We start from the raw sequence: 115,343 nt of genomic DNA on the forward strand, positions 1-115,343 counted from the left end.
AAACGTCTTTTTCTGGTCATGAAACACCTCTTAATCAAGTGGCAACTGTACCACCTAAAATGGTGTCCGGGTTCATTAGACTACTACACTATCAGGCTGGCGTATCGATAGCACAGGCATAAAAAAGGAGCCTTACAGCTCCTTTTGATTAAAAACGGTGATTACACATTGAACAGGAAGTGCATCACATCGCCATCTTTAACAATGTAGGTCTTGCCTTCCACGCGCAGTTTACCGGCTTCTTTACAGCCCGCTTCACCTTTGAACTGGATGAAATCTTCGTAAGCCATGACCTGGGCACGAATAAAGCCGCGCTCAAAGTCAGTGTGGATCACACCGGCCGCTTTAGGTGCAGTGGCGCCAACAGACACGGTCCAGGCACGCACTTCCTTTACACCAGCGGTGAAGTAAGTCTGCAGATTCAGCAGCTCATAGCCGGCACGGATCACGCGATCCAGGCCCGGCTCTTCCAGACCCAGGTCCGCCATAAATTCATCACGCTCTTCAGCGTCCATTTCGGCCAGCTCAGACTCAATGGCAGCACATACCGCAACCACCACGGCATTTTCGCTCTCAGCAATAGCACGCACTGCATCCAGATGTGGGTTGTTTTCAAACCCATCTTCAGACACGTTGGCAATGTACATGGTTGGCTTGAGTGTCAGCAGGTTCAGATAACCAACGGCTTCCAGCTCTTCCTTGGACAGATCCATGGAACGCAGCATTTGGCCCTGATCCAGTACCGGACGCATTTTTTCCAGCACTTCGACTTCAAACTTGGCATCTTTGTCGCCGCCCTTGGCACGCTTTTGCTGACGCACAATGGCGCGCTCAACGCTGTCCAAATCAGCCAGTGCCAGTTCGGTGTTGATCACTTCGATATCACCGGCGGGATCAACGCGGTTGGCAACGTGCACAATGTTGTCATTATCGAAACAACGCACCACGTGGCCGATAGCGTCGGTTTCACGGATGTTGGCCAGGAACTTGTTGCCCAGACCTTCACCTTTGGAAGCACCGGCAACCAGACCGGCGATATCCACAAATTCCATGGTAGTTGGCAGCACACGCTCAGGCTTAACGATCTCAGCCAGCGCATCCAGACGTGGGTCCGGCACTGGCACCACACCGGTATTGGGCTCGATGGTACAGAAGGGGAAGTTGGCCGCTTCGATACCCGCCTTGGTCAGTGCATTGAACAGAGTTGATTTACCCACGTTGGGCAAACCAACGATGCCGCATTTAAAACCCATAGTCTTACCTTTCTCTATCAGTGTTGCCCGACTCAGGGTCAGGCGAAAAATGTTCCGGTCCGCCAGCGCGGGCCACCATTATCTATCAATCCCGGCTGGATTACTCAGCCTTGAAACTGTGCAGTCGGGTCTGGGCCTTGACCATCCCCTCTTTAAACAGGATTTCTGTCGCCCTTACCGACTCATCCACCGCCGCCAGGATTTTGTCCTGCTCAGGCTGTGGCGCCTTGGTCAATACATAACCGGCGACCTTGTTCTTGTCGCCGGGATGGCCAATGCCAATACGCAGGCGATAAAACTCTTTGTTGTTGCCCATTTTGGCGATGATATCTTTCAGGCCGTTATGCCCGCCATGACCACCGCCTTTTTTAAACTTGGCGACGCCAGGTGGCATATCCAGTTCATCATGGGCAACCAGAATTTCTTCCGGCGTAATGCGGAAAAAATTCGCCAGCGCCGATACCGCCTTGCCACTTAAGTTCATATAAGTGGACGGGATCAGCAGTCGCACATCCTTGCCATGCAAAGTGACTCTGGCTGTCAGGCCGAAATATTTGCTGTCCGGCGACAGGCTGGTATTGCAGATCCGCGCCAGCTCTTCTACATACCAGGCCCCGGCATTATGGCGTGTCTGGGCATATTCGGCGCCCGGATTGGCCAGGCCGACAATCAGTTTAATTTCACTCATGCTTGTTATTCTGACGCCATCGGATGACGGCTTTCGCTACACAGGTTTCTCAAAAACGCGGCATTTTAACACTCAATGGCGCCACTCAACAAATTTCCGGCAACGAGGGTTAATCAGCCGCGATGACGCCGCGCCCAAATCATTCCGCCCGTTCATAAAAAACGGGGCTCAAGGCCCCGTAATCATAACGCTCACCACTGAGCAGTTATCCTGCTTTACTTGAGTCCCAGTGCGTATTTAAGTACCTGCTTTTTAATGATGCCGGCATTGTCCGCGGCCTTGAGCGCGATATTACGCAGCAGTTTCAGCGGCAGTAGATCATTACTGAAACCGGCATAAAAAGCATCCATGGTGGTCATCATCAATAGATTGTCCCGGTATCTGGCATCCTGATACTGCGCCAGCACCGCCCTGTCCCACCAAGCTGTTTCAGTTTTGGCACGCTCAAGCACAGTCAACAGCGCTTCCACGTCTTTAAAGCCCAAATTCACCCCCTGCCCGGCCAGCGGGTTAATGGTGTGGGCGGCATCACCCAGGAGCAGCAGATTGTCATCCACATAGCGCTGGGCATGACGCCGGGTCAGCGGAAAGCTGCCACGGTCAATCACGGTAAATTCCCTGTCCAGCCGCGCCGGGAAATGTTGTTTGATTTCCGCCTGCAGCGCCGGCAGGCTCAATTGACTGAGCTGACGAATACGCGCCGGTGAGTCATACCATACCAGCGAGGCAAACTTGCCGGGCAGCGGCAGCAGCGAGCGGGGGCCAGCCGGGGTAAACTGTTGCCAGGTGACGTCCTGCTGCTCACATTCGGTAGCGATATTGATCAGCATGGCATGCTGACCATAGTCCCAGCCGGTGATACCGATCCCCGCCCAGGCCCGCACCTGAGAATTGGCGCCATCGGCACCGATAAGCAGACGACACCCAATAGCGTCATCATTGTCCAGCACCACGGTGATGCTGTCGTTATGACGCTCAAAACGGCTGACCTTGGCCGGACATTTGAGTGTTATTGAAGGAGAGTTTGCCAACTGCTGCCACAATGCCAACTGGATGATACGGTTTTCAACGATATGGCCCAGATGAGACGCCTGGATTTGGTCGGCGTGAAACCGGGTGATGAACCCTTCCATCTCCCAGGTTTCCAACCCTTGGTAGGCAACACTGCGCATGTCATGGATAGCCTCCAGTGCGCCCAGCTTCGCCAGCAGGGCTTCCGAGGCAACACTGATGGCAGACACCCGCAAATCCAGCGGCTGCGCGGCATCAAACGCCTCAGGCTCAAACGCCTCGATAAGGGTGACCTGAAAGCCCAACTGGCCCAACCCCAGAGCGGCCGCAGCGCCCACCATGCCGCCGCCGACTATCACCACGTCCTGTACTAGATGCTGCATCTTACACTCATCCAACTCTTATATTTGCTCGCTCTGTCGCTTAAGCCGACAAAGAGAAATGTTTCCAAACATTGCCTGTGACCACACCACGCACATTTGCTTACAACCTCACCTACGGAGTGAGAATTCCTTGCCTACACTCAAAGTAAATCATGGTGCATGCCGATGATGGCGACACCCATTAGGATAAGTGAGGACGCAATGAAAACCCTGATAACCACAGCTATTTTAAGCCTGATCTTAATGATCTCAGCCCATGCCAATTTACAATCTCTGGGCTCTATACCGGGCCTGGCGGGCATGGAGCGCATCGAAATTATTTATGAACACAGCCTGGATTATGCCTTAACCCACCATATCAAGGAATGGTCTCAACAACAGATGGATAGCTTTGATACCGATACTTACCACAGTGTCAGGGAACAAAACCTGTCGCTGATCAAAGCCTTCGGTGATGAGATCCCGGTTTCAGGCAGCCTGTCGCTGGTGAGCCACGCAAGATAGTCGTCAATCCCTTATGGTTTATGGGGTTTGCCGGTTATTCATGTCAGTAAATTAATTCGGACAAATGCTGGTCAGTATCCGGCAGAATGGGTAAAATGCTGCGCTATTTTTTACCCTGGTTCGAAGAGCGAAGCACACTGATGAGTAAAAAACTCCATATCAAAACCTGGGGCTGTCAGATGAATGAGTACGACTCATCCAAGATGGCCGACCTGCTGGGCGAAGCTCAGGGTTATACCCTGACTGAAGAAGCAGAAGAGGCAGACATTCTGCTGCTGAATACCTGCTCGATTCGCGAAAAGGCTCAGGAAAAGGTATTCCATCAGCTGGGCCGCTGGAAAACCCTGAAAGACAAAAAGCCTGAGCTGATCATCGGTGTAGGCGGTTGTGTGGCGTCTCAGGAAGGCAAAGCCATCAAAGAACGCGCTCAGTGCGTGGACATTATCTTTGGCCCGCAAACCCTGCATCGTCTGCCGGAGATGATTGAACAGGTTCGCCGTGGCGACAAAGCGGTTATCGACGTGTCTTTCCCGGAAGTCGAAAAATTTGACCGTCTGCCTGAGCCGCGTGCCGAAGGCCCGACCGCGTTCGTTTCCATCATGGAAGGTTGCAGCAAATACTGCTCTTTCTGCGTGGTGCCTTATACCCGTGGTGAAGAAGTCAGTCGTCCGCTGGATGACGTGATCCTGGAAATCGCTCAGCTGGCTGAGCAGGGTGTACGTGAAGTCAACCTGCTGGGGCAAAACGTCAACGCTTATCGTGGTGCCACTCACGATGGCGAAATCTGTAGCTTTGCTGAGTTGCTGCGCTATGTTGCCGCCATCGATGGTATCGACCGCATCCGCTTTACCACCAGTCATCCGATTGAATTTACTCAGGACATTATCGACGTATACGCAGATACCCCTGAGCTGGTGAGCTTCCTGCACCTGCCGGTGCAATCCGGTTCAGACCGCATTCTGACCCTGATGAAGCGCAATCATATGGCAATCGAATACAAGTCCATCATCCGCCGTCTGCGTCAGGCCCGCCCTGACATTCAGATAAGCTCCGACTTTATCGTTGGCTTCCCGGGCGAAACCCAGGAAGACTTTATGGACACCATGAAGCTGATTGAAGATGTGAATTTCGATCACAGCTTCAGCTTCATCTACAGTGCCCGTCCAGGTACGCCGGCCGCTGATTTGCCTGACGATGTGGATATGGAAGAGAAGAAGCAGCGTCTGGCCATTCTGCAGGACCGCATCACCCAGCAGGCCATGCGCTACAGTCGGCAGATGCTGGGTACAGTGCAGCGTATTCTGGTGGAAGGTCCCTCAGTGCGTAACCCCATGGAGCTGCGCGGCCGTACCGAAACCAACCGGGTGGTGAACTTCGAAGCCGATCCCAAGCACATTGGCAGCTTTGTCGATGTGGAAATTGTGGATGTATTCACCAACTCGCTGCGTGGTAAATTTATCCGTGGCGAAAATGAGATGGATCTGCGCCGCGATTTGCGTCCGTCTGACATCCTGGCCAAACGCAAGCAGGATGACAATCTGGGCGTAGCCCAGTACATCCCCGAATAACATTCCCGGGAGATGACTAAGGGCGGCCTCATGGTCGCCCTTGCTGTTTTTTAAGAGTAATATAAGTGGTATAGACAGGGTCAGTCACAGACCCGCAACCACTAAGCCAACCAGGGAGCATTCGTTGTCCAGTAAACTCACTGCGATGAATTTGTACCTCGAACCCGCCGAAAATCGCCGTCTGGCTTCACTGTGCGGTCCCTTCGATGACAACATCAAGCAAATTGAACGCCGCATCGGTGTTGAGATCAGCTACCGCAACAACCACTTCAAAATCGTCGGTCTGCCGCGCAACTGCCTGACCGCCAACAATCTGCTGAAAGAGCTGTACATTGAAACCCAGCCAGTCAAAGGCAGTACGCCGGATCTGGAGCCGGACAAGGTGCATATGGCCATTCAGGAAGCCATCTCTCTTGAAGTGGAAGATCCGGATGACGACAAGTCGCTGTATATCAAAACCCGTAAAGGCGTGATTAAGCCACGTAATCCCAACCAGAGTCAGTATGTGGCCAACATAGTGCGCCACGATATTACCTTTGGCATTGGTCCGGCCGGTACCGGCAAAACCTATCTGGCGGTGGCAGCGGCAGTAGACGCGCTGGAGCGCCAGGAGATCCGTCGAATTCTGCTGACCCGTCCGGCGGTGGAAGCCGGTGAGAAACTGGGCTTTTTGCCCGGCGATTTAAGCCAAAAGGTCGACCCTTACCTGCGTCCGCTGTACGACGCCCTGTTTGAAATGATGGGCTTTGAAAAAGTTGAGCGGCTGATTGAGCGTAACGTCATTGAAGTCGCGCCACTGGCCTACATGCGCGGCCGAACCCTGAACGATGCCTTTATCATTCTGGATGAAAGCCAGAACACCACGGTGGAACAGATGAAAATGTTCCTGACCCGTATCGGCTTTAACTCCAAGGCAGTGATCACCGGCGACATCACCCAGATAGACTTGCCACGCAACGCCAAATCCGGCCTGCGCCATGCCATTGAAGTGCTGGGCAATGTGGATGAGATCAGCTTTAACTTCTTCCAGGCCAAAGATGTGGTGCGCCATCCGGTGGTCGCCCGTATTGTCGAAGCCTATGAGGCTCACGAGCAAAAAGTTCAGGCCGCCAAAGGCGTTGCCGACAGTCAGTACAAGCTGGAGGAGACCCACCATGAGTCTTGAGTTATCGCTGGATTTGCAGGTTGCCGTTGAAGGACATCCGCTGCCCTCGACCGAACAATTTGAAACCTGGGTCAGAACCGCGCTGGGTAACACCATGGAAGCGGCAGAACTCACCATCCGCATAGTGGATGAGACCGAAAGCCAGACTCTCAATCGCGACTACCGCGGCAAAGACAAGTCCACCAACGTGCTGTCTTTTCCCTTTGAAGCGCCGCCCGGATTTGATCTGCCGCTGCTTGGAGATCTTGTCATTTGCGCTAAGGTCGTTGAAAATGAAGCCGCTGATCAGCACAAACCGCTGCAGGCACACTGGGCACACATGGTTGTGCACGGTTGTTTGCATCTGTTAGGTTATGATCATATTGATGATGCCGAGGCCGAAGAAATGGAGTCATTAGAGACCCAACTGATTGAAAGCCTTGGTTTTGAAGACCCCTATAAGGAGCAATGATTAACCTGTTTTTCAGGTTAAGAGCAAGACTATGAGTGACGACTTCCCCCCGAGTACAAACGCCCCTAAAAAGAACTGGTTTAATCGTTTCAGTCAGTTTTTTCAGGGCGAACCTCAAAATCGCGAAGAACTGGTGGAAGTGATCCACGACGCCGAACAGCGCGAACTGATCACCGAAGACACCCGTGAAATGATTAAAGGTGTATTGGAGGTTTCCGATCTGCGCGTACGGGATATCATGATCCCCAGAGCCCAGATTGTTGCCGTTCAGATCAATGACAATGTTGAGCAGCTGCTCTCCACTGTTATCTCTTCCGCCCACTCCCGTTTTCCTGTGGTCAATGAAGATAAAGACCATATCGAAGGGATTTTGCTGGCAAAAGATCTGTTGGCCTATGGCTTTAACATGAGCGAAGAACCCTTTGCCCTGTCCAAGGTGCTGCGCCCTGCGGTGGTGGTGCCTGAAAGCAAGCGGGTCGATGTACTGCTCAAAGAATTTCGTTCCCAGCGCTACCATATGGCCATTGTCGTCGATGAATATGGTGGTGTATCCGGTCTGGTCACCATTGAAGACATTCTGGAAGAAATCGTGGGTGAAATCGAAGACGAATTCGACCACGACAGTGCCGAAGAGACTGAAATCCGTAAAGTCGGCAATCGGGTATATATGGTAAAAGCCCTGACCCCGGTAGAAGACTTCAACGAGAAGTTCGGCACTCAATTCAGCGATGAAGAATTTGATACCATAGGTGGCCTGGTGTCTCATGCGTTTGGTCATTTGCCTGAACGCAATGAGAAAATCACCATTGATGATATTGAATTCAAGGTCATCAATGCCGATACCCGTCGTCTGATCCAACTCAGAGCGACCCTGCCCACGCCCCCAGAGGCGGAACCGACAGAAAATTAAATGCTGTTGACCACAATGCGGGACAGGCTACTGTCCCATCCAGTTGCGGTACTGCTTGCGGCCTATGCAGCCGGCGGCAGTACCGCGCTTGCTTTTGCACCCTACAATGTCTGGGTACTTTATCCACTCGCTCTGGCCTTTGCCCTGTGGCGAATGCCAACTCACAGTGCCAAAGCAGCCTTCGGTTATTGGTTGAGCTTTGGTTTTGGCGCTTTCAGTATCGGTATCAGCTGGGTACATGTCAGCATGGACAGGTATGGCGGTCTGCCGCTGCTCGCCTCCATTGGCCTGATGGCGTTGCTGGCGCTGTATCTGGCACTGTATCCGGCGCTGGCAGGGGCATTATTGCAGCGCATGAGCCGGCGCCTTGACCACTGGCGTTATCTGGCCCTGTTTCCTGCGCTGTGGACCATGACTGAATGGATCAGAGGCTGGATGCTGACCGGGTTCCCCTGGCTGTGGGCCGGTTACAGTCAAGCCGATGGCCCATTACGCCCTTTGGCATCGATCATTGGTACGTTGGGACTCAGCTTTGTGGTGGCCTTTATCGCCGGCGCCTTGGTACTGGCGCTGCGCAAGCACTGGAAACCACTGGCGGTCAGCGTGCCGCTGCTGGCTTTGGCCGTGGTTGCCGTTCCTTCACTTAACGGTATTACACCTCAAGATCAGTCGGTCAAAGTCGCGCTTGTGCAGGGCAATATTGCCCAGAGCATGAAATGGCAGCCGGATCATCTGTGGCCAACCATGCTCAAGTACATGGATATGTCCCGCCCGGTGCTGGATGCCGATATAGTGATCTGGCCTGAAGCGGCGATTCCGGCGCCTGAATATCTGGTCAGTGACTTTCTGGCTAACGCCAACAAAGCCGCCAACCTGAACCATGCAGCCATCATTACCGGTATCATCAGCTATCAGCATGATCAGTTCTACAACTCATTGATTGTGCTTGGCAATCACTTTGGCAAGCAAGCTCCTTCAGGTGACTATGCAGGCGATGGCGTGAATGAGTTTCGCAAACATCATCTGCTGCCCATCGGCGAGTTCGTGCCCTTTGAGACACTGCTCAGACCGCTGGCTCCCTTCTTTAACCTGCCTATGTCGTCATTTGCCCGGGGCGATTATCAGCAGCCCAACCTGAGTGCTCTGGGCTATCAGCTAGCGCCGGCAATCTGCTATGAAATCGCGTTCCCTGAGCAGGTACGGGACAATGTGCACGACAACACCGATATGCTGTTGACCGTATCCAATGATGCCTGGTTTGGCGAGTCCAACGGTCCACTGCAGCATATGCAGATCGCCAGAATGCGCGCGGTGGAGCTTGGCAGGCCGCTGTTGCGCGCCACCAATAATGGCGTCACGGCGGTAGTGGACTATCAGGGTAATGTGCTGGACTCATTGCCACAGTTTGAAGCCGGAGTGCTCAAGGCCGAAGTGCCTTTGGTTCGTGGTATGACAGTCTTCAATCAACTGGGACAGTGGCCTGTTCTGGCCCTGTGTGTCAGCCTGCTGGCACTGAGTATCGCCCGTCGACTGCGGTTGCTTGGACTGACTGAACCCCAATGAAAAAATCCGCCTTCGGGCGGATTTTTATTTTCTGATGACAGGCATGTTATTTGCTCAATACTGAAAACCAGTCTCAATCATGCTGAATATCAGTCAATTTCCCCATTTAGCTTAAGTACTTAGCGGCTTTTGGTAAATTGCTTCGTCCAGCTTGCATACCAGGCCGCCAGCGCTTCCATCGGCCTTGGACGACAGACCAGATAACCCTGAATCACCATGCGATCATAGGCGTGCATCAGGTAATTCAGCTCTTCAATCTGCTCTATGCCTTCCGCTACCAGAGTGACATCCAGCTGCCGGGCAATATCCGCCAGCGAGTGAACCACAGCCTGACAAAAGGCATCCCGGTGAATATTGATGATCAGACTGCGATCTATCTTCACCTCAGAGAAAGGTAAGGTACGCAATTGGTTGATGTTGGTGAATCCGGTACCAAAGTCATCTAGCGATACGCCAAATCCGCGCATTCTCATACGGTTGAGGGTTTCCATCTGCGCCGTGCTGCGCAGCGCCCGCTCTTCAGTTATCTCAAGCACAATCTGCTCAGGCATAAGACCATGCCCCTTGAACTGGCGCTCCAGTACATCAACCAGGTCTTCTCGCTCCAATTGATGGGGCGACAAGTTGATGCCCAGCTTCACCTGCTCACCAAAGATCTTTTTCAACCCGGGAAAAGCCTGAATAGCTTTACCAATCAACTGAAATGTCATGGTATCCAGCAGCTGATATTGCTGGGCAGCATCGATAAATCGCCAGGGAGTAATAGCATTCACCTCTCCGGGTCGGCGAATACGCATTAACACTTCCACACTGTCGACCTTATTGGTCACCATATTCACTTTGGGCTGGAAATACGGCAGGATCCAATGCCGCTCGATGACCTCAAGCAACTCAGTTTCACTGAGCTCCTGACGGTTGGTACGATCCTGTCCTACCAACTCTTCCGCTTTGACCAGCAAGCCATTCAAATCATCCGGCTGCAGCGGCTTGGGCGCGCAACCTATCATCCTCAGCCGGTGCGACTGGGCGATTTCAGCAGCCAGCGTAATAATCCTGGGCTCCATCTCAGAAATAATGCCGACGGCGCCTTTAAAGGCAATTTCCCCTAGTCTGCGCAAAACCTGAATACCGTCCATGTCAGGCATATTGAGATCTGTCAGGATTAACGCATACCGCTCCGGATGCCGGGCAATCACGCTCATCGCTTTCTGCGCCGAGTCAACACAGGTAACCTGATGATATCCGAGTTTATCCAGCATGGATTGCAACAGCAGCAAGATGGCCCTTGAGTCATCAATGACGACTATCTGTTTATCCTTCAACATAGGCAATAGAAGCTTGTGGGAAGTACTTTAAATCTAGTCAATGGCGCTGGATGTTGCCATAAAAGCCCGTGTAAATACGGGAGAAAATTGCAGGCGACAGGAGTCTGCCGCCCGAAGAGATTACACCCAGCCCTGCTGACGGAAACGGATCAGCATTTTGCAAAAACGCACCATTTCATCGGGACGCCCCAGCGACAACCGGTTCCAGCCATTGGTGTGATTAAATTGCCGTCCGACCAGAATACCGGCGTCGGCCATACGCTGCTGATATTCAGAGGTGTCGGAGTTAATCCGGTGGAAAATGAAGTTGGCGTTGCAGGGGAGCGCTTCGAGCCCCAGAGCATTGAGCGTCTCCATCACCAATGCCAGCGACTGCTGATTGTTTTTGATACTCAGCGCAAGCCAGTCTTTATCCTGCAGCGCCGCTTTGGCCGCAACGCAACCGGCGATATTGGCGTTGTCGATACTGGCCTGCGCCGTCATGCGATTGAGCATACTGGTTTCGGCAATCCCGTAACCCACCCGCAAACCGGCGAGGGCGTAAATCTTCGAGAAGGTTCTGGCAACCGCAACGTGCGGATTACCGGCCTTGACCTGAGTGATTGCTGACTCAAACTCAGGTTGCTGAACGTACTCGGCATAAGCTTCATCAATGATGAACTCCAGCTTATCCGAGGCCTGTCCCAGCCATTGCCTGAGCTCACCACCGGGCAACAACAGGCCAGTTGGATTATTGGGGTTACACAGGTACACCACCGACTTGCCATTATGGCCTGTCACAGCCGCCTGCATAGCGGCGATATCAGTTTGCAAAGCCGCATTCAGTGGCACTTTGACCACCTTCATCCCCCGCGCCAGAGCATAATCTTCTATCACTCCGAAAGTGGGGTCTGGCATAACCAGTTGCGCATTGGACGTCGCCATGGCATCCAGACTCATCTTGAGGACCTCGGACGACCCATTGCCGTAAATCAGCTGCTCAGTCTGTAACCCCAGATACTCAGCCAGAGCCTGCATCAGTTCAGACCTGGCCGCATCCGGATAACGAAATGCCTGAGGCAACGCCTGTTGCAGTGCTTTCATCGACGCAGGCGGCAAACCCAGACTGTTTTCGTTGAAATTCAAGGCCAGCGGGCCGCTCTGAGCCGGCATTTGACTGGTATGGGGTAAGGCAGAGGATTGACAGCCAGCCATAGCCAGCGCGCTGACGGCGGCACCGGCAGACAGGAAGTGACGACGGGACAATTGCATAGGGAAGACCTTTATTTGAATTTTTATTCTTACCGCATCATAAAAAAGACAAATAAAAACACCAGCATGAACAAGCAATTACTTGCTTGAAATCACAATATTTATGCAATAAAAAGCATTTTTGCAGGATAACTATGCACCCACTGACGTTCTGAATTCCGGCGACAACAGGGATGGGATAATTAACATGGATGTTAAAAGACTGTTCCCAACAGGGAAACGTTCAGCAACGTTTCCCGATGGATATCAACAACTAAGGCGCCAGTGCTTCGCGGGTGAATTCGTCGTTATCACACTGCGGACAATCGGGGATCACACCTGGAAACTCAATATCCATGGCATGGCCGCAACGGGTGCAAATTACCTTGCCCTGATTGATGATCTCACCGCTGTGATAATGACCTTCCGTTTTCAAATCCCGTGCCAGCTCATGCCATTCAACCTGGCTGCGGTCGGTAATTTCACTGAGCCAGTGCCAGAGCGTGCTTTCCATGGTGAGCAAAGTCGGGCTATAGCTCACATCATCGGCATGCTGCTCCGACAGAAAACTGATGATGTCACGTTTCAGAAAATGTTCGACCAACGCCAATTCATCTTCGTCAGCACTTTGTTTCAATTTAAGAAACTCACTGCTGCTGGTTACCGAGGCCAGCAAGTCTTTGGTCGTCAGTTCCGGGTCCTCGGCATACTGGGCTTTCACCTGATCGATCAGCTTCTGATACAGCCCCAGTAAAGCGGTACTCTTGTCACTCATGGGCGATACTCCTTTCAAAGATACCGGCAACGCCGGTCCGGGTTACAGACAAGATCCCGCTGCAGGCACCCAACCTGCAGCATCCTTAACATCATAACTCAGACATCATCACGACAACGCTTGTATTAACCAGACTTAAGTTACCCTAAATACGCCGGGCTTTTCACTATTGACTCGCCCCTGTAAAGACGCACTGGCAAATTAACACCTTTCTGAGCCATTCACCTGCTTCAAGTCACTTGGGTATAAAGCCCTCTTGGTTTATTCTATGCAGATCCAATCGCGCAGAAACAGCGCAAGATCAAAAATCAAGCGGCAAGGCCGGAAGAGATCGATGCAAGAACAATACAATCCTTCAGCTATCGAGCCCTTGGTGCAGAAGCACTGGGCCGATAACAAGACCTTCGAAGTAACCGAAGATCCCAACAAAGAAAAGTTTTACTGCCTGTCCATGTTCCCGTATCCATCCGGTCGACTGCACATGGGTCACGTACGTAACTACACCATTGGTGACGTAGTGTCCCGTTTCCAGCGCCTGCAGGGTAAAAACGTGATGCAGCCAATCGGTTGGGACAGCTTCGGTCTACCCGCTGAAAACGCCGCCATCAACAACAAAACCGCTCCGGCCCCATGGACTTATGAAAATATCGAGTACATGAAGAACCAGCTGAAAATGCTGGGTTTTGGCTATGACTGGAGCCGTGAAATCGCCACCTGTACCCCTGAGTACTATCGCTGGGAACAGTGGTTCTTCACCAAGCTGTATGAAAAAGGCTTGGTCTATAAGAAGACCTCTGCGGTGAACTGGTGTCCAAACGATCAGACAGTACTGGCCAACGAGCAGGTGATTGACGGTTGCTGCTGGCGCTGTGATACCACAGTTGAGCAGAAAGAAATTCCTCAGTGGTTTATCAAAATCACTGATTATGCAGAAGAACTGCTGAATGATATCGATACTCTGGATGGCTGGCCTGAACAGGTTAAGACCATGCAGCGTAACTGGATTGGCCGCAGTGAAGGTATCGAAATGACCTTCAAGGTCGCTGGCTCAGATGAAAGCTTCGATATCTACACCACCCGTCCTGACACAGTGATGGGCGTGACCTATGTGGCTATCGCCGCAGCGCACCCACTGGCCGAGAAAGCGGCAGCCAACAATCCAGAGCTGCAGGCCTTTATCGACGAGTGCAGAAATGCCAACTCCACCGAAGCCGAACTGGCGACCATGGAGAAAAAAGGCGTGGATACCGGCCTGAAAGCCATCCACCCGCTTACCGGCGAAGAAGTCCCTGTATTTGCTGCCAACTTCGTGCTGATGAACTATGGCACCGGCGCTGTGATGTCTGTACCGGCTCATGATCAGCGTGACTATGAGTTCGCCAAGAAGTATGGCCTGAACCTGAAAGCTGTGATTAAGCCTGCTGATGGCGAAGTTGACATCTCTGAAGCGGCTTACACCGAAAAAGGCGTACTGTTTAACTCTGGCGACTCTTTCCCAGAGCTGGACGGTCTGGATTTCCAGCAAGCTTTCGATGCTATCGACGCCAAACTGTCTGCAGAAGGCAAAGGTAAGCGTCAGGTGAACTATCGTCTGCGTGACTGGGGTGTATCCCGTCAGCGTTACTGGGGCGCGCCAATTCCTATGGTGACCCTGGAAGATGGCACGGTTGTCCCAACCCCGGAAGATCAGCTGCCGGTGATCCTGCCGGAAGACGTGGTGATGGACGGCGTGCAAAGCCCCATCAAGGCAGACAAAGAGTGGGCCAAGACCACAGTAAATGATCAGCCTGCCCTGCGTGAAACCGATACCTTTGACACCTTTATGGAGTCTTCCTGGTACTACGCCCGCTACTGCAGCCCACAGGCTGACGAAATGCTGGACCCAAGCAAAGCCAACTACTGGCTGCCGGTAGACCAGTATATCGGCGGTATCGAACACGCCTGTATGCACCTGTTGTACTTCCGCTTCTTCCACAAACTGCTGCGTGACGCCGGCCTGGTGAACTCTGATGAGCCAGCCAAGCAACTGCTGACTCAGGGCATGGTACTGGCAGATGCCTTCTACTACACCAACGACAAAGGTGCCCGGGTTTGGGTATCGCCGCTGGATGTGAACGTGCTGGAGCGTGACGACAAGGGCCGGATCAGCAAGTGTGTTGACGCCGAAGGTCATGAACTGGTTTATACCGGCATGAGCAAGATGTCCAAGTCCAAGAACAACGGCATCGACCCTCAGGTGATGGTTGAAAAGTACGGCGCCGATACCGTGCGTCTGTTTATGATGTTCGCCGCACCGCCAGAGCTGACGCTGGAATGGCAGGAGTCCGGTGTTGAAGGTGCCCACCGCTTTATCAAGCGTCTGTGGAAACTGGCTCACGACCATATCGCAGCTGGCCCAACCGTAGCGCTGGATGTTGCTGCGCTGAATGCGGATCAGAAGAACCTGCGCCGCGAGCTGCACAAGACCATCGCCAAGGTGTCGGACGACATCGCCCGCCGTCAGATGTTCAACACTGCAGTGGCTGCGGTGATGGAACTGATGAACCACCTGCAAAAAGCCTCTGTCGAGTCTGAGCAGGACCGTGCACTGATGAGCGAAGCCCTGTCTGCCGTGGTACGTTTGCTGTACCCAATCACTCCACACCTGAGCTTCAGTCTGTGGAACGAGCTGGGCAACGAAGGCAACATCGAAGATGCCCGCTGGCCGGAGGTTGACGAATCTGCTCTGGTGGAAGACTCCAAGCTCATCGTGGTGCAGGTGAACGGCAAACTGCGCGCTAAAATCACTGTTGCGGCAGATGCCAGCAAAGAAGAAGTCGAAGCGCTGGGTATGGCTGAAGAGCAGGTGCAGAAGCACACCGAAGGCAAGACTGTCCGCAAGGTCATCTATGTGCCGGGTAAGCTTTTGAACATTGTTGCCAACTGATCCTGAGCGATAAGGAAACCCCCAAGCTTATGCTGAAAAAAAGTCTGTCGTTAAGCAGCTTTTCACTTAAAGCCCTGGGTTCGGCACTGCTGGCACTGGTTATTCTGACCAGTGCCGGTTGTGGTTTTCAGCTGCAGCGGAGCTATCAAATTCCGCCGCAGCTGACCACACTGCACCTGAGCAGTCAGGACGAATACAGTGAGCTGACCCGTTTGGTGCGTGAGCGTCTGCGTTTGAGTAACGTCGCACTGGTCGCATCAGATAAGAAGGTCGCCGATCTGCGTCTGATCCGTGACTCACTGGAGCGCGCGACCCTGTCACTCTATCCCACCGGCAATGTGGCTGAGTACGAACTCATTTATCAGGTGGAATTTGCCGTCACCCTGCCGGGTCGGGATCCGGGTTACTACAACGTGGAAATCCGCCGTGACTATCTGGACGATCCCCGTACAGCGCTGGCCAAAAGCCGTGAAATGGAACTGCTGACCAAAGAAATGCGGATCCAGGCCGCAGACCGCATAGTGCAAACCCTGTCCTCTATCGAGGTGAACTGATGCGGGTCTACCCAGATCAACTGGCCCGCCAGCTTTCCCCCCTCAAATCTGTTTATCTGGTGTTCGGTGATGACCCCTGGCTCACTGAAAACTGTAAGCAACAAATCATTGCCGCCGCCCGTAAACAGGGCTTCGATGAACGTATTACCCTGGATACCCAGGACACGGGTTTTCAGTGGAGCCAACTGGAGCAGGAATATCAGGCCATGAGCCTGTTTGCTTCACGCCGTATCATTGAACTGCATCTGGCGAGCGCCAAACCCGGCACAGATGGCAGCGCTATGCTGCAACAGCTGTTGGCTCAGCCAAGTCCGGACACCATACTGCTGCTGATTGGCCCCAAACTGGGACAGGAGCAAACCAAAACCAAATGGTTCAAGGCGCTCGATGCGGTGGGAATGTATCTGCCTTGTGCAACTCCGGAAGGCGCCCAGTTCCAGCGCTGGCTCGATGGCCGTATTCATACCATGGCTCTCAAGCTCAACCGGGATGCTAAAGCCCTGCTGTTCAACCTGTATGAAGGCAATTTGCTGGCCGCAGATCAGGCGCTTAAGTTATTGAAGCTGCTGGCCGATGACCGCGAACTGACAGCCGAGCAGCTCAGTCACTACTTTGAAGATCAGTCCCGATTCAGCGTCTTTCAGCTGACCGACGCGCTGCTGGAGAATCACAAGAGCCGGGCGCTGCATATGCTGGCACAGCTCAAGGCAGAAGGCACCGCCATGCCTATCATACTGTGGTCCATGTTCAAAGAGCTGGCAATCCTGCTCAAACTCAAATCCGCGCAGGAAACCGGCACCAACTTAAACAGCATGTGGAGCAGCCTGCGGATCTGGGATAAGCGCAAACCCCTGTATCAGTCGGCACTCAATCGTCTGACACTGGCACAAATCGAGCAGATGCTGGCACTGGCAGCCACCCTGGAGGCCAAACTCAAGCAACAGGGTGAAGAGGATTGGGTCGGCATGAGTCATTTGTGTCTGCTGTTTGATCCCACCGCCCACAGGCAGCTGGCACATATCGAGGTTGTCTGAACATGACTGTGGTGACAAAGCGCCAATGGATTGGCTTGCTGGGAGGCACTTTTGATCCCATTCACTTTGGCCATATCAAACCGGCACTGGAAGTGAAACAACAACTGGGACTGGATGAAGTCTGGCTGATGCCCAATGCTATCCCGCCCCACAAAGCCAGCAGCATCACAGATGCCGCGCACCGGCTGGCGATGGTGCAGGCAGTGTGTGACACCACGCCGGGTCTGAAACTGTGTGATATCGAGCTGCAACTGGCAGCGGACGGAGCTCCCAGCTACTCGGTTACCACCTTAACCGAGCTGCGCCAACGCTTTCCCCTGTGCGATTTTGTATTTCTGATGGGCATGGACAGCCTGCAAAATCTGCCGTCCTGGCACGCCTGGCAACAGCTGCTGACACTCTGTCAGTTTGCCGTTTGCACCCGTCCTGGCTGGCAACCGGATCGCGCTCAATTACCCAAGGTCATCAATCAGGCAATTGTGGCTCAACTGACTCAGGGTATCGCCGGACAAATCCAGCTGCTGGATGTCACTCCCCGCCCCTGCTCATCCACGGCAATCCGCCAGGCGATGAAAATCGGGAACTTACCGGCAGATATGTTGCCAAAGGAAGTTCTGGACTATATCCGCCTTCATGGGCTGTATCAGGCCAGCCCCCGGTAAAGCAAGTGATTGGTCGCTTACTGCGGACACTTGCCGTATAATGCCGGGCTGTTTTTTGTGTTCATAGTGAGGAAAGCTTACGTGCAAAGCGCGGAGTTGAAAGCATTTGTCGTCGACAAAATTGACGACCTTAAAGCCAAAGATATTGTTTCATTTGATGTTTCCGGTCAATCTACGATTACCGATTACATGGTGATCTGCTCAGGTACCTCCAGTACCCACGTGCGCTCCGTGGCCGAATACGCCATAAGAGAAGCCAAGCAGGCCAATATTGAAATCCTGGGTGTTGAAGGCCGTGACGGCAGCGAATGGGTTTTGGTGGATTTCGGCGGTGTGATTCTGCACGTCATGCAGGAGCAGGCCCGCGATTTCTATCAGCTTGAAAAACTCTGGTCTGAAGGCGTCTGATGAAGCTGCAACTCGTGGCAGTCGGCACCAAAATGCCTGACTGGGTAACCCGGGGATTTGAAGAGTACCAGCGCCGCTTCCCGCGGGATATGGCGCTGGAACTGATTGAAATTCCAGCCGGAAAGCGTGGAAAAAACGCCGACATTGCGCGCATTCTGCAGAAAGAAGGCGAGCTGATGCTGGCTGCCATTCCCAAAGGGAATCATATAGTGACCCTGGATCTGCCCGGCAAGCACTGGACCACACCCGAACTGGCAACGCAGCTGAGTAAATGGCAACTGGATGGCCGGGATGTGAGCCTGCTGATCGGCGGACCGGAAGGTCTGGCGCCAGCCTGTAAAGCTGCGGCCAGCCAGAGTTGGTGTCTGTCAGCCCTGACCCTGCCTCACCCCATGGTGCGGATTGTGGTGGCAGAAAGTCTGTACCGGGCCTGGAGCATCAACAACAACCACCCGTATCACAGAGAATAACAGTACCAATCCACACAGGAGTGCCGTCGCTGAGCACGCCCAAGTGGCGTATGGCAGGCATGAAAGTTGAAGATGTACCGGCACAAATCGACATAAAACCGGGCAGTCGGTAGCCTCTTGAACTTGTCCTGCGGGAACCGGTCGGCCACAGACCGGCAGCACCGGGGCGTTTTGCACCAGCCGCGCAGTGACATTTTCGGTTCCGGCCGGTACTCAAACGGCGGGCATCACGCCGGGAAAAACGCGGTGCGGATTGGTATTCAATTTGGCCACAAATTTGTGGCCCGTAAACTGGTCGGAGAGCATAAGTGTCGCCAAGAAAGCGCATTACCATGCATGATCACGCCGCCGAGGCGTCCCTGTTCAAGCGCCGGGCGCTGTTTACTTTTGCCTGCGTCATCATCATGGTGGCCATATTGTTGGGCAACCTTTATCACCTGCAGGTGACATCCTTTACCGATTACTCCACCCGCTCCGATGACAACCGCATCCGGGTTCTGCCTTTGCCCCCCAGTCGTGGCCTGATTTACGATCGCAATGGTGTGCTGCTGGCGGAAAACCAGCCCTTCTATTCGCTGGAGCTGGTGCCAGAAAAAATCAAAGATATGAATGCCACTCTGGATGGGCTGGCCGCGATTATCGAGATCAGTGATGAAGAGCGGGAAGACTTTACCAAATCGCTCAAACATCACCGCCGCTTCAAACCGCTGACACTGAAATCCCGCCTGAGCGAAGAGGAAGTGGCTATCTTCAGTGTTAACCAGCACAATTTCCCCGGCGTCGAAGTGGAAGCCGGTCTGAAACGCCATTATCCCTTTGGCGGAACCCTGACCCACGCCCTGGGCTATGTGGGCCGTATCAACTCCCGCGATCGCGAAGCGCTGGAGCGCAGCGGCGAGTGGAGTGACTACGCCGGCACCAAGTTTATCGGCAAGCAGGGCATCGAAAAGTTTTATGAACCTATCCTGCATGGCAAGCCCGGACATTTGGAAGAAGAGGTCAACAACCGCGGTCGCAGTATCCGCACGCTTAAAGTGGTTGAGCCCAAGCCTGGGCAGGATATTTACCTGACTATTGATCTGAAACTGCAACAGAAAGCCATGGAGCTGCTGGATGGCCGACGGGGCAGTATTGTCGCTATCGACCCCACCGACGGTGGCATTCTGGCGCTGGCCTCCAGCCCCAGTTATGACCCCAATCAGTTTGTCCATGGCATCAGCGGCAAGGCGTACAGTGAGCTGCTCAACAACCGCTCTCGGCCGCTGATCAACCGGGCCACCCAGGGACAGTATGCCCCGGCATCGACAGTCAAGCCGATTATGGCATTGCTGGGTCTGGAAGACGGCGCAGTGACGGAAAAGACCCGCATCTGGGACCCGGGTTTCTGGCAAATACCCGGAGTAGAGCACAAATACCGCGACTGGAAACGCTGGGGGCATGGCTGGGTGGACGTGTACCACTCAATTGTCGATTCCTGTGACACCTACTTCTATGATTTGGCCTACAAACTGGGGATCACCAAAATCTCTGAATTTATGACTCAGTTTGGCTTTGGCCAGCCATCGAACGTCGATATTTACGAGGAAGCGTCAGGCATCATGCCATCCCGGGATTGGAAACGGGCAAGATACAAGCAGCCATGGTGGATTGGCGATACCATTTCCGTCGGGATCGGCCAGGGTTACTGGACCACCACGCCCCTGCAATTGGCGGCGGCGACCGCAATTCTGGCCAACAAGGGCAAACGCTTTACCCCGCACCTGATGAAGGCCATGACCCAGGAGGATGGCACGCTGAAAACGCCAACCGATGAGATGCCGCCACTGGTGCTGAAGAATCCCAAAAACTGGGACATCATCAACAACGCCATGCGCCAGACCGCACACAAATCCCGGTTCAACGACGCCAACTACACGGCGGCGATGAAGACAGGTACTGCGCAGGTATTCTCGGTGGCCCAGGATGCCAAATACGATGCCGACAACATAGATGAAAATCTCAAGGATAACGCGCTGATCGTGGCTTATGCCCCCTATGAGAAACCCACAATCGTGCTGGCGGTAGTACTGGAAAACGCCGGTTGGGGTGGCGCCAATGCGGGTCCCATCGCCCGCGCCATGCTGGATGAGTATATTCTTCGTGAACCCAAGGAGCAGCCCAAGAAATGAGTGCGCATCCAAGTCGCCAGACCTTTTGGCAACGCATCCATATTGACCTGCCGCTGCTGGGCGGCATCCTTATTCTGTTCGGCTTCAGCCTGTTTGTGATCTACTCCGCCAGTGGCGGCAGCCTGGCGATGATGGATCGGCAGATGATCCGCATGGGCCTGTCATTGCTGGTGATGCTGACCGTAGCGCAAATCAACCCCGAAGTGCTGCGGCGCTGGGCACCGCCGATCTTTGTGATAGGGGTAATCCTGCTGCTGGCGGTGCACTTCTTTGGGGAAATCAATAAAGGTGCCCAGCGCTGGCTTAATCTGGGATTTATGGAGTTTCAGCCATCTGAGCTGATGAAACTCGCCTTCCCCCTCACCATGGCCTGGTATATCAGCAAGTTTCCGCTGCCGCCCAAGAAACGTCACCTTGCCGGAGGAGTGGCTATTTTGCTGGTGCCCACACTGCTGATCGCCAGTCAGCCGGACCTCGGTACCTCGATTCTGGTGGCTGCATCCGGGGTATTTGTGCTGTTTTTGTCCGGCATGAGCTGGACCATTGTCGGCGGTGTCGTCGTCGCGGTACTGGCGTTTTTGCCTATCCTCTGGTTCTTCCTGATGCACGACTACCAGCGTACCCGGGTAATGACCCTGCTGGATCCGGAAAAAGACCCGCTGGGAGCCGGTTACCATATTATCCAGTCCAAAATCGCCATCGGCTCCGGCGGTTTCTGGGGTAAAGGCTGGCTGGAAGGCACCCAGTCCCAGCTGGAGTTTTTGCCCGAGCGTCACACCGACTTCATCTTCGCCGTAATTGGTGAGGAATTTGGCATGATAGGCAGCCTGTTGCTGCTGGCGTTATATATCTTCATTATTGGCAGGGGACTGACCATCGCCTCCCGGGCCCAGACCAGTTTTGCCCGTCTGGTGGCAGGTTCGATTACGCTGACCTTCTTTGTATATGTATTTGTAAACATAGGTATGGTGTCAGGCATTTTGCCTGTGGTAGGGGTACCTCTGCCACTGATCAGTTACGGTGGTACCTCAATGCTGACACTGATGATTGGCTTTGGTGTATTGATGAGCATCCATACCCACAGGCGCTTTATCGACCGTTAATACGGACAAGAGACGACAATAATGACAAGAATTTCCGCACTGCTGGCGCCTCTGGGCGCCATGCTGCTCAGCGCCGTCGCCCAGGCAAACCCGCCGGCAGAGCAGCCCATGTTAAATCAGACCGAGCTGACTGCAGAGTTTATCCGCACTCAGGAACAAAAAGGTTTCAGCGCAGATGAAACCCAGGCATTTCTCGCCGCGGCCAAACTGGATCAGGCGGTATTGGATGCCATCTCCCGCCCTTGGGAAGCCAAACCCTGGTACCAGTATTATCCGCTGTTTCTGACCGACAAGCGCCTGGCTGCCGGTCTGACGTTCTGGCAGGAACATGAACAAACCATTGAGCGCGCCGCCAAAACCTATGGCGTTGACCCGCAAATCATTGTCGCCATCATAGGTATTGAGACCTTTTATGGCGGCTTTATGGGTAAATATCCCGTGCGCGACGCCCTTTACACGCTGGGATTCCACTATCCGCCAAGAGCTGATTTTTTCCGTTCAGAGCTGGGGCAATTGCAGCAGCTGGTGAAGGAAGAGCAGTTATCCGTTGATGATCTCAAAGGCTCTTACGCCGGTGCCATGGGCTATGGTCAGTTTATTTCCTCCAGTTATCGCCACTATGCCGTGGATTTCGACGGTGACGGGCAACGGGATTTGCTGGGCAATCCGGTGGATGCCATAGGGTCAGTCGCCAATTATTTCCATGAGCATGGCTGGCAACTAGGCCAGCCCGTCGCCCTGCCATTGATCAACGAAGGGGCACCCGGGGCCAAAATCTGGAGTGGTGAGAAGCTGGAGCTGACAGTGGCGGAAATACTCAGCCCACAACTGAGTCTGAAGCAAAATCAGGATCTGGATGTCAACCAGCCAGCCATGTTGGTGGCGCTGGAACAGGCGGAAAAAACAGAATATTGGCTCGGGCTGAATAACTTTTATGTAATCACCCGCTATAATCGCAGTCCTCTTTATGCCATGGCAGTATACCAATTCAGTGAGCAACTCAAACATGCCCATAACCAAAGCTAATTTTCGTCTCCTTGGCGGCCTGCTGGCCGTTATGACCATCCTGGCAGGTTGTGCTGGCGGGGGGCGCTATGACATGGCAGATGATACAGCGCCAAGCAACGCACCGGATGTGACCAAGGTTGAAGATGCCCAGCCCAGACCTGAACCTTTCAGCCGTCAGGGCAATAAGCCCTACACAGTGCTGGGCAAATCCTACACTGTGTTGCCAACCAATCAGGGCTACAGCAAGCGCGGCGTCGCCAGCTGGTATGGCGCCAAGTTCCATGGACATCTGACCTCCAATGGCGAGCGCTATGACATGTACTCCATGACCGCCGCACACAAAACGTTGCCGCTGCCCAGTTATGCCAAAGTGACCAATCTGGATAACAACAAGCAGGTGATCGTCAGGGTCAATGACAGAGGTCCGTTCCATGGCGGACGGATTATTGACCTATCCTATGCTGCCGCCGCCAAACTGGACATGCTTAAAACCGGTACCGCCAATGTGCAGGTTGATGCCATTTACATCAGCGGTCCTCAGGTACCGCAACTGGCCGGGCTGGATAGCAAACAAGAGTACTATATTCAGCTGCTTGCCTCCAAAGACAAGGCAAGATTAGCTGCGCTGGCCACAGAGCTGGAAGCCAAACACCAACTGAAATCCCGACTGCAACAACAGGGCGATCTGTATCGCCTGCAGCTTGGTCCGGTTGGGCAACTGACGCTGGCCGAGCAACTGCTGCAATCACTGCAGGCAGATGGCTATCCCCAGAGTTTTCTGGTGATGCCGCCAAAAGCAGAGTGAACTCACACGCAAGGTCAATAATTCATCGAATTGACAGCCGCGCTGAACTTTTGGACAAAATATTTGTTTAATAAAGCATAAGGCGTTATCGCCAACACCGGGAAATCCAGCGCCGTGAATTCCATTGCTGAAGATAAATCAGCAAAAGATGAACAGGCGCTAATTAAAATCCCGGTATGGATAATGCTATACTCGCTGCCAATTGCCGTTTTAATACAACCAAAAAGACGTACATAAGTAATGAAGAATTTTGTCAAAGGACCTTTGAAAGCAATTCTGGTAATGACCGGACTTGCAGTTTCCGTCGCTTCTCATGCGGCGCCTATGGTCATTCCGGACTCTCCGGACGTTGCCGCCAAAGCTTATGTGTTGATGGACTACAACACAGGCAAAGTGATCGCCGAAAGCAACGCTTATGAGAGCCTGAACCCAGCCAGTCTGACCAAGATGATGACCAGCTATGTTATCGGTCAGGAGATCAAACGCGGCAACATCTCTCCCAATGATGAGGTTCTGATCTCCAAGAATGCCTGGGCAAAAAACTTTCCTGACTCCTCCAAGATGTTCGTGGAAGTCGGCTCCAAAGTAAAAGTGTCAGAACTGAATAAAGGAATCATTATCCAGTCCGGCAACGACGCCTGTGTGGCGATGGCTGAACATATTGCCGGCACCGAAGATGCTTTCGTGGATCTGATGAACTCCTGGGCCAAGCAACTGGGAATGACCGATTCTCACTTCGAGAACGCTCACGGTCTGGATCGTGAAGATCAGAAAACCACCGCGTACGATATGGCGCTGCTGGGTGCGGCGCTGATCCGCGACGTACCTAATGAGTACAAGATATACAGCGAAAAAGAGTTTACCTACAACAACATTCCCCAGTACAACCGCAACAGTCTGCTGTGGGACAAGTCATTGAATGTTGATGGTATCAAGACAGGTCACACCTCAGGCGCCGGCTATAACCTGGTGAGTTCAGCCACCAAGGATGACATGCGTCTGATCGCCGTGGTATTGGGTACCAAGAGTGCCAATGCCCGTGCTGCGGAGAGCAAGAAGCTGCTTAACTATGGCTTCCGCTTCTTCGAAACCGTCACACCGTTCAAGGCCGGTGATACCTTTACCGAAGAGCGCATTTGGTTTGGCGACAAAGAGAAAGTCAAACTGGGCGTCCTGACTGATACCCCAATCACAGTCAACCGTGGTCAGGGCAAAAACCTGCAGGCTCATTACGAGCTGACCAAAGAGCTGACTGCACCACTGGCCAAGGGGGAAGTCGTGGGTCGCCTGTACTTCCAGCTGAATGGCAAAGACGTGGCCGAGTTCCCACTGGTCACACTGGAAGAAGTGAACGAAGGCAGTTGGTGGAGCAAGTTAGTGGACTACTTCAAGCAACTGTTCGCCAGCTGGTTCGGTTAACCAACTGACGGTAAAAAAGCCACCTGCGGGTGGCTTTTTTGTGCCTGAAAGTCCGCCGGTACACTTGAAAAGCGTACAATAGTCACCATATCTGCAATACATACGAATGTTAGAGAGTTCACCATGTCCAATTCCGATCTGAATACCCGTTTTGAAGAGCTGATGGAATTCCCCGCCTCTTTTCCCTACAAAGTTGTCGGTGAAGCCGATGATACTCTGGCCGATAAAGTCGTTGCTGTCGTACAAAAGCATGTTCCCGGTGATTATGTTCCAAGCACCAAGGTTTCCAGCAAAGGTACATACCACTCTGTAACCATTCGCGTCACAGTTGAAAACAAGGAAATGGTTGAAACCCTGTATACCGAACTGGCCGCGATCCCGGGAGTTAAGCGCGTTTTGTAACCAGTTAAACAGGTCAGAGTTCAAATCCCGCAAAGGCAAAACTGTGATCTGTATACCATCGCAAAACACTCAAGTATAATGGCGCCACCGATTTCAGAGGGGAGAGGTTGCCCTTGCACAAGGATACATTGCAGGTTCGTCACCTGGGTCGACAGGACTATGAAACCGTGTGGCATGCCATGCAGCACTATACAGATAACCGGGATGAACACAGCCCCGACGAACTGTGGCTGGTAGAGCATCCGCCGGTTTTCACTCAGGGACAGGCAGGCAAAGCCGAGCACATTCTCAATCCCGGCGATATTCCTGTCATTCAGGTCGATCGTGGCGGTCAGGTGACTTATCACGGTCCCGGCCAATTGGTGGCCTACCCTCTTCTCGATATCAAACGCCGTAAACTGGGCGTGCGCCAGTTGGTCACCGACATAGAACAGAGCCTGGTGGATTTGCTCAAGCCTTATGGTATTGATGCCTACGCCAAAGCCGATGCTCCCGGTGTCTATGTCGATGAACGCAAGATTGCCTCTTTGGGCCTGCGGATCCGCAAAGGTTGTTCCTTTCACGGTCTGGCGCTGAATGTGGATATGGATCTTGCTCCCTTCCTGCGCATCAATCCCTGCGGCTACGCCGGTTTGCAAATGATCCAGTGCAAGGCACTGGGCGGTCCGCAAACTGTGCAGCAGGCCGGCGATGAACTGGTCGATACCTTTAGCAAACGTCTGGGCTACAGCCAGGTGATACACCTTGAAGGATTAGCAAACCCATTATGAGCAGACCCGAGAGATTACAACCCGGCGTAAAACTGCGTGACGCCGATAAAGTTGCCCGCATTCCGGTAAAGGTAATGCCTTCCGAGCGCGAAGAGATGCTGCGCAAACCTGACTGGTTGCGTGTCAAATTGCCAGCCTCCAGCCAGCGTATCGATGGCATCAAACAGGCGCTGCGCAACAATGGCCTGCACTCTGTGTGTGAAGAAGCCTCCTGCCCTAATCTGGCCGAGTGTTTCAACCATGGCACCGCCACCTTTATGATTTTGGGCGCTATCTGTACCCGTCGCTGCCCCTTCTGCGACGTGGCCCACGGCAGGCCGCTGAAACCGGATGCCGAGGAGCCCAAAAAGCTGGCCAAAACCATCAGCGAGATGAAGCTTAAGTACGTGGTGATCACCTCAGTGGACCGTGACGATCTGCGTGATGGCGGTGCCCAACACTTTGCTGACTGTATCCGTGAAATCCGTGCACTCAATCCTGAAATCAAGATTGAAATTCTGGTACCTGACTTCCGCGGTCGTATCGATGCGGCGCTGGATATTCTGGCCACCGAGCCACCGGATGTGTTCAATCACAACCTGGAAACCGCACCGGCCCACTACCGCAAGGCGCGTCCGGGAGCCAATTATCAGTGGTCGCTGGATCTGCTCAAGCGCTTCAAAGAGCGTCACCCGCACATCCCCACCAAGTCAGGCATCATGCTGGGTCTGGGCGAAACCAATGAAGAGATTGAGCAGGTACTGCGTGATCTGCGCGCGCACAATGTCAACATGCTCACTCTGGGTCAGTACCTGCAACCGTCCAAGTTCCACCTGCCGGTGAAGCGCTATGTGACGCCGCAGGAATTCGATGCCTTCCATGATTTTGCCACAGAAATCGGCTTTACCCATGCTGCCTGTGGTCCGCTGGTACGATCCAGTTACCATGCTGATTTGCAGGCCAAAGGGGTCGAGGTGAAATAATCCTTCGCCAATCTAAGAACAGCGCCTGATGGCGCTGTTTTTGTTCACCCTTTAGTGCAGTATGCAAACCCGACCAAATCCGCTAGAGTGGCGCACTGATATGGAAATTGAGAGCACTGTAATGAGAAAACTGTCTGCACTGAGCTTATTGTCGCTGGCGCTGCTGGCCGCTCCTTCATTTGCCCGTGATGATATCGGCAACTACAGCATTGCTGATGCCATGGCTCTGCCTGTCGCCCAAAGCAAGCTGGGTAACGATATCACCTTCTACTTCGGCGAACAGGCTCACCCTGAAGTGGAAAAAGCCCTGCTGGAAGTGAAAACCAACAAGAAAACCAATGCCTTCAACAAAAGTGATGAGGAAGCCTGTCAGTGGGTATTCCTGTCAGCCATGATCGCCCTGAAAGACAGAGCCATCAAAGAAGGCGGTAATGCTGTCATCAATATCAAATCCAATTACAAGAACAACCTGACATCCAGTGAAGAGACCTTCCAGTGCGGTGCCGGGGCGCTCATTGCCGGGGTCGCCCTGACCGGTGAGATAGTCAAACTCAAACAATAAACCCGATGGCGCTGGCAGCATTCCCGCTGCCAGCAAGATCTTTCAGAGAACAGCACAAACCATAGATTACTTTAATCTAATTTATCCGCTTTATTCGATTAAGACACGATTCTATTATGGCTCCATCAAGCGTTGGAGGAGCACCAAATGAATCAAATTAATATCGGTATCGAACAGGCAGACCGTGAAGCCATTGCCGCAGGCCTGAATCAGCTGTTGGCAGACACTTACAGCCTGTACCTCAAAACCCACAGCTTTCACTGGAACGTTACAGGGCCTATGTTCAACACCCTGCATCTGATGTTTGAGCAGCAGTATACTGAACTGTCACTGGCGGTGGATGTGATTGCCGAGCGCATCCGGGCGCTCGGAGCACGGGCGCTTGGCTCATACAGTGCTTACGCCAAACTCACTGAAATCACGGAGGATAACGGCGTCACGTCAGCGCGACAGATGATTCAGGAGCTGCTCACCGGCCAGGAGATTATTATCCGCAATGCCCGCGCTCTGTACCCGCTGGTGCAAAAGGCGGATGATGAGGCAACTGCCGATCTGCTGACCCAGCGTATCCAGCTGCACGAAAAAACAGCCTGGATGCTGCGCAGTCTGCTGGAAGAGTAACCGCTATTCAGGGCAACAACATAGAGTAGCAACAACACGAAGGTCACGAAGACAAGCTGTCCCTTGCCTTTGATATCCTTCGTGTTTTTTATGCAGTGGGTGAAGCAGACACTTCGTGAACAATCGCGTTTTACACTAACGGTAAGGTCATCAACACCGCATCTTCAGTACCGTCAGCAGTTTTATAGTAACCCTTTCGCTCACCAGTCACCTCAAAACCAAGCCGATGGTACAAAGCGATGGCACTGGTATTGCCGGCGCGCACTTCCAGCAACAGTTGCTCTGCCTCGGTGTTGTTGAGCCAGTCAATACCAGCCTGCATCAAGGCCTTGCCAAGACCTTGCCCCTGATAACCGGGCTCAATACAGATATCCATTACACTGGCTTCTTCAAAAAGCTGATGCAGGATGACAAAACCTGCCAGCCTGTCGTCATCAAACACCCCGAAACTCTGGTAGAAGTTACCAAAGCAGCTTTCAATGGTCGCCAGACTCATGGGATGGGAATGCGCCGCCGCAGCAATCTGTGCCATCAAAGGAGCCTGCTCAATATCCAGTCGGCGAATGTCGATACTCATTGACTCTCAGCCCCTTCAGCTGCCAACTGAGACTTAAGCTTACAGATCTGCTGCCACAGTGCGCGCTTGCCTTCACTGCCCACCAGCAATTTTGGTAAAGGCGAAGAGTATAAAATACCGGGCTTGTGAGGGCGATTCATCAGGCGCATGTCCCAGATGACCCTGTCACCGGCCTGCAGCTGATCCGCAACATGACACTTGTCGATATCCAGTCCCATCACCCGCAGCACTGCCGCGACCAGCGGATGACCAGTCACCAGTCTGGGATCATCACACAGCAGCAAACAGCGGGGCTCGCCACTGCGCACCCGCCACCGGCTGATCCCCATGGCATCCAGATAATCTTGTTGTTTCATTGCGATTCCATCACGGCTTAAACCTGTGCCAAGGATACCAGCCCAACGACGCCAGCACAGCCTTTGCCACCACCAATGCATTGAATTTTGCCCACCCCACGCATTAATTCACCACTTAAATCACTTGCCCGCCCCGGCTTAAGGTAAAATCACGGCAGACAAACAGAGGACAGAAAAATGCAAACCTATCGTTTCAGCCTGTTGACCGACACCCCATTGGTAGAGATGGATGACTTTGAAAACATCCGTATGCAATTGATTGAAGTTGACTGTATCGATGCCCTGATCCACTCAGTTAACGATCTGCTGGTACTGGATTTCGAGCGTCAGGCTGAATCCGCCGATGCTGCCGTTGAGGCGGTCAAAAGCGCACTTGCCGACACCAGCATCAAAGTCACTGACACCATTCACATGCAGTAATACGTGGCGCTCGCCCATAAAAAAGCCGACAACTCAATGAGTGTCGGCTTTGTGTTTATTGGCTGACAGCCTGACTGTCAGCCATGTACCAAAGGGCGATTACGCCTCTGGACGCAGTGCCGGGAACAGGATCACGTCACGGATGGTGTGAGTGTTGGTGAACAGCATCACCAGACGGTCAATACCGATACCCTGACCAGCAGTCGGTGGCAGACCGTGCTCCAGTGCGCGAACATAGTCGGCATCGTAGAACATGGCTTCGTCGTCACCGGCATCTTTGGCAGCAACCTGTGCCTTGAAGCGGGCATCCTGATCTTCAGCATCGTTCAGCTCGCTGAAGCCGTTAGCCACTTCACGACCACCGATGAAGAACTCGAAACGGTCAGTGATGAAGTCATTGTCATCGCTGCGACGGGCCAGCGGAGAGATGTCTGCTGGGTAGCCGGTGATGAAAGTAGGCTGCATCAGCTTAGGCTCTGCAGTTTCACCGAAGATCTCTTCCAAAAGCTGTCCACAGCTCCAGAAGGTTTCCACTTCAATGCCCAGGCTCTTGGCCAGCTTACGCATAAAGTCCAGATCCTTAACTTCTTCATAAGTCATGGCCTGGATAGTGGCATTGTCAGGGTTATAGTGCTGAATCGCTTCCAGCATGCTCATACGGGTGTATGGGCCGCCGAAGTCGATGGTGTGCTCGCCGTAAGGCAGCTTGGTGTCACCACACAAATCTTTGGCGATAGAAGACAGCATTTCTTCAGTCAGATCGATCAAATCGTTGTAATCTGCATACGCCATATAGAATTCCATCATGGTGAATTCTGGGTTGTGACGTGGAGAGATACCTTCGTTACGGAAGTTACGGTTGATTTCGAACACACGCTCAAAGCCACCCACAACCAGACGCTTCAGATACAGCTCTGGCGCAATACGCAGGTACATGTCGATGTCCAGCGCATTGTGATGCGTGATAAATGGACGGGCAGAAGCACCGCCTGGGATCACGTGCATCATTGGCGTTTCAACTTCCATGAACTCTTTGCTGATCATGAAGTTACGGATAGCTGAAATCACTTTGAAGCGCATTTTGAAGGCTTCGCGGGATTCTTCGTTAACGATCAGGTCAACATAACGCTGACGGTAACGGGTTTCCTGATCCGCCAGACCGTAAAAATCAGATGGCAGTGGACGCAGCGCCTTGGTCTGCAGCTGATATTCATCCATGCTGACATACAGATCGCCTTTGCCGGACAGATGCAGGATACCGGTCACACCGATGATGTCACCAATGTCCAGACCCTGGTATTTGTCTTTCAGGTCATTCTGAACATCTTTGTCAGCATATACCTGAATACGACCGGAGACGTCCTGCAGCACCAGGAATGGGCCACGTTTGGCCATGATACGACCGGCGATGCTGGTGCGGAAACCCAGAGCTTCCAGCTCTTCCTTCGACTTACCGCCGAACTCTGCCTGCAGATCCGCAGCCTTATGGGTGCGACGGAAGGTGTTGGGGTGGCCGTTGGCAGGGCTGGTCTTGCGGATGTGCTCCAGCTTGGCACGACGTTCCGCAATCAGCTTGTTTTCATCTTGGATTTGAACTTGTTCAGTCATTTTCCGCTCTTCTCAATTACAGCCCGGACTTGAGGCTGGCTTCAATAAATTTATCCAGATCGCCGTCCAACACGGCCTGGGTATTGCGACTTTCAACACCGGTACGCAAATCTTTAATCCGCGCGTCATCCAATACGTAGGAGCGGATCTGGCTGCCCCAGCCGATGTCAGACTTGGCGTCTTCAGCGGCCTGGCGCTCGGCGTTCTGCTTGAGCATCTCCAACTCATACAGTTTCGCTTTCAGCTGCTTCATGGCCGTATCCCGGTTTTTGTGCTGGGAACGGTCATTTTGACACTGTACTACTGTGTTTGTCGGAATGTGGGTGATACGGATCGCAGATTCAGTTCTGTTAACGTGCTGACCACCCGCACCGGATGCACGATAGGTATCAACCCGCAGATCTGCCGGATTGATATCGATCTCGATGGAATCGTCGATCTCAGGGTACACAAACACTGAGCAGAATGAGGTATGACGACGGCCACTGGAGTCAAAGGGTGACTTACGTACCAGACGGTGTACACCGGTTTCGGTACGCAACCAGCCAAAGGCATACTCACCGCTGAACTTGATGGTGGCGCTCTTGATACCGGCCACATCGCCGTCAGAAACTTCCATCAGTTCAGGGCTGAAACCATGGGCTTCACCCCAGCGCAGATACATACGCAGTACCATGTTGGCCCAATCCTGCGCCTCGGTACCGCCTGAACCTGACTGGATATCCAGATAGCAGTCCAGCTGATCATTGCTGCCGGAGAACATACGGCGGAATTCCAGTTCGGCCAGTTTGGCCTCCAGGTCATCCAGCTCGCTCTGGGTATCGTTGAAGGTGTCTTCATCTTCCTCTTCAACCGCCAGCTCCAGCAGGCCTTCCACATCTTCAAGCCCGGCATCCAGAGTATCGATAGTCTTGACTACCACTTCCAGATTGGCGCGCTCTTTGCCCAACGCCTGGGCACGCTCAGGGTCATTCCACACGTCAGCACTTTCGAGCTCACGTGTTACTTCTTCCAGACGCTCTTTTTTAGCGTCGTAGTCAAAGATACCCCCTAAGGAGCGAAGTGCGTTCAGCAAGCTCCTTAATCTTGAATTTCACCGGATTTACTTCAAACATTGACCTGATAATCCTATGGTTTGACGAGTGATATTTGGCAGACCGGCACCAGGCACTTTTGCCCCGGATCCCATCTGCGCATAAAAACCGCGTATTTTACCTCAAGGCGATACTAATACCAATCAGTATCAGGCATTGGTTACACGCTTCCGCTGACCTGATGACCGACCTGGCGTCCGTCCCGATTTCCGGTGTTCAATGAACAGTCAAGATTGGTACTGTTCCTTTGATTCTTCAGCAGCTTACTCCACTCAGGTTGCCCTGTTTTCAACGCCACATTAATTCCGCTGCATGTTGGTACAAATTTTAACCACCAGCCATTATCGCCAAAGACTGAACAGCCCGCAGCACCGCAGCAAGACTGAAACCGCCGACTATACTCAAACCTGAGTTTGTTTTTTCACGTCTTTTTCGCCCGTGACAGAGTATGGATATAAAACACAGACGCTGCAGCTATCATGAACAGGAAGGTCACCGCTGCAATGAAACCGCTGAAAAATCAGGCCTGTGCTACTGGCACGACCCCAATATCATCAAAAATCATCCCGATGACAAAGACCGGCTGGAAGAGTATGCGCGCAATGGCGGACAGCTGCGGGGGATCAGCCTGCGCCGCGCCGATCTGGAAGGCATAGATCTGGTCAAACACCACAATAAGCAAGGCTATGACATGACTCATGCCGACTTCTACCGCGCCAACCTCTGTGGTGCGCACCTGTTTCACCTGAATCTGACAGACGCCAATCTGATGAAAGCCGACCTGCGGGATGCCAATCTGCATCTGGCCAATGTGGACAATGCCAACCTGCTGGGAGTGAAATGGAACGGCGCCAAAATCGAAAACCTGCAGGTCGGCAGCGCACTGATGCAGGAGCGGCTGGCAGATCAGGCTATCAGTGTCGGTGAGGACGATATCGCCCGTGACTATTACGAGCAGGCGGAAGAGATCTACCGGGATTTGCGTAAAGCCGCCGAACGCGAGGGGCTGTTCGGTATGTCCGGCGACTACATCCGCCATGAACTGACCATGCGTCGTTACCAGATGCCAAAGCTCTCCAGCGAGCGGCTGATCTCCAAACTCATCGATCTGTTTTGCGGCTATGGTGAAGCCCCGATGCGGGTTATCGGGTTCTCCATGGTGCTGATCCTGTTTTGCGCCGTATGCTACTTCTTCACCGGCCTCAACTTCGGTGGCAATATCCACATCTTTCAGCCGAACAGCAGTATTGAGCAACTGGCCAACCTGTTCTTCAATTGCCTCTATTACTCTGTGGTGACCTTCACGACTCTGGGATACGGCGACTTTACACCAATAGGCTATTCCCGGGCTGTGGCCGCCTTTGAGGCCTTCACCGGCAGCTTTACCATCGCCCTGTTCGTGGTGGTATTTGTCAAAAAGATGACCCGCTGAACGTCATTACTGCGACATTACCGTGACAGAAGTGCTCAGCCGCCGATGGGCAGTGTCAGGGTAAAGCGGGTTTGCCGGCTGTCAGAGGTGGCGCTGATGTGCCCATGGTGCGCATCAACAATGGACTTAACTATCGCCAGCCCCAACCCTGTACCATCACTTCGTTGCCGGGCGGGATCAGCCCGGAAAAAACGGTCGAACAAACGTGGAAGATATTCAGGATCAATAGCCTCGCCTGGATTGGCCACACTGACCGACACCCACTTGTCATCGGCACTCAGCTCAACAGTCACCGCCTCACCGGGCGGCGTGTAACGTATGGCATTGGATAACAGATTGGACAGCGCCCGCCTGAGCATAGCCCGCTCCGCCTGAATCTCTGGAGCTTTGCCGGTCAGTTGCAGACGCACCTGTTTTTCATCTGCCACCGCTTCAAAAAACTCGAACAGCGCATTTACTTCTGATGCCAGCTCAATGGCTTCCAGCCTGGGTTTATCCATGCCCTGCTCGCGCTTGGCCAGCCACAGCATGTCGTTGACCATCTTTGCCAAATGCTCCAGCTCTTCCAGATTGGAATAGTGCAGCTCACGGTACTCGTCCAGACTCCGGGACTTGCCAAGTGCAACCTGAGTCTGGGTGATCAGATTGGTCAGCGGCGTTCTCAGCTCGTGGGCAATATCGTCGGAAAAACGCGATAGCCGGGTAAAGCTGTCCTCCAGACTGGCGATCATCCGGTTGAAGGACACCGCCAGTCCCTGCAGCTCAGAGGGGAAGGACTCGCTCTCCAGTCGCAAATGCAGATGCTCTGCGCCCACATCATGGATAACCTGACTCAGTTGCCGAAGTGGCGCCAGTCCCTGATAAACCCCGTAAAAAGCGGCAAGCAACGTCAGCACACCGGCCAGCGCCATGATGGACCAGAGACTGTGTTGAAAATGCCCCATAAAACTGAGGTGAAAGCCGGAATCAATGGCAGCGATAATCCGGTATCTGTCGCCATTCACCCGGGCATCGATAACACTGCCATTCAAGGCATACTGCCCCAGCAACCAGCGGTACTGATTCTCCGGCAGGATCACATCCACCGGCACTAAATCATCGGGACCGGGTAGCGGAGTCAGCGCCTTGTCGCCATAAAGCAGCTGTCCCGATGCATCCCACACCTGAAAAAAAACGCCGTGATGACCGGACACAGCTTGCCTGAGCACTTCGCTCACCGGCCTTGCGTCTGTGACACTCTGCTGCAGCGCCGATTCGACCGCGCGGGTGATAACCGTCAGCTCCACCGCATCCTGCTCGGCGAAATGTCGCTCGACGGCAGACTGCACCAGATAACCTATCATCAGCAGACTCAGGCCAAATGCCAGGGCAACGAAACAGATGACCCGGACGTTGAGAGACAGAGGCTGACGCCTGCAACCGTTATTGCGGATCATGTTCCTCATCCACCTCAAGCTTGTAGCCCATACCACGAATGGTATGAATAAGTTTCGGTTCAAAATCATCATCCAGCTTGGCCCGCAGCCGCCGGATAGCCACATCGATCACATTGGTGTCTGAGTCAAAGTTCATATCCCATACCTGAGATGCGATCAGCGAACGCGGCAACACCTCCCCCTGACGTCGCACCAGCAACTCCAGCAGACAGAACTCCTTGTGGCTCAGGGCCAGTTTTCGCCCCGCGCGGGAGGCGCGTCGTCTGGGGAGATCAAGCACCAGATCAGCTACCTTCAGCAGCTCACTCTGCACCGGCGCGGCACCGCGGCGCAGCAAAGTGCGCACCCGGGCCAACAACTCAGGATAGGCAAAGGGTTTGACCAGATAGTCGTCTGCGCCCAGCTCCAGCCCCTTAACCCTGTCATCCACGCTGTCTCTGGCCGTGAGAAACAACACCGGAGTCGTCTGACCGGCGTCGCGCAGCGACTTGATAATGCGCCAGCCGTCGATATCCGGCAGCATCACGTCCAATATCATCAAATCAAAAGACTCGGTCATCGCCAGATGGTGGCCATCAAGACCACACCTTGCCAGCGTGACCACGAAACCGGCCTCGGTTAACCCCTGGCGCAGGTAGTCCCCGGTCTTTATCTCATCTTCCACTACCAGCAAATGCATCTCAGTTCCTTCCGGTTGCAACTACAATTGATTTTAACGACCCAGAGACAAATAAACACAAAAACAACCAGTTCATTACAGGATTGTAATCCTGATGTCATGTCGCTGACAGGCGCCCCTTACTAACGTTGATGTCATCAACAGAACTTCACAGATGAGGATTGCTCATGGTTCATATCACCCATCCACTGACTGTACCCCTCAGTCGCAGGCGATTTGTTCAGGGGCTGGCAGCCGGCGGCGTACTGGCCAGCACGCCAGGCTGGCTGCTGGCGTCTGAGTCCCGGCAGGCAGGCGCCGCGCCGCAGCTGCTCACAGGTCCGAATATCGCATTGGAAATCAGTGAATTGCCGGTCAATTTTACCGGTGTCTCCCGCATGGCAACCGCCATTAACGGCTCCATCCCCGGTCCCACCCTGTTGCTGAAGGAGGGCGAGGAGGTCACGATTCAGGTCACCAACCGCCTTCCCGTCGCGACATCCATTCATTGGCATGGCATTTTGTTGCCCTATCAGATGGATGGGGTTCCGGGTATCAGTTTTGCAGGCATTGCCCCGGGAGACACCTTCACCTATCGTTTCACTCCCAGACAACATGGCACCTACTGGTACCACAGCCACTCGGGCTTTCAGGAGATGACCGGCATGTACGGCGCCCTGATTATCCAGTCGGCCTCGGGCGAGAAACACCAAAGTCAGCAGGATTATGTGGTGCAACTGTCTGACTGGACTGATGAAAACCCCATGCAGGTGTTCAGCAAGCTTAAGGTGCAGAGCGATCTGTATAACTTCAACCAGCCGACCGTCGTCGATTTCAGCCGGGATGTCTCAGATAAGGGACTGCAGGACGCGCTGGATAAACGCCGGATGTGGCAGCGCATGCGCATGAATCCCACCGATCTGGCGGATTTGTCTGCCGCCACCCTGACCTTCCTGATGAATGGCACCACCCCGGCCGGTAACTGGACCGGTCGCTACAACCCGGGCGACAGGATCCGCCTGCGATTTATCAATGCCGCCAGTAACAGCTTCTTCGATGTCCGCATTCCCGGGTTAACCATGACCCTCATTCAGGCTGATGGTCAGGATGTGGTCCCGGTCGATATCAATGAGTTCAGATTCGGCCCCGGCGAAACCTATGATGTGCTGGTTGAACCGACTGAGGAGGCATATACCCTGTTCGCCCAGAGCATGGACCGCACCGGTTTTGCCCGTGGCACCCTGGCCGTGGCGCAGGGTATGACAGCCCCGGTGCCGGCGGTGGATCCGGTGGAGTGGTTAACCATGGCCGACATGATGGGCAGCATGTCCCACGCAGGTATGTCGGGTGAAGGCATGTCGGGTGAAGGGATGTCTTCCGCAGGAATGGATCATGGCGGAATGGATCAGGCAGGTATGAACCACAGTGCCATGATGTCCGGGGGCATGGACCACAGCCAGATGCAACACGGTGGCATGGCCATGGATCACAGTCAACACGGCATGATGTCCGATAATCCGCTGAGCAAGCCCTCGAGCACAGTGCGCCATGCCAGCAGTGAGTACGGCGCCTCAGTCGATATGCGGGTCGATATGCCGCGAACCAGTCTGGACGATCCCGGCATTGGCCTGCGCAACCTCAGTGAGCAGGGTCGCAGACCTTTGGGACACAAAGTGCTGACCCTGGCAGATCTGCGCTCAGCGCAAGGCGTGCTGGATGACCAGCGGATCCCCACCCGGGAGCTGGAGCTGCATCTGACCGGCAATATGGAACGTTACAGCTGGTCGTTTGACGGCCTTGAGTTCGGCCAAAGTACACCGGTCGCCCTCAGACACAACGAGCGCATCAGAATCATTCTGCAAAATGACACCATGATGACCCACCCCATGCACCTGCATGGCATGTGGAGCGATCTGGAGACAGATCAGGGCGAACTGATCGTCCGTCGCCACACCCTGCCACTGCAACCGGCGCAGCGTATCAGCTTTCTGGTCACGCCCGAAGATGTGGGCCGCTGGGCCTGGCATTGTCACTTATTGTTCCATATGGATGCGGGCATGTTCCGCGAGGTAGTGGTGTCATGATGAAAACAACTTTACTGGCCCTGATTGTGGCCACCACCGCAGCCCAGGCCGCGCCTGAGACTCAGAGCAATGATATGCAGATGCCAGCCGACAGTGCGCCATCCAGCGCCCGGGATCCGCACGCTTATTCCGATGGCTATACCCTGACCACAGGCCCCTACGCCCAGAGCGGCCTCCGCCAGCTGGTGCTGGCCGATGAACAGTTGTTCTGGGCAGTGCTTGGCAACCGTCTCGAATATCAGCCGGACAGCGACACAGGTGTGTATGACCTCCAGGGCTGGCTTGGCAACAGTTACGACAGATTGGTCGTCAAGGCCGAGGGCGATATTGCCAACAGCCGACTCGAAGAAAGCAGCACCGAATTGCTGTGGAGCCATGCCGTCAGCACTTACTTCGACACTCAGGTTGGCGTTCAGTATCAGCAATTTGATGAAGGTGAAAACCGCCCCTGGCTGGCCATGGGGATACAGGGTCTGGCGCCATATTGGTTTGAGCTGGATATCACGGGTTATCTCGGTGAGCAGGGGCGCACCGCGCTGTCAGCCGAGATTGAGTATGAGTTGTTGCTGACCCAGAAATTGATATTACAACCCCGCGCCGAGCTGACCCTGTATGGCAAGGATGATCCACAAAATGGTCTGGGTGCCGGACTGGCCAATGTCAGTGTGGGCCTGCGGCTGAGATACGAATTCAGCCGACAGTTCGCCCCTTATCTGGGCGTGGAATGGTCCGATGCCAGCGGTAAAACCGCCGATTTAATGCGGCAACGGGGCCAGAGTCCACAGGACACCCAGTTTCTTACCGGCGTCCGCTTCTGGTTTTAACCCGGCCAGCCCATGACTCAAACAACAAACTATTTGAACCGTAAACGACTTAACAAAGGTCAGTCTCTAACCCGCAAGTCAATCTGATGGAGAGTCACACAATGAAAAACAAGATATTGATTTCGTTAACCGGCCTCACTGCACTGGCATCATCTTTCGTTGCTCTGGCCCATGATCCGGCGGCCCACAGTAAAATGATGGAAAAACCGGACTGCAGCGCCATGAAAACCATGGATCACAGCAAGATGGATATGAACGACCCGGTCACCATGGCGATGATGAAGCAATGTGCGGCGCAGGAAAAAGCCGCGGGCAGCAAACCGCAGCCACAGACCTCCACCCCACCGGCCAAACAGCCAGCGGAAAAGTCGCACAACGGCCATCAGCATTGAGGATAGCAGGATGTCAACGCTCACCACAGTCATCAAAACTCTGGCCGTCACGTCCGTCATCGCGCTGGTTGGCGGTGGGCTTTTCATCTACTCGGGAAGCTATCCGGTGGGGGCTGATGTCCCCCACAATCAGCTGACCCTGCAGTTACTGGAAACCCTGCGTGAACGCTCAATTACCCGCGCTGCACAGCAGGTCAGCATCCCGGCGGATTTACAGACCGCCGAGCGGTTGATTGCCGGTGGTGCAGACTACCAGGCGATGTGTGCCCAGTGCCATTTGCGTCCGGGAGTCAGTTCAACAGATTTCAGTATGGGTCTGTATCCGGCCCCACCGCCGCTGACCGGAAACGATGCGAAGCATGATCATGCTGCACATGGAAATGAGCAACAACAGGCCATTCAACGTCAGTTCTGGATAATCAAACACGGGATCAAGGCATCCGGGATGCCGGCATGGGGTTATACCCACAGTGATGACAGGATCTGGAACATGGTGGCCTTTTTACAACACTTGCCAAACATGACAGAGCAGCAATATCAGGTCATTACCAGTATTAAACAAACCGATGAAACGCAGCAGGAACCCTGAGGTCAACACCCCAGCCCCAAGCCTTCACCGGCAGTTTTACCATCGCCCTGTTCGTGGTGGTGTTTGTGAAAAAGATGACCCGCTGACCTTCAATCATCTAATGAAACAAATTATGGTCGCTGCCAGTCCAGAGGTTAGCGAGCGCGCTACGTGCCTTTGTCACTTTGCCACTTCATCACTGTATCCTTCTCACCGCTCTTTTTCGTAAGGCAGCAGCAACACCTGCTGCCTTATTCATTGTAAATGATAGCCTTAAAGAAGGTTTGGCTGGCTAACTCTACGCCCCCATTGTCGGTATCCAGCCAAGACCAATAACCAATATAACCAAATCATAGACAATGATCCTGAGTCATCTTCGGCAGGCCTTTCCTTAAAACTAACTCGAGCCTGGGCCATTTGAGTCACACCGTTTTCCCTGAGTTCAATAACACTGTACTGGATCAAAATTTGCTCTGGCAGGGAATCGGGCAATTTTAACACCAATGATTGACCGTCATGGGTCACAACACCATGGCTGGTGGTTGCACTGATAATAGACAAGGGGTCTTCAGCATCCATGTCATTTTCCAGAACATCAAGACCTACCAGTTTTTGATCGGTATAAATAACAAACTCATCGTTGTTAAGCACGGGTAAGGTGTTATCCCCCAATAATACGGCTACTCCACCTGGGTCAACTACAGTGCCATTCGCCACACCATCGGCATCATTGGGTCCGCCATCGACAATCACCAATCGGACACACCAATCCCCTTTCGTCAATCCGGTAGTCCAGACCTTCGCATCGGGGCCGGGACAAAATCCTGGCTTACCAACAGTCGAATACACAGCGCCCCCCGCATAATCAAACTCAACCCATAAGGTGTCACCCTCGGCCGTTATTTGATATTTACGATAGCTGGCATTTGCCGGGATCGGGTTTATCTGGGGCAACACAATTGCCGCTGCATCACCCGGTGCGTTCAACCCCTGAATTGAGAAGTCAAATATACCGCCAAGTACCGGTGCTTGGGCATCTAACACGATATTGTCCAACTCAGGATCCAACAACAATCCCCCACCATGGTTATCGGCAATTGTCATCCCTTTTTTCAAACTCAGGCCGGGCTCAACTTCGATCAAATAGCTGGATTGGCTATCTACCGTTGCAGGCATCAGATTAGGCACTTCAATAGCATCCAAATAGTCGGGAATACCATCCTGATCTGTGTCTACAACGCCTTCCAGCATATCGGGTATGCCATCCCCGTCGCTATCCTCCACAGCGGACAGTTCTGGTAACCCGGTACGCATTTCCAGATAAAACTGGTGTTGTATGCTCTGAGTCAGCCCTTCGGGTTGTCCCAACCGGGAAACGTTGACAGTGATCTTATAGATACCAGGCTCCATATCTGATTGTGGAACAAACGTCGCCGAACTGGTAGCCAGACTATCTGCCGATCTCAACACCAAATTATCCGATCGCCAATCAAAGATATACTGCTCACCGTCTTTGGCATTTTCAACGGCCAAATCAATCCGAACTTCTTCGCCAACTCCACCCTCTGCTGGAATAGAAACAAAAGAACGCTTTTGTCCATTTTGGGTTAACAGGCTACTGACCTTTGGCGCCTGAGGTTCAGCTTGAATTGATAATGTAAAGCTATGGTTATGCCCAGCATTCATAGAGTCTGCCAATGTCACATTATAAGCCTGCAACGAACGTTCATTTGAGTTAAGCGTTGTGGTTAGCATTAGATCCAGCACGCCCTCTAACCCACTCTCTATTAGTACTGACTCTTCGGTCACCACACCACTGAGTTCATCTGTCAGAAGATAATCCACCGCCACTGGGTAGTGTGGAGCCTCCCCATTGAGCATAAATTTTACGGTATAGGTGTCATAACCCACAGAATATACTGTCGTGTCTTTTGGCAAAGAAACCTGCGGCCGAATATTCAACTGCTGCTCAGCCACCGCAACCTGACCATGCTTGTCTGTGACTTGCCAGACCACATTGTGACGCCCCGGCGTAAAGTACGTCTTATCATCCGTCCGAATTGGCGTTAACACCTGCCCCTGGCTATCAAAAGCTTCTGGCATTGGCAGCTCGACTTCTGTAAGTGCCCCGGTTGCATTAGCCCATATCGGCTCAGGCGGAACGATTACAGGTAACCCCTCACCTTCATCACGCTTGATATTAAGCACTACATCGGCACTGTCTTGTTGACCAGCCCCGTTATCAACAAGATAAGTCAATCGAACTTGTGCCATGGGCTGGCTCAATGTCACGACTATATTGCTACCGGCAATTTCTATCTGACCACTGCTGCTCTGCGCTGCAGCGAGAACCAAAATTTCTCCCGGTTCCACACTGTCATTGTTCAGAACACCCAAAACATAACGTTCATCCGAGTTAGCGGACAAGGTAAATGCATCATCAACAGCAAAACCAGCCTCCAGTTCGCCAGTTACCTCAATGGCAAAATCAGGTAACTTTGCAGTATCGTTACCATCAGAAACCAGGATCCCAATCTGCTCGTTCACTCCCAGGTTATCTTCTTGTGATGGAGTACCAACCAGCTCCCCTGTTCTGCTGCTGAACCTCGCCCAGATTGGTTTGTTGATGATAGTGAAGGTCAGTCGGTCCCCCTCTACATCAGCAACTTTAGGTACAAACCGATACTGGCTTCCCAAGTCCACCGATGTATCAGGCGTACCACTGATGACAGGGGCATCATTCACACTCTCCACGACCACATCAATTTGGCTGGTTACAGATTGAGCGCCGTCGGAGACAGAGAATACAAAGGTGTCGTTACCAAAGAAGTTCTCATTGGGATGATAAGTCGCAATGGCACCAGACAATGACACGCTTCCCTGTGATGCGGGGCCAACATTGAAAATAAGTGGGTCATTGTCCTTATCCTGAGCCAAAGCCGCTAAATTAACAGTACCAGGCAAGTCCTCTTTCACGACCAAATTACCGGCAGTCACCACAGGGGCATCATTGACTGGAGTCACATCAATATTAATCACTGCCGACGCCTGACCACCCGCGCCATCAGTGACCATATAGGTAAAGCTCACTGGACCATTAAAATCGACCGCGGGGGTTAATGTTGCGATTGATCCCGTCAAACTCACAGTGGCAGAGCCTGCAACTGGCGAAGAGGCAATGACGAAGCTCAGAATATCGCCATCGACATCACTGGCCAATGACGACAGATCTATCTGAAGTAAACTGTCTTCAGCGGTTTGAAAATGAGCAGGCTGTGCTATCGGCAGGTCATTTACAGGCAACACAGCAACACTTACTTCGGCTCCGGCAATTAATCTCACACCTGAATGTCTGTCATCCACCGAATAACTGAAGCTATCTGGCCCAGAGTAGTTTGTTTTCGGCGTGTATTGGACAACAGCCCCTTCAAGAGAAAGGTGACCATACTGTCCTCCTGCTACGGTAAACAATAGCTCGCTGTCATCGACATCTTTAACCAAAGACATTAAATTCAGGCTGGCAGTCTGGTCTTCATTCACTATGATCTGACCATTGCCAGCTTCCGGCGCATCGTTTACCCCTGCAACCTTGAGTTCTACCCAGGCTTTGGCGCTAGCCCCCTCAATATCCTGCACTTCAAACTGAAACTGGGTAGTACCAAAAAAGTCCGCTGCAGGCGTATATTCAAGCTGACTTCCCAGAAGCTCAATATCGCCATGGCCAGCAGGCAAGGGTGAGGCGATTCTGAAACTGTGTTGTTCAGCACCATGGATAAAATCATCGTCGGTAACAAAAGCCGTCAGGTCTATACTGAGCAGAGTATCTTCTGTCGCAGCCAATGTCGTATCTGTAGCCATGGGAAGATCGTTGATATTGGTAATATTGACCAGTTGCAGCGGGAAATCATTCCGGACTCCCTGATTCATTGCCGCGACCACAACCAGGTTATCACCGACGCCTTTGTCATCCGGAATCCCGGTCAGAGACATTCGTACTCCGAGTTGCTCCATCGCAAGCCAGGCTGGCGCTTTGATAATCGAAAATGTCGCCCCCTGATTGGCAGGGATATCCTCAATCTCAATAGTCAACTCAAAATGCTGATCTTCTGTACCCTGCAATTGCAGGTCACTGGGTAGAGTTGTAAACAGGGCTGCTTTTCCCTGACTTAAAATCGGGTACGATTCATGATTTACCAGCCAGGTTCCCGAACGATCAAAACTCCCGAGATCCCAGCCCGCATCCAGGTATGTTTGGCGCTGTTGCATCTCAGCAGTAGTTTTGGCATGTGGCTGGCTGCAACCGGTTTCTGAACCCGTGCAATCAAAGAAGCTGTTTTCGATGATTGGATCAATATCGAAAACTGTGCCAATAAGAGTATTTTTATACCCGGAAGCATAACTATTTGAGATATGGCAACCATCAAAGGTTGCGCCAACCAAGGCGCCAATTGTATTACCACTAACAGTTCCAGATGCATAACTGTCATGAATTGAACTTAGCTTTGGAGAGTCAGATGATGAGTAGCATCGCCCAACGAGTCCACCGCCGCCCCATCCGCGGTTACTTAGCGATACATTACCCGTGGCATACGAACGGGTAATTTGGCTCTCGAAATATGCGCCACCAACCAAGCCCCCGACATAAATACTATCGGACGCCACATTGCCGGTGGCATAACTGTCTTCCACCACTCCCGTTGTCATATAACCAATCAAGCCGCCACAATCACTGCCACAAGTCACCTTTCCTGTTGCGTGACTGTAAGTCAGTATCGCACTTTGAACGCTGCCAGCCAGTCCACCAGAAGCACTGTAATTGCTAACCGCCCCACTGGCATAACTATGGTTAACCTGCCCACCACTCACCTCTCCAACTAAGCCACCGGCTGTTTGCTGTGTTCCAACATAATCTATGGTAACTGTCACCGTCGCAGATGAACTGCTGTCATTAATGGCAGACCCTACAGAAATTCCAACTAATCCTCCGACAACTCTTCCAGGAGAGTCGTCCGGCGACATATCGTTCTTTGGTCGTCCAACGGCTTTGACGTCACCAGAACTTCGGCACTGGTTGATTTCAGCATTCCCCACCCATCCCGCCAGAGCACCAACATATATGCGACCTGAAATACTCGCAGACTCTAATGTAATGTTCTTTAATAGACTCCCGTGCACATGACCAAATAACCCGATATAGTCATCATTTGGCCTATTGATCACTAACCCTGTTATTCGAAAGCCACCACCGTGATAATTTCCTGTGAAGCCGTTTTGGTTGTCACTCCCAATCGGCGCAAAACCCATTGGCTCTTCCGGGGTTTCAGCTAATTGATCATGGTCACCAATATTCCACTGACGGGTTTCACTGGCATCAATATCCTGAGTCTGTACCCAGGACTCATCCCAGGCCGTAGGAGTTTCACTGAGCCAACGAAGTTCTGCCAAATTACTGATTAGCCCGCCACCACCATCAATATAGGGCGCACCATCCAGCCCCATTGGTGCCTGCGGTAATGTCTCCGCTACTGCTAAAAAAGTTAGCCCACTTGTTCCCAACAAAAATGCGACCGCTGTTAGTGTTCTCATCGTTACACCTGTCCTTTGTGCAAAATACGACCAAGACTGATGAGATATAATCAGCTTAACACCAACAATAACCTCACAAAGATCACAAATATCAACCAAATATTTTTACGTGAGAAACGAAACGAAAAAATATGTCATTTATTTCCTATAAAATTTGAAATATCAATTCATTCTAAAATTCAGAAGCATAAATAAAGATGTAAAGACTGGGAAATAGTGGTGTTTGTGAAGAAGATGACCCACTGACCTGCAATCATCTACTGAATCACATTATGGTCGTTGTCTGTACAGAGGTTAGCGACCGCGCATTTCCCACATTTCCAGCAACTGCTGAGCCCTGAGAGTCATCCACAAACTCGACGCCAACGTCAGATTGTACAGAATAAAAGCCTTAACCAATTCGCTGCTGAGGGTATGCATAACTGACAGGTAAAGAAAAACCAGAATGGCCACCACAGCCAGCACAATCTCAGCAACCAGACGGACGATTTTGAGCATAACTTTGGCACTCTCGACCCACTCGCGACTTTGTCCTTTCATACCCTGCTTAGCTCTGTTTCAATATTAACGGCAGCATCTTAATCTTCCCCGGTTTGGGGTCAAGCCGGGGATTACCAGTTGCCGACCACATCACCTATTGGCGTACAAAACCCGCCAAACGTGACAGATATCACCTAAAGCGCGAGCACGATCGCGCGAAGCACTCAATTAGCAATTGCTTTGTGAGCAACACCTCAATTAACGCACAAATGGAGACTGGCCAGACCGTGAGTCAGGGGGGCGGTGAGTATACTTGCCCGGATCTGTCGGCCTGCAGTCTCAGGCCGGATGCATGTTTCAGGACGATAAGGTCTTTCCATGATAGAACTGATTATTGACGGACAAACCGTGACCGCCGAAAGCGGCGAGACGCTGTTGACCTGTGCCACCCGCGCCGGGATCGAGATCCCCCGCCTGTGCCACCAGTTCCCCCACGACGCAGATGCCGACATAGGCAACCCACAAAAACAAGACTGTAACCTGTGCGTGGTGGAGATCCTTCAAGAACCCCCTACAAATAATGAACAGGCGACCACAGCCTGTCAGAACCTGAATGCCTGTAAAACCGCTCATGCCTGTAAGACAGAGGTCAGCAGTGGCCTGATTGTCACCACTCAGTCGGCCAACTTAAGTAAACTGCGACAAGACGCCCTGCAAGCCATACTGTCAGACCACTTTGCCGACTGCGAAGCGCCCTGTCAGCGTGCCTGTCCGGCCGGTGTCGATGTGCAGCAGTACCTGTATCACATTGCCCAGGGTAACCACACGCAGGCGGTCAAAGTCATCAAGCAAACCCTGCCGCTACCTTTGAGTATCGGTCGTGTCTGCCCGGCTTTTTGTGAAACTGAGTGTCGCCGCGGCCTGATAGATGAACCGCTGGCGATCCGCCAGCTAAAGCGCCACGCCGCTGATCTTGATCTCAATGATGAAGACCCCTGGATGCCTGAGCGCGAAGCCGATACAGGCAAGAAGGTGGCCATTATCGGTGCTGGTCCTGCCGGTCTGGCTGCAGGCTACTTCCTGTCCAATCAGGGCCATGAGGTCACTATTTTCGACAGTGCCCCTCAGGCCGGTGGCTGGCTCAGATACGGCATTCCTGAGTACCGCCTGCCCAAGGCGATCCTCGATAAAGAGATTGAACTCCTGTGCCGCAACGGTCTGAAGATCCAGACCAATACCCGTCTGGGTCAGGATATTCAGCTGGGCAGTCTGGTGGATGACTATGACGCCGTCTGTCTGGCCATCGGTGCCCAGAAAGCCGTGCCCATGGACTACCCCGGCAGCGATTTGGCCGGTTGCTACCTGGGCGTGGATTATCTGCGCGACTACTGCACCGAAAAAACCTACAGCACAGGCAAAAAAGTGGCGGTCATCGGCGGCGGTAACACCGCTATCGACTGCGCCCGTACCGCCCTGCGTGATGGTGCGGATGTCACCCTGATTTATCGCCGCACCCGTGAGGAGATGCCGGCCGAGCCTTATGAAATCCACGAGGCCGAAGTGGAAGGAGTTAAGTTCCACTTCCTCACCAATCCGCTGCAAAACCATGCCGATGATACTGGCCGGGTAAGCTCAGTCACCTTCTCCAAAATGGCATTGGGTGAGCCGGATGCCTCTGGGCGCCGCGCACCGGTTGCCACCGGCGAAACCTTTACCGAACATTTTGATACCGTGATTGCCGCCGTATCCCAGATGCCGGATATGGAGTTTCTCAAGTATCCACAAAGCCAGCTGTCCAACGGCGAAATCGCCCTGACCCGCTGGAACACCTTTGCCGGCTGTGAACACACTATGTCGGCCGGAGTCGAAAAGCTGTTTGTTATCGGCGACTCCCGTACCGGTCCCGCTACCGCCGTGGCGGCGATTGGTGATGGTCGCCGGGCGGCTGAAGCCATCCACAAGCAGCTGTCCACCGGCCTCACCTGTGAGCTGGTACCCGAGCAGTTCAATGCCACCAAAGCCAAGAAGACAGCCACGCTGGATGCCAGTCTGTATCCTAATGTGGCCGTCGAGCCACGGGTTAAAATGCCTGAACTGACTCCGGCTCAGCGTCAGCAGAACTTTGATGAAGTCGAGCTGGGCTTTACCCATGACGCGGCGCTGAAAGAAGCGGCCCGCTGTCTGGAGTGTGCCTGTCAGGCCAATAAACAGTGCGACCTGCGCGACTATGCGACGGAATACAGGGTGGATAGCCAGGCCATTGCCAACAACGCGCCTACTGCGGCCCGCCGCTTTGCCGTGGATACCAGCGCGCCCTTTATCACCTTCGATGCCAACCGCTGTATCAGCTGCGGCGCCTGCGTCTATATGTGTCAGCGCCAGTCTGGTCATAAGGCCATTTGCTTTGAAGAGGCCAGTTTCTCTGCCATTCCGGGCGGCAGTGCCAATGACAGCGTGAACAAAGATGCAATTCGCCGCGCCCCCCGCGCCGGTTTCAGCGTGTCTATGGCAGATTCCAACTGTGTGCAGTGTGGTAACTGCGTTCAGGTGTGCCCCACAGGCGCTTTGGTAGATGCCAGAGACAAATCGCAGGCCCGCGCCAGAACCGAGCTTGAGAAAATCTCCACCGTCTGTACCTACTGTGGTGTAGGCTGCCGGGTCGAGATGCATGTGGACAAGGCCAGCAACCGCATCATGCGGGTGACAGGTGACACTGAGTCTCAGGTCAACGAAGGCATGCTGTGCGTCAAAGGCCGTTTCGGCTTTGACTTTGTGCAGAGCCCTGAGCGACTGACCACCCCGCTTATCCGCAAAAACGGCGAACTGGTGCCCGCTAGCAGGGAAGAAGCCATTGAACTGGTGGCAAATCGCCTGCTCGGGGTAAAAGCCCAATATGGCAGCGATGCGATTGCGACCCTGGCGTCAGCCAAGGCCACCAACGAAGAAAACTTCCTGCTGCAGAAGTTCACCCGCACCATCCTTGGTACCAACAATATCGACCACTGCGCCCGACTGTGCCACGCCTCCACCGTGAGCGCGCTGTACGACACCCTGGGCAGCGGCGCAATGACCAACGACATTCCGGGCATAGCCGAGTCTGATCTCATCTTTATTCTGGGCTCAGACACCACCTGCGCTCACCCGATTATCGCCTCACGCATCCGCGAAGCGGTCAATTCGGGCAAGGCTCGTCTGGTGGTGGTTGACCCGAAACGGGTTGAAATTGCCGACAGCGCTGAGCTGTATCTGTCGCAGCGTCCAGGCACGGATGTGATGCTGCTCAACGCCATCATGCAGCAGATTTTGCTTAATGGCTGGCAGGACGATACCTATATTGCCGATCGCACCGAGCAATTTGAAGCCGTGCGCGCCGAGGTGATGAAGAGCGATTACAACCTGGACAATGCTGCTATCATTACCGGCATTGCCGCTGAGGATATCGCCAGACTGGCCAAGCTGATTGGTACCGCCGACAAGACCGCCATCTACTACGCCATGGGCATCACCCAGCACACCTGCGGCCATGACAACGTGCTGGCTATCTCCAACCTGCAGCTGATGTTGGGCAATATCGGCATTGAAGGCGCCGGTATCAACCCACTGCGCGGTCAAAGCAATGTGCAGGGCAGCTGTGATATGGGCGCCCTGCCCAACTATCTGCCCGGTTATAAGAAGCTGGTCGACGCCGACAATCGTGCGCCGATTGAAGCGGCCTGGAAGGTCACCCTGCCGACCGAAGAAGGCATTCCAGCCTCGCATATGATGAAGGCGCTGGTATCCGGCAAGCTCAAGGCCATGTACATCATGGGTGAAAACCCTGTGCTCAGCGACCCGGATCAGGCCCATGTGCTGGATGGTCTGGCCGCCGCCGAGTTTATTGTGGTGCAGGATATCTTCCTCACTGAAACCGCAGCCCTTGCCGATGTGGTGCTGCCCGCCGCGGCCTTTGCCGAGAAACGTGGTCACTTCACCAACACCGAGCGTCGGGTGCAGCAGCTGCAGCCGGCAGTGACCTCTCCGGGTCAGGCCAAGCCTGACTGGCAGATTGTTCAGGCCGTCGCCAACGCCATGGGCGCCGACTGGCACTATGAGTGTGAAGAGCAGATCTGGCGCGAGGTAAACCAGCTGACCCCACAATACCGGGGCATCACCTGGGAGCGTGTTGCGCCGACCTCCATCAAGGGCAAACAGGGTCTGCAGTGGCCCTGTCTGGATGAGCAGCATCCCGGCACCCGCATTATGCACCAAAGCAAGTTTATTCGCGGAGAAAGAGCGAAATTCGAGCCGGTGAGCTTCCGCCTGCCCGCTGAAATGCCCTGCCAGGAGTATCCATTGGTGCTCTCCACTGGCCGACTGCTTGAGCAGTTCCACACAGGCACCTTGACGCGCAAGACCAAAGGACTGGATATGCTGGCAAGCCCACGGGTGATGATGTCGGTATTCGATGCTGAGCAGCTTGGCGTTAATAATGGCGATATGCTGAAACTCACCACCCGCCGTGGCGAGATCACCATTCGCGCCTTCGTCACCCGCCGCGCTCAGGCTGGCGTGTTGTTCCTGCCCTTCCACTTTGTGGAAGCGGCCGCCAACAAGCTGACCATCAATGCCCTGGACCCGGTTGCTCATATCCCTGAGTACAAGTTCTGCGCCGTACGTGCTGATAATTTGGGGGCTATGGCGGGATATGGGGATACCCTTGAAGATGTGCTGAGTGACAACATCTCTGTGGGTGAAGAGGCCTCTATCGCTTAATCCAGCGATTCGACACTCAGGTAACAAGCTTGGCGCCATGCAATCAAACACCCCTGCGGGAAACTGCCGGGGTGTTTTTTTGGCATGGTCTGATGATGGCATCCAATAAATACAGTCACGCCGTTCAATGTGGCAATCTTTCTATCAACAGATATCAACAGCCACGGGCAACCAGCAACCCCCCAATACCGAACAAACCATTAAAACCTGTTAGATAAAAAGCGAATAAACTGAAACAAAGGTAATGCTAATTCACATCAAGCCAAGCATTACAAGAACCCTAAGGAAGCCAGCAATTTCAGCTGAAAATTTCGAGGAAAAACAATTTAGGCAAAACAAAATCACTGCCAATACAAATAAAACAGCGAACTCACTGCCAGATAATCACTCCCAACAGATACCCTGAGATAATCTGCCAGGGCTATTGTCCATTCAAGGGATAATGGCTAATTCCTCAAAGCTGACAAATGCCTTCCGCCCCTGTTATCAGGTCTGTATTGGTTATCAGGATTTGGTTATCAGGAATTGGTTTTCAGGTATTGGGCATCAGGTATCAAATATGGGGAATGCGAAAAGCTCGTCCCTGTCTCCCCTCCTGTTTGATTGAGGTGTCCCTGATGCGCGCGGACGTGGCCCCGGCGCTCCCGGAGTGTCAAAGGAACTAGCGAAGCCACTTTTTCCACAGCCGCCAACACCCCATCATGCTGCCAGCCCTTAGCCCGGGGCTTCAGCGCTGCCCACAACCACGGTCAGCTCAGCGTATCAGGCATAGTGAGGAAGGCGTTTCACCTCATCCAGAATCATCTGATAGATCAATGCCGTTGACTCACGCTGCATTCGTGAGAAAGTGCTTACCAAATAGTAAGCGGGCGACTTATGCTCAGGCATACGAAGTTCAAACGGGATCACCAAACGCTTTCTTTCCAGTTCTTTTTCCACCAGCAAGCGATTAACGTAAGCGATTCCTGAGCCTAATACCGCAGCCTCAATTGCCTGAATTGAGTTTTGAAAAACTAATTTTGATTGTTTGGAACGTCGGGTAATTCCAAAATACTGCAAAACGATATCCCACTGCACCAATCTATTATTGGTATATATCAGAGTCATATTTTCAATGGCATTAGAAGTCAAACAATCATAATTGACAGCACAATATTCAGGATGACAAACAGCTACCATATCTTCATCAAACAAATGCACAGCATAATAATTATCCCAGGTGTCATATCCATATCTAATTGCCAAATCAAGGCCATTTACACCAAAGTCCAAATATTCCAAAGTGTCGATAAACTCAACGCTAATACCTTTGTCTGAAATATCACTGTCAGCCATTTTTGGTAATAGCCAGTTCTTCAATAACGATGGCGGCACTGCAATTTTGAGCGAAGGGTTATGTCCTTGAACGCCCAAGTCAATAGTGGCCTCTTCCATATTTTGCAGGATAATCGCCACTCTGGAAAAGTACTTCATTCCACTATGAGTTAACTCCAATTGCCTGTGACTTCGGTCAAATAACTCCTTGCCAATGAACTTTTCCAGTGAGGAAATCTGATGGCTGATTGCGCCCGGCGTCACATTAAGTTCAACAGCTGCTAATTTAAAACTTTTTAGCCTGGCTGCAGCCTCAAAGCAAATCACGGCCTTCATTGGTGGAATGACTCTCATATTCTCTCTCAACACTTTAGTTTTTTTAACTCAACAGACGAAATCATTTGGTTTGATAACACGTTGCTGAAATAACAATATCATCAATAAAAAAACATAGTGTGAGGATATTCATGAAACGAATAATATTAATAGCAAGTTCGGCAATTCTATATAGCAGTGTGGCATCAGCTGCTGGATTGGCAGATCACCATTTAAAGCAAGCAGGCGCAGATTGTCAGTCCTGTCACAACACTCCGATAAAAGTAAAAGATAACGAGATACATGAAAATCAGTCATGCATCAGCTGTCATGGGTCGATGGCGGAATTAGCCCAAGAGGCGAATCAAACACTCTCCCCCCATCACAGTCACCTGATAGATTTATCCTGTACCAGTTGTCATTCCGGGCACAAGGAACCGGTTGTGGTATGTCAAACCTGTCATGATAGTTTCAAAACCAGTTTTCAAATTCCATTTTCCAAAGATGGAAAAGTATCTGATACCTACGTATTTCCGGAAGTCTCTCAGGCATCCATTGATAAAGCACTGGCTGCAGGCCCCATTGAGACCCATGAGGTGCTTATTATCGGTGCCGGCGCAGCAGGTCACGCCGCGGCGGTATCTGCACGCCAGCATGGGCTTAAAGACGTTGTGATACTTGAAAAACAACCCTACATTGGCGGCAATGGCATGTTGGCCGCCGGTGGTATGGCATCCGCAGAAACCCTTACCCAGGCATTCCATAATTATGATGACAGCAAGGCGCTGTGGTATCAGGACACAATGAAAGGGGGACACCAGCTAAACAATCCGGATCTGGTGCATACCCTGGTTAACAATGGAAGTGATGGGTTAGATTGGCTGATGGCGCTGGGCGCAGACATGAGCTCCGCAGCCAGCGCCGGTGGCCATAGTGCCGAGCGTCTGCATAGACCCAGTGGTGGTGCAAAGTCCGGACCTGAGATTATCAATACACTGAAAAACGCAGCTGAAAAGCTTGGCGTCGAAACCCGCACCAACAACAAAGTGATACGTTTAGTGCAGGATGACACAGGCAAAGTTGTCGGAGTATTGGTTCAGGGTAAGCACTCAGGTGTAAATCTACTGGGAGCAAAAGCCGTAATTATTGCATCAGGTGGCTTTGCCCGGAATAACGAGTTGGTTGCCAAATATAGACCGGATCTCAAAGGCGTCGACTCCACCAATAATCCCGGAAATGTTGGCGATGCCCTGACCTTTGCCCCTGCAGTTGGGGTTGATACTGTCGACGTCGATCAGATTCAGGCGTTCCCAACCGCCGCAGCCGGAAAAATGGTTATTTCAGGTACGGCACGTGGCGCCGGAGCAATCTTGCTGAACCGGGAAGGAAATCGATTCTGTGATGAAATGGGTCCCAGAGATAAAGTTTCCGAATGTATTTGGGCACAACCAGGAAAAGATGCCTGGCTGGTATTTGACGAGACAGTGTTTGAGCGACTCGGCCAGCTCAGAGGTATGCTTGACCTTGGCATTATCTACAAAGCCAATAACGCTGATGAGCTTGCATCTCAAACCGATATGAAAGCTGGCACCGCCGCCGATTCGCTGAACCGGTACAATGAATTCAGAACCCAGGGAGAAGATAAAGATTTCGGCCGTAAAAATATGGCTGACGACCTCAACTTCCCAGTCTATGCGGTCAAGGTAAAACCCGCAGTGCACCACACTATGGGTGGCTTGAGAATCGCCCCGGATACCAGCGCCCTGAACAAGGAAGGGAATGCCATCACCGGGCTATATGCAGCGGGTGAAGTTACCGGCGGGGTTCATGGCGCAAACCGTCTTGCAGGCAACGCCATCGCCGACACCATAGTATTTGGCCGAATCGCGGGAGAAAGCGTCGCCAACTTTATTAAACAGTCACAACAGGCTAATCAGTAATACTCAGCGCCTCTGTTTTCCCCATTGACAGGGGCGCTATTCCCGCCTTATTGACATTGAAACACCCCTGGCTCAATTGCAGCAACGGATGTAAAGACAACAACCAAACAGCCACCAATTTCATCAGCATGATAGACTGGCCTGAATGACTCATCAGGATATGTGTATCGCGTCATGACTGGTTATCTCCTTTTCTTGATATTTACTTTCCCTGTGGCGTGGCTGACTCTTATTTTGATGGAAGAACGATTGGGCATAGCCAAAAGCAAGTTATTCCAGGCGATAGTTTATGGAGTGCTTTGCTCACCCTGCATTTTGATCATAGGGGACGGATACAGAAACACAACCCTGGCATTGGGTTTGTACGCGTTATTTCAAGGTTACGCTCCCCTGTTTACACTCACGCAAATGGCCCTGTTCACTCTGGGCTTGTACATATATTTCCACCTTAAAAGACGCTAAATCAGCAGGTAAACATCCCCAAAGGCAGTGACACTGAAGCGTTAGCCGTCACCGGCCTCAGCATCCTTTATCAGCGGAAATTGTAGTAGAAGGTTAAGCCCACATAGCCTGAATCGGGGGAGATGACGGGGGTGAGTATCCACTCACTGGTACCGTAGGCGCCAATGGCGGCGCCCAGTGCATTGGCGCTGGCATCGAGTAAGGAAAAACCACTGTTTCCGGGGAAAAATTCGCCGATGATGCCGATGCCGGTAGAAATGCCAAAGCCTATCCATGCCCGGTTTTCCCGGTAACCATAGTGATCGGCAATCGCCGTAAATCCGGCTCCCATGGCAGCACCGCCGATGACGTGGCTTAATTCACTGTTAACACTGTCATTGGCCTCAGCACCGAGAGCCATTAACACAAGTACAAAACAACCAGACTTGACCTTCATTATCGCTCCCGTCTATCAACCTACTCATCAGCTAACCGCCAGAGTACCTATACAAGCTAAACAGCAGCACAAAATATCGTCAATGTGAATTTGAAGTTCTGCATTACTTGTTGCTCAGGCAATGGTGACCAAATCCCGCGCCCAATCCCGTCCTTCAAGGATTGGCCTTACCATGTCAATCCGCACAATCCGGCTATCTGTGGACAAAAGCAATATGGCCCTGAGCACTTCAGTCCTCCTGTGGTGTACACTGCATGCAGGGTTACCAGCAGCCCAATGAAACAACTAATGAAACAGACTATGAGGGTGGTGATGCAGTCAGATACCGGGTATTGGGGTACGCTGAAGCGTGTTTTTGGCTTTGACGCTTTACGTGGGGGCCAGCAGGCTGTGGTGGAAAAGATTCTGGCAGGGCATTCAGCCGCCGCGATCTTTCCCACCGGTTCAGGTAAGTCCCTGTGTTATCAGTTGCCTGCGTTGCATCTACCGCATTTAACGCTGGTGATCTCCCCGCTGCTGGCGCTGATGAAAGATCAGCTGGATTTCCTGCGCGCCAAAGGCATTGCCGCGGCCTCCATTGATTCCTCTTTGAGCTATGATGAATCCCGCGAAGTAATGCGCTCGGTGAAAGCCGGGGAAACCAAAATTCTGATGATCTCTGTCGAGCGTCTGAAGAATGAGCGTTTCCGCCAGTTTATTGCCTCTGTGCCACTCTCACTGCTGGTGGTTGACGAAGCCCACTGCATCTCCGAGTGGGGACATAACTTCCGCCCGGATTACCTGAAACTGCCCGCTTATCGCAATCTGCTCAATATCCCTCAGGTACTGCTGCTGACGGCCACCGCCACCCCGCAGGTCATTGAAGATATGCGCGCCAAATTCGGTATCGCCCGGGAGGATGTGGTGGTCACCGGCTTTTACCGGCAGAACCTGGAGCTTAATGTGCTGCCCTGCCGGGAACAGGACAAAGCCGCGACGCTTCTTAACCTGTTACAAAACGTCCCGCTTCCTCAGCCAACAATCGTTTATGTGACCCTGCAGCAGACCGCTGAAAAAGTCGCAGCCCAGCTGACATCCAGTGGCGTGATGGCACAGGCCTACCATGCGGGCATGGACAATGAGGTTCGCCAGCGCATTCAAACTGCCTTTATGCGCGGCGAAATCAACTGTATTGTCGCCACCATTGCCTTCGGTATGGGGGTGGATAAAGCCGATATCCGTGCAGTCATTCACTACGATCTGCCCAAATCCACAGAGAACTACAGTCAGGAGATAGGCCGCGCCGGCCGTGATGGTTTGCCCTCAGTCTGCACAGTACTGGCCAACCGCGAGTCAGTCAGTGTGCTGGAAAACTTTGTCTATGGCGACACGCCGGACTTAATCGCCATTCGCGCCGTGATTGATGACATTGGCGCCACCCCCCAGGGTAAAGCCTGGGAGGTGATGCTTACCCGCCTGTCCAGAGACAGCAACGTACGTCAGCTGCCGCTTAAGACTCTGCTGGTGTATCTGGAGCTGGCCGGCATTATCGAGCCACAATACAGTTACTTTGCTGACTACCGCTTTAAGATGTCGGTGCCCGAGGCACAAATTCTGAGTCAATTTGAGGGTGAGCGGCGGCTGTTTGTTGAGGCGTTGCTTGCGGCCTCCCCCAAGTCCAGGACCTGGCATACGGTGGATTTCGATGCCCTGTGGCAAAGCTGTGGCGGCGAGCGTAAACGGGCGGTGGCGGCGCTGGATTATTTCGCAGACAAGGGTTGGGTTGAGCTGGAAAGCAAACAAATGACGGATGTCTATCGGGTCAACCAGCCTCAGGCCTGTCAGGGGGATGAGGCAGATAAACTAAGTCAGCAAATGCATGCCCTGTTCCTGTCCAAGGAAACCTCGGAAATCAATCGGGTGCATGCCATGCTGGCGCTGTTTGAAACTGACACCTGTCTGAGTCATCGCCTGGCAGCCTACTTCGCCGACACTCAGGCACCGGCGCAGTGTGGTCATTGTTCCGTGTGCAGCGCAAAGATAGCCCGCCTGCCGGAAGCCCAACATCAGCAACACATAGATGCCGTCTCGCTACACCCGTTGATTCAACCGCTCAAAAATGCCGCCGCCAAAGAAGGCATAACACTCACGCCTGAGGCCATCACCCGCTTTTTGTGCGGTATCGCCACGCCACAGAGCACCCGCCTCAGAGCCGGTAAAATGACAGGCTTTGGCAAATTCGCCAACATGCCTTTTGAAGCCGTGAAACAGCAGGTGCTGGCGCAGGCATAATACAACCGCCGCAGGCGTCAGACAGGCAATAACAGGCTGGGAATCAAAAACCGGGAGTATATAAAAACAGCCAGGAGGCTAGCCCAGCCACAGGAGGTAAGCAAGGTATCCGGCAATCAGCACATAGCCTGCTGAAATCACCAGATTGAACGCCAGAATTCCCAGCCAGAAGCGCCCCCGGAAATAGCAATAATGCCTGACATTACTACTCAGCAGGGCCACTGAGGATGGCAGCAGCATGAGCGCCGCCAGCCCCAGCAGGGGCAGTACACCATATACCAAAGCAAGGCCGCTTGCCGAGGCGGCGGATGCACTCGTATCATGTTGAATAGGCGCAAGCAGCACATAACCCAGTACCAGAGCCACGAGCGTAAATATCAGTCCAAATCCCTGTAACGTCCTCATGATGCCATACCTCCGCAGGCTTCACGCCCATTCATTACGCCGTATAAGCCAGTCCCACGGGACCAATCAAATCAGGGTCAGCAGCATACCCACAGCAGCAAAACCCGCCACCAGCAAAACAATATGCACCCGCACCAACTTCAGCAGACCAAAGCCCGCGACCACCAGCGCCATATCAGTGGCATTTTGCACGCCCGATACAAATACCGGATTGTACAGCGCACAAAACAGCAGGCCGACAACCCCGGCGTTGATACCGGCAACAATGCCGGCCACCCTAGGTCGCTGACTCAGGGCATGCCAGCTGTGAATAATGGCCAGCATCAACAGGAAACCGGGCAGAAAAATTGCCAGCGTCGCCACCAGAGCCCCCATCAGCGGATTGGCCAGCCACACCTCAGCGCCAAGGAATGTTGCCAGGGTGAACATGGGACCGGGTACCGCCTGCGCCAGCGCATAGCCTGCCAGAAAGCGATCCGGGCTCATCTCACCGCCCACAGTGCTTTCCAGCAGTGGCAGCACCACATGGCCGCCGCCAAACACCAGAGACCCGGCCTGATAGAACTGACCGGCCACGCCAACCAGCGTGCCATTACCGGCCATGGCCACTGCTCCAGCCAGTAAAATCACAAAACTGAGCAGATAACCCCAGCGGATACCGGCATCCTCACCGGGTGTCGGCCCCTCATCCTCCTGAATCAGAAACACATAGCCCAGCACCGCCGACAGCCCAATCAGGGCGATCTGCGCGGCAATACCACTGACCAACAACAGCAACACAGTGCTGAGCAACATAATGCCTTTGGCGGCGGTCTTTTGGCAGAACTGACGGAACATCCCCAGCACCGCATCGGCCACCACCACGACTGCCAGCAATTTGAGACCATGAATGGCACCCTGAAACAGGGAGTGATCCAGCCAGATGCTGCTGGTCACGGCCATCAGATACAAGAGCAAAAACGACGGTAACGTAAAGCCTACAAAGGCGGCGACGGCGCCAAAGATCCCCCCCATCTGATAGCCAATGGCAAATCCCACCTGACTGGATCCCGGGCCGGGCAAAAACTGGCTCAGGGCCACAATATTGCCGTAGCGTCTGTCATCCAGCCAATTGAGCTGCGCCACAAAGGTCTGGCGAAAATAGCCGATGTGAGCCGCAGGGCCACCGAAGCTAATCAGGCCCAGGGTAAAAAAGCGTACAAATATTTGCCAAATCATAGTGTCGTCTTTGCTGTTCTTTATCCGCTTGAATGATATGACAGAACCATGACAAATCAATGAATAACCGGCAACAACCAGTGAATATTCGCGACCGCCGAAATGAAGCAAATGCAGGATTATTCATTAGACTTAGCAATTACACAGGCGCAGCATAGTTTTCTGTTCTTACCCAGGAAAAAAGGAGTTCACCCAATGAGCCAATGTCCGTTTTCCGGTTCCGTTCAGCAGCACCCGGCCAGCCAGAGTCATCAATGGTGGCCCAACCAACTGAATCTCGCCCTTCTCAATCAACATTGCCCGCGAATCAATCCGCTGGGCGCTGACTTTAATTACGCCAGCGCCTTCAACCAGCTGGATTTAGCCGCCGTTAAACAGGATTTGCATGCCTTGATGACCGACTCCCGCGACTGGTGGCCAGCGGATTACGGTCACTACGGGCCGCTGTTTATTCGTATGGCCTGGCACAGCGCCGGTACCTACCGGGTCAGTGATGGCCGGGGTGGCGCGGGCAGTGGTCAGCAGCGGTTTGCACCGGTAAACAGTTGGCCGGATAACGTTAACCTGGATAAGGCCCGCCGTTTACTGTGGCCCATCAAACAGAAATACGGCCAGGCACTGTCCTGGGCCGACTTAATCATACTCACAGGCAATGTGGCACTGGAGTCCATGGGGTTGAAAACCTTTGGTTTTGCCGGTGGTAGAGTTGATGCATGGGCACCTGAGCTGGACACTTACTGGGGCCCGGAAAACAGCTGGCTGGGGGATGAACGCTACAGCGGCGACCGTGAGCTTGAAAATCCGCTGGCCGCCGTGCAAATGGGGCTGATTTACGTCAATCCCGAAGGCCCCAATGGTAATCCCGATCCCAAAGCGTCGGCCCATGATATCCGTCAGACCTTTGCCCGCATGGCCATGAATGATGAAGAAACCGTAGCACTGGTGGCAGGCGGTCATACGTTTGGTAAATGCCATGGCGCAGGCGATGCCGCCAATGTCGGGCCAGAGCCAGAGGGCGCCCCACTGGAAGCCATGGGGCTGGGTTGGATAAGCCGCTTTGGCAGCGGAAAAGGCGGCGATACCATCAGCAGCGGTATTGAAGGTGCCTGGACGCCAACCCCGACCCAGTGGGATAACAGCTACTTCGACACTCTGTTTGGCTATGAATGGCAACTGGTAAAAAGTCCGGCTGGCGCTCATCAGTGGATCCCGACCGATCCGGCGGCCGCCAGCACTGTGCCGGATGCAGCCGATCCCGCCAAACGTCATGCACCTATGATGACCACAGCAGATCTGGCGCTGCGCATGGATCCGATTTATGAACCTATATCACGCAAATTCCATCAGGATCCGGCGGCCTTTGCCGATGCCTTTGCCCGCGCCTGGTTTAAGCTCACCCACAGAGACATGGGCCCAAGAGCCAGATATCTGGGTCAGGAAGTGCCGGCTGAAGTGATGATCTGGCAGGACCCGGTACCTGAGGTGGATTTTGAGCAGATAAGCCAGCAGGATATCAGTCAGCTCAAGGCCGAAATCCGAGCCTGTGGGCTATCGGCAACGGATCTGGTGTATGTCGCCTGGTCGGCAGCATCGACCTTCAGGGGCTCTGACATGCGCGGCGGCGTGAATGGCGCCCGTATCCGCCTGGCGCCGCAGAAGGACTGGCCGGTCAACGAGCCGGACCGTCTTGCCAGGGTATTGGCTGAGCTTGAGGACATTATGCAGCGCTTCAATGCCGCCAATGTCAGTCAGGTCTCGCTGGCAGATCTCATCGTGCTGGCGGGTAATGTCGGGGTGGAGGAAGCCGCCGCAGCCGCTGGCGTCACCGTCACAGTGCCCTTCTCTCCCGGTCGCACTGATGCTTCCCAGGCACAAACCGATGTGGAGTCGGTGAACTTTCTGGAGCCTCACGCCGATGGATTTCGTAACTATATCCGCGGTGAACATGTGCTGTCGGCAGAAGAACTGCTGCTGGACAAAGCTCAGTTGCTGACCCTGAGCGCCCCGGAAATGACCGTCCTGTTTGGTGGTATGCGCGCCATGAACGCCAACTATGAGCAGCGGCCACACGGGGTGTTTACTGACCGTCCCGGCGTGCTGTCCAACGACTATTTTGTCAATCTGCTGGATATCAATACCCAATGGCTGGCAACGGATGACAAGGCACACACCTTCGAAGGCAGAGATCGGCATTCAGGTGCGCTGAAATGGCATGCAACCCGGGTAGATCTGGTATTTGGATCCAACGCCCAGTTACGGGCGATCAGCGAGGTCTATGCCGCCAGCGGTGGTCAGCTGCGCATGGTCAACGATTTTGTTGCCGCCTGGCATAAAGTGATGGAGCTGGACCGATTCGATCTCAAGCACAGCGTCTGACCGCCGGGATTGATGAAAAAAAGCGAGTGCATCAGCACTCGCTTTTTTAATTGACTAACAAGAGATTACTTGTTGAAGAAGCTAACTGTATTGTTGCCTTCGGCGGCATTCACGACTGCCAGCTGCTCACCCACCAGCGTCAGAGCCTGTGGGTTGCTGACACCGGTCAGCTCAGCAGCTTCAATCACCTGGTTGTTGCTATCAACCACCAGCAGCTGAGAGCCAGAGTTGCTCAGCAGGTAAACCTGCTCGCCGTCAACCGCCACACCGGTCACCTGAGGCAGCACTTTGGCATCGATACCGATCACCGCTTCGCTGTTCAGTTTCAGGTCATTGGCGCTCATGCGGGCCAGCACCAGGTTGTTGCGCTTCTCTACCGGCAGAGTCACCATCAGGTATTCCTGCTTGGCGGCATCAAACGCGATATCACCCACATAGTTGTACTTGGCACGGGCAGTTTCAAAACGGCCACGCTTCAGCTCTTTCACACCATCGGTGCCAGCCATAAAGTTGGCATAGTAATCAGCAATTTTGGCGCTTGGATCAAACTCAACCCGGGCAAAGCTCTTGTGATCCGCAGTCAGGATTACACTGTTGTCACCGTCGAATGCCACACCGGCCAGGTTAGAGATCTCAGTAGAGAAAGCCGCATCGATACGCACCTTGGCCAGCACCTTGGTCAGATCTTTGCCAAGGAAGTACACCCAGTTGTCGCTGCTTACTACGGCAAACAGCTCACTCTGTGGGTTGTAGCTCAGACCGGTGACCACACCTTCAATCTCAGCAGGCAGAGCAACTGTATTCACCTGAGTGAGCTGGCTGTGGCTGCTGGCTTTGCTGTCGGTATTCACCGTCATGGCCGAGAAATCTGGCTTTTCGATGGTGAAGGCACCACGTACAGAGAACTTGTCAAAGCTTGGCCAATTACCGGTAGACCAGATGATCTTGTCCTTATCAAAGCTCATGCGAACCGGGTCGCTCTGACCGATGAACGGGAAAGGACCGGTCTGGGTGAATGCCTGCACAATGTTGAAGGCGATGATCACCAGGAAAGTGTTGATGGTGACCTTGTTCAGCAGGCTCCAGGGGGCAGGCTTTTCATTCAGCTTGTCACCCTGCATCAGCAACATGGCACCGGCAAACAGCAGGATTACCGCGAATACCACGATAACCCATACATAGGTGTGCACGCCGAAGATGGCCGGACCAAAGCCCTGACCGATATCACGCAGAATGTGCGCAGAGCTGTGACGGTAACCCGCCCACAGACCGTACACAGCGGTCAGCACCAGCGCACCGATATACTTGGGCTTGAGGCCGTAACGCATGATAAACAGGGAAATCAGGGATACCAGTACCATGGCAGTACGTTCCTGCCAGCACAGGATGCAGGGGGTATCCCCCATGCCGAAGCCCAGAATAATACAGGCGATACCCACAGGCAGTGCGATCAGCGCCAGTGCCGCCACGGACACGATTCGATTCAGGTTGATTTCGTTCATAATTAGCCCCTTACAGATTGCCCGCAGGCACCAACATGCCCCAGGTAGCGACCAACCAGATGAACACACTCATCAGGATGCTGACGACCAGCAGAATATGCGCAAGCTTTTGCTTTTGGGGTTTGAATGCCACCAGAAAGGCGGTGACAAAAATAATGCAGAATAACAGGAACTCCACGGTATCTCTCCGCTGCAGGTAAACAGGCTTAACCACATGAAATTTCAAAAAATCATCAAAAATCGTGATTAAGGCTCATCAAATCTCACCGACACGGAATATTTCCCTGCGTCGTGAGCGGCGCTAAATTAGCAAAGGCAGGAGATACCAAATGAGGTGCAGCTCTCATATCACTAAAGGGGTATCCCGTTAAACACGAGAATTGAGAATTGGATTTTCATTTTCTGCAATTACGTGATTTGGAATATGCTGAAAGGAAATAAATTTCAGATATTTATCACGGATATATGGCAAATATGCGCCACCTCCCATCGGCAGGCCGCGCGCCGTCACATTACCGGCCCGCTTTGTGGTGATGGGCCTGTTGCGCCTGACTAAAGTCTACGAACCGCCGACTGCGTCTGACGGTGGCGATTCAGGTTTGCTATCATGGCCGGCAGTTTTTTTCACAGGTACGAAAGCAATAACATGAGCACCCAGCCAACTCTCTCTACCCCAAAAACGATTCTGGTTAGCCCAACCAAAGTGACCTTCGCCCTGGCCACTGCGCCAGAAAGCGCCACTGAACTGATGAACTCCAGAGTGCAACTGAATGCCAAAGTCCAGTTTTGCCAGATCACGGATCATGGCACGCTGCTGCTCACCGACATCACCCCATTCCACCCGGTTTCCCATATCTGGCCGGATCATCCTGCCGATAAAGGCGTGGTGACAATCAATGGTGCGGATATTGAGGTGACAGACTGCCTGACCGGCGCCTGGCATGTGGAAACTGAGCAGCTGTATGTGGGCAACGCCATTCCGGTCAAGCGGGATGAGCCGGGCTGGCACTTTGTGGTGGTGCATCAGCTGGCGGGGGATGTCGCCATTGCCCCCGGCGCCGAAGTTGAGCTGAGTGTGGATGCCGACTATCAACAATCACTGAGCCGTCCCCACAGCGGCGCCCATCTGTCGGCACTGGCGCTGAACAAAGTGCTTGAGCAAAAATTCTGGCGTAAAGAGGCAGGCCGTTTGGATGCTCTGGGGCAGTATGATTTTCACAGCTATGCCGAAGAGACCAGCTTTGTCACTCCAAATGCCTGTATCGACAGCTATCGCATGGGTAAGACCCTGAAAAAGCGAGGCTTTAACAACGATGATTTCGTTGCCGCACTGCCCGAGGTTGAGGCCGCCGTCAACGCCCAGCTCAATGAATGGCTGGCCACCAATCAGCCCATCACCATGCGGCGCGAAGGAGATTGCCTCACTGATTCACGCTACTGGCAAACCCAGCTTGATGGCAAGCCGGTCAGCATCCCCTGTGGCGGCACCCACGTCAGCCATATGAGTGAACTGGCCGGCCTGCACATTGCGCTGAGACAGAATGAAAACGGTGATGTGGAGATGATTACCCGGGTCCCTGTTTAAACGGTTAAATTCAGTCCCGCCCCATGGTTCGAGGGCGGAGACTATAAGCGCTTGGAACAAGAAAGCCACTCGAAGGCGTTTACACTAAAGCCCTGCCCGGGCGCTACGCCTCGAAGACGCCATTAACCGGATGTTATGTGCAAGCAGAGTTTAGAGGACGAGGAAATGTCAGATGAAAAAAGTTTGAATGCTCTAATTCCAGCGTACAAAAAAGCGTTCGCGAGTGGGGAGCTCCAAAAAACATATCAAAGCCTTGTTGGAATCGTACAGAATCTCAGAACCGAATTTGATAAACATTACAAAGGCGAGTACTCAGTTGCTAATGTATTGCATGGTTATATCGACTTTACTTATTTTTATTTGCAAAACGATTTCCTTAAAAAACATAAACTCAAGTTAGCGATCGTACTAAATCATCAAGAGGTGCGCTTCGAGCTTTGGCTACTGGGGCAAACAAAAGATGTTCAATTTAGTTATTGGGAAAAATTACAAGGCGTTAAGTGGGTGAACCAGGATGTCATGCCAGAATGGTCAATCTTTGAAATTACAATGCTTGCCAGTCCCGATTTCGACAATGCCACGGTTTTATCAGAGTCAATTCGCAGTGTGTTTTCTGACTTGTCTATGGAGATTTTTAACACATTGAAGGCATACGAATAATACACATAACAAACACCTCAAGAGGAACTGGAAACGCGCGGCGTTTCCAGTCCCATTGAGCCGCAGTGGTTATGGTTGTTGTGTTTGAGTTTAGTGTTATGCGTTGCCAGCCCCTTAGGCGGGCGTTCGTTAACCCAAAGGAGGCCAGAAGCTTTCAGGACCGAAGACTCTTTGTATACAGCCCTAGCCGGTCGCTACGGCGAGAATGGCTGACGCAGTTATCAGCGTTCAGCGTCCTGTCTTAACAGGAGAACCAGAACTTCAGCGTGCTCTGTATGAGGGAACATATCAAAAAGCTGCACCCGCTTGATGTCATACCCTTCAATCAGCTCCAAATCCTTTGCCAGGGTCACCGGATTACAGCTGGAATACACAATCGCTTTGGGCGCAAAAGCCGACAATGACAAACACAACTGCTCACCTATGCCCCGGCGCGGCGGATTGACGATAATCACATCCGGTACTTCGGCGGCATCCTGACCCTGAGCAAAGCCGGTGGAATCCAGTGCACTGAAACTTAAATTATCCAGCCCAAGTGCCTCAGCCGAGAGTTTGGCACAGGCAATCGCCTCGGCTTCAATCTCAATACCTGTGACGTCCACGGCTTTGGAGGCGCAGTGCAGGCCAAAGCCGCCGACACCACAGAACAGATCCCACACTTTTGAAGGGTTGAGTTCATTCACCCAGTCGCGGGCAGTGCGATACAAGTCAGCCGCCACCTGCGGGTTGGTCTGGAAAAAACTCTTGGGGCGGATAAACAGCGGCACACCGTTGAATACTTCTTCCAGTCGGGTCGCTTCGGTGAGAAAAATCTCCTCTTCCCCTTCCAGCCGTGCCATATGCACCGGCTGAATATTGACCGACACTACCTTGATTTGCGGATATTCCGCCAGCAGCTGCGGCAGGTTGCGCTCGATACGCTCGATAGCAGTGTGGCTGCGCAGCACAAAACGCAGCAAATATTCACCTGAGTGGGCAGCGCGGGTCAGCAGAATAAACTTAAGCTCGCCCCTGGCCTTGTCTACCCGATAAGGGGGGATACCCGCCTGCTGCACGAACTTTTCCAGCCGGTGCAGCAGCTGCTGCATATCCTCTGGGTACAAAGGGCAGTCGCACAGTGACACAGGCTCTCCATCCGGCCCCACAATCCCCAGCACTGGCTCATGGGCAGCGCCCAGCACCACCATTTTGGCCTTGTTGCGAAATCCGGCCTGCGGGCCGCTGATCGGCGGCAACCAGCTGTCCACCTGCAGACTGCCGAGCAAAGATTCAAGCTTCGCTGACTTGCTGGCCAGCTGCTGCTCAACAGGCTGCTCCAGCCAGTTACAGGAGCGGCATTTACCCTGGGAATAATAGCGGCATGTCAGCATTAAAACTCTCGCTTGCAGATAGGAACAGCCCGGGCTTGGGCGCAAAGGGCCGCTAGTTTAGCCGATCCTCCGCCGGGGGCAAAGTCAGGCGGTCCACATCGGCGATGGCCTCACGCGTGCCCAACTGCTGACGAATTTGCGTCAGCACCTGCTGCGCCGTCACCCGGTACTCGGTCAGCTTACCGCCATACACAGAGATAATCCCGGGATGTGAGCCTGATGAATGAATAATGGTCTCGCGGCTGCGGCCAAAGGCCGACCCCATGGCTTTGGGCAGCACCCGCACGCCACAGAAACGCTGCACTATCAGCTTACGCAGTGCGCTCTCCTGCCAGTCAGTAAAATAATGACCATAGATGGCCAGCAGGTAATCTTCCTCAGCGGGCGTCACAGTCGGCGCTACCGGCTCAGCACTCAATACGGTTTCTGTGGTGCCCAGCAGCGTCTTGCCTTCCCAGGGAATGACAAACACCACCCGCTCATCCAGATGGGATTCCAGATACAGCACGCCCGCTGGCGGCTCAATATCCAGCAGCAGATGACTGCCCTGCACCCAGTCGATGGGCAGTCCCACCAGCTTGGGGGTGACCCGCTCCAGCAGACCATTGACCCAGGGACCACAGGCATTAATCACCAGCGAGGCTCGGCACTCGACAGGATTGCCCGCCCCATCATGGCCACTGACCTGACAGACTCTGGCGCCCTGATAGATAGCATCACAGCTGACCCCTTCAAGAATATTCGCTCCCAGCGCACCGGCACTGGCGGCCACCGCACGGGTGAGCTGGCTGTCATGGGTTTTGCCATCCCAATACTGGAATACATGTTTGAGGCCCTGCAGACTTAACCCCTGCAGCGTCGCCCACTGGGATTTGGGCAACAACTGAAACCGGCCATGGGGTTCCAGTTCTGCCAGCATGGCATACAGGCTCAGGCCAGCGGCTATGGTCACAGCACCGCGGCGGCTGTCCTGATAGACAGGAATATAGAAAGGCACGGCCTGCACCAGATCCGGCGCCAGTTTGAGCAGCGCCTTGCGCTGCTCAAGACAGCTTTTTACCAGTGAGATTTGCCCGGATTCCAGGTAGCGCAGGCCGCCGTGAATAAGTTTGCTGGAATTGGCCGAGGTCGCTCCGCCCAGGGTTGCCCGCTCCCACAGTGTCACCTGATAGCCGGCCGCCGCCGCGGCCTGAGCAATCCCCGCGCCGACAATACCGCCCCCCACCACCAGAATTTCTGTATTGCCCATACTGCACTCCCGAAAATCCATTTGCCTTAAAGATGATGAATATTCCCGGTACTGGCAAGCCATGTCCGGCCATGCGGTGAAGTTAACGCACTGACATCACGAAAAAAACCGCCTAGACACCAGCGTCCTGTCCGGAGCAAACCACTGGCGGCCAGTGTCAAAAAACCGGTCACACGTCAATTTGCAGACGTCCAGAAATCCATTTTTATTATTGATTTTCAATGAATTAGTTATTTTAAAACGGACGTTTGCAAACACATCACATATCGCTTAAATTGTGGTCTGCTGCAGACATAATCCTGCAACTTTAGATTGACACAGGAAGATTCACGAATGGCTGGAAAGATCCCCCTGTTGCTGCTCAGCCTGATGACCTTGCCTGCGACGGCCGCCTGTATCGGTGGCAACGATTTGGGTGAGGTCGAGTTCGAGCGCAACAGTTCTTACTTTAATCACAAAGGCAAAGCCGCACTGGACAGGCTGCTGGATGACAGCCAGCGGTTAAATGACGGTTATTTGTTGCTGGAGTTCAGTTTCAACAAGCAGATCAGTGACAAGAAATTACGTGAATACAATATGTGGCTGGCGCAGCGCCGGGTGGAAAGGGTAAAAAACTATCTGACCCAAAAGCAGCTGCCTCATCCGATGATCACCCGCATCCTCACCGCCGGTGATGAAGACAGGATCCTGTCACTGACCTTTTGTGAACATGGAGAAAGCGGCAGCAGTCAACTGGCTGCAGAATAATCTGCTGCCCGGACATCTTATTCAGCGTATTTAACGTTAGTCCATCGCTGTAGACCCGGCAGAACTTGACCGGGTTAACAGAATTTCAACTTCTCCCGTCAGCCCCAGAACAAAGCCGATACTATGGAATCAAATCAGCGAGTTATTGATTTCTCTTGGAGGTTTTATGGGTTCATCATGGAAATGGATCTACACCCTGCCGCTGCTTCTGCTCAGCTTTACTCTCAGCACTTTTAACGCATCAGCCGCAGATAATCTTTGGTACAGTCAGAGTGAGGCCGGTAAGGCACCGGACGTCAAGTTACACTTTTTCTGGTCAAAGACCTGTCCACACTGTGCCAAGGCCCATCCGTTTATTGATAGGCTGGCCCAGAAGTATCCCTGGGTGCAGCTGGACGCCAGATTGGTCAGCGATCCCGGAGTGTATGAACGCTGGCAGCAGATTGCCGAGGCGACCCACAGCCAGACCACATCCGTGCCTTTTGTTGCCATTTGTGGCCAGAGCATAGTGGGCTATACCAGTGATGAGGTCACCGGCCAGTTCATCGAACAGAAACTGCGTGAATGCTATGCCTCCCAGGGAGGCCAGCTGGATCCCAATCAAGCGCTGGAAGCGCCTGTTACTCTCGATTCCCCCCTGTTTGGCACCTGTGACAAGGATGCCGCCCCCGGCACCTGCGACACCGGCCTGCCCGTGCAGGCGACCAGCGCAGTGCAACCGGTGGAGCTGCCCTTTGTCGGCACTATTGCACCCGAGCAACTGTCGCTGCCATTGCTGACCCTGGTACTGGCCGGAGTGGATGCCTTTAACCCCTGCGCCTTCTTTGTGCTGCTGTTTTTGCTGTCGATTATGGTGAACGCCAAGAGCCGCGGCCGCATGTTGCTGGTCGGCGGTATCTTTGTGTTCTTCTCCGGACTGATTTACTTCCTGTTTATGACCGCCTGGCTGAACCTGTTCCAGCTGCTGGGGGCCGGAGGTGATGGCGGCACCATCATTCTGATCGCAGGGCTTATCGCGCTGGTCGCCGGCGCCATCAACATCAAGGAGTTCTTCTTCCACCGGGGCAAGGTGACATTATCCATGTCCACCGAAAATCGCACCGGCCTTATCAAGCGTATGGGCAAACTCTCCAGCGCCAGCTCACTGGGCGCCATGATAGTGGGCTCCACCGTGCTGGCAATTCTGGCCAACACCTATGAACTGCTGTGCACTGCTGGCTTCCCGATGATCTACACCAGCGTACTGTCGATGCATGATCTGGCTGCTGCCGAGCGCTATGCCTATCTGGCGTTTTACAACATTGTGTATGTCATTCCGCTGGCGACCATAGTGATTATCTTCGCCGCTACGTTGGGCAAGCGTAAACTGACCGAAAAAGAGGGTGAGGGCTTAAAACTGATGTCCGGCACCATGATGACCGGCATGGGCGCACTGTTGGTCGTTGACCCAACCTCAATGCAAAACCCGGTATTGGCTATCGGCCTGATTTTGGGCTCCATTGCGATCACTGCCAGCATTATCTATGGTCGCAGGTTATTGAATGGCAAAACAAAAAATCAGTCATCAAAGTAATGCGGCGGTAACGGCAGCCGCCAGCCGAGGGGCATTTTTACGCAAATGCCCCATTGGCACACTAAACTTCAACCTGAGGCTGCCGATAAACCCTGAGTGACGGATCACCACTAATGGTTAAATGGTGTATCGCCACAACCAAGCAAATGGCATATCGCCAAAAGAGAAGGAACGCACTATGACGCCAGTCAGTAACACCGGCTTCAATATTGCCATGAGCCATGTCAGCAAGATTGCCGAAATGAGCAAAAACCAGCAGAAAATTGAAGGCCAGATCGTCATGGATCTGATCAGCGCTGCCAGTGCACCCGCGCCATCTGCTGCACCTCAGCCAGTGGGTAATATTGGTCAGAACATCAATACCACGGCCTGATACTCTCGATGGCACCAAGCAAACACCGGCAATATTGCCGGTGTTTTTTTCTCCGCCGGGTACAGCACCGCTTAACGCTCGAACTGCACCAGCGTCGCGCGCTCGTTGCCAAGCACGGCTTCGTCATAAGCGTCCAGTTGATGATGGGTGATAAGATTACGCAGATCCCTGACATAATCCTTGCCCCTGGTTGAATAACGCTCCAGCGAACCGACCAGCTGATAACCTGTCAGCCGGTGCTGCGCCTTGAGCGCACGGCGAGCCTCCCACATGGGTTGATAGGCTTTGACCGTATTGAGGTTGTACACATAGGCCGCCGTTCCTTCAAACAAAGAGTTAAACGCTGCGACTTCGACATGACCGCCACGGGTGGTCAGATAGTGCTTGTGTCCCCTGGGATTGTGCTCGCCATAGAGCGCATCGCCCGCCACCGCAAAGTGACTGGTGCCCCAGCCGCTTTCATCCGTGCCCTGCGCCAGCATCATCCCCACAGGAATCACATCCAATTGCAACAGCAGTTGTTCCAGTGCTTTGTCCGTTACCTCATGACCCAGCCCGTAATGTGCCAGCAAACCCGCCAACCAGGTTTGCTCGGCCTCGGTGCGATTGGCAGGAGACAGGGCAACCAGCCCTTCCAGACGGGTGCGCACCGCTGAAATTTGCGCGTTGACAGCCAGAATATTGGGCAGCAATAACCGGATAAAATCACTGTCTTTCGCACGAAGCGGCGCCGCCGCCAAATCTTCCGGCAGATCCAGCGCAAACAGCGCAGGCACGGCATCGCCCTGTCTAACGCCCGCCAGCGTATATCCCAACTCATCCAGCCAGTCACCCAGCGCCCTGGCGCCCTTCAATGATTTGTGTCTGGCATCTTCAAACGGATGCGACTCCTGCTCGGGCAGCAGTGGAAGATCATCGGCCGCCCCCGGCAACGCCACCCACAAAGTACACAGGCTGATAGCCATCGCCCTGAGCCACCAGGCTCTGATATGGGAAAAATTCGCGTTCATGATATCGCCTCAAACATTGGTGAAACACAGGCCATAGTGTCTGACGGTCGTCACTGCCAGCGGTCAAATGCCGCCGTGACGGGTAAATTAACCATACAGTGACAGCTGCCCGGCTCAATCCCCTCATTGATGTTGCACTTTGGCATGCAAAGCGCGGGCAGAGAGCATCAGGCTCAGACATACGGCAACCACCAGAGTAACACATTGCAGCCATTGCTTTGCCTGCAGCAACTCAAACAAAAATGCCAGCAGTAACAGCAACATCAAGCCTCCGCCACCCAGCAGCAATGCGACATTGGCGCCACACTCCCGCCGGCGCTTCCAGGCGACACCAAAAACGCCCAGATAACAGGCCAGAAAGCCGATACTGGCAATGCTGGCGATGGAATCCAGCTCAAATCCATTGATCAGCATCAGCACAGTCAATACCAATATCCAGAAAGTGACTCCAGCCCGCTGGTGCGCCCGGGGTAACGGAACCACCGGCAAACTGCCATCGACAACCATGGCATCTGAAATAGATCTCAGGGAAAACAGACTGGCCATGATGGCCGAAGAGGTCGCAAACAGCGCGGCGCAGGTCACCAGCGTAAACCCCCACTGCCCCAGCACAGGTTTGGCCATCTGAGCGACCGCAGTGTCGGCGTATTTCAACAGCTGCACCCCCGGCACATTGGCCAGCATCACCCACGCCAGAATGACGTACAGCAGGATCACGGTCAGGATGGCGATGAAAAATGCCAGTGGCATGGTTCGGGCAGGAGACCTTACACTGGCGGAAGCATTGGCCATCATGCCAAACCCTGCATAGGCAAAAAACGCCAGTCCTATACTGGAAAACAGCCCGGACACAGGCAGTCTGACAAGCTCAGTCGCAGGCCTGTGATGCAGGGTCATCACGCCGGCGACAACCAGTAACAACAGGATCAGCAGTTTCAGCATCACCAGCACTGACTCCAGCTGCCCCACCTTCTGCGCGCCGAGATAGTTAACCCCAACGATCAGCAGCAAGATAGCCGAAGCCAGCAGATTGACCTGCTCAGTGGTCGGCACATCATGCAGCAATCTGGCGCCATAACTGCCAAACGCCTCGCTGACCATCGCCAGGGTAAGCATCAGGGTGATGAGGTAGAGATTGGAGAGCGTCAGCGCCAGACGACTGCGACCAAAGCCGAGGGAGAAAAATGCGATGACGCCGCCGCTGGAAGGAAAGGTTGCGCTCAACCGGGCATAGGCATACCCGGAAAACAGCGCGATCACGCCGGCAATAACAAACACCAGCCAGGTGAACTGACCGGCACGAATCGCTATCTGCCCAAGCAGCGCAAACACCCCGGCCCCGACCATGGAACCAATGCCCATGGCGACCACACCCCATAACGAGACGCGGCCGGGCAGATGGTTTTGGGCAGACAATTCTTCAGAATCTTTCATGGCACGCCTCCGACGGCGAACAAGCCCTGGCTTCACGGCAATCCGTCCGTGGCAACTCCCCAACGATTCAGTTCGGCGAGCTGGCGACGATAACTCACTGTCTATGACGCGTAAGATCGCAGGTCGGCCCGATAACCACAAATGATTTATCTTTCAGCCTTTACAGGGATTGCCCAATGATGCGCAATCCCCTAGCGTATAGAGAGATAACCACTGAGGATTTGATGATATGCGTCAGCTTTCCTGTTTCACTCTGCCTGTGGTGCTGGCCTTCAGCGCCCTGCCTCTGACGGCCAGTGCAGCCCCCTCTTATGACTGCAATAAAGCCGATGGTCAGGTGGAGCAAACCATTTGCCAGACCCCTGAGCTGCAACGACTGGACAACAAACTCCATGAGGTTTATCAGGCCGCACTCAAACAGGTTTCCGGCGAGGAAAAAAGCCTGATGAAAGCCTTTCAGAGGGGCTGGATAAAGGGGCGAAATGATTGCTGGAAAAGCGATAAGCTCGGCCAGTGTGTGGAAGATAATTACAAAACCCGCATCACAGAGCTGCAAATTCAGGCAGGGAAAGTCACAGTGCCGGCCCCCGTTACCTTCCAGTGCAAAACCCAAAACCTGATGGTGTATTTCTACAACGACACCGAAGTGCCGGTGGCGGTGATCAATGAGCTCAATCCCACCACGCCGGATCAGCAGATTTACGCCTTCATCAGCCGCAGTGCCTCGGGTGCCAAATATGAAGCGCAGAATCTGACCTTCTGGACCAAGGGGGATGAAGCCACACTCATTCGCTACGGTATGCCAGATGAAACCTGCCGTCAGATGCCTCAGACATCCAGCAGTCAATAACGCTTCCGAGATAAAAAAACGCCTGCAAATGCAGGCGCTTTCTTTGTTCAATCATTAAGTTACTGGTTATGCAGCGACCTCAGTGACTTCCTCTTCGCTGTGGCGAATAAGGTAATCAAAGGCCCCCAAAGAGGCGGTAGCACCGCTGCCCATGGCGATGATGATCTGCTTATAGGCAGAGTTGGTCACATCACCGGCGGCAAATACGCCTGGCAGAGAAGTTTGCCCCTGACCATCGACAATAATCTCGCCGCGAGGAGTCAGATCCACAGTACCTTTAAGCCATTCAGTGTTGGGCACCAGACCGATCTGCACGAAAATCCCGGCCAGCTCAACATGGTGGCTGTCACCTGACACGCGGTCAGTATAGTTCAGTCCGGTCACCTGCTTGCCATTGCCCACCACTTCCGTGGTCATGGCCTGGGTAATAATGGTGATATTGCCCATGGACTTAGCTTTACGCTGCAGCACTTCATCGGCGCGCAGTTTGGCATCAAACTCCAGCACAGTCACATGCTCAACAATGTTGGCCAGGTCAATAGCCGCTTCAATGCCTGAGTTACCGCCACCGATCACCGCCACTTTCTTGCCTTTGAACAGCGGGCCATCACAGTGTGGGCAGTAAGCCACACCTTTGCCGCGATACTCTTTCTCGCCGGGCACATTCATTTCACGCCAGCGGGCACCGGTGGCCAGCAACACAGTGCGGCTTTTGAGCACAGCGCCGTTGGCCAGTTCCAGTTCAAACAAGCCGTTTTTGCGCAGTGCAACCGCCTTGTTATTGTTCATCACATCCACGTCATAGTCGCGCACATGGGCTTCCAGATTGGCCACCAGTTTCGGGCCTTCGGTCGCTTTTACCGAGATAAAGTTCTCAATGCCCACGGTTTCAGACACCTGACCGCCAAACTTGTCGGCCAATACGCCGGTACGCAGGCCTTTACGCGCTGCATAAATCGCCGCGGAGGCACCGGCCGGGCCACCGCCCACCACCAGCACTTCAAAAGCCTCTTTGTCAGCCAGCGCTTCGGCCTGGCGCGCTTCGGCACCGCTGTCCAGACGATTCAGGATCTCGGCCAGAGTAATACGGCCCTGAGCGAACAGCTCACCATTGAGGTACACAGACGGCACCGCCATGATATTGCGTTCAGTCACTTCGTCCTGGAACAGCGCGCCATCAATCATCACGTTGGTAATGTTGGGGTTGATGGCCGCCATCATGTTCAGCGCCTGCACTACATCCGGGCAGTTCTGGCAGCTCAGCGACACATAAGTTTCAAAGCGGTATTCGCCGGGCAGATCGCGGATCTGGGCAATCTGTTCTTCGCTGAGTTTCAGCGGATGGCCACCTGTGTGCAGCAGTGCCAGTACCAGTGAGGTGAATTCATGCCCCATGGGTAAGCCGGCAAAGCTGATGCTGGTTCCCCGGATTCCGGTGACTTGCATGGAAGGTGTGCGCAATGGGTTCGCAGTGCCACTTTTCACCGATACCAGAGCTGACAAAGACGCAATGTCTTCGGCCAGGTGCACAAGTTCCTGTGCTTTGGGGCTGGCGTCGGCTGACACGATAAGCTCAACCGGGCTCTTGAGGTTTTGCAGATAGGTTTGCAGTTGATTTTTTAAGTTCGTATCCAACATGTTGGCTCCCGATAAATACTGGTATTGCTGAAAAATAGGCTGAAATTAAGCAGGTTCAGAGACAGCACGGCCCGGGCATTCGGGTGAAGGCCCGGGCCGTGGTTGATGAGGCTCAGCGCGGCGGATTGAGCCGCTGACGCTGGCCTGACATCATCCTGTCAGACTGTCAGTTAGATCTTGCCAACCAGGTCCAGAGAAGGTGCCAGAGTTTCTTCACCTGGCTGCCACTTGGCTGGGCAAACTTCGCCGTCGTGAGTCGCAACATACTGAGCAGCCTGCACTTTACGAACCAGCTCGCTGGCGCTGCGGCCGATACCCAGGTCGTGGATTTCAGCCACTTTGATTTGACCTTCCGGGTTGATGACGAAAGTGCCGCGCAGTGCCAGACCTTCTTCCTCAATCATCACACCGAAGTTGCGGCTGATGTTTCCGGTTGGGTCGCCGATCATCGGGAAGTTGATCTTGCGAATGGTATCAGAAGTGTCGTGCCATGCTTTGTGGGTGAAGTGAGTGTCGGTAGACACTGAGTAAACTTCAACGCCCATGGACTGCAGCTTCTCGTAGTGGTCAGCCATATCACCCAGTTCAGTTGGGCAAACGAAGGTGAAGTCAGCTGGGTAGAACATCACTACAGACCACTTGCCCAGCAGGTCCTGCTCAGACACAGCAACGAATTCGCCGTTGTGGAAAGCAGTGGCGTTGAAAGGCTTGATGGTGGTGTTGATGATTGACTGTGCCATATCTTTAAAGCTCCATTAATCGTTGAATTTCATTTGATTCTTGATTGGGGAGCAGTGCCATCTCCCCGTCGATGTGGTGAATAGTACGCACCGGAATCGATTAGGGAAAGATGATAAAAACAATAGGGCTAATCGATTTTTGTGATAACCAATAATGGCAACATACAATTATCGATTGACGACTCAAACCAACCGTCAAAAACAATATTCTTTTAACATCTCGTACACTATCATGGCAGCATTAAAAATGGCCTGAACGACAATGTCTTACCATGATTAACGTCCTGATCTTACTGCTTGTAATGGCATTGCCCGGTACGGCTTCCGCCAATAGCGCAGACGTGCTGCAATTGCTGACCAATGAGCCGCTCAATACTCAGGCACTGCCGGCTGTTGCACCCGAGTACCAGTACCGCGATAAACTGCAGCGGGATACACCAAGAGGCGCACTCAATGGATTTCTGACTGCGGCCTATCAGCAGGATTATGAAAAAGCAGCCAAATTCCTGGATACCCGGTTTCTTCCCCAGCAACTGAGCAAAGCCCAGGAAGCTGAATACGCCCGACAGCTGCACGCCATCATAGAGCGTAATCTGTGGCTCAATCTTGACGATATCGATGACTCTCCGGACGGATTTGCCAATGATGCCCTGCCCGCGTTTCGCGACCAATTCGGCAGCATCACCATTCAGGATCGGGAAATCCCCCTGTTGCTGCAACGGGTCCCCGATGCACAGCTTGATAAAATCTGGAAAATCTCCAACGCCACCGTGGCTCAGGTACCGGTGCTGTATGAGGAATTGGGTTACGGCCCGCTGAGCGAATGGCTGATTGCGGTGATCCCTAGCGGCCACCTGTTTAAAGTTAACCTGTGGGAAATCGCCCTGCTGCTGATTTACCTGAGCAGCGCCTTCCTGATTGTCTGGCCACTGACCTTTGTCAGCGCCTGGGTGCTCCGTAAAGCCAGCTTTCCCATCAGCCAGGATCTGGCCGCCGTCATCAGCGGCCCGTTATTTGCCTTTCTGGCCCTGAGTCTTGATCAGCTGTTGCTGCAAAACGTCACCCTGACCGCCGCATCCCAGGCCATAGTCAACTACGGGGTGCTGTTCTTTTTCAGCAGCCTGTGGCTTGGCTGGGCAGCGATTGGCCTGCTGCAACATGGCATTAAGAAACGCCTGGCCGACAATGGCAATAAACATGCCGCCGCCATGGTTCGCCCCATGCTGACGTTCGTACGTATCATTCTGGTGTGCTTTGCCATCATTCTGTGGATGGAATACCGGGGATTCAATGCCACCGCACTGCTGGCTGGTATGGGGGTGGGTGGAGTGGCGCTGGCACTGGCATCAAAACAAACGCTGGAGAACTTTATCGGTACCATGACGCTGTACAGTGCAGCGCCGCTGAAAGTCGGTAACCTGTGTAGCTTTGGTGGCATACGCGGCACCATTGAAGAGATAGGCCTGCGCAGTACCAAGGTACGCACCATAGACAGAACCCTGATTTTCGTGCCCAACGCCAAGCTGGCGGAAATGGAAATCGAAAACATTTCCGAGCGGGAAAAAATCCGCTTTACCACAGATCTGCGCCTTGAATACGGCACCAGCACCGCCCAGCTGCGCTGTATCATCGACGATATCAAGGCGCTGCTGGAGAGCCATGAAAAGGTAAACAAGTCGCCATTGCGGGTGACATTCAAGGGTTTTGGCGCCTATGGTCTGGAGGTCAATATCTTCGCCTATGTAGGCACCAAAAGTCTGCCGGATTATCAGTACGCCGCGCAGGAGCTGAATCTGGGGATCATGGAAATCGTTGAGAAACACGGCTCGCAAATCGTCGCCGCCCCCTTTGACGGCGCAGGCGGAAAATAGCGCGGCCGTTCAACCCGCTTGCGACCAACAAAAAGCCCCGTCATCCGGGGCTTTTCATTATCTTTGCGCAAGGCAGGCCTTATTTAGCCTGCTCAGTGATCAGCCAATGGCTGAGCAAACGCACGCCGTGACCGGTGGCGCCGGCTGGCGAGACACTGGTGCCGCCTGCGGCCAGTGCATTGCCGGCGATATCCAAATGGGCCCAGCGACTGTCACCGGCAAACTCCTTGAGGAACATGGCCGCCACCGACGCACCTGCCGTGCTGCCGGTATTTTTCAGATCGGCAATATCAGATTTCAGCTCATCGCCATAGGCCTTGGCCAGCGGCAGACGCCACAACTTCTCACCGACTTGCTCACCGGCAAAAGTCAGCTCAGTAATCATCTGGCTATCATCACTGAACAGGCCAGTAAATTCACGGCCCAGCGCCCGCACCTTGGAGCCGGTCAGGGTCGCCACATCCACAATCATACTTGGTTGATAATGCTGGCGGGCATACCACAGGCCATCAGCCAGAATAAGCCGTCCTTCGGCATCAGTATTGGTCACTTCCACTGACTTGCCTGCAGCCGTGCGCACCACATCGCCGGGACGCAGCGCTCTGTCAGACACCATGTTTTCCGCCAATGGCATCACAGCCACCACATTCACCTGTGCCTGCTGCATCGCCATGGCTTTGATTGTGCCAAGAACCGTCGCGGCGCCGGCCATATCCGACTTCATGTTGGTAATAGAGGAGCCTTCGGCCTTGATGTTGTAACCGCCTGAGTCAAAGGTAATACCCTTGCCCACCAGCGCGATGGGAGCGGCATCGCTGCCCTGCCACTGCGCCACAACCAGCATAGGTTCACGTTCACTGCCCTTGCCAACGCCTACCAGTGCGCCCATATTCAGAGCTTCCAGCTCTTTACGGCCCAGCACTTTGACCTTAACGCCCAGCTTTCTCAGCTTCATGGCTTCTTCGGCAAAGCTGGCCGGGTACATGTCACCGGCGGTGATATTGGTCAGGTCCCGCGCCAGAAAGACGCCACCTTCCACCGCCTGCAATTGCCTGTGTGCCGCCTGCGCCGCGTCGACATTTTCAGTGATCAGTTGGTAATGCTTTGGCTCTGAGGCAGAAGCCTTGTAGTGAGTAAACTGATAGCTTTTCAGCTCCACGCCATGGGCAAACTGGGCTGCAAAAGTCTGGCTGTCAGCAATGCCTTTACTGAGCACACTCACCTGCTGCTGTGGCAACGTTCCCAGTTTGACAGCAACACTGGCGCCCAGCGCCGCCATCTCACCGCGAGTCAGGGCATCGTCACCCAGACCAACCAGCAGCAAACGATCGGCCTTGATACCCGTTGGCGCCAGCAACTCCAGCAACTGTCCCTGAGCGCCTTTGAATTGCGCCGCGGCGGCAGCACGCTTGAGCTGGACCTGAGTTTCGCCGGGCAGTGTTTCGGCACCATACAGCTGGCCATCCTGCTGCTGAAACAGCACCAGGGTGTCAGACTGGCCTTGGTCATCAGCAGCAAAACTGAAGGTTTCTGCCGATGCGCTCAGCGTCATCAGACAGGATGCAGCGAGCAAATTCAGGGTGAAGAGGGGCTTTGTCATGTTGCGGGTACTCTTTGTAATTATATTGAGGTTGTTCTTATGCTTTTAGAGGCCGCAGGATAGCAAAAAGAGTTACGCTGATTAAGGTTGATAACGCGCCGATTAACAATGCGTTACATTTATTTTCTGGCGCCGGGATATTTTACTGTGGAAGGCGCTCCCGAACTTCGGGAGCGTGTGTGGACAATCAGAATAAGGGGTTATTCCCAGGGGCCGAAACGGCTCATGCTGCGCGCCGCCTGATAGTCCATCCGGGATGACAACTCGTCAATGGCCGTTTTGAGCCCTTCGGTTCTCAGGGTTCCGGGTTTGCGGGCGGCGAAGATCACCCAGTTGCTGCCGCTGGTCAGACAGGCGTACACCTCGGCAAAACTGTTTTGCAGACGCTCAAGCAGTGCTCTGTCGCGGCTGTGTTCTTTCCAGCAGTTGAGCACCAGCATGCCATCGGCCTTGAGCAACCGCAGCGCGCCATCGATAAACGCCTGCGACAGCTGATTTTCATCCACCCCGTCATTGGTGTAGATATCGGCAAAGATAAGATCTACCCGCTTGTGATCGCTGCAGGTGACAAACTTCAGCGCATCATCTTCAATCAGCTGCAGCTTTTTGCTGGCCTGTACCCGGAAGAACTTCTGGGCAGCGGCAATCACCGCGGGGCGCAGCTCCACGGCAGTCAGCTTGAGTCCGGCATCATAATGACGCAGCGCATGCACCATAGAGCCACCACCCAGCCCCAGCACAACAGCGGATTTGGGTTGGCAGAACATCAGGCTGAGCAGCATCGCCTGGATATAGGTGTGCTGCGGCACGTGAGGAGCGGACTTGAGCTGTTTGCTCTGCTCATCGTTGTCACCGAACGACAGTAACCGAAACTGGTCATCTTCCAGCACCCGGATGTCACCCAGTGCATCCTTGTCCTGCCATAGCAGGGTGTAATCAGACATGAAATAGCCTTGAGGCTGACGAAAAGCCGAAATTATACGTTGGAGCCTCTCCGTTGGCGACGACAACAACTGCATACAGGTGTAATTGATATTGATGATACTCAATCCATCAGCAACCTATGACAAACCAGCACAACGGACAGCAAACAATTCACCACCAGTCACAACCATTCACCCCGAATCGCTAACCACAACTTGTGACATCAGGCACAGATGCAAACTCAGCCACGGCTAAAATCTGCGCTCCAAAAAATGTCTGACACTATTAACTTCGGGATTTGAACGATGAAACTGAGCAAAGTAGGCGCCGGTGTTGCGCTGCTGATCTGCACTCAACTGGCAGGTTGTATGGGACAAATGGGCCTGAGTGGTCTGGTGACCAAAGGCAACCTGAGCGTGGTTGACAACCGTTATGGCCGTGCCGGTCTGTATATGCTGATGGCACCTGTTTACGGTATTGCTGCGACTGCTGATCTGTTCATTTTCAACAGCATCGAATTCTGGACCGGCAAAAACCCGATTACCGGTAAGTCTCCTGCACTGGTGGATACCCCAATCAACTCCATCATCAAGGTTAACGACAAACTGGACAAGGACCTGACCACTGCACCGGTTAAGCTGACCCAGGCCCGCATGACTGCGATTGATGCTGATACCCTGGCCATGACCATGACCTACGAAGATGGCAGCGAGCAGGTAATGACCGGTCGCAAGCAGGGCGATATGGTTGACTTCTATCTGGACGGCCAGTTTATTGCCAGCGTCAGCACCGATGAACTGCAGGCTTATGTGGCACAGCGCGCGTAATCGCGTTTGAGTGTTACAACCGCAAAAGGGCAGCGTCAGCTGCCCTTTTCGTTATATCCGGTCAACTGCTACAGCAACACCCGCTTGAAAAAGGCCACCGCCTTCTGGCACATCAGCAGCGCCAGCTCTGGATCATACCTGTTATCTTCATCCCTCATAAAGGCATGCTCGGCATTGACCTCAGTCCAGCTGAAATTACACTCCTGGGCATTCAGTTCCCGATAAATCAGCTCCCGGCCCTCGACCGGCACATGCGGGTCCTGACGGCCGAACACCAGCTGGAGCTCCCCCTGAATATCGCCGCAGCGCATCAGCGTTTGATTACCCGGTTGACTGGGCAAAGCATTGGAATGCAAATCCGTGGCATACAGACAAAATGCACCGCGAATATCCGGATTCAGCGCCGCCCGAAACGCCAGATGTCCACCGATACACACACCTATGGCACCTATCTGGCAGGAGCAAAACGCCTGTGCCCGGGCAAAATCCACCAGCGCGACGGTGTCGGAATCGTGGCTTTCCAGCGGCTTGGAGTGTTTATCAGCGTTGCCCTTGTCTTTGCCCACATCGTCGTAGCCCAGCACAGTGCCCAGAGCATTGAGCTCGTGGAATATCTCAGGAACCAGCACCACAAAACCGTGTCCGGCCAACGCCGTCGCCAGCCGGGAAATTGGCCCGGTGTGCTGGAAAATCTCGGAGTAAAATATCAGGCTGGGGAAAATCCCCTCTCGCTCAGGTCGATACAGGTAGGTTCGCATCACACCTGTCGGGGTGGCAACATCATGAACTTCCCGGGTCACTTTCATAGCTCAGTTCCTTGATCAGCAGGTGACTTGTAAGCCTTCAGTACGGTGCGCTTGTCAGAACAGCTCGTTACCGCTGCGCTCTCCCTTCAGGACAGCATGGGCGTTGGACAGCGTGGTATTGGCGATGGAATCCAGGGCCTCTTCAGTCAGAAAGGCCTGGTGGCCGGTAAACACCACGTTATGGCAGGCTGACAGACGACGGAAGACATCGTCCTGAATAATCTCATTGGATTTGTCCTCAAAGAACAGATCCTGTTCGTTTTCATACACATCCAGCCCCAATGAACCTATTTGCCCGGTCTTCAGCGCCTCCATTGCATCGAAGGCATTGAGCAAACTGCCCCGGCTGGTATTGATGACCATGACTCCCGGTTTCATCTTCGCGAAGGTTTCAGCCCGCAGCAGATGGTGATTGGCTGCCGTCAACGGACAATGCAGGCTAATAATATCGCACTGGGGCAACATGGCCTCAAGTGACACATAGGGCACGCCCAGAGCCTCCACCGCCGGATTGGGATAGGGATCGAAGGCCAGCACCTTACAGCCAAACCCCAGCAGAATGCGGATAGTTGCCAGACCGATTTTACCAGTCCCTATCACACCAACTGTCTTGCCGTACATGTTGAAGCCCACCAATCCATCGAGGTTGAAGTTGGCATCCCGGGTACGCTGATAAGCTTTATGAATTTTGCGATTAAGCGTGAGCATGATAGCGATGGTGTGCTCCGCCACCGATTCAGGTGAGTAAGCCGGCACGTTCACCACCTGCATCCCCAAACGTTTGGCGGTTTCCAGATCGACATTGTTAAACCCGGCGCAGCGCATGGCGATAACTCTGGTGCCGTGGGCGGCCAGCTCCTCCAGCACAGGGGCGCTGAGGTCATCATTTACGAAGGCGCAGATCACTTCAAAGCCGTGAGCCAGCAGCAGGGTCTTGGCCGACAGCCTGAGATCGAAATATTCAATTTCGGCATCGAAGTTGTCCTTGATTGCATTGAAATGCTGCATGTCGTAATGCTTGGCGCTGAAAAAGCCGATCTTCATCTTTTATCTCCTTCATCCGGGCACTCGCCTGCCCCGCAATGGCTTTGAGTGTATTGCATTCGCCGGTCTTTGTCCTGTGCTTCCGCCCGGCGCGCAGGCAAAGAAAAAGCGGGCACTGAGGCCCGCTTTCGAGTGTGTTACCCTGGCATTTGTTTGGAATGTTTGGGTATTACTTGTTTTCCTGCTCAGCGTACTTGGCGGCGTCAGTACCGGCGATACGACCGAAGGTCACGATATCGGAGATAGCGTTACCACCCAGACGGTTGGCACCGTGTACCCCACCGGTAATTTCACCGGCTGCGTACAGACCCTGAATGATGTTGCCCTTGGCATCTTTCACTTCGCCCTTGGTGTCGATAACCACGCCACCCATGGTGTGGTGAACAGCTGGCTTGACTTCAATGGCGTAGTAAGGACCGTGGTTCAGCTCACGAGGCATGTTTGGACGACCAAACTGCTCATCCTTGCCGCTGGCAACAGACTTGTTGTAAGCCGCTACAGAGGCTTCCAGGTTCTTGGCAGGAACGCCCATCTCCTTGGCCAGATCGGCCAGGGTAGCGCCCTCTTCCACGATGTGCAGGTGCACATAACCTTCAATCTTGCTCAGAGACTTACGTACTGCGTCATCAAATACCAGATAAGCACTGGCGCCTTTCTGTGCCAGAATCGCAGCAGAGGCCTTATCACGGGTGGTGATTTCGTTGACGAAACGGTTACCTTCGCGGTTGATCAGAATCGCACCGTTACCACGAACCGCCTCAGTCACCATGACACCGCCCACTGGAGAGTAGGTTGGGTGCGCCTGGATGTATTCCAGATCGCGGGTCGCAGCGCCAGCCTGCATCGCCACATCCAGACCGTCACCGGTTGCACCTGGGTGGTTGGTGGCAGCAAAACCTTTGAGTTTGGCGTCATACTTGGCCACGCGTTCGTTGTTGCGGGCAAAACCACCGGTAGCCAGTACCACGGCATCTGTCTTGATGACGTAGTAACCTGTGTGCTCACCTTTCACCAGTACACCGGTGACTTTGCCGCCGGCTTCCAGAATACGCACCACGCGGCTGTTCATACGAATGTCGGTACCACGCTCAACAGCAGCATCCCACAGCACCTGAGCCACTTCGGCACCCACACCGGCACCACCGGTTGGACGGTGAGAACGGTTCACACTGGCACCGCCCATACGGCCAACGTCGTTCATATCGGCGCCCATGCTCATCAGCCAGTCAATGGAGTCAGACGAGTTGTTGGCCAGTACTTTAACCAGTTCAGGATCATTGATGTTACGACCACCTTTCATGGTGTCTTCGATCATGATGGATTTCTTATCCTGAATACCCAGTTTCGCCTGAGGCTTGGTTTCGGCAGCATTCATACCACCGGCAGCCAGCTTGGTGTTACCACCAGGAATAGGTTCTTTTTCCAGCAGGATCACAGAAGCACCATTGTTGCGGGCAGCAACCGCAGCGGCCAGACCAGCACCGCCGGAACCGATAACAACCACGTCAGTAGACTCGGTTGGACCTGCGGCAATGGCCTGATCCTGGGCTTTCTTGTCTGCATCAACAGGCACGAACTTACGTTCCCACTTGCCCTGGAATGGCATGTCATAACCGAAGCTGTGGCACGCATCGCAATAAGCTACTGATTTTTCGTGGCCTTTATGACAAGCGGTACAGGCAATATCACCGATCAGGTGAGAAGAATGGGGAGAGACGATGTCTTTCGGATCATTGGCTGCAACCTCTTTCAAGTCGCCGTGACACGCCACGCACTGGGTATTTTCATACTTGAGGTTGTCATCGGTTGGCCCTTTTTCAGAGGCGTGGCAGTTTTCACAACCACCCATTTCAGTGTGAAAATCCGCCAGATATTCGGCATCGGCATAGGCCATGCCACTCATACAGGCAGATACCAGTGCTGCCAGCGCAGTTTTACGCAACACAGATTTCATGATCATTAAGCTCCCCATCCATTTTTTTCTGCAGGTGTCATCAACAGGGCATCCTAAAACACTGCAAAACAAGAAATTAAAACAATAAGATGCCACTTCGCGCCAAAAACATAGCACTATCTAAATAGAGGTATAGCTACCGGCGTCACAAATCGATACAAGCGGGTCAAGCTGAGTCAAAAACTGGAATCTGAGTAGAATTCTGCGGATAAAATTATTAATTTAAATTTATCATTTTATGGCCATTTGTTGAGCAAGCGTGCGGCTGTGATCGGCGCCCGTTCTCTCACCGGACAGAACCTGCTAGTCTTGCCCTTTTCAGAGCCATTCTTCACCAATGAAACAGTCACAGATTTCTGAGAAACAGTTCTGGGTACAGCGGCTGGGGAAAACCAGTCTGCGTGCTCTGCATATTCTGGGCATTGCCGGTTGTGGCGGCGGTATCTTATTGAACGTGCCCCAAGCCCAATGGTTGAATTACTGGATACTGGCGATGATCACCGGCAGCGCGCTGATGCTCTGGGAAGTGGTGCGCGACTGGCGCTGGCTGATCCAGCTTAAAGGCGTACTGACACTGGTAAAAATCCTGCTGCTCATACTGTTTATTCCACTGCCTGAGTACAAATCTGCCCTGTTTGTCATCATTCTGCTGCTGTCTGTGGTGGTATCCCACGGCCCTTCCGGCCTGAGACATTACTCAGTGGTACACCGCCGCCGTCTGGATGGCAAAAAAGAGATCAAAGGCTGATGTCTGACTTGCTGCAGCGCTTCCCCTGGCCTGACGCTGGTGCGCACATTCTGGATTTGGCCTGCGGCACGGGACACAGGGGATTAAGGGCACTTGAGAAAGGATATAGGGTCACGTTTCTGGACCGGGATCCGGGACGTTTGCTGCCACAGGTGGCACAACATCCCCATGCCATAGTCAGGGCACAGGATCTGGAAACAGGTAACAGTGAACTTGGAGAGCAGCAATACGATGCAGTCTGGGTATTCAACTATCTGCACCGGCCACTGATGCCCCTGATAGCCAAAGCAATCAAACCCGGCGGCATACTGGTTTATGAGACTTTTACAACCCGGCAAGCGACCATAGGCAACCCCGACAATCCGGCCTTTCTGCTTAATAAAAATGAACTGCAACAGACATTTGCCAATTGGCAACAGTTGCATTACTTTGAGGGGTATCTACCGGGTCTGAATCAGGGTCAGTTCAAGGCACAGCTTATCGCCCGTAAACCAGACTCAGACTGATGCAGTAACGCTTCAGGTCACTCCCGGCCTTAATATGCAACCGGATGCAAAGTATACCGCGGCATACCAACAAGGAGTGACAGTGTTTCCCTACCCTGATGCCTATCGGCAAATGCTGCCGCCACTGACCACAGTCGCCATGATAATGTGGGCGATTCCCGCCGCGCTGATATTCCCCGATGGCTCGGCGATGGCCAACTATCCACTGTTTATGTTGTTTGCCCTGGTGCTTGTAGAGCACCTGTATCTGATTTGGCAGGCGCAGGGAATGAGTCGGCTGGACCAATGTTTTTACGCGCTGGTGCACTGTCCGCTGGCGTTTGTGGTGTGGACCTTCAGCATTATGCATGTTGGCGGCAAAGGCTTTTGAACCGCCGCCGGGCTTGCCTTGCCGGCAGAACCTGAGTATCTTTGCCGCGCCCAAACTACGCCGGTAACCAGCATGCCCGATTTTATCTACCAACCTCCCACAGATCCCTGGCTCGATGTACTTTACGAAGACAAAGACATCATGGTGGTGGATAAGCCGTCCGGCCTGCTCTCTGTACCGGGCCGCGATCCGGCCCACAGAGACAGCACTTATGCCCGTATTCTGGAGCAGCATCCCAACGCTCAGATAGTTCACCGGCTGGATATGGCGACCTCCGGAGTGATAGTAGTGGCCCTGCGCCGCAGTGCCGAGCGCGAACTCAAGCGCCAGTTCCGTGACCGGGAAACCCATAAAATCTACTACGCCAGAGTCGCCGGACACGTGCGCCCCGAGGGTGGCAGTGTGGATTTGCCGCTGATCTGTGACTGGCCCAACCGCCCCAAGCAAAAAGTCGACCACAGCATTGGCAAACCTTCACTGACGCATTATGAAGTGGTCAGTTACGGCAAGCGCTCCACGCTGGTGAAACTTACGCCCATCACAGGGCGGTCGCATCAGCTGCGGGTGCACATGATGGCATTGGGACACCCAATCCTCGGTGACGGCTTTTATGCCGATCCGCTGGCGAAACGCCTTGCCGATCGTTTGCTGCTGCATGCTGCCGAGCTGACCATTACCCATCCTTACTCAGGTCAGCCCATGACTTTCCGCGCACCGGTGCCTTTTGAACAGGCCAGCGAAGCGCAGTAAGTGGTGCCGGCCATGACGAATGGAAGCTGCCACCGGAGATGTCATCAGTAATACCGGCATTTAGGATCAGGATACTTCACATTATTGGCTTTTTGACTGGCAAATTTTCATCAGAAATCGTAAATTACCTACTAATCATAAATAAAAGCAGTGATTTACGATGGAAATTTCCTTTCAGCGCGACAAACTGGATAACCAAATCCTCGAAGCCCTGATGCAAGATGCCAGAACGCCTTTTGCAGAGTTAGCCAAACGCTTTGGCGTCAGTGCCGGTACCATCCATGTACGGGTAGAGAAGATGAAGCAGGCCGGAATTATCACCGGCGCACAAATCACAGTGAACCCCAAGGCGCTGGGTTATGACGTATGCTGCTTCATCGGCATCAATCTTAAAAGCGCCGGTGATTATCCCGCTGCCATCGCTAAACTCAATGCACTGGAAGAAGTAGTGGAAGCCTACTACACCACCGGCAATTACAGCATTTTCGTCAAAGTCATGTGCCAATCCATCGACGGCCTGCAGCATGTGCTTATCAACCGTATTCAGTCTATCGATGAGATTCAGTCCACCGAAACCCTGATCAGCCTGCAAAACCCCATTGTCCGTGCAGTTAAACCCTGAATCATGACTCGGCCCGGTCATCGCCGGGCTTTCCCTTTGTCACCATCCCCGTTAAAAATACAGCCACAAACCCTGTAACCACTCCTTTGACATGCTCCTGCTGCCCCGTTATAGCCAAAAAGTATCGAAACACATGTTAACTACATGTTTATTTTGTGATACACAGATACAGGACTTTGGAGATTAACTCCCGAGATCGGCAAGCAATCCTACATAAGCACTATCCCGATTGAGATGAGCCGGTATCCAGCCACCCTGTGAAAGACCCGGAAGTCTGAGACTTCAACTGCGGCGGCTAAAGAGCAGTACTCTGCCCACTGGCAACCACTCTTCTGATAGTCATGGATTGGAAATAATAACAAACCAAATCAACCTGTAACGGCTAGATTTGGGAGCAGTCAAGGAAGGTTAAAGTGAAAACCAAAATCGCGTTGGCAGTATCAGCTGCTTTAATGTCATCGTTGCTGACCGGCAACATCCACGCCCAGGAAGTCCGCATCACTCAATTAAGCAAGAGTGCTGCAGATCTGGATAACATCCCAGCATCCACAACCAAACAGGCAGCAGCTCAGGAACAAACGGTATTCATGCCTGAAGCAGGCCTGGATGGACAGGCGTACCGCTACATAGTGCGTCTTGAAGACAGCCCGGTTGCACTGTATGAGGGCAACATCGCAGGTTATCCGGCAACCACCACGAAAAGCGCCGGCGAGAAACTGGATGTCACCAGTCAAAAGGTCGTTAACTACCGCTCGTTCCTGCGCAATAAACAGAATGATGTGCTTAAGTTGGCGCAGGCCAGCATAGGCAAGCTGGATATCAAACAACAAACCACCCTGGCCTATAACGGTATGGTCATTAAGATGACCCAGGAACAGGCCAAGAAACTGGCGAAGGTACCGGGAGTCGCGCATATCTACCGTGAAACCCTGAGATATCCCAATACCGATTCAGGTCCAGCGATTATCAAAGCCCCGGCCATCTGGAATGGCACCTTGCCCAACACTCAGAGCAAAGGTGAAGGCATGATCGTCGGGATCATTGATACCGGTGTTAACACAGATCATCCCTCCTTTGCGGATGTTGGCGGTGATGGCTACGATCACACCAATCCATGGGGACCCGGGGTTTACTCAGGTGACTGTGCCGGTGATTTCCCACAACTGTGTAACGACAAACTGATCGGTGTTCACAGCTGGCCAGAAGTCACTGATGAGTATGCCGATTATGATCCGGATGTACCGGCCAACGGTGAAGACCACAATGGTCACGGCTCCCACACCGCCAGCACGACTGCAGGTAACGTGCTGATTAATCAGAACGTACCGGATGTCGACAACAAAGATTCCGGCGTCGTATTTGAGCATGTATCCGGTGTTGCTCCGCACGCCAATATCGTGTCCTATCAGGTTTGCCGTCCAGGCGAGCGTGATGCTATCGCCTTTAATGGTTGTCTGCCTTCGCTGACAGTGCTGGCGGTTGAACATGCCATCGAAAATGGCGTGGACGCTTTGAATTACTCCATCGGCGGCGGTACCAGCAACCCCTGGAATGATGCCGATGCCCAGGCGTTTCTGGCTGCCCGCAAAGCAGGTATCCATGTGGCAACATCAGCCGGTAACGACGGTCCGGATCCGCAGACTGTCGGTTCACCCGGTGATGCCCCCTGGATCACCACAGTGGCGGCGTACACCCACGACCGTGACTTCTCTGACAAAACCATCAGCGACTTCACCGGTGGTGACACCACAGCGCCTGAAGCATTGACCGGTAAGGCAATGACAGGCGGTATTAGCGGACCTATCGTGTATGCCGGTGATTTCGAAAATGCTAACGATCCCGGCAATGACCCGGCACAGTGTCTTGAGCCATTCCCGGAAAATACCTTTGCGGCAGGTACCATAGTGGTATGTGACCGCGGAGTTATTGCCCGTGTGGATAAAGGTCGTCATGTTCAGGCAGGCGGCGCCGCCGGTCTGGTACTGGCCAACCTGCAGGGCGAAGCCACCAGCGTGGTTGCCGATGCTCACGTTATCCCGGCCATTCATATCGATGCGGATCAGGGTGATGTATTGCGTACCTGGCTGGCATCCGGTGAGGGTCACACTGCCACTATTGGTGGTACCGAAGTCATCCATGATGCAGCGCTGGCCAAAATTGCCGCTGACTTTACCTCCCGTGGCCCCAATGGCTCAGTACCTGATGTGATTGTGCCATCCGTTGCTGCACCTGGCGTGCGCATCTTCGCGGCCTATGCCAACGACCAGTCCGCTGGATTTAAAGAGTTCCCTGATCCCAGTGATTTTGGCTTCCTCAGTGGTACCTCGATGGCCAGCCCTCATGTGGCAGGCGCGTTAACCCTGCTGGCGGCTACCCGTCCAGATTGGAGCCCGGCTGAAGTGCAATCTGCACTGATGCTGACAGCGGATCAGAACACCTTCAAAGAGGACGGCAAGACACCATCCGATTTCTTTGATATGGGCGCAGGTTTCATCAATATCGAAGCGGCCGCTCAGTCATCTCTGGTACTGGATGAGAACTATCTGGGCTACCAGAAAGGCAATCCGGCACAGGGTGGCAAGCCATCACAAATCAACCTGGCATCCATGGCGAATGCCAGCTGTGTAGGTTCCTGCAGCTGGACCCGTACCGTTAAGGCCACTCAGGATGGAACCTGGGTTGTCGTGCCCATGGGCGCTGCCGATGGTTTCAAACTGGATGTGAAACCCAGCCATTTTGAACTGAAAGCGGGTGAAACCCAGGAGCTGCAGATTACTGCCGATATCACCCTGGCTGATGCCGGTTGGCACTTTGCCAACATAGGACTGGTGGCTGAAAACACCCCTATGTTGAAAATGCCTGTCGCCGTGAAAGGCGGTGGTGACAACCTGCCTGAAAGCTTTGAGATCGTAGCCAGCCGTAATTCAGGCTCCCTCACACTGCCAGGCTATACAGTAAAAGCTCTGGGTACAGTGACCAAGGTCGGTGCCTATGACAAGTCTGCCGATGTCGCCGGCCCCTTCACGCTGGAAGTGCCGGATGGCAGTCTGGACTATGTAGCACTGGATATCCCGGCCCTGTCCAATATCGTCTTCAGCATCTCTTCTGAAACCGCGCCGGATGTGGATCTTCGCATTCTGAACTCCAGCTTCCGCAGAATTGGTGCCAGTGCCGGCCCCGACTCCAACGAACAGGTCGCCTTCACCAACTTTGCCGCCGGCACTTACTACATTGTGGTAGACGCTTATACACCATCGGCGCCTGGCGCAACCGATGAAGTCACACTGCGTATCACCTCAATTGACCCGATCGAAGAAAATCTGGCTGACAATCTGGCGGTGTCCGTATCGCAGCAGAAAGATGCCTTTGATCTGACGTTCAACTGGTCATCTGCAGAAAACGCGGCCGGGGTCGTTGTTATTGAAGGTGAAAATGGTAACAGCAAGACTGTCGCTTACACCCTGACCCGCGGTGATGATGATGTTGAGGTAATGACTGACGCACTGGCAGAAGACATGGTTCCGGGTAAAGCCGTGAAACTGGGGTTCACCCTGCAGCCAAACCTGTCTGTATCCGACAAAACCTACACCCTGACAGCAACACTGCCTCCAGGCCATGAGGTATCGGAGATCAGCCATGGCGGCATTATGTCAGGCAATAAGATCTTCTGGTCTGTTGAGCAGCCAGCCAAAGCATCTGACAGCATCGCTGCGGATACTTCCGGCGATCCGACCGAGGTGACCTTCAAGCTGACACCACGCCTGCCAGGGGATGCGATGGAACTGAGCCTGAGTCACAGCACCAATAGTGACACAGTCGAATCGACTCACACCTTTGGTGTGCAGGAAGCGGCTCCTGAAGTCGTCATCACAGGTCCAAAAGGCGCTTATGTCGGTGAGGCGGTGACTCTGGATGCTTCTGACTCAAGCGACGCCAACAAGGACGAGCTGGAGTTCACCTGGAAGCAACTGTCTGGTGCGCAGGCGAATTTCACCGCCAAAGGCGCGACCATGAGCTTCAGCTCTCCAAGTGTCACCAGCGATGCCAAGATGGTGTTCGAGGTGACTGTCTCTGACGGCAAGAGCAATCCGGTATCAGCCTCTTATGAGTTCACTGCCAAGCCTCAGCCGGTACAGGTTGTTGACAACGGTGGCGGCTCACTGGGTTGGCTGACTGTGCTGTTGCTGCCACTGGCAGCGCTGCGCAGAAAGTGGAAATAATCTGGGATGTAATCCCGGATAAATAGCAAGGGAGGCATCAGCCTCCCTTTTTTTGACTCCAGCCTGCGATAGCCAGCCGCTGCCGTGTTGAAATATTCATAGATTCAGGTTAATTGCGTTACCCGGGTCATCACCTTATACAACTCTGTGCCCTGATAAACAGAAGCTGATGCAAAGTGCAGCACAGGGATGACATCTTCATCCAGACACAACAACCTTTGTTCATCCTGATGGCCGAATCTGTCCGGCCGCAAAATACGCGCCAAAGGCTCACCGGCAGGCAGTGGATGACCCGGCGTCGCCAGATATTCCACCAAGCCTCCCACTGGTGAGTGGTATTTACGGTAGTCCCGCAACTCGCAGGCATAACGGGTCATGGTTTTGGCTGCCATGCTGCCGTTGACGACGCACCGGCTGGTCAGATAAGCCAGTATGCCATCGCAATCTTGCTGGGCATCCTGTAAATCAATGCGCTCCTGGGATCCCAACTCCAGCGTAAAAGCCTCCACCGCAGGTGGCATATCCATCCCTTGGTTTGAGGCATATTGCGCCAATTGCCACCAGGGATAAAAAGCCGCCTCATCCATAGCCCCGCCAAATTCATTGGGCATCAGCAGTACACAGGGAATGGCGAATAACCGCGCAGCATCCTTTGCGTATCCAGGACAATACAGGTGTTTACAGGATTTGGGGCCGGTATGCAGATCCAGCACAATATCCGCCCTGTGTGCCATGGCCTGCAGGCTCAGCGCCAAACGCCTGCCAGTGGTCACGCCCCAGGGGGAAGCCAATTGCCGCTCGCATTGCGCCAACAAATGTTGACGATAGGCCTGCAGCATTGCCGCAGGTTCCAGATGGCGATGAGCATCAAACCACTGCGGCAGCTCAGGTGTCAGATCCTGATACTCACGGTTCCAGTTTACCCCTGTGATAGGGTCAAATCTTCCCAGGGTAAATTCACCACTTTTCTGGTTAATCCCCAGTGGATTGGCCAGCGGTACCAGAGTGATGCGCCCAAGCAAATCGAGTTGTTCCAGGCGTTTCATCAACTGGAAAATCACCGCATTGCCCTGCACCTCAGCGCCATGCACATTGGCTTGTATATACACGCTGGGGGCCGCCGGATCCCGTCCCTCAAAGCGGAACACCGGCAGAGTCAGCTCATGCCCGGTAGCCAGCTCCCCCACCTTAACCGTGAATTTCTGCCAGCGGCTCATAACGCTGTCTCAAACAGGTTGGAGTGCAGCGCGGCAACCACGGGAGCGGCATCTTTTTCATCCACCAATACACACAGATTATGAGGGCTTGCCCCCTGACAAATCATGCGCACATTGAATGGCTCCAGCACGGTAAATACCCGACGGCAAACACCTGAGGTAGTGGCAATGCGATTGCCGATAATCGCCACCAGAGCCAGATTGTCTTCCACCGATACCCGGCAGTGCTCTGCCAGCTCCTGCAGCAGGGCTTCACTCAAAAGGCCGGTGCCGGTACTGTCAGAGCCGGTTTTATCCAGCGTCAACGACACATTCACTTCGGAAGTGGTAATCAAATCCACGGATATTCGATGCTTGGCGAGGGTCGCGAAAATATGTGCCAGAAAGCCCTGGGCATGCAGCATCTGCAGGCTGTGCAGATTCAGCAGCGTCTGTCCCCGGCGCAACGCTACCGCCCGATAAACAGGAGGATGCTCAACCTGGTGGCGGATCCAGGTGCCACCACGCTCAGGCTCCTTGCTGGAGCCGACAAATACCTGAATTTGTCGGCGTACTGCAGGTAAGATTGTGGCAGGATGCAGCACTTTGGCGCCGAAGGTCGCCATTTCCGCAGCTTCATTGAAGCTGATTTCCTCCAGAGCCCGGGCACCGGGCGCCAGACGTGGATCTGTGGTAAAAATGCCCGGTACATCCGTCCAGATCTCCACCGCCTCGGCGCGCAGCGCTTCGGCCAGCAGCGCCGCTGAATAATCACTGCCACCACGTCCCAGCGTTGTGGTCTGTCCCTGCTCATCAGCACCGATAAAACCCTGAGTCACAATCAAATTGTCTTTCAGTAGCGGCGCCAGCTCAGTGCTGACCAACGCCTCAATATCAGCAATCTGCGGCTCAGCGCGACCAAAATGGCCATCCGTGCGCATCACCCCGCGCACATCGAAACTGCTGGCTCTGGCGCCCCGTTCACGCAACACTGCGGCAAACAGCAATGAGGAACACAACTCGCCGGTGGACAACAATGCATCCATCAGGTGCTTACCGCGATTCAGTACCAGCGCATCGCTCAGCACCGACATCTGACTCAGCAACTTGTCCAGCTCTGACGCTACCTCGGCCGGACGACCAAGACAATCCAGAATGCCGTACTGAATGGCAGCCACCGACTTGAGCAACTCCAGCCGGCGCTCATCGGTAAGATTTGCCTGAGTCAATTCGACCAGCAGATTGGTAACACCACTGGAGGCACTGACCACAACAATTCGGGTCGCAGGATTGTTCAATACTATGTCGGCGCAACGCCCCATGGCCTGATAATCAGCTACAGAGGTACCACCAAATTTGGCAACAACAGTCATACCGGCCCCTCCACTAAGTAGAATGGACGCCGTAATCTGACTTTTTTGACTTGATAAAACATGACGTTATCTCCGAACTCACATCGTCCGGAGAGCCTGGTGCAGCGACAGCACCCCATGGGGAGGGAAACAATAACTCACCAGAAGCTCTCCACCATATACAGGTGACAATCGTCAGGATTCAACCTGAGCAATCGATACGCCCGGACACAAACCCGGGTATACCTCGGCGTCAATCCCCCTGGGTGAGTTTCAAGCAGGGTTTGTGCCCCTTGACTCACTTACCTGGTTAACGCTCCTCTTCTGTGTAAACGCTGCCTCTAACATGCAGCGGAGTTAAAAACTACCAATCAAGGTTAATAAAAGTCAATCTTTGTTTAATGCACAACAAAAATATTCAACCTGAGCCACCAAAGTAGTCATGCAATTTAAAATTCCAGCTCGGGCAATTCGCTGACCAGCTGCACTCTGGCCGAGAATTCACCCAATTCAATGGCTTCCATTTGTGAATGACAGGGTAGTAACCAAAGTTGTCCATTTTCGACAAAATATATACCCAATTGTCTGAAGTGATTTCCCAGTGCCAGGGCGGCCTGTTTGTCACAAAACAGTGCCCAGCTTCGCTCCATATGTGACAGGTCGGCACTGGCGCCAATCACCCGCCGATAAGGCACGTTAAGCTGTTCGATTTTAGCCTGTAACATCCTGTCATTTAAGCGATTTTGACAATTGGCTAGAGTCGTCCCCATGGGGTTAAAAGCAGTCACAATTGCGAAAGATAATGAAGGGGAAAGAGGTTGAGTAAGCAGGAAAACAGTTTGTTGATAATGATACCAAAGCGAAGACGTGAATTGAGTCATGATTAACTTGTGATTTATCTAAGCCCCGGCCAGTGTAGCCAGTTCCGGATAAAAGGCCAAGCTTTTGTGATTAGTATCACATAGGTATTAAAAACAATCTCAAATAAATTCAGAGGGTAATGAAATTTAGATGATATAGATCACGCCCTCGGCAGGAATTTTTAACATTTAATTTGTTAACAAATGCCTAAAACGAGTACAATAGCCCGGTCTGCTGACTAACCTTCTGAACGCAAGTACAAATCGCTTTCGTTACATCTAACCTGAGTGGTTAATCAGCAAATTGAGAGTTGTACAAATTGTCATCGGTCGGCAAATAAATTTTCGGCCATCACAAAGACACAACGACTGCGGAACTATTCGCATTCAAGTGCATCGAATATTGTACAACTTCGCAATGACCAGTACTCACCCTGGTCGATTGCAAATGGGCTAATCATGGAGTGAGTCGCCGTCCTAATCCCTTCTGTTTTAGAAGAACACTCGCGATATTTACGTTTGGTACGCGCTTGTTAAGGAGATTATTCTCCCGGACGACTGTTTAATGGTTAGCACAGCACCACATTGTCAATTAGGTAAATAGCATGCAAAACCCGCACATTCTGATCGTTGAAGATGAAGCCGTAACCCGTAATACCTTAAGAAGCATTTTTGAGGCAGAAGGATATGTGGTAACTGAGGCCAATGACGGCGCAGAAATGCATAAAGCTTTGCAGGAAAACAAAGTTAATCTGGTTGTTATGGATATCAATCTGCCAGGTAAGAACGGTCTGTTGTTGGCGCGCGAATTGCGTGAAATCAATAACATTGGCCTGATCTTCCTGACCGGTCGTGACAACGAAGTTGATAAGATCCTGGGTCTTGAAATTGGCGCGGACGATTACATTACCAAGCCGTTCAACCCACGTGAACTGACTATTCGCGCCCGTAACCTTCTGACTCGCGTAAATAGCGCAAGCGCTGAGGTAGAAGAAAAGAGTTCTGTAGAATTCTACCGTTTCAACGGTTGGACTCTGGAGATCAACAGCCGCTCACTGATCAGCCCACAGGGTGAGTCATTCAAACTGCCTCGCAGTGAGTTCCGTGCCATGCTGCACTTTGTTGAGAACCCAGGCAAGATCCTCAGCCGTGCCGATCTGCTGATGAAGATGACCGGCCGTGAGCTGAAGCCACACGACCGTACTGTAGACGTGACTATCCGTCGTATCCGTAAGCACTTCGAAAGCCAGCCAGATACGCCTGAAATCATCGCGACTATTCACGGCGAAGGTTACCGTTTCTGCGGCAATCTGGAAGACTAATCCAGTTTGACCGTCATCCAAAAAAGCCAGCACTATGCTGGCTTTTTTATTGGCTCTGTCCCGTCCTGAAATAGGTTGACGACGGATTACTGGCTACTGCTCTTCAGCTGCCGGTCGAGGAAGTCGGCCAGTGAGCGATACAGATGCACCCGCACCTTTTCCCCGCGCATCGAGTGCTTGGAGCCGGGATAATCAATCATCTCGAACAGCTTGCCTTCATCCTGCAGCGCCTTATAGAGGCGGGTAGAGTTTTCAAACAGCACATTGTCATCAGCCATGCCGTGATAGATCAGCAAACCCCTTTGGTAATTCGCCACATAGGGAAACACGCTGGCAGCCTGATAACCCTGGGCATTGGTTTGCGGCTGTCCCATATAGCGCTCGGTGTAATGAGTGTCATATAAAGCCCAGTCGGTCACCGGCGCACCGGCAATGGCCGCGCGGAAATAATCCGGCGCCTTGAACTGGCTCATCAGCGCCATATAACCACCATAGCTGTGACCATAAATGGCAATACGATCACCGGCGACAAAAGGCAGAGTGCGCAGATAGTCCACCCCAGCCTTTTGGTCTGCCACTTCGGCATCGCCCATGTTGAGGTAAATAGCCTGCTCGAAACGGGTGCCACGATTACCACTGCCGCGGTTATCCAGCTGGAATACCAGGTAACCGCGCTGCAGCAAATGCTGGGTAAAATAGTCATGCTCACTCCAGCTGTTGGTCACCAACTGGGCATGGGGACCGCCGTATACCCGCACCACTACTGGATATTTTCGGGCAGGATCAAAGTCCGCCGGCTTATGCAGACGATAGTAAAGCGTCTGCCCATCCTCAGCCTTGAGGGTGCCAAACTCAGGCACCTGCCACAGACCGAAATAGGGCTCAAGCGGATGGCCTTTGATTGGCGCATTTTGCTCAATCCACTGGGTCAGCGCTCCCTGCTTATCGTGCAAGCTTATCTGAGGCGGCTGCACCAGCGAGTTGAAATAATCCAGATAAACCGGGCTGTCCTTGGCGAACTCAGGGTTATGCATGCCCGCTCGCTGACTGAGGCGATGAACTTTCTGGCCAGGTTCAGTCAGTGATACCCGGTAAATATGCTGCTCCAGTGGCGTATCCCTGCGCCCGGAGAAATACACCAGCCCCTGGGCTTCATCCACATATTCCAGCGCATCGACACTCCACTGACCGTCTGTCAGCTGGCGGATAAGTTTGCCGTTAAGATCGTACAGATACAGATGCTTGAAACCGCTGCGCTCAGATGCCCAGATAAAGGCATCCTGCTGCTTCAGGAAGGTCAGATCATTGTTGAGATTCAGCCAGGCATGGCTGCGCTCGGTAATCACGTTGACGGCAGGCTTTTGACTGTGAGTATCAGCAATGCGCAAATCCAGCTGCTGCTGATTACGGCTTTGCCACTGGAAACTCAGGTGGCGACTGTCATTGAGCCACTTCACCCTGGGCAGATAACTGTCTTTATCCGGCCCCAAATCAATCCAGTCGATACTACCGTCGGCAAGTTTTACCGTGCCCAGTTCAATCAGCACATTGGGTTTACCTGCGTAAGGATAACGCTGCTCAGTGAGCTTAATGCCATCAGCATAAATTTCATTGCGCACCACCAGCTCGACCGGCGATTCATCAATACGGGTAAAGGCGATGGCAGATTCATCCGGTGCCCACCAGTAGCCGGTCATCCGGTCCATCTCTTCCTGGGCGACAAACTCGGCCATGGCGTTTTTAATTGCGCCGCCACCATCCCGGGTCAACTGGCTCACCTTACCGCTGGCTAAGTTCATCACATACAGATTTTGCTCCGCGACCCAGGAAACAAAATGCCCTTTGGGAGATAAGCGCGCATCGGTGGCAAAGGCATCACCTGTATCGAGCAGGCGGGTGTTGCCCGTGATCATGTCATGGTGATACAGCTTGCCGGATGCCGGGATCAGCAATGCCTTGCCATCTGCCGACCAGAAATATTCCATAATGCCCTGACCGTAAATCCGCTGCCGCTCTCGCCTGGCCTTCTCTTCATCGGACAATTCACCGGATGCCAGCTTATCGGCATTGAGCAGAATGCTGCGTTTCCCTGTCGCGACATCAATCTGCCACAGATCATACATATGTTGATTGTCTGTACGGGCCGCCAGAAAAGTGACCCGCTTGCCGTCCGGCGACAGTTTCAGCCCTCTGGGGCTGCTGCCGGCCAGTGCCGGTGAGGCGTGCATGCGTTCTATGGTCAGGGGAGAGAGTCCTCCGGCCGGTGGAGTGAGGGTTTCAGTTAACAAGGGGGCCGCCTTAATCTGACCGGCCAGTGCTGTCAGCAGCAGCGCCGGAGTTATCCATTTCTGTTTCATTATTATTGTTCCCTGTACAGAATAGCGTCTCATTCTGCATAAATTTACCTCAGCGTCCAGCACCAGAGGTTTGGCGTGAGGCGCCAAATTCCACCCTCTGCACTGTTATTTTCAGGCTGCTGAGGTATGATCGGCGCCAGAAAAATACCGCCAAAAGCTTTAAGGACTAATCATGCAGACTCTGGCCCAACACCTTCAACTACAAGCCATTCCCGAGTCACTGACCCAGCTGTTGCTGACGTTGGCTGACACCTCCAAATCCATCAGCCAGGCAGTACGCCACGGTGCGCTGGCTGGCGTGCTGGGTGCCACCGAACAGGAAAACGTTCAGGGCGAAACCCAGAAGAAGCTGGATGTGATCACCAATGACATGCTCAAAGAAGCCCTCAAGGCATCCGGTCAGGTGCGCGGTCTGGCCTCTGAAGAGGAAGATTATGTGGTGCCGGTCAGTGCTGACGGTGAATATCTGGTGTGTTTCGATCCACTGGATGGCTCCTCGAACATCGACATCAACTCCCTGGTAGGCACTATTTTCTCTGTGCTGCCCGCCCCCGCGGGTGAGCTGACCGAGCAAAGCTTCCTGCAAGCCGGTCGTAACCAGGCCGCTGCCGGTTATGTGCTCTATGGCCCATCGACCATTCTGGCGCTGACCGTGGGCAATGGTGTGAACTTCTTTACCCTGAATCCTGAAAGCGGTGAGTTTTTGCTGACTCAGGAAAATGTGCAAATCAGCAAAGACACCGCCGAATTTGCCATCAATATGTCCAACCAGCGTTTCTGGGAAGCGCCGATGCAGACCTATATTGCCGATCTGCTGCTGGGCAAAATCGGCCCACGCGAAAAGTCCTTCAACATGCGCTGGATTGCCGCCATGGTGGGTGATGTGCACCGGGTACTGTGCCGCGGCGGTATTTTTACCTACCCAACCGACAACAAGAACCCGGCCAAGCCTTACAAACTGCGTTTGATGTATGAAGCCAACCCGATGGCTCTGCTGGTTGAACAGGCGGGTGGTAAAGCTACCACTGGCTATGAAACCATTCTGGATATTCAGCCACAGGAAATTCACCAGCGCGTGGCAGTGATCCTGGGCAGTGCCAACGAAGTGGATATGTGTCTGGAATACCACGCAGAAGATTACAGCGGGGATGAACCTACGCTGTAAGGTAAAGCGCGCAGTATGATGAGGCGCGCATTGGTATAACTTCAGGCGCACAGCAGCGCCCGCTTGAAAACACACAGCCCCGCATTTGCGGGGCTGTTTTTTGCAGGCTATTGCACCTGCAACCAATTTCAATTCACATTAGTCAGGCCGCAGCGCTAACCTTATCCTGCTGTTGCTGATGCGCCTTTTCAGTTTGATCCACAATAGTCAGCACTGCGGTATCACCCACTACGTTACAGGAGGTGAGGATCATATCAATCAGGCGATCCAGCGCCGCAACCAGTGCAAAAGCTTCAACCGGCAGACCCATCTGATGGATCATCACGCCAATCATCACCATGCCGCCTCCCGGGACACCACCAGCGCCAACGGCCAGCAGGAAGATGGAGAACAATACGGTTGGCAACTGCTCCAGAGTGATAGGCGTACCAAAGGCGTTGGCGATAAAGAAAATGGCCACAGTGATGTAAATCGCCACGCCCCCCATGTTCATGGTCGCGCCCAGCGGCACACCAAAGCCGGCCACCGCCTGATTCACGCCCAGCTTTTCGGTCAGGGTACGCATAGTCACCGGAATGGTGGCATTGGAGCTGGCGGTGGAGAAGGAAAACAGGATCTGCTCCTGGGTTTTCTCCCGAAAGGTTTTGGCAGAAATCGGGGTGAACAGACCCACAGCAGCGGGATAAACCACAAACACCCAGAGTACCAGCAAGCCAATAATCAGTCCCAGATATTCCAGCACACTGAACAGCACCTGTGATTCCAGCGTCGCCCCCAGCTTAAACATCAGCGCAAACACGCCTATAGGGGCCAGCTGCATCACCACAGAAATCAGCTTCATCATGATTTTATTGGCGGTCTGAAAACCCTGCACGGCACCAATCACAGTGTTGCCCATGGATTTGAGCACGCCACCCAGCAACAGCGCCATAAAGATGATTTGCAACATATTGGCCGAGGTAAAGGCGGCAATGGGATTGCGCGGCACAATATCGACGATCAGTGCCATCAGATTGGGCAGTTCAGTGGCATTGATGGTCACGCCAGTGGCGCCGCTCATGTCCACGCCCTCTCCTGGACGCAGCAACAAACATACCGCCAGCGCGGCAGAAATGCCCACCAGGGTATTGATGATATAGAAACCGAAGGTCTTGCCGCCCAGGCGCCCGAAACTGCGCAGATCCTGCAGCTCACACACGCCACAGACAATGCTGACAAAAACCAGCGGGACCACCAGCATCATGATCATATTGACGAACATGGTACCGACACCGGCCGCAATATCGACCAGTGTGCCGGAAAACAAACTGATATCGGATAACAGATATTGCACCAGAGTACCCAGCATTAAACCGGCAAACAAACCGGTGAAGATCCGTGCGGACAGTGATTTAAACATGATGAGATTTTCCCTGATTATGTTTGCTGGCCCTGATGGGCTCTTCAACTTCGGGGGGATAACCCCCTGATTTTTTATTATTTCGGCAGGGATAGTGAATCATGCTGGCAGGGTTTTCAATGGCTCAGGTCAAGATTTACCGTGAAACAGCCTGATAACCCATCGCCACGAAAACAACCAAATCCATAAAATTCAGATAGTTATATAATCAATGCAAAATCCGCAGAAATCAAAACTTTTACTCAATACACAATATTTAAACATTGGAAAAACAATAAATTAAAATCAAGCAGTCAATAAACCCATGAAATCCAGACTGGAAGGCGCGTTATTCTGAACAATGATCACCAATCAGACTTTATCACTACCAACACTGCACCTCAGGGTGTCATACGCTGCGCTGGAACACAGCGAATAAAGCGCCAACGGCAGCTGATGTGCCAGCAGATGTTGCTGCTTGATGCTGAGTCTTTGGCTCAGTACCAGCTGGGTCAGCGCCTGCCAGCCGCCTAAATCCTGAGCTTGCAGAAACTGCGCCTGATTGTGCTGAGCGTCATAGTCAGCACTGTGGTTGATATGAGGGATATGGGCCAGGGAGGCCAGATCGTGGGCGGTAATAAATCCACGAATTTTGGGAAGCTGCCAGGCGATGGCCAGTCCGGCAGGGTCCAGATCGCCAAAGGCGTATACCGGTATAGGGCAGGCCTGCAGCAGCGCTTTTACCCCTTTGGCAGAATATTGCTGCTGACTGCCATTAAACAGCAGTAAACCTGGGACATCATTCAAGGCAGCCAGCTCAGGTTGCCAGGCATCAAATACATCCAGGTTTTCCACCACTGTCACCCAGCCAAGCTTGAGTGCCGTGATCAGTGTCAGCGCCTGACTGATCGGCAGCCGCAAGCTGTATTCCGTCACCGGCAAGCCCAGCGTCACCCCACAGGGGCGCACCAGCACCCACTCCTGCTCGGGTGCCACAGGCGCCAGCTTTTCGTTGGCGGTTTTTGCCGCCAGTGTCAGCCTATCGCCTTCAAGCTCATCAAACAGCGGATCAAGTCCATACAGGGCTTTGACACTGCTGCACAGCAAAGACAAACGTTCCCTGTCCAGTTCCAGCTTATTACCCGCCCCCAGCCACTGCTCAAAGGGCAGATCCAGTTGCCGCCCCAGCGCTTGCCAGGCGGCCGAGTAACTGACCTGCGAAGCGCGTTTGCGCGCCGCACTGCACACCAACTGATACTGGCGCCGGGTCAGGCTCATTGGGCTCTCCTTGGTTTGCCGGTCATCCTTACCATGCTGGCTATCCTTACCATGCAGACTAGCCTTACCAAGCTGGCTATCCTTGCTACCCTGCCTGATTTGCCAAACAGCCCGGCATCAGGCCATCCACAGCTCAACGTCGCGGATGATGAAGTTACCTGTATAGACAGGGTGTGGCTCGCCTATGGGCTCCAGCTCGAAGAAGCTGCGATACTCCTCAGTCAGGCCGTCATAGCCACAGATCACCTGATACAACCAGCTTTCACTGTCCCAGGGCAGCGACTGAGATTCCAGGTACTCCAGTGCCGACTGGCGCACGCCTGAATCAATCACGGCGCAGAAATAGTCGTCCACCGCCTGCTTGAGCGGATTATCCGGCACATCAAATTCACCGGCATCGGCCAGCGCCACTGCCACCTCGCCTTCGGCCACTTTGGGTGCGTCCGGCAGGCGAGTGATGGACTTGATACGCGCCACCAGCTCAAGCAGCTCCAGCTCATGCACGCTGTTGTGCACATCTACCGACGCTGGCTGCAAAATACCTTCAGCGCGGTTAAACAGCACAGGCACCTGTTTATGCGCCACATGGTCCTGTGGCCGGTAGTCCGGATGCAGGTCGGTGTGCAGCAGCCAGCCCTTAAGCAAACGGGTACGGCCGCGAATTTGCCGGAAACGCCCCAGCAGCTCCAGCAAACGCGCCTGTACCACAGACAATTCCTGGGCACAGTTACTCAGGGTATCCTGCAAGGTGGTCACCAGCAGTTTGCGCAGCTCACGGGTATCACCGGCCAGCTCGGTCAGCTCATTGAACTGGAACATCTCCAGCCCGTTGAGCAATTCGGTCACCTGACTCTGGGCCAGCTCGTTTTCCCGGATTTTGGCATTCAGGGTGCCAACATAGCCAAACTCATTGTTGATCCGCCCCCACAGCACCCGGATGGCATATCTCAGGCTTTCAGTGAAGGCGTATACATGCTCGCTCAGATCCGCAAGATAGGCTTCGGCAGCGCTGAAGTCCACCCGATGACGGGCTTCCTTATAGTGCTCAGCCAGAGTCTTGATGGTGGCCATGGCCGAGCCCACATTGGCGTCGATTTGGCGGTTACGCTCATCACTGAGCGCCTCTTCCAGAAAGGCGCGTATGGTACGCTTGAGGCGCAGCGGCTGCTCCGGCTCAGGGCGCCATAAAATGCCGGCCTTCTGCAGCTTGTCGATAACCGCCGGGTCCTGATCGGCTTCGCTCAGCTCACCGGTCTGGTAGACATCCATCACCACATCGGCGTGGCGGGCCAGCTGTTTGAGCAGCTTGACCCCGGCCTGGTGCAAATTGCTACTCATATCAGCTCCCGTTGACTGCTGGCAGTCTCCGCCTGAGCCTCCAGTTGCAGGCCTTCAGTTTCATCGATAAAGCGGATCACTTCGTACAGGTAATCCAGCTTGCCGGTGGCCAGATAGATCTGCTTTTCACTGTTGGGACGTACCAGATAGCCCAGCTCCACCAAGCGGCGGAACACCAGCTTAATCTGTGCATCAGCCTGAGTACTGGTCGAACCGAACAGGCGATACTGACTCAGTTTGGCCAGCTGCTCACGAAACGCAGGGGTATCTTCAATGCGGCTTTGCAGCTCGGTCAGACGAATGGCCGCGCCTTCGGTGAGCGGCGCATCCTGCCCGGAGGCTTCCTGCACCAGCACCAGCCACTCTACCAGCGGAATAAGGGCCGAGCAGATCTCACGAAACTGACTGGAGATCACCTTGCGCTCGGCCTCACCCAGCTGCAGATATCCGCAGAAAAACACCTCACCGTCGGCGGCCGAAGCCAGGGTGCGGTTGAGCTGATTGAGGTAGGTTTCCACCCGCTCGCGGGTCGCCGGTGTCTGCAGTGCGCGCCAGCCATCTTCATTGGTGGTTTTGCAGATAAACTCGCCCTTGAGCAGGCTTTCAATCAGGGCGCCTGTGCCCACCAGTACCATATTCTCGCTCTGGCTCATCAGACTGCCTCCCCTGCCATACGCTGTTTCAGTTTCTCAGCCAGTGGGTTGACCTTGGGTTTCACCACCTGCAACTTACGGGTTTGTTTGTTGATGATGTACCTGTTGGCAAACAGGGTCAGCACCTCAGACTCAGGGTTGGGGAAAGCGCCCAGCACTGAGATATTGTTGTTTTCACAGGCATCGAAAATCTTCTTCACGTTGCCGTGGTGCAGCGTGCCCAGCTCATCAATCGGCCAGTGAATGGTCACATCGGCGCGGCCACGCAGCAGGCGGGTAAAGGCCAGCAGGAACTTACACAAAATCAGATACGCCATACCGTGACTGGAGGACTCATTGAGCTGACGGTCGGTGCGGATAATCAGATCTGAGTTGCCTTCTTTCAGGCGCAGCTCGATTTCCAGCAGCTTGGCGATACCACCGGTCAGGGCGCTGCGACCGATAATATCCAGCGCCCGGCGCATGGAGTTAATGTAATCCTCATCCGGCAGACCATTAAAGCCATCACTCTTCCAGCGCTTGAACGCCTTCACAAAGGCTTCCAGTTCAGGCCAGAACTCCAGCTCACTGATGCGCGAGCGAATACGCACCGCAGATTCGGATACGCCATCGAGGAACAGCTCCTCGCCCACTTCGCGGGTAATGCGGGCGCTCTGGCTGGCAATGCGGCGGTCGATATCCGCCAGCACTTCGTAGAAAGCGGTCAGATCGACACCGAAGATACGCCCCTGCTCGCGCAGCGCCATCATAGACTGAGGCACCATCACATTGAGCAGCTGCTCCAGCGCCGGCACCAGCTTGCGGTAATCCAGCAGGCGGATGCCCTTGTCGTTGACGAAGCTGGACTCCTCCCGGGCACGTTCCCAGGTTTCCGCCAGACTGGAGCCGGACTTGGCGGCGATCACAGTATCGAAGTGCTCAACATATTGTTTCACCGAGCCCATCAGGTAATCGCGCTTCATCAGCAACTCTTCACCCTGACGCAAGCGCTCACCCAGACTGCCCACCGCTTCTTCGTTGGTGGGTGGCAGTTTGAGTTCGGCCAGTTTGCGCATCAGACTGCGCAGTTTGGTGAGATTCTCGGACGCTTCCACCTGGGCGGCATCGCTGTCGCGGCGCTGCATTTCCAGCTCGCTGCGTCTGGCTTTCACCTCGGCGGCCTTGGATTTCAGCTGGGCATCCAGCTCGGCAGCAATGCGTTTAATCTCCACCAGCTGCTCGGTGAGCTTGGGCTTACGCATGCGCCAGGTATGCTGATACCAGTCGTCATAGCGCAGCACTTCACTGCGGCGCTGTTCGGCTTTGGCAATGCGCGCTTCCAGCTCACGGATCGACTTTTTCAGGGCAACAATCTTGTCTTCATCCACACCGCGGGATTTCAGCTCATTCTTGTACCAGGACTCACAGGCTTTCAGTTCATTGCGGGTATTTTCGCGGCGGCTGTCGATACTGGCCTTAACCTGCGCCAGCTGAGCTTCCAGTGCACCCACCACCTCCTGCCAGAAGGCCTGTTTCTCCATGCGGGCGTCAAAGGCATTGGCTTTTTGCTCTTCCAGCCAGTCTTCATGGCGCTGTTTGAGCTGCTTCTGCTCGCCATCAATGACAGTCAACTGTTTGGCCGCCAGCGCTTTGCGTCCGGCCAGCAGCTCATTGATTTTGGCCTGCAATGAGCGCTTTTCATCCAGCAGACGGCGCAGATCATCACGGCTGTTCTGATAGCTGGTGCGGGCAAAGGTCAGTTCGCGGGCCAACTTATCCAGCTCGCCATTCACCGCCACCAGATTCTCTTCCGCCTGCTCCTGCAGCTCTTTGGCACTCTTGAGCGCCTCTTCAGCCTGAGCATAACGGGCGCGCAGTTCCTGCTCGGAAGCCGCGTACTCAGGCACTTCAATGGCTTTCAAATCCAGCTGCAGCCCAAACAGCGAATCTTTGTCTCCGCCCTGCACTGGCCTCAGATCGGTGCGGTGCAGCAGCTCTGGCGCAATCACTTTACCCAGAGTCTGCTCCCAGCCCTGGGCCTCTTTGCGTAGATATTCAAGCAGGGTGTGGGACTGAGGGAACAGCATCTCATGCAGCTCATCCAGCGCATTCTGACGCTCGGTGACCCGCAGACTGGCCTGACGCAGGGCTTCGTTGGCCTGATCCCGGCGGGAGCGCAGCTTGCGCTCGTCCACGGCAATTCGGTCTACCTTGGCATTGGCGGCTTCCTGGGCTTCATCGGCCTGGGAGATACGCTCATCAAATACTGCCAGCTCCAGCTTTTCATCTTCTGTGTAGGTAACGCTGTCCACCTTGAGCTTGAGCTCGGCCATCTGCAGCCTGAGTTGATATTCCTGCTCCTGGAAGCGGGCAATACCGGCCTGCATGGCTTCGCGATTAGACTCAGCCAGCGCCTCAAGATCGGCGCGCGCCTGCTCTTTCTGGGCATCGCGCTGTTCACGGGCGGTTTCCTGCTCCTGATGCAGTGACTCCAGCGCACTGTTGAGCTGCTCGCTGATTTTACTGCGACGGGCGTTGTAGGCCGCCTCGATATCCTGGTGCTTTTCCGTCAGCAGCTTATGACGTTCACTTAAGTTTTCCAGATCGGCGCGCCAGTTGGGCAGGGATTCCAGATCCTGCTTGGCCTGCTCTATATCGGCATCGAGGAAGGCGCTGTGCTGATCGTCAATCACGTTCAGCTCATCCTCAAACTTGGCCATGTCGCCCTTGGCAGCGGACAGCTCCAGGTTGAGTTCATCGCGCTGCTCTTTCCACTCTTCGTCCAGCTGCCGCAGTGCCAGATTCAGCTCCTTGGACAGCAGTTGCTGCTGCTCCTGACGCTCCACTTCGGTGGTTTCGTCGTGGCGATAGCCCTTGGCCAGACTTGCCAGTCGCAGCTCACTGCTCTGCAGCTGGTCAAACTCCTGTTCGAGCTTTTCAAATTCCGGGCGGATTTGCTCAAAGCCCTGGATCAACTGACTTTCTTTAATCCAGGCTTCCACCCGCTGGGGGTTGATGCGCGAAGAGGGCGGGTTCACGCCATCCTCTTCCAGAATGGCGGCGATCATCGACTTGACCGTCTCCATCTTGCCCTCTTTGGAGTGCACGGCTTTGGCCAGCTTTTCGATATGGCGCAGTGAATGCTCCGGCGCACACAGGGCGAATTGACGGGCATAGCCACGCAGTTCACTGCGGTTGCCGCCAGTACCCAGCAAGGCTCTGTCGTTCTGAATAATGGCGCGATATTCGCGGGTATTGAGCAAGTTGGTGACATTCACCCCTTTGCGCTTCATCTCCCGTCCCAGCTCAGCCATGGTAAAGCACAGAATGCTGTCGCCATTGCGCTGCTTCACATAGTCTTCCAGCTCGAAGCCCTTGGCGATAAAGCGGTAATTCACGCCTTTGCCATCACCGGCCGAGGACAGCACGGCTTGATACAGCAGGCCATCTTCCTTGCGGTATTCATAAATGATGTAGCTTGATTCGCGGGGCAGGTACCAGCGCTCGAAACTGTCACGGGTTGAGGGCACCACCCGGCTTGGGTACTCGCCGTAAAACACAGGCACCAGACGCTGCAGCGTGGTTTTACCCGAGGCATTGGTGCCACAGATGTTGGTGTGACCGTCGAGGGCCAGCTCTACAACTCCGGGCAAATGTGTGTCGATAAGCACAATGCGAATCAAACTGGACATGGCGTTCCTTACATGAATGGTTGGCACAAGTTGCCTTAGCGGCAAGCAGCCAGCAAATGGCTCAGCAATATCAAACCCACTAAGGTAATGGAAAGGGCTGTATGGCGCAATCAACGCAAAAGCAGGCGCTTACTAGATAAGCAAAGGTGAGTGATGCGGTAAAAACAAAGGCGACAGATCGCAAGCAAACTGTACCATCAATGTTGCCGGACAAGTGCAGACCTGGCAGCACAGTCAATGAAACCAGCAGACCGGCATTGCGCCGGTCTGAGATGACAAGCTCAATGGCGCTCAGGCACTCAGTTGGGTGCGGCGCGCATCATAGGCCTGACACATCTGCGCTACTTTGTCTTCCTCCAGCGGCCGCAAACCGCTGAGCACCAGGGTCTTGCGGCCTGTGCCCACCTGCTTGCCGTCGCTGTTCAGCGCGAACTCCAGGGTCACATCACCGCGTTTGCCGTCGATCCTGAGGGTCTTGGACACCAGCTCCAGCTCAACATCGACAAAGGCCAGATCCGTCAGCTCAACACTCATGCTGTCGTAGATCACCAGAGGTCGGTCAGGATTGATCATCACCTGATGCGCCTGCATCAAAGGCACCACCACATGGGTAAAGTTCAGCCCGGAAAAAGCCACATAACCACGCACAAAAGACTCAATCTGCGCGGCGCAATGACTGGCGCTGCCGGTTTGCTGAACCGACAGGTATTGCTTATCACGACTGTCGGTAATGGCCAGAGACTCTGCACTGTCAGGAAACTGCAGACACACACCGGCGCCCACCATGCCGTCAAAACTGAAATGCATCTTCTGATGCAGGCCATATTTGCTGACCGCCAGCGCAAACAGCAGATCCCCGGGCACACAAAAACGCTTGGCCCCTTCGTCGTGGATAGGGTTGAAGTCGCCGGCGACTTGTTTGGCAAAGGCACTGGCCTGAGCTGGGCTTATTTCTACCCCTAGTGTCGTTTCATTGAAAAACGGCTGTAAAAACATAGATGACTTCCATCAGATTTAAAGCAAAACGGCGCACAGTCTACTCATAAACCGGCCATTAACTCACCCGATGACTTGGTTATGGAGCACTGGACGGAGCAGTTGCACTGTGCGGCCGACCTCATCATGCCGACGGCGCTGATGATCTCTGCAAAAATGTGATCTACACACTAAAGCCCTAGCCAACAGAGTGATATGTAAGTCAAAATATGGATACCTGAGACAATATTAATCACCTAAAATATTGCCCAACACTGTTATATTAGTGCAACTCTAATCTCTTGAATAACGGGAGTCTTGTGTCCTCAATCCCTCTAATCTTCCGTTATCTGCTGGTTGCCCTGGTCCCCTTCATCCTGCTGCAGCTGAGCGCCCCCTCTTTGATTGACTATAAATTTGACAGTCTGCTGCAGGAAAAAACCGAGGAAACCGTCGAGCGCATGACCAAGAATGCGCTGGTACTGGACAATGCCATCGACAGTCTGATGTTCAACCTGAGCTACACCTGTGATGCCCGGGATCAGATGCTGCTGACTCATGCCTTCAATGAAAGCCAGTTGATCCGGGTCATTGGGCTGTTTACCGCATCCGGCGAACATTGCTCGACACTGGGAGACAGCTTCACGCCCTCCCTGGCTCATCTGACGACGCTGACTTCGTCGACCGGAGAGCACTTCAAAGTCGGTAAATTCAAGACAGATACCCTGATCAACTTCCCCACCGACAAAGGCAATCTGTTTTTCTTAATCGGTTCCAAAGGCAGTCCATTCTTTGCCAATCGTCCCTGTGATGAATGTTTCTATATGGAGATGGACATCAACGGATACGGTAACTTGTCGGCTGTCGGCAAAGAAAGCATCAAACAGGATTTACTGGCCAAACAGATCCGCGCCAAGATAGATGCCAACGGCTCTCATGCCCACGTCTGGGCCGGTAACAAACTGCACGCCTATGCCAGCGACTGGGCCTACAGCATTACCCTGAGCAGTGGAATTATCCTCAGTTTCCTTTGTTTTACCGGAATGCTGTTGTGGCAGCACTCTCACAGTTCGCTGGAAATCCTGTTAAAGCAGGCCATCTCGCTCAATGAACTGAGACCTGATTATCAAAAAATTGTCGATGCCAGAGACGGCAGTACGGTCGGTTATGAAGCCTTGCTGCGCTGGTATCACAAAGGCAAATGCATATCACCAGCGGTATTTATTGATATCGCCGAAAGCAGCAAATTAATTATGCCGATTACCGAACAGTTGATCGGCCGGGTATTGAAAGATTTGGAGGCTTTACCAATTAATCAATGGGTTACCATCAATATTGTGGCAGCCCATCTTGAGTCCAATCACCTGACCCGACAACTGGCGCGACTGGGCTGGCCCAAATCAAACCAGCTAAAATTCGAACTGACTGAGCGACAGCAAATCCGCAATATTCCGGCAGCCAAACAAAACATAGATCTGTTGATGGCGAAGGGCTACAGCATCAAAATTGATGACTTCGGCACGGGCTTTGGCGGCATGGCCAGCCTGCAGCAACTGAACATCAACGCCATCAAAATCGATAAAATGTTTGTCGATACCATAGGCACAGACGACGTTAAGGCCGGGATCCTCGGCTCGTTGATTAAATTTGGCCATGACTATCAACTGGAGATGATCGCCGAAGGTGTGGAAACCCAGACACAGGCACAGCATCTCTTGTCTCAGGGCGTTTATTTGCAGCAGGGTTACCTTTATGGTCAGCCGGGGCCACTCCCGGCAAACTCCGGTGCATCGCAGCTTATCCCTTCGGAAACAGAAATACCGGCATGACAACACCCTGTATCGGTCTGGGAGATGAAACAGCCCGGATAAGTGTGTATATCGAAAACCGCCCGGCGTTTATGAATCTGAGCGGGCTTGATCATTGTCAGCCTGTGCTGGAAGGTGAAATCCACGCCATAGGTCAGGCGTGCGGCAATGGCTGGCGCAAAGTCTTTAATGTGTATGCCAAGCTGCTGTTTGCCCTGCCCACTGACAGCTTTCGCTTCCGGCAACAGGCGTCGACCTGGCAGGAGTATCGCGACCACTGTTTACTGCATGCCGGCAGCGACACCGCACTGCTGTTTACCCCTCCGCAACTATACGCTGATGAGCGCCGCTGGCATATCATCATGGGCCGCACCTATGCCAAACGTCTTGTCTCACTCAAGCAATTGAACATACCACTCACCTGGCTGGATAAGGAGTTTGCCATCAATCAGGAATACAAACTCCTGGTTTGCCCCTATTTTGATTATCGACAGCTGTCGAATATCAAAATTGAGCGATTGGCCAAGCTGATGATATCAGTATCCGGCATCACTGACTGACACCAGAATATCGCCGCCGTGCATATCCCAACGCAACAACAAAGCCAATCCCAGGAGATTGGCTTTGTTTTTTAACCTCTAAGATAAGGAGGCTGTGCTTTGGCTTGCAGAACTTTGGTTTACAGAGCTTTGGCTTGCCGTCTTTAACCTGACATCAGCCACCCAGCAGCTTCTGCCACCACTCCAGCGGCTTGCCGCAGTTCTTCACTGGTTGATAGCTGCCACGCAGGGCGGGCAAAGGCTCGACATTGGGACAGTCTGACGCCATCGCCTGCCCGGTGGTTTTATCAAACCAGCCACGCACCACATCATCGGCGGGAGTCATACGCAGCGCTACCGGTGGGCGGGCCTGCAGGAAGTTACGGTACACCGCCATGGCGCCGCTGGAGCCATACAGACTGGTCTTGCCATTATCATCACGGCCGACCCAGATAGCGGCGACATTACGCTCATCAAACCCGGCAAACCAGGAGTCGCGACTGTCGTTACTGGTGCCAGTCTTACCCGCCAGCGTCACCCCGGGGAATGCCTGCCCCAGACGTTTTGCCGTGCCGTTTTCCACCACCTGGGTCATGGCATATTCAATCAGATAATCAGGCGCCGGGCCCCAGGCGCGATGGCCGCTGAGCTCAGTGACGGCTATGGGCTGATTATGCTCATCCAGCACTGTGGTCACCGCCGTCAACGGCCGGTAGCGTCCACCATCGGCCAGAGTCTGGTAAGACTGCGCCACCATCAGCGGCGAACCGTTGACCGCGCCAAGCAGCATGGAAGGATATTCAGGAACCCGATCCGGCCAGCCGGCACGATTCAAGGTATGAGCGATGTTATCCAGTCCCAGTTGCATCCCCAGATTCACAGTCGGCACGTTCATCGAGCGAGTAAAGGCGGTGAGCATAGATACTTCACCACTGAATTTCTTGTCCACATTCTGCGGCGACCAGGTCTGACCGTTGCTGTTGGTCAGAGTGATAGGCTTATCCAAAAGCGGCGTCGCCAGATTGTACTTGTCCTGCGCCAGCGCCGTGACATACACAAAGGGCTTGATCAGTGAGCCGATTGGCCGGCGGATCTCCGCCGCCCGGTTGTACCCTTCAAAGGCCGGATCCCGGTCGCCCACCATGGCGGCAATACCGGCGCCATAGCGGTCTGTCACCACCATGCCCACCTGCAGATCCTGGTTGTTCTTCTCCAGTTGCTTGAGCGTTTCGCGCACCGCTTTTTCCGCCGCCTCCTGAGCGATTGGGTCGAGCGTCGTAAAGATGCGGATACCGGATTGCTTCAGCACCTTGTCGCCCCAGCGATTGGCCAGTTCTTTTCTGACTTCGGCAAAAAAGGCGGGCATCTTCTGGTGCACGGCCCTGTCTTTATTTCTCAGTCCCAGTGGCGAGTCCACCGCGGCAGCATACTGGGCGCCGGAAATTTTACCGGATTCCATCAGCAACTTGAGCACCAGATCCCGTCTGTCCTGTGCACGCTCGGCATAACGCCAGGGGTTGTAATAGGACGGGCCTTTAATGGCGGCCACCAGAAACGCCTGCTGTGCCAGCGTCAGCTCACCGATGGGACGACCGAAATAGAACTGGGAAGCCAGCCCCATGCCGTGCACCGCCCGCGAGCCATCCTGCCCCATATAGACTTCATTCAGATAGGCTTCGAGGATCTCCTGCTTGCTGTATCTGGCATCGATGATGATGGCCATGAGCGCTTCACGGATTTTTCGCTCCAGTGAGCGCTCACTGGACAGGAAGAAGTTCTTGGCCAGCTGCTGGGTCAGGGTCGAGCCGCCCTGCACGGTACGACCGGCGCTGATATTCACCAGCAGCGCCCGGGCGATCGCCAGCGGGTTAACCCCGTGGTGTTCGAAAAACTGTCTGTCTTCGGTCAGCAGCAAGCCCTCCACCAGGGTTGGCGGCATCTCATCGGTGGGCACGAACAAACGATCTTCACCATCCTGGGTGATCATCCGATCCAGCAGCATGGGCTCAAGGTGCACCACTGCCAGTTCACGCTCGTCGCTGACCCGCCACACCCGGCTGACGCCCTGATGATCAAACTCCACCATCACCCGCTGCTCGGGCTGCTTGCCATCCGGGTGCAGAAATGGGCGGCGCCAGATATCCACCTTGGTGCTGGAAGCGGAAAACTCCCCCACCTGTCTGGGATTGGCAACCTTGCGATAGCCCAGCAGTTTAAGCTCGGCGATCAATTGATGGTGACTGACGGCTGCGCCCGGATACAGCGCCATAGAGCGACTGAATACCTGCGCTGGCAGATACCACTTCTGCCCTTCAAACTTGCGGGCAATAATCTGATCCAGATAGATACAGTAGGAAGCCACCAGCACGGCCAGCGCCAGTGCCAGTTTCCAGCCGACCGACCAGATACGCTGCCAGATTGAGGGCGCAGCAGGCGCCTTGGCCCTGGCTGCCGGTTTGCGCGTTCTGGCCGATGATTTCTTGCTTGGGCTGTCTGTGGTTTTACTCATAACGCTGACAATTTAAGCCTTATTCTGGGTATATTTTTTAGTGTGTTTGGTCGCCGCGGTATTAACCGGATCGTCCGGCCACACATGCTTGGGATATCGGCCACGCATCTCTTTTTTCACCTCGACATAGGGACCGGCCCAGAAACTGGCCAGATCCGAAGTCAGCGCCAGCGGCCGGCGAGCCGGCGACAAAAGCTCCATGGTCACCTTGATGTTGCCATTGAGCAGCCTGGGACTGTCTTCCATGCCAAACACTTCCTGCAGG

Annotated in this window: 93 protein-coding genes and 1 riboswitch (1 of these 94 running past the window's edge); of the genes, 50 read left to right on the forward strand and 43 right to left on the reverse strand. The window is 53.6% G+C overall.

What is annotated here, in order from left to right; all coding sequences use genetic code 11:
* Positions 1-161: 161 nt before the first annotated feature.
* The 3 genes from ychF to ACRRUX_RS05155 form a co-directional block, all read right to left on the reverse strand.
* Positions 162-1,253 (reverse strand): redox-regulated ATPase YchF, encoded by a 1,092-nt coding sequence (ychF, locus tag ACRRUX_RS05145; protein WP_432527869.1) that lies wholly within the window; start codon positions 1,251-1,253, stop codon positions 162-164.
* A 100-nt stretch (positions 1,254-1,353) separates the two neighbouring features.
* On the reverse strand, positions 1,354-1,941 hold the full coding sequence (gene pth, locus ACRRUX_RS05150) for an aminoacyl-tRNA hydrolase (protein ID WP_432527871.1): 588 nt from the start codon (positions 1,939-1,941) through the stop codon (positions 1,354-1,356).
* Between the two features lie 215 nt (positions 1,942-2,156).
* Positions 2,157-3,335, reverse strand: coding sequence for an FAD-dependent oxidoreductase (locus ACRRUX_RS05155; protein ID WP_432527873.1), 1,179 nt, complete (start codon positions 3,333-3,335; stop codon positions 2,157-2,159).
* Between the two features lie 201 nt (positions 3,336-3,536).
* Between ACRRUX_RS05155 and ACRRUX_RS05160 the strand changes: the two genes are divergently transcribed.
* From ACRRUX_RS05160 to lnt, 6 genes are all read left to right on the forward strand, one after another.
* On the forward strand, positions 3,537-3,839 hold the full coding sequence (locus ACRRUX_RS05160; protein ID WP_432527875.1) for a hypothetical protein: 303 nt from the start codon (positions 3,537-3,539) through the stop codon (positions 3,837-3,839).
* A gap of 140 nt (positions 3,840-3,979) precedes the next feature.
* On the forward strand, positions 3,980-5,407 hold the full coding sequence (miaB, locus tag ACRRUX_RS05165) for a tRNA (N6-isopentenyl adenosine(37)-C2)-methylthiotransferase MiaB (RefSeq protein ID WP_432527877.1): 1,428 nt from the start codon (positions 3,980-3,982) through the stop codon (positions 5,405-5,407).
* Positions 5,408-5,531: 124 nt separating this feature from the next.
* The gene (locus tag ACRRUX_RS05170) at positions 5,532-6,572 is read left to right on the forward strand and encodes a PhoH family protein (RefSeq protein ID WP_432527879.1); all 1,041 of its coding nucleotides are present in this window, start codon (positions 5,532-5,534) and stop codon (positions 6,570-6,572) included.
* Entirely contained in the window at positions 6,562-7,023 is a 462-nt protein-coding gene (gene ybeY / locus ACRRUX_RS05175) for an rRNA maturation RNase YbeY (RefSeq protein WP_432527881.1), read from the forward strand. The genes ACRRUX_RS05170 and ybeY overlap by 11 nt, the downstream gene beginning before the upstream one ends.
* 31 nt (positions 7,024-7,054) lie before the next feature.
* Positions 7,055-7,933 (forward strand): CNNM family magnesium/cobalt transport protein CorC, encoded by an 879-nt coding sequence (gene corC, locus ACRRUX_RS05180; RefSeq protein ID WP_432527883.1) that lies wholly within the window; start codon positions 7,055-7,057, stop codon positions 7,931-7,933.
* A complete protein-coding gene (gene lnt / locus ACRRUX_RS05185) occupies positions 7,934-9,496 on the forward strand; it encodes an apolipoprotein N-acyltransferase (protein WP_432527885.1) in 1,563 nt (520 codons plus the stop codon).
* Between the two features lie 119 nt (positions 9,497-9,615).
* Here the strand turns inward: lnt and ACRRUX_RS05190 are convergent, their stop codons facing one another.
* From ACRRUX_RS05190 to ACRRUX_RS05200, 3 genes are all read right to left on the reverse strand, one after another.
* On the reverse strand, positions 9,616-10,821 hold the full coding sequence (locus ACRRUX_RS05190; protein WP_432527887.1) for an EAL domain-containing response regulator: 1,206 nt from the start codon (positions 10,819-10,821) through the stop codon (positions 9,616-9,618).
* 120 nt (positions 10,822-10,941) lie between these two features.
* Positions 10,942-12,072: a pyridoxal phosphate-dependent aminotransferase gene (locus tag ACRRUX_RS05195; protein ID WP_432527889.1), complete on the reverse strand. Its 1,131-nt coding sequence runs from the start codon at positions 12,070-12,072 to the stop codon at positions 10,942-10,944.
* Positions 12,073-12,325: 253 nt separating this feature from the next.
* Positions 12,326-12,826 carry a zinc ribbon-containing protein gene (locus ACRRUX_RS05200; protein WP_432527891.1) on the reverse strand — a complete coding sequence of 167 codons (501 nt, stop codon included), beginning with the start codon at positions 12,824-12,826 and terminating at the stop codon, positions 12,326-12,328.
* 334 nt (positions 12,827-13,160) lie between these two features.
* Here ACRRUX_RS05200 and leuS point away from each other — a divergent pair, with 334 nt between their 5' ends.
* From leuS to dpsA, 16 genes are all read left to right on the forward strand, one after another.
* Positions 13,161-15,752, forward strand: a complete 2,592-nt coding sequence (gene leuS / locus ACRRUX_RS05205; protein ID WP_432527893.1) for a leucine--tRNA ligase — start codon at positions 13,161-13,163, stop codon at positions 15,750-15,752.
* A gap of 29 nt (positions 15,753-15,781) precedes the next feature.
* On the forward strand, positions 15,782-16,306 hold the full coding sequence (lptE, locus tag ACRRUX_RS05210; RefSeq protein WP_432527895.1) for an LPS assembly lipoprotein LptE: 525 nt from the start codon (positions 15,782-15,784) through the stop codon (positions 16,304-16,306).
* A complete protein-coding gene (gene holA, locus ACRRUX_RS05215) occupies positions 16,306-17,340 on the forward strand; it encodes a DNA polymerase III subunit delta (RefSeq protein ID WP_432527897.1) in 1,035 nt (344 codons plus the stop codon). Before lptE ends, holA begins: the two co-directional genes overlap by 1 nt.
* Positions 17,341-17,342: 2 nt before the next feature.
* Entirely contained in the window at positions 17,343-18,002 is a 660-nt protein-coding gene (gene nadD / locus ACRRUX_RS05220) for a nicotinate-nucleotide adenylyltransferase (protein ID WP_432527899.1), read from the forward strand.
* Positions 18,003-18,083: 81 nt separating this feature from the next.
* Positions 18,084-18,410, forward strand: a complete 327-nt coding sequence (rsfS, locus tag ACRRUX_RS05225) for a ribosome silencing factor (protein ID WP_432527901.1) — start codon at positions 18,084-18,086, stop codon at positions 18,408-18,410.
* Positions 18,410-18,880, forward strand: a complete 471-nt coding sequence (rlmH, locus tag ACRRUX_RS05230; RefSeq protein ID WP_432527903.1) for a 23S rRNA (pseudouridine(1915)-N(3))-methyltransferase RlmH — start codon at positions 18,410-18,412, stop codon at positions 18,878-18,880. Before rsfS ends, rlmH begins: the two co-directional genes overlap by 1 nt.
* A 308-nt stretch (positions 18,881-19,188) precedes the next feature.
* Positions 19,189-21,048, forward strand: a complete 1,860-nt coding sequence (mrdA, locus tag ACRRUX_RS05235; protein WP_432527905.1) for a penicillin-binding protein 2 — start codon at positions 19,189-19,191, stop codon at positions 21,046-21,048.
* A complete protein-coding gene (rodA, locus tag ACRRUX_RS05240) occupies positions 21,045-22,151 on the forward strand; it encodes a rod shape-determining protein RodA (RefSeq protein ID WP_432527908.1) in 1,107 nt (368 codons plus the stop codon). Before mrdA ends, rodA begins: the two co-directional genes overlap by 4 nt.
* A 21-nt stretch (positions 22,152-22,172) precedes the next feature.
* On the forward strand, positions 22,173-23,177 hold the full coding sequence (mltB, locus tag ACRRUX_RS05245) for a lytic murein transglycosylase B (RefSeq protein WP_432527910.1): 1,005 nt from the start codon (positions 22,173-22,175) through the stop codon (positions 23,175-23,177).
* Between the two features lie 73 nt (positions 23,178-23,250).
* On the forward strand, positions 23,251-23,964 hold the full coding sequence (locus ACRRUX_RS05250; protein WP_432527912.1) for a septal ring lytic transglycosylase RlpA family protein: 714 nt from the start codon (positions 23,251-23,253) through the stop codon (positions 23,962-23,964).
* Positions 23,965-24,204: 240 nt separating this feature from the next.
* Complete coding sequence (locus ACRRUX_RS05255) at positions 24,205-25,383, forward strand: serine hydrolase (protein ID WP_432527914.1); 1,179 nt, start codon at positions 24,205-24,207, stop codon at positions 25,381-25,383.
* Between the two features lie 123 nt (positions 25,384-25,506).
* The gene (ybeD, locus tag ACRRUX_RS05260) at positions 25,507-25,785 is read left to right on the forward strand and encodes a DUF493 family protein YbeD (RefSeq protein WP_432527916.1); all 279 of its coding nucleotides are present in this window, start codon (positions 25,507-25,509) and stop codon (positions 25,783-25,785) included.
* 113 nt (positions 25,786-25,898) lie between these two features.
* Positions 25,899-26,555: a lipoyl(octanoyl) transferase LipB gene (gene lipB / locus ACRRUX_RS05265; RefSeq protein WP_432527918.1), complete on the forward strand. Its 657-nt coding sequence runs from the start codon at positions 25,899-25,901 to the stop codon at positions 26,553-26,555.
* The gene (gene lipA / locus ACRRUX_RS05270; protein ID WP_432527920.1) at positions 26,552-27,517 is read left to right on the forward strand and encodes a lipoyl synthase; all 966 of its coding nucleotides are present in this window, start codon (positions 26,552-26,554) and stop codon (positions 27,515-27,517) included. Before lipB ends, lipA begins: the two co-directional genes overlap by 4 nt.
* A gap of 121 nt (positions 27,518-27,638) precedes the next feature.
* Positions 27,639-28,079, forward strand: coding sequence for an excinuclease (locus tag ACRRUX_RS05275; protein ID WP_432527922.1), 441 nt, complete (start codon positions 27,639-27,641; stop codon positions 28,077-28,079).
* Between the two features lie 147 nt (positions 28,080-28,226).
* Positions 28,227-28,700: a DNA starvation/stationary phase protection protein DpsA gene (dpsA, locus tag ACRRUX_RS05280; RefSeq protein WP_432527924.1), complete on the forward strand. Its 474-nt coding sequence runs from the start codon at positions 28,227-28,229 to the stop codon at positions 28,698-28,700.
* Between the two features lie 130 nt (positions 28,701-28,830).
* Here the strand turns inward: dpsA and rimI are convergent, their stop codons facing one another.
* Both rimI and ACRRUX_RS05290 read right to left on the reverse strand, forming a co-directional pair.
* Positions 28,831-29,277 carry a ribosomal protein S18-alanine N-acetyltransferase gene (gene rimI / locus ACRRUX_RS05285; RefSeq protein WP_432527926.1) on the reverse strand — a complete coding sequence of 149 codons (447 nt, stop codon included), beginning with the start codon at positions 29,275-29,277 and terminating at the stop codon, positions 28,831-28,833.
* Positions 29,274-29,633, reverse strand: a complete 360-nt coding sequence (locus ACRRUX_RS05290) for a DNA polymerase III subunit psi (RefSeq protein WP_432527928.1) — start codon at positions 29,631-29,633, stop codon at positions 29,274-29,276. Before ACRRUX_RS05290 ends, rimI begins: the two co-directional genes overlap by 4 nt.
* A gap of 177 nt (positions 29,634-29,810) precedes the next feature.
* Between ACRRUX_RS05290 and ACRRUX_RS05295 the strand changes: the two genes are divergently transcribed.
* Positions 29,811-30,053 (forward strand): hypothetical protein, encoded by a 243-nt coding sequence (locus ACRRUX_RS05295; RefSeq protein WP_432527930.1) that lies wholly within the window; start codon positions 29,811-29,813, stop codon positions 30,051-30,053.
* 99 nt (positions 30,054-30,152) lie between these two features.
* Here the strand turns inward: ACRRUX_RS05295 and lysS are convergent, their stop codons facing one another.
* Positions 30,153-31,661: a lysine--tRNA ligase gene (gene lysS, locus ACRRUX_RS05300; protein WP_432527932.1), complete on the reverse strand. Its 1,509-nt coding sequence runs from the start codon at positions 31,659-31,661 to the stop codon at positions 30,153-30,155.
* A 16-nt stretch (positions 31,662-31,677) separates the two neighbouring features.
* Positions 31,678-32,776, reverse strand: a protein-coding gene (gene prfB / locus ACRRUX_RS05305) for a peptide chain release factor 2 (protein ID WP_432527934.1) whose coding sequence is annotated in 2 segments (ribosomal slippage) — positions 31,678-32,700 and positions 32,702-32,776 — 1,098 coding nt in all. Because the reading frame shifts where the segments join, the coding sequence is not laid out codon by codon here.
* Between the two features lie 427 nt (positions 32,777-33,203).
* On the opposite strand from prfB, the gene ACRRUX_RS05310 reads away from it, so the two are divergent.
* Positions 33,204-34,187 carry an ion channel gene (locus ACRRUX_RS05310; protein WP_432527936.1) on the forward strand — a complete coding sequence of 328 codons (984 nt, stop codon included), beginning with the start codon at positions 33,204-33,206 and terminating at the stop codon, positions 34,185-34,187.
* Positions 34,188-34,222: 35 nt separating this feature from the next.
* Here the strand turns inward: ACRRUX_RS05310 and ACRRUX_RS05315 are convergent, their stop codons facing one another.
* Together ACRRUX_RS05315 and ACRRUX_RS05320 are read right to left on the reverse strand one after the other, a co-directional pair.
* Positions 34,223-35,623: a heavy metal sensor histidine kinase gene (locus tag ACRRUX_RS05315; protein WP_432527938.1), complete on the reverse strand. Its 1,401-nt coding sequence runs from the start codon at positions 35,621-35,623 to the stop codon at positions 34,223-34,225.
* Complete coding sequence (locus tag ACRRUX_RS05320) at positions 35,610-36,302, reverse strand: heavy metal response regulator transcription factor (RefSeq protein WP_432527940.1); 693 nt, start codon at positions 36,300-36,302, stop codon at positions 35,610-35,612. The genes ACRRUX_RS05315 and ACRRUX_RS05320 overlap by 14 nt, the downstream gene beginning before the upstream one ends.
* A gap of 167 nt (positions 36,303-36,469) precedes the next feature.
* Here ACRRUX_RS05320 and ACRRUX_RS05325 point away from each other — a divergent pair, with 167 nt between their 5' ends.
* The 4 genes from ACRRUX_RS05325 to ACRRUX_RS05340 all read left to right on the forward strand — a co-directional run bounded on the left by ACRRUX_RS05325 (position 36,470) and on the right by ACRRUX_RS05340 (position 40,170).
* Positions 36,470-38,365 carry a copper resistance system multicopper oxidase gene (locus ACRRUX_RS05325; protein ID WP_432527942.1) on the forward strand — a complete coding sequence of 632 codons (1,896 nt, stop codon included), beginning with the start codon at positions 36,470-36,472 and terminating at the stop codon, positions 38,363-38,365.
* The gene (locus tag ACRRUX_RS05330; RefSeq protein ID WP_432527944.1) at positions 38,362-39,189 is read left to right on the forward strand and encodes a copper resistance protein B; all 828 of its coding nucleotides are present in this window, start codon (positions 38,362-38,364) and stop codon (positions 39,187-39,189) included. The genes ACRRUX_RS05325 and ACRRUX_RS05330 overlap by 4 nt, the downstream gene beginning before the upstream one ends.
* Positions 39,190-39,290: 101 nt before the next feature.
* A complete protein-coding gene (locus ACRRUX_RS05335; RefSeq protein WP_432527946.1) occupies positions 39,291-39,581 on the forward strand; it encodes a hypothetical protein in 291 nt (96 codons plus the stop codon).
* 10 nt (positions 39,582-39,591) lie between these two features.
* Positions 39,592-40,170: a c-type cytochrome gene (locus ACRRUX_RS05340; protein WP_432527948.1), complete on the forward strand. Its 579-nt coding sequence runs from the start codon at positions 39,592-39,594 to the stop codon at positions 40,168-40,170.
* A gap of 252 nt (positions 40,171-40,422) precedes the next feature.
* On the opposite strand, the gene ACRRUX_RS05345 is transcribed toward ACRRUX_RS05340, so the two are convergent.
* Together ACRRUX_RS05345 and ACRRUX_RS05350 are read right to left on the reverse strand one after the other, a co-directional pair.
* Positions 40,423-45,834, reverse strand: coding sequence for an Ig-like domain-containing protein (locus tag ACRRUX_RS05345; protein ID WP_432527950.1), 5,412 nt, complete (start codon positions 45,832-45,834; stop codon positions 40,423-40,425).
* Positions 45,835-46,029: 195 nt separating this feature from the next.
* Positions 46,030-46,275 carry a hypothetical protein gene (locus tag ACRRUX_RS05350; protein ID WP_432527952.1) on the reverse strand — a complete coding sequence of 82 codons (246 nt, stop codon included), beginning with the start codon at positions 46,273-46,275 and terminating at the stop codon, positions 46,030-46,032.
* A gap of 318 nt (positions 46,276-46,593) precedes the next feature.
* Between ACRRUX_RS05350 and fdhF the strand changes: the two genes are divergently transcribed.
* Complete coding sequence (gene fdhF / locus ACRRUX_RS05355) at positions 46,594-50,967, forward strand: formate dehydrogenase subunit alpha (RefSeq protein WP_432527954.1); 4,374 nt, start codon at positions 46,594-46,596, stop codon at positions 50,965-50,967.
* 762 nt (positions 50,968-51,729) lie between these two features.
* Here fdhF and ACRRUX_RS05360 read toward each other — a convergent pair.
* Positions 51,730-52,635 (reverse strand): LysR substrate-binding domain-containing protein, encoded by a 906-nt coding sequence (locus ACRRUX_RS05360; RefSeq protein ID WP_432527956.1) that lies wholly within the window; start codon positions 52,633-52,635, stop codon positions 51,730-51,732.
* A 113-nt stretch (positions 52,636-52,748) separates the two neighbouring features.
* Between ACRRUX_RS05360 and ACRRUX_RS05365 the strand changes: the two genes are divergently transcribed.
* Complete coding sequence (locus ACRRUX_RS05365; protein WP_432527958.1) at positions 52,749-54,536, forward strand: flavocytochrome c; 1,788 nt, start codon at positions 52,749-52,751, stop codon at positions 54,534-54,536.
* A 532-nt stretch (positions 54,537-55,068) separates the two neighbouring features.
* Here ACRRUX_RS05365 and ACRRUX_RS05370 read toward each other — a convergent pair.
* Positions 55,069-55,434 (reverse strand): hypothetical protein, encoded by a 366-nt coding sequence (locus ACRRUX_RS05370; protein WP_432527960.1) that lies wholly within the window; start codon positions 55,432-55,434, stop codon positions 55,069-55,071.
* A gap of 288 nt (positions 55,435-55,722) precedes the next feature.
* Here ACRRUX_RS05370 and ACRRUX_RS05375 point away from each other — a divergent pair, with 288 nt between their 5' ends.
* Positions 55,723-57,705 (forward strand): RecQ family ATP-dependent DNA helicase, encoded by a 1,983-nt coding sequence (locus ACRRUX_RS05375; RefSeq protein ID WP_432527962.1) that lies wholly within the window; start codon positions 55,723-55,725, stop codon positions 57,703-57,705.
* A 78-nt stretch (positions 57,706-57,783) separates the two neighbouring features.
* Here ACRRUX_RS05375 and ACRRUX_RS05380 read toward each other — a convergent pair whose 3' ends face one another.
* Positions 57,784-58,110 (reverse strand): carbon starvation protein CstA, encoded by a 327-nt coding sequence (locus ACRRUX_RS05380; protein ID WP_432527964.1) that lies wholly within the window; start codon positions 58,108-58,110, stop codon positions 57,784-57,786.
* A gap of 66 nt (positions 58,111-58,176) precedes the next feature.
* Entirely contained in the window at positions 58,177-59,325 is a 1,149-nt protein-coding gene (gene chrA / locus ACRRUX_RS05385; RefSeq protein WP_432528308.1) for a chromate efflux transporter, read from the reverse strand.
* A gap of 198 nt (positions 59,326-59,523) precedes the next feature.
* Here chrA and katG point away from each other — a divergent pair, with 198 nt between their 5' ends.
* A complete protein-coding gene (gene katG, locus ACRRUX_RS05390) occupies positions 59,524-61,704 on the forward strand; it encodes a catalase/peroxidase HPI (RefSeq protein WP_432527966.1) in 2,181 nt (726 codons plus the stop codon).
* A 65-nt stretch (positions 61,705-61,769) separates the two neighbouring features.
* On the opposite strand, the gene ACRRUX_RS05395 is transcribed toward katG, so the two are convergent.
* Both ACRRUX_RS05395 and ACRRUX_RS05400 read right to left on the reverse strand, forming a co-directional pair.
* Positions 61,770-63,206, reverse strand: a complete 1,437-nt coding sequence (locus ACRRUX_RS05395) for a disulfide bond formation protein B (RefSeq protein WP_432527968.1) — start codon at positions 63,204-63,206, stop codon at positions 61,770-61,772.
* Between the two features lie 10 nt (positions 63,207-63,216).
* Positions 63,217-63,384, reverse strand: coding sequence for a hypothetical protein (locus ACRRUX_RS05400; protein WP_432527970.1), 168 nt, complete (start codon positions 63,382-63,384; stop codon positions 63,217-63,219).
* Positions 63,385-63,852: 468 nt separating this feature from the next.
* Between ACRRUX_RS05400 and ACRRUX_RS05405 the strand changes: the two genes are divergently transcribed.
* Together ACRRUX_RS05405 and ACRRUX_RS05410 are read left to right on the forward strand one after the other, a co-directional pair.
* A complete protein-coding gene (locus ACRRUX_RS05405; RefSeq protein ID WP_432527972.1) occupies positions 63,853-64,791 on the forward strand; it encodes an alanyl-tRNA editing protein in 939 nt (312 codons plus the stop codon).
* A 165-nt stretch (positions 64,792-64,956) separates the two neighbouring features.
* Positions 64,957-65,451 (forward strand): DUF7000 family protein, encoded by a 495-nt coding sequence (locus tag ACRRUX_RS05410; RefSeq protein WP_432527974.1) that lies wholly within the window; start codon positions 64,957-64,959, stop codon positions 65,449-65,451.
* Positions 65,452-65,672: 221 nt separating this feature from the next.
* Here the strand turns inward: ACRRUX_RS05410 and rlmC are convergent, their stop codons facing one another.
* Both rlmC and ACRRUX_RS05420 read right to left on the reverse strand, forming a co-directional pair.
* A complete protein-coding gene (gene rlmC, locus ACRRUX_RS05415; RefSeq protein WP_432527976.1) occupies positions 65,673-66,821 on the reverse strand; it encodes a 23S rRNA (uracil(747)-C(5))-methyltransferase RlmC in 1,149 nt (382 codons plus the stop codon).
* A gap of 52 nt (positions 66,822-66,873) precedes the next feature.
* Positions 66,874-68,070, reverse strand: coding sequence for a glycerol-3-phosphate dehydrogenase/oxidase (locus ACRRUX_RS05420; protein ID WP_432527978.1), 1,197 nt, complete (start codon positions 68,068-68,070; stop codon positions 66,874-66,876).
* A 333-nt stretch (positions 68,071-68,403) separates the two neighbouring features.
* Between ACRRUX_RS05420 and ACRRUX_RS05425 the strand changes: the two genes are divergently transcribed.
* The 3 genes from ACRRUX_RS05425 (at position 68,404) to ACRRUX_RS05435 (ending at position 70,763) form a co-directional block, all read left to right on the forward strand.
* Positions 68,404-68,817 (forward strand): hypothetical protein, encoded by a 414-nt coding sequence (locus ACRRUX_RS05425; protein WP_432527980.1) that lies wholly within the window; start codon positions 68,404-68,406, stop codon positions 68,815-68,817.
* 166 nt (positions 68,818-68,983) lie between these two features.
* A complete protein-coding gene (locus ACRRUX_RS05430) occupies positions 68,984-70,390 on the forward strand; it encodes a cytochrome C biosynthesis protein (protein WP_432527982.1) in 1,407 nt (468 codons plus the stop codon).
* Positions 70,391-70,568: 178 nt separating this feature from the next.
* Positions 70,569-70,763: a cytoplasmic protein gene (locus tag ACRRUX_RS05435; RefSeq protein WP_432527984.1), complete on the forward strand. Its 195-nt coding sequence runs from the start codon at positions 70,569-70,571 to the stop codon at positions 70,761-70,763.
* A gap of 71 nt (positions 70,764-70,834) precedes the next feature.
* Here ACRRUX_RS05435 and ACRRUX_RS05440 read toward each other — a convergent pair whose 3' ends face one another.
* Positions 70,835-71,773: a glucosaminidase domain-containing protein gene (locus ACRRUX_RS05440; RefSeq protein WP_432527986.1), complete on the reverse strand. Its 939-nt coding sequence runs from the start codon at positions 71,771-71,773 to the stop codon at positions 70,835-70,837.
* 123 nt (positions 71,774-71,896) lie between these two features.
* Positions 71,897-73,207: an APC family permease gene (locus tag ACRRUX_RS05445; RefSeq protein WP_432527988.1), complete on the reverse strand. Its 1,311-nt coding sequence runs from the start codon at positions 73,205-73,207 to the stop codon at positions 71,897-71,899.
* Positions 73,208-73,436: 229 nt separating this feature from the next.
* Between ACRRUX_RS05445 and ACRRUX_RS05450 the strand changes: the two genes are divergently transcribed.
* The gene (locus ACRRUX_RS05450; protein ID WP_432527990.1) at positions 73,437-74,057 is read left to right on the forward strand and encodes an MliC family protein; all 621 of its coding nucleotides are present in this window, start codon (positions 73,437-73,439) and stop codon (positions 74,055-74,057) included.
* Between the two features lie 66 nt (positions 74,058-74,123).
* Here the strand turns inward: ACRRUX_RS05450 and ahpF are convergent, their stop codons facing one another.
* Positions 74,124-75,695 (reverse strand): alkyl hydroperoxide reductase subunit F, encoded by a 1,572-nt coding sequence (gene ahpF, locus ACRRUX_RS05455; protein WP_432527992.1) that lies wholly within the window; start codon positions 75,693-75,695, stop codon positions 74,124-74,126.
* A 170-nt stretch (positions 75,696-75,865) separates the two neighbouring features.
* Positions 75,866-76,435 (reverse strand): alkyl hydroperoxide reductase subunit C, encoded by a 570-nt coding sequence (gene ahpC, locus ACRRUX_RS05460; RefSeq protein ID WP_432527994.1) that lies wholly within the window; start codon positions 76,433-76,435, stop codon positions 75,866-75,868.
* A gap of 272 nt (positions 76,436-76,707) precedes the next feature.
* Here ahpC and ACRRUX_RS05465 point away from each other — a divergent pair, with 272 nt between their 5' ends.
* On the forward strand, positions 76,708-78,306 hold the full coding sequence (locus ACRRUX_RS05465; protein WP_432527996.1) for a mechanosensitive ion channel family protein: 1,599 nt from the start codon (positions 76,708-76,710) through the stop codon (positions 78,304-78,306).
* 79 nt (positions 78,307-78,385) lie between these two features.
* Here ACRRUX_RS05465 and ACRRUX_RS05470 read toward each other — a convergent pair whose 3' ends face one another.
* Together ACRRUX_RS05470 and ACRRUX_RS05475 are read right to left on the reverse strand one after the other, a co-directional pair.
* Entirely contained in the window at positions 78,386-79,906 is a 1,521-nt protein-coding gene (locus ACRRUX_RS05470; RefSeq protein WP_432527998.1) for a leucyl aminopeptidase, read from the reverse strand.
* 200 nt (positions 79,907-80,106) lie between these two features.
* Positions 80,107-80,850 carry a spermidine synthase gene (locus ACRRUX_RS05475; protein ID WP_432528000.1) on the reverse strand — a complete coding sequence of 248 codons (744 nt, stop codon included), beginning with the start codon at positions 80,848-80,850 and terminating at the stop codon, positions 80,107-80,109.
* Positions 80,851-81,135: 285 nt separating this feature from the next.
* Here ACRRUX_RS05475 and ACRRUX_RS05480 point away from each other — a divergent pair, with 285 nt between their 5' ends.
* Complete coding sequence (locus ACRRUX_RS05480; protein ID WP_432528002.1) at positions 81,136-81,657, forward strand: DUF3332 domain-containing protein; 522 nt, start codon at positions 81,136-81,138, stop codon at positions 81,655-81,657.
* 68 nt (positions 81,658-81,725) lie between these two features.
* Here ACRRUX_RS05480 and ACRRUX_RS05485 read toward each other — a convergent pair whose 3' ends face one another.
* The 3 genes from ACRRUX_RS05485 to fccA all read right to left on the reverse strand — a co-directional run bounded on the left by ACRRUX_RS05485 (position 81,726) and on the right by fccA (position 85,461).
* Positions 81,726-82,463 (reverse strand): dienelactone hydrolase family protein, encoded by a 738-nt coding sequence (locus tag ACRRUX_RS05485; RefSeq protein WP_432528004.1) that lies wholly within the window; start codon positions 82,461-82,463, stop codon positions 81,726-81,728.
* 54 nt (positions 82,464-82,517) lie between these two features.
* Complete coding sequence (locus tag ACRRUX_RS05490) at positions 82,518-83,507, reverse strand: 2-hydroxyacid dehydrogenase (protein ID WP_432528006.1); 990 nt, start codon at positions 83,505-83,507, stop codon at positions 82,518-82,520.
* Between the two features lie 169 nt (positions 83,508-83,676).
* Positions 83,677-85,461, reverse strand: coding sequence for a fumarate reductase flavoprotein subunit FccA (gene fccA, locus ACRRUX_RS05495; RefSeq protein ID WP_432528008.1), 1,785 nt, complete (start codon positions 85,459-85,461; stop codon positions 83,677-83,679).
* 337 nt (positions 85,462-85,798) lie between these two features.
* On the opposite strand from fccA, the gene ACRRUX_RS05500 reads away from it, so the two are divergent.
* The 6 genes from ACRRUX_RS05500 to ACRRUX_RS05525 all read left to right on the forward strand — a co-directional run bounded on the left by ACRRUX_RS05500 (position 85,799) and on the right by ACRRUX_RS05525 (position 92,677).
* Positions 85,799-86,209 carry a hypothetical protein gene (locus ACRRUX_RS05500; protein ID WP_432528010.1) on the forward strand — a complete coding sequence of 137 codons (411 nt, stop codon included), beginning with the start codon at positions 85,799-85,801 and terminating at the stop codon, positions 86,207-86,209.
* Complete coding sequence (locus ACRRUX_RS05505; protein ID WP_432528012.1) at positions 86,209-86,715, forward strand: class I SAM-dependent methyltransferase; 507 nt, start codon at positions 86,209-86,211, stop codon at positions 86,713-86,715. The genes ACRRUX_RS05500 and ACRRUX_RS05505 overlap by 1 nt, the downstream gene beginning before the upstream one ends.
* An 82-nt stretch (positions 86,716-86,797) precedes the next feature.
* Positions 86,798-87,085, forward strand: coding sequence for a hypothetical protein (locus ACRRUX_RS05510; protein ID WP_432528014.1), 288 nt, complete (start codon positions 86,798-86,800; stop codon positions 87,083-87,085).
* 72 nt (positions 87,086-87,157) lie between these two features.
* Positions 87,158-87,835: a bifunctional tRNA pseudouridine(32) synthase/23S rRNA pseudouridine(746) synthase RluA gene (gene rluA, locus ACRRUX_RS05515; RefSeq protein WP_432528016.1), complete on the forward strand. Its 678-nt coding sequence runs from the start codon at positions 87,158-87,160 to the stop codon at positions 87,833-87,835.
* 160 nt (positions 87,836-87,995) lie between these two features.
* Positions 87,996-88,457 (forward strand): transcriptional regulator AsnC, encoded by a 462-nt coding sequence (gene asnC, locus ACRRUX_RS05520; RefSeq protein WP_432528018.1) that lies wholly within the window; start codon positions 87,996-87,998, stop codon positions 88,455-88,457.
* A 413-nt stretch (positions 88,458-88,870) separates the two neighbouring features.
* Positions 88,871-92,677, forward strand: coding sequence for a S8 family serine peptidase (locus tag ACRRUX_RS05525; RefSeq protein WP_432528020.1), 3,807 nt, complete (start codon positions 88,871-88,873; stop codon positions 92,675-92,677).
* A 104-nt stretch (positions 92,678-92,781) separates the two neighbouring features.
* On the opposite strand, the gene ACRRUX_RS05530 is transcribed toward ACRRUX_RS05525, so the two are convergent.
* From ACRRUX_RS05530 to ACRRUX_RS05540, 3 genes are all read right to left on the reverse strand, one after another.
* Complete coding sequence (locus ACRRUX_RS05530) at positions 92,782-93,894, reverse strand: succinylglutamate desuccinylase/aspartoacylase family protein (protein ID WP_432528022.1); 1,113 nt, start codon at positions 93,892-93,894, stop codon at positions 92,782-92,784.
* Positions 93,891-95,246 carry a lysine-sensitive aspartokinase 3 gene (gene lysC, locus ACRRUX_RS05535; protein ID WP_432528024.1) on the reverse strand — a complete coding sequence of 452 codons (1,356 nt, stop codon included), beginning with the start codon at positions 95,244-95,246 and terminating at the stop codon, positions 93,891-93,893. The genes ACRRUX_RS05530 and lysC overlap by 4 nt, the downstream gene beginning before the upstream one ends.
* Before the next feature lie 136 nt (positions 95,247-95,382).
* Positions 95,383-95,557: riboswitch (Lysine riboswitch) on the reverse strand.
* A gap of 117 nt (positions 95,558-95,674) precedes the next feature.
* Complete coding sequence (locus ACRRUX_RS05540) at positions 95,675-96,106, reverse strand: DUF3293 domain-containing protein (RefSeq protein ID WP_432528026.1); 432 nt, start codon at positions 96,104-96,106, stop codon at positions 95,675-95,677.
* A gap of 584 nt (positions 96,107-96,690) precedes the next feature.
* Here ACRRUX_RS05540 and arcA point away from each other — a divergent pair.
* Positions 96,691-97,407, forward strand: coding sequence for a two-component system response regulator ArcA (gene arcA, locus ACRRUX_RS05545; protein WP_115138103.1), 717 nt, complete (start codon positions 96,691-96,693; stop codon positions 97,405-97,407).
* 86 nt (positions 97,408-97,493) lie between these two features.
* Here the strand turns inward: arcA and ACRRUX_RS05550 are convergent, their stop codons facing one another.
* A complete protein-coding gene (locus ACRRUX_RS05550) occupies positions 97,494-99,764 on the reverse strand; it encodes a DPP IV N-terminal domain-containing protein (protein ID WP_432528028.1) in 2,271 nt (756 codons plus the stop codon).
* A 172-nt stretch (positions 99,765-99,936) separates the two neighbouring features.
* On the opposite strand from ACRRUX_RS05550, the gene ACRRUX_RS05555 reads away from it, so the two are divergent.
* Positions 99,937-100,929: a class 1 fructose-bisphosphatase gene (locus ACRRUX_RS05555; RefSeq protein WP_432528030.1), complete on the forward strand. Its 993-nt coding sequence runs from the start codon at positions 99,937-99,939 to the stop codon at positions 100,927-100,929.
* A gap of 142 nt (positions 100,930-101,071) precedes the next feature.
* Here the strand turns inward: ACRRUX_RS05555 and ACRRUX_RS05560 are convergent, their stop codons facing one another.
* From ACRRUX_RS05560 to ACRRUX_RS05585, 6 genes are all read right to left on the reverse strand, one after another.
* Complete coding sequence (locus ACRRUX_RS05560) at positions 101,072-102,328, reverse strand: dicarboxylate/amino acid:cation symporter (RefSeq protein ID WP_432528031.1); 1,257 nt, start codon at positions 102,326-102,328, stop codon at positions 101,072-101,074.
* A gap of 351 nt (positions 102,329-102,679) precedes the next feature.
* The gene (locus ACRRUX_RS05565) at positions 102,680-103,585 is read right to left on the reverse strand and encodes a DUF7281 domain-containing protein (protein ID WP_432528033.1); all 906 of its coding nucleotides are present in this window, start codon (positions 103,583-103,585) and stop codon (positions 102,680-102,682) included.
* A 117-nt stretch (positions 103,586-103,702) separates the two neighbouring features.
* Positions 103,703-104,923, reverse strand: a complete 1,221-nt coding sequence (locus ACRRUX_RS05570; RefSeq protein WP_432528035.1) for a phosphoenolpyruvate carboxylase — start codon at positions 104,921-104,923, stop codon at positions 103,703-103,705.
* On the reverse strand, positions 104,920-105,576 hold the full coding sequence (locus ACRRUX_RS05575; RefSeq protein ID WP_432528037.1) for a condensin complex protein MksE: 657 nt from the start codon (positions 105,574-105,576) through the stop codon (positions 104,920-104,922). The genes ACRRUX_RS05570 and ACRRUX_RS05575 overlap by 4 nt, the downstream gene beginning before the upstream one ends.
* On the reverse strand, positions 105,576-109,247 hold the full coding sequence (locus ACRRUX_RS05580; RefSeq protein ID WP_432528039.1) for an ATP-binding protein: 3,672 nt from the start codon (positions 109,245-109,247) through the stop codon (positions 105,576-105,578). Before ACRRUX_RS05580 ends, ACRRUX_RS05575 begins: the two co-directional genes overlap by 1 nt.
* A 291-nt stretch (positions 109,248-109,538) precedes the next feature.
* A complete protein-coding gene (locus ACRRUX_RS05585; protein WP_432528041.1) occupies positions 109,539-110,243 on the reverse strand; it encodes a DUF3581 domain-containing protein in 705 nt (234 codons plus the stop codon).
* 299 nt (positions 110,244-110,542) lie between these two features.
* On the opposite strand from ACRRUX_RS05585, the gene ACRRUX_RS05590 reads away from it, so the two are divergent.
* Together ACRRUX_RS05590 and ACRRUX_RS05595 are read left to right on the forward strand one after the other, a co-directional pair.
* Entirely contained in the window at positions 110,543-112,051 is a 1,509-nt protein-coding gene (locus ACRRUX_RS05590; RefSeq protein ID WP_432528043.1) for an EAL domain-containing protein, read from the forward strand.
* Positions 112,048-112,590 carry a DUF6942 family protein gene (locus tag ACRRUX_RS05595; protein ID WP_432528045.1) on the forward strand — a complete coding sequence of 181 codons (543 nt, stop codon included), beginning with the start codon at positions 112,048-112,050 and terminating at the stop codon, positions 112,588-112,590. Before ACRRUX_RS05590 ends, ACRRUX_RS05595 begins: the two co-directional genes overlap by 4 nt.
* 154 nt (positions 112,591-112,744) lie before the next feature.
* On the opposite strand, the gene mrcB is transcribed toward ACRRUX_RS05595, so the two are convergent.
* The gene (gene mrcB / locus ACRRUX_RS05600) at positions 112,745-115,078 is read right to left on the reverse strand and encodes a penicillin-binding protein 1B (protein ID WP_432528047.1); all 2,334 of its coding nucleotides are present in this window, start codon (positions 115,076-115,078) and stop codon (positions 112,745-112,747) included.
* A gap of 12 nt (positions 115,079-115,090) precedes the next feature.
* Positions 115,091-115,343, reverse strand: partial view of an ATP-dependent helicase HrpB gene (gene hrpB, locus ACRRUX_RS05605; RefSeq protein ID WP_432528049.1) — the 3' end only. The gene runs 2,261 nt beyond the window's last position; 253 of the gene's 2,514 nt are visible here — the last part of the coding sequence; its start codon lies off the right edge, out of view; it ends in the stop codon at positions 115,091-115,093.

Source organism: Shewanella sp. GXUN23E (assembly GCF_050865035.1).
Classification (GTDB): domain Bacteria; phylum Pseudomonadota; class Gammaproteobacteria; order Enterobacterales; family Shewanellaceae; genus Shewanella.

What these genes read in the sequence shown, in the direction of transcription:
- ychF (WP_432527869.1), bottom strand. Translation starts at nt 1,253, where the DNA reads ATGGGTTTTAAATGCGGCATCGTTGGTTTGCCCAACGTGGGTAAATCA.
- pth (WP_432527871.1), bottom strand. Translation starts at nt 1,941, where the DNA reads ATGAGTGAAATTAAACTGATTGTCGGCCTGGCCAATCCGGGCGCCGAA.
- ACRRUX_RS05155 (WP_432527873.1), bottom strand. Translation starts at nt 3,335, where the DNA reads ATGCAGCATCTAGTACAGGACGTGGTGATAGTCGGCGGCGGCATGGTG.
- ACRRUX_RS05160 (WP_432527875.1), top strand. Translation starts at nt 3,537, where the DNA reads ATGAAAACCCTGATAACCACAGCTATTTTAAGCCTGATCTTAATGATC.
- miaB (WP_432527877.1), top strand. Translation starts at nt 3,980, where the DNA reads ATGAGTAAAAAACTCCATATCAAAACCTGGGGCTGTCAGATGAATGAG.
- ybeY (WP_432527881.1), top strand. Translation starts at nt 6,562, where the DNA reads ATGAGTCTTGAGTTATCGCTGGATTTGCAGGTTGCCGTTGAAGGACAT.
- corC (WP_432527883.1), top strand. Translation starts at nt 7,055, where the DNA reads ATGAGTGACGACTTCCCCCCGAGTACAAACGCCCCTAAAAAGAACTGG.
- lnt (WP_432527885.1), top strand. Translation starts at nt 7,934, where the DNA reads ATGCTGTTGACCACAATGCGGGACAGGCTACTGTCCCATCCAGTTGCG.
- ACRRUX_RS05190 (WP_432527887.1), bottom strand. Translation starts at nt 10,821, where the DNA reads ATGTTGAAGGATAAACAGATAGTCGTCATTGATGACTCAAGGGCCATC.
- ACRRUX_RS05195 (WP_432527889.1), bottom strand. Translation starts at nt 12,072, where the DNA reads ATGCAATTGTCCCGTCGTCACTTCCTGTCTGCCGGTGCCGCCGTCAGC.
- ACRRUX_RS05200 (WP_432527891.1), bottom strand. Translation starts at nt 12,826, where the DNA reads ATGAGTGACAAGAGTACCGCTTTACTGGGGCTGTATCAGAAGCTGATC.
- leuS (WP_432527893.1), top strand. Translation starts at nt 13,161, where the DNA reads ATGCAAGAACAATACAATCCTTCAGCTATCGAGCCCTTGGTGCAGAAG.
- lptE (WP_432527895.1), top strand. Translation starts at nt 15,782, where the DNA reads ATGCTGAAAAAAAGTCTGTCGTTAAGCAGCTTTTCACTTAAAGCCCTG.
- holA (WP_432527897.1), top strand. Translation starts at nt 16,306, where the DNA reads ATGCGGGTCTACCCAGATCAACTGGCCCGCCAGCTTTCCCCCCTCAAA.
- nadD (WP_432527899.1), top strand. Translation starts at nt 17,343, where the DNA reads ATGACTGTGGTGACAAAGCGCCAATGGATTGGCTTGCTGGGAGGCACT.
- rlmH (WP_432527903.1), top strand. Translation starts at nt 18,410, where the DNA reads ATGAAGCTGCAACTCGTGGCAGTCGGCACCAAAATGCCTGACTGGGTA.
- rodA (WP_432527908.1), top strand. Translation starts at nt 21,045, where the DNA reads ATGAGTGCGCATCCAAGTCGCCAGACCTTTTGGCAACGCATCCATATT.
- mltB (WP_432527910.1), top strand. Translation starts at nt 22,173, where the DNA reads ATGACAAGAATTTCCGCACTGCTGGCGCCTCTGGGCGCCATGCTGCTC.
- ACRRUX_RS05250 (WP_432527912.1), top strand. Translation starts at nt 23,251, where the DNA reads ATGGCAGATGATACAGCGCCAAGCAACGCACCGGATGTGACCAAGGTT.
- ACRRUX_RS05255 (WP_432527914.1), top strand. Translation starts at nt 24,205, where the DNA reads ATGAAGAATTTTGTCAAAGGACCTTTGAAAGCAATTCTGGTAATGACC.
- ybeD (WP_432527916.1), top strand. Translation starts at nt 25,507, where the DNA reads ATGTCCAATTCCGATCTGAATACCCGTTTTGAAGAGCTGATGGAATTC.
- lipA (WP_432527920.1), top strand. Translation starts at nt 26,552, where the DNA reads ATGAGCAGACCCGAGAGATTACAACCCGGCGTAAAACTGCGTGACGCC.
- ACRRUX_RS05275 (WP_432527922.1), top strand. Translation starts at nt 27,639, where the DNA reads ATGAGAAAACTGTCTGCACTGAGCTTATTGTCGCTGGCGCTGCTGGCC.
- dpsA (WP_432527924.1), top strand. Translation starts at nt 28,227, where the DNA reads ATGAATCAAATTAATATCGGTATCGAACAGGCAGACCGTGAAGCCATT.
- rimI (WP_432527926.1), bottom strand. Translation starts at nt 29,277, where the DNA reads ATGAGTATCGACATTCGCCGACTGGATATTGAGCAGGCTCCTTTGATG.
- ACRRUX_RS05290 (WP_432527928.1), bottom strand. Translation starts at nt 29,633, where the DNA reads ATGAAACAACAAGATTATCTGGATGCCATGGGGATCAGCCGGTGGCGG.
- ACRRUX_RS05295 (WP_432527930.1), top strand. Translation starts at nt 29,811, where the DNA reads ATGCAAACCTATCGTTTCAGCCTGTTGACCGACACCCCATTGGTAGAG.
- lysS (WP_432527932.1), bottom strand. Translation starts at nt 31,661, where the DNA reads ATGACTGAACAAGTTCAAATCCAAGATGAAAACAAGCTGATTGCGGAA.
- ACRRUX_RS05310 (WP_432527936.1), top strand. Translation starts at nt 33,204, where the DNA reads ATGGATATAAAACACAGACGCTGCAGCTATCATGAACAGGAAGGTCAC.
- ACRRUX_RS05315 (WP_432527938.1), bottom strand. Translation starts at nt 35,623, where the DNA reads ATGATCCGCAATAACGGTTGCAGGCGTCAGCCTCTGTCTCTCAACGTC.
- ACRRUX_RS05320 (WP_432527940.1), bottom strand. Translation starts at nt 36,302, where the DNA reads ATGCATTTGCTGGTAGTGGAAGATGAGATAAAGACCGGGGACTACCTG.
- ACRRUX_RS05325 (WP_432527942.1), top strand. Translation starts at nt 36,470, where the DNA reads ATGGTTCATATCACCCATCCACTGACTGTACCCCTCAGTCGCAGGCGA.
- ACRRUX_RS05330 (WP_432527944.1), top strand. Translation starts at nt 38,362, where the DNA reads ATGATGAAAACAACTTTACTGGCCCTGATTGTGGCCACCACCGCAGCC.
- ACRRUX_RS05335 (WP_432527946.1), top strand. Translation starts at nt 39,291, where the DNA reads ATGAAAAACAAGATATTGATTTCGTTAACCGGCCTCACTGCACTGGCA.
- ACRRUX_RS05340 (WP_432527948.1), top strand. Translation starts at nt 39,592, where the DNA reads ATGTCAACGCTCACCACAGTCATCAAAACTCTGGCCGTCACGTCCGTC.
- ACRRUX_RS05350 (WP_432527952.1), bottom strand. Translation starts at nt 46,275, where the DNA reads ATGAAAGGACAAAGTCGCGAGTGGGTCGAGAGTGCCAAAGTTATGCTC.
- fdhF (WP_432527954.1), top strand. Translation starts at nt 46,594, where the DNA reads ATGATAGAACTGATTATTGACGGACAAACCGTGACCGCCGAAAGCGGC.
- ACRRUX_RS05360 (WP_432527956.1), bottom strand. Translation starts at nt 52,635, where the DNA reads ATGAGAGTCATTCCACCAATGAAGGCCGTGATTTGCTTTGAGGCTGCA.
- ACRRUX_RS05365 (WP_432527958.1), top strand. Translation starts at nt 52,749, where the DNA reads ATGAAACGAATAATATTAATAGCAAGTTCGGCAATTCTATATAGCAGT.
- ACRRUX_RS05370 (WP_432527960.1), bottom strand. Translation starts at nt 55,434, where the DNA reads ATGAAGGTCAAGTCTGGTTGTTTTGTACTTGTGTTAATGGCTCTCGGT.
- ACRRUX_RS05375 (WP_432527962.1), top strand. Translation starts at nt 55,723, where the DNA reads ATGAAACAGACTATGAGGGTGGTGATGCAGTCAGATACCGGGTATTGG.
- ACRRUX_RS05380 (WP_432527964.1), bottom strand. Translation starts at nt 58,110, where the DNA reads ATGAGGACGTTACAGGGATTTGGACTGATATTTACGCTCGTGGCTCTG.
- katG (WP_432527966.1), top strand. Translation starts at nt 59,524, where the DNA reads ATGAGCCAATGTCCGTTTTCCGGTTCCGTTCAGCAGCACCCGGCCAGC.
- ACRRUX_RS05395 (WP_432527968.1), bottom strand. Translation starts at nt 63,206, where the DNA reads ATGAACGAAATCAACCTGAATCGAATCGTGTCCGTGGCGGCACTGGCG.
- ACRRUX_RS05405 (WP_432527972.1), top strand. Translation starts at nt 63,853, where the DNA reads ATGAGCACCCAGCCAACTCTCTCTACCCCAAAAACGATTCTGGTTAGC.
- ACRRUX_RS05410 (WP_432527974.1), top strand. Translation starts at nt 64,957, where the DNA reads ATGTCAGATGAAAAAAGTTTGAATGCTCTAATTCCAGCGTACAAAAAA.
- rlmC (WP_432527976.1), bottom strand. Translation starts at nt 66,821, where the DNA reads ATGCTGACATGCCGCTATTATTCCCAGGGTAAATGCCGCTCCTGTAAC.
- ACRRUX_RS05420 (WP_432527978.1), bottom strand. Translation starts at nt 68,070, where the DNA reads ATGGGCAATACAGAAATTCTGGTGGTGGGGGGCGGTATTGTCGGCGCG.
- ACRRUX_RS05425 (WP_432527980.1), top strand. Translation starts at nt 68,404, where the DNA reads ATGGCTGGAAAGATCCCCCTGTTGCTGCTCAGCCTGATGACCTTGCCT.
- ACRRUX_RS05430 (WP_432527982.1), top strand. Translation starts at nt 68,984, where the DNA reads ATGGGTTCATCATGGAAATGGATCTACACCCTGCCGCTGCTTCTGCTC.
- ACRRUX_RS05435 (WP_432527984.1), top strand. Translation starts at nt 70,569, where the DNA reads ATGACGCCAGTCAGTAACACCGGCTTCAATATTGCCATGAGCCATGTC.
- ACRRUX_RS05440 (WP_432527986.1), bottom strand. Translation starts at nt 71,773, where the DNA reads ATGAACGCGAATTTTTCCCATATCAGAGCCTGGTGGCTCAGGGCGATG.
- ACRRUX_RS05445 (WP_432527988.1), bottom strand. Translation starts at nt 73,207, where the DNA reads ATGAAAGATTCTGAAGAATTGTCTGCCCAAAACCATCTGCCCGGCCGC.
- ACRRUX_RS05450 (WP_432527990.1), top strand. Translation starts at nt 73,437, where the DNA reads ATGCGTCAGCTTTCCTGTTTCACTCTGCCTGTGGTGCTGGCCTTCAGC.
- ahpF (WP_432527992.1), bottom strand. Translation starts at nt 75,695, where the DNA reads ATGTTGGATACGAACTTAAAAAATCAACTGCAAACCTATCTGCAAAAC.
- ahpC (WP_432527994.1), bottom strand. Translation starts at nt 76,435, where the DNA reads ATGGCACAGTCAATCATCAACACCACCATCAAGCCTTTCAACGCCACT.
- ACRRUX_RS05465 (WP_432527996.1), top strand. Translation starts at nt 76,708, where the DNA reads ATGATTAACGTCCTGATCTTACTGCTTGTAATGGCATTGCCCGGTACG.
- ACRRUX_RS05470 (WP_432527998.1), bottom strand. Translation starts at nt 79,906, where the DNA reads ATGACAAAGCCCCTCTTCACCCTGAATTTGCTCGCTGCATCCTGTCTG.
- ACRRUX_RS05475 (WP_432528000.1), bottom strand. Translation starts at nt 80,850, where the DNA reads ATGTCTGATTACACCCTGCTATGGCAGGACAAGGATGCACTGGGTGAC.
- ACRRUX_RS05480 (WP_432528002.1), top strand. Translation starts at nt 81,136, where the DNA reads ATGAAACTGAGCAAAGTAGGCGCCGGTGTTGCGCTGCTGATCTGCACT.
- ACRRUX_RS05485 (WP_432528004.1), bottom strand. Translation starts at nt 82,463, where the DNA reads ATGAAAGTGACCCGGGAAGTTCATGATGTTGCCACCCCGACAGGTGTG.
- ACRRUX_RS05490 (WP_432528006.1), bottom strand. Translation starts at nt 83,507, where the DNA reads ATGAAGATCGGCTTTTTCAGCGCCAAGCATTACGACATGCAGCATTTC.
- fccA (WP_432528008.1), bottom strand. Translation starts at nt 85,461, where the DNA reads ATGAAATCTGTGTTGCGTAAAACTGCGCTGGCAGCACTGGTATCTGCC.
- ACRRUX_RS05500 (WP_432528010.1), top strand. Translation starts at nt 85,799, where the DNA reads ATGAAACAGTCACAGATTTCTGAGAAACAGTTCTGGGTACAGCGGCTG.
- ACRRUX_RS05505 (WP_432528012.1), top strand. Translation starts at nt 86,209, where the DNA reads ATGTCTGACTTGCTGCAGCGCTTCCCCTGGCCTGACGCTGGTGCGCAC.
- rluA (WP_432528016.1), top strand. Translation starts at nt 87,158, where the DNA reads ATGCCCGATTTTATCTACCAACCTCCCACAGATCCCTGGCTCGATGTA.
- asnC (WP_432528018.1), top strand. Translation starts at nt 87,996, where the DNA reads ATGGAAATTTCCTTTCAGCGCGACAAACTGGATAACCAAATCCTCGAA.
- ACRRUX_RS05530 (WP_432528022.1), bottom strand. Translation starts at nt 93,894, where the DNA reads ATGAGCCGCTGGCAGAAATTCACGGTTAAGGTGGGGGAGCTGGCTACC.
- lysC (WP_432528024.1), bottom strand. Translation starts at nt 95,246, where the DNA reads ATGACTGTTGTTGCCAAATTTGGTGGTACCTCTGTAGCTGATTATCAG.
- ACRRUX_RS05540 (WP_432528026.1), bottom strand. Translation starts at nt 96,106, where the DNA reads ATGACTCAATTCACGTCTTCGCTTTGGTATCATTATCAACAAACTGTT.
- arcA (WP_115138103.1), top strand. Translation starts at nt 96,691, where the DNA reads ATGCAAAACCCGCACATTCTGATCGTTGAAGATGAAGCCGTAACCCGT.
- ACRRUX_RS05550 (WP_432528028.1), bottom strand. Translation starts at nt 99,764, where the DNA reads ATGAAACAGAAATGGATAACTCCGGCGCTGCTGCTGACAGCACTGGCC.
- ACRRUX_RS05555 (WP_432528030.1), top strand. Translation starts at nt 99,937, where the DNA reads ATGCAGACTCTGGCCCAACACCTTCAACTACAAGCCATTCCCGAGTCA.
- ACRRUX_RS05560 (WP_432528031.1), bottom strand. Translation starts at nt 102,328, where the DNA reads ATGTTTAAATCACTGTCCGCACGGATCTTCACCGGTTTGTTTGCCGGT.
- ACRRUX_RS05565 (WP_432528033.1), bottom strand. Translation starts at nt 103,585, where the DNA reads ATGAGCCTGACCCGGCGCCAGTATCAGTTGGTGTGCAGTGCGGCGCGC.
- ACRRUX_RS05570 (WP_432528035.1), bottom strand. Translation starts at nt 104,923, where the DNA reads ATGAGTAGCAATTTGCACCAGGCCGGGGTCAAGCTGCTCAAACAGCTG.
- ACRRUX_RS05575 (WP_432528037.1), bottom strand. Translation starts at nt 105,576, where the DNA reads ATGAGCCAGAGCGAGAATATGGTACTGGTGGGCACAGGCGCCCTGATT.
- ACRRUX_RS05580 (WP_432528039.1), bottom strand. Translation starts at nt 109,247, where the DNA reads ATGTCCAGTTTGATTCGCATTGTGCTTATCGACACACATTTGCCCGGA.
- ACRRUX_RS05585 (WP_432528041.1), bottom strand. Translation starts at nt 110,243, where the DNA reads ATGTTTTTACAGCCGTTTTTCAATGAAACGACACTAGGGGTAGAAATA.
- ACRRUX_RS05595 (WP_432528045.1), top strand. Translation starts at nt 112,048, where the DNA reads ATGACAACACCCTGTATCGGTCTGGGAGATGAAACAGCCCGGATAAGT.
- mrcB (WP_432528047.1), bottom strand. Translation starts at nt 115,078, where the DNA reads ATGAGTAAAACCACAGACAGCCCAAGCAAGAAATCATCGGCCAGAACG.